This window comes from Streptomyces sp. NPDC096176 (assembly GCF_044763255.1).
Classification (GTDB): Bacteria; Actinomycetota; Actinomycetes; order Streptomycetales; family Streptomycetaceae; genus Streptomyces.
In genome coordinates this window covers 1-112,960 of sequence record NZ_JBIWFV010000013.1, presented here as the reverse complement: position 1 = coordinate 112,960, position 112,960 = coordinate 1, and the positions used below count along the sequence as shown (strand labels likewise).

Below are 112,960 nucleotides of genomic sequence, written 5' to 3'. Positions count from 1 at the left end.
GGTCAGGGCGTTCCAGTACGTCGCGAAGTGCCAGGTGACCTGGAAGCCCTCCTCCAGCGAGCCCGTCTGCACGGACGTCGACGCCTGGTAGACGAGCGGGAGCGCGAAGAAGACGACCAGCCACAGGATGCCGGGCAGCAGCAGCCAGTACGGCACCAGCCTGCGGCGCATCGAGGTCTTGTGGACGGGCGGTTGCACGGGTGCCGGGGAGGCGGGCGGCGCCTCGGTGACGGTCACGGCGTCTCCCCCACCGTCTCCACACCTGCGTCGATGGCCTGGTCGGCGTCGAGGCCGAAGGTGTGCTCCGGATTCCAATGCAGGACCACCTCGGCACCGGGGGCCAGGCCCGCGCGCTGCTCGACGTTCTGTGCGTAGACCTCCAGGCCCTTGCCCGCCGGGCTCTCCACGACGTACTGGGTGGACACGCCGATGAACGAGGAGTCAACGATCCTGCCGGTGACGGTGTTGCGGCCGGCGGGCACGGTGTCGGCGTCCGCGGCCGGGGTGAGGGAGATCTTCTCCGGGCGGATGCCGACGAGCAGCCTGCCGCCGGCGCGGGTCGCGTCCGGACAGCGCCCGGCGGGCAGCCGAAGCTTGCCACCGGCCGCGGTGACGACGACCTCGCCACCGGTGTTCTGGACGACGTCGGCCTCGATGAGGTTGGAGGTGCCGAGGAAGTTGGCGACGAACGTGGTCTGCGGGTTCTCGTACAGCTCGGCGGGGGCTCCGAGTTGCTCGACCCTGCCGCCGTTCATCACCGCGACCGTGTCGGCCATCGTCATGGCCTCCTCCTGGTCGTGCGTGACGTGCACGAAGGTGATGCCGACCTCGGTCTGGATCCGCTTGAGCTCCAGCTGCATCTGGCGGCGCAGCTTGAGGTCGAGGGCGCCGAGGGGCTCGTCGAGGAGCAGCACCCGCGGGTGGTTGATGAGGGCGCGGGCGACGGCGACGCGCTGCTGCTGGCCGCCGGAGAGCTGGTGGGGCTTGCGCTGCGCGAAGTCGCCGAGCTGGACGAGTTCCAGCATGTCGTCGACCTGCTTCTTGACCGACTTGACGCCGCGGCGGCGCAGTCCGAAGGCGACGTTCTCGTAGATGCTGAGGTGCGGGAAGAGCGCGTAGCTCTGGAAGACCGTGTTGACGGGGCGCTTGTGCGGAGGCAGGCCGGTGACGTCCTTGTCGCCGAGAAGCACGGTGCCGGTGGTGGGCTCCTCCAGTCCGGCGATCATCCGCAGCGTGGTGGTCTTACCGCAACCGGAGGCGCCGAGCAGGGCGAAGAACGAGCCTTCGGGGACGGTCAGGTCCAGCGGGTGCACGGCCGTGAAGGAACCGTACGTCTTGCTGATCCCGGAGAGGCGGACATCGCCGCCCGCTTGCTTTTCAGTCATGGGTCGCGGTCCCAGGTGTGTCGGGGGCAGGGGCGGGTCAGGCGCCGATGAGCTTGGCGAACTTCTCCTCGTACGCGGTCTCTTCCTCGGAGGAGAGCGAGCGGAACGAGTGGGACTTGGCGGCCATGGCCGCGTCCGGGATGATCAGCGGGTTTTTGGCCAGTTCCGGGTCGATCTTGGCGAGCTCCGGACCCACTCCGGCGACCGGCGTCACATAGTTGATGTACGCGGCGAGCTGGGCGGCGACAGGGAGCTCGTAGTAGTAGTCGATGAGCCGGGTGGCGTTCGTGCGGTGCCTGGCCTCGGCGGGGACCAGCAGGTTGTCGGTGGCCGTGACGTACCCGGCGGCGGGGATCGCGTACTTGATGTCCGGGTTGTCGGCCTGCAGCTGGATGACGTCACCGGCCCACGCGAGACAGGCGGCGAGGTCGCCCTTGGCGAGGTCCGCGGTGTAGTCGTTGCCGGTGAAGCGGCGGATCTGCTTCTTGTCGACGCCCTTCTGGAGCCGGCCGATCGCGGCGTCGTAGTCGGCGTCGGTGAACGTGCCGGGGTCCTTGCCCAGGTCGAGCAGAGTCATGCCCACGCTGTCGCGCATCTCGGTGAGGAAACCGACCCGGCCCTTGAGGGAGGGGTCGTCCAGCAGCTGGGTGACGGAGTCGACCTTGCGGCCGCCGGTCGCCTTGGAGTTGTAGGCGACGACGCACGGGATGCCGGTCCACGGGTAGGAGTAGGCCCGGCCCGGGTCCCAGTCGACGGTGCGGAACTGGGGGGACAGATTGGCATACGCGTGCGGCAGCAGCGTCGGGTCGAGCTTCTGCGCCCAGCCGAGCCGGATGATCCGGGCGGCCAGCCAGTCGGTGACGTTGATCAGGTCGCGGCCGGTGTCCTGGCCGGCAGCGAGCTGCGGCTGGATCTTCCCGAAGAACTCGACGTTGTCGTTGATGTCCTCGGTGTACTTGACCTTGATGCCGGTGCGCTTGGTGAACGCGGCGAGGGTGGGCCTGGTCTTCCCGTCCTCGCTGGTGTCCATGTACTCGGTCCAGTTGGAGAAAGTGATCAGCTTCTCCTCGGCCGAGTGGTCGTCGGCGTCCGCCGCCCCGCCTTCCCGCTTGGCGGGCGGGATGCCGCAGCCGCTGAGGATGCCCGCGCCGCCGACGGCGAGCGCTCCGGCTCCCGACGCACGCAGCAGCGAACGGCGGGACAGCGCCCCTCGTCCGTCTCGCAGGCTGCGCCGCATGGCCGCGAGCTGTGCCGCGGAGAGGCGCTCGGTCTCGTACTGCTCCATGACGCTCTGCCCTTTCGGGTGGATCTGGCCGCCGAAGGCGCGGCTGCAGGCTAACGGTCTCCGAAGATCGTGCGGTGCCAGTCCTTGCGGACGATGGCGGTGTTGTCGTACATCACATGCTTGACCTGCGTGTACTCCTCGAAGGAGTAGGTCGACATGTCCTTTCCGAAGCCGCTGGCCTTGTATCCGCCGTGCGGCATCTCGCTGATGATCGGAATGTGGTCGTTGACCCACACACAGCCCGCCTTGATCTCACGGGTGGCGCGCCCGGCGCGGTAGACGTCCCGGGTCCATGCGGACGCGGCCAGGCCGTAGGGGGTGTCGTTGGCGAGCGCGATGCCTTCGTCGTCGGAGTCGAAGGGCAGCACGACCAGGACCGGCCCGAAGATCTCGGACTGGACGATCTCGCTGTGCTGCGCGGCGCCGGTCACGAGGGTGGGCAGGTAGTAGGCGCCGTTCTTCAGCTCGCCCCGGGGCGCTTCGCCGCCGGTGACGACGGTGGCGTAGGCGCGGGCCCGGTCCACGACGGCGGCGACGCGGTCGCGCTGGAGATGGGAGACGAGCGGGCCGAGGTCGGTGCTCGGGTCGAACGGGTCGCCGAGCCGGACCGTCGCCATCAGACCGGCGACGGCTTCGACGAAGGCGTCGTACAGGGGCCGCTGGACGTAGGCGCGGGTGGCGGCGGTGCAGTCCTGCCCGGTGTTGATGAGCGACCCGGCGACCGCGCCGTGCGCCGCGGCCTCGACGTCGGCGTCGTCGAAGACCACGAAGGGGGCCTTGCCGCCCAGTTCGAGGTGGAGCCGCTTGACGGTGGACGTGGCGATCTCCGCGACGCGCTTGCCGACGGCCGTGGAACCGGTGAACGAAGTCATGGCGATGTCCGGGTGGCCCACCAGGTGCTCGCCGGCGTCCTTCCCCGCGCCGCTGACGATGTTGACGACGCCATCGGGGATGCCCGCCTCCGTGGCCGCCTGCGCGAACATCAGCGAGGTGAGCGGGGTGATCTCGGCAGGCTTGAGAACGATGGTGTTGCCTGCGGCGATGGCCGGCAGGACCTTCCACGCGGCCATCTGGAGCGGATAGTTCCAGGGGGCGATGGAACCGACCGTTCCGATCGGTTCCCGCCGTACGTACGAGGTGTGATCGCCACTGTACTCGCCGGCCGACTGCCCCTGGAGGTGACGAGCCGCGCCGGCGAAGAAAGCGGTGTTGTCGACGGTACCGGGGACGTCGAACTCCGTGGTCAGCTTGACGGGCTTGCCGCACTGGAGCGACTCGGCCCCGGCGAGGTCCTCGGCCCGGTCGGCGAGCACGGCGGCGAAGCGGTGCAGCGCGTCGGAACGCGTCCCGGGGGTGGCACCGGCCCAGGCGGGCAGCGCGTCACGGGCGGCGTCGACGGCCGCGTCCACGTCCGCGGCGCCGGCCAGTTCGTAGGTGTGGACCGTTTCGCCGGTGGCCGGGTCGACGATGTCCTGCAGGCGTCCCGAGGTGCCGGGGCGCAGCCTCCCCCCGATGTACTGCGCGCCGGCCGCGAAGCGGTCGTGCATCTGGAAGCGGTTGCCCATGGTGCTCTCCGTTGCTCCAGCGGGATTTGAGTGCCGATCCTGACAGAGGGTGACCTGCGCAACAAGGGATTCCGTTGTTGCCTTTTGATTACGCGACGGAATCGGTCGACCATGTGTCGCATCGACGGCCGTTTCGCGAGACGGGGTGTCAGTGGCGGCTGCCACGCTCACGTGCATGGGGATCGAAGAGCTGATCAAGCAGGCCGCCCAGGGACAGCGGATCAAGTACCTGCACTTCTGGGGGCACCGCCCGCGCTCGGACGGCAAGCTCGGCACAAGCTGCCTCAGTCAGTGGTGGCCGTCACCCTTCGTGGTGGACGGCGTGCGGTACGAGACGGCGGAGCACTGGATGATGGCGTCCAAGGCGCGGCTGTTCGGCGACGCGGACGCGGAGCGCAAGGCGCTGGAGGCGCGGACCCCTGCGGAGGCCAAGAAGGCAGGGCGGCTGGTGCGCGGCTTCGACGACGGCATATGGGAGCGCGAGCGGTTCGGCATCGTGCGCTCCGGCAGTGTGCACAAGTTCGCGCAGGATGAGGCGCTGCGCCATTTCCTGCTGGCCACCGGGGACCGGGTGCTCGTCGAGGCGAGCCCGATGGACCGCATCTGGGGCATCGGGCTCGCCTCGGACGACGAGCGGGCGCAGGATCCCGCTCGGTGGTGCGGGCTCAATCTGCTGGGGTTCGCGCTGATGGAGGCGCGGGAGGAGCTGCGGTCGAAGGCCGCTCCTGATCAGTACAACTAGCGCCTGTCGTCCACGACCAAGTGGTTCGAGTAGCTGTCGTAGTCGTACTCTTCCTTCTGCTTCTTGTCCTCGTTGATCGCCGTGGTGATGCCCCAGGCGATCAGAGCGATGAACACGGCGCCGATGACGATGCCGCAGGCGCCGAGGATGATGCCGGCCAGGGCCATCCCGCCGTTGGTCGCCTCGCCGCGCTGGGCGCGCTTGCGGCCGAGGATGCCGAAGATCAGCGCCAGGATGCCGAGGACGATGCCCACGACACCGTAGAGGCAGAACAGACAGACGGAGAGGATGCCGAGCACCATCGCCGTGATGCCCATGCCGTTGGCCGGGGTCTGCTGCCAGCCGGCCTGGCCGTATCCCGGGTAGCCCGGGTATCCGGCGCCGTACGGGTCGGGGGCGCCGAAGCCGGCGGTGCCGGCAGCCGGCGGCTGCGGCAGGCTCGGGGCGGCCGGGTAGCCGTAGGCTCCGGCGACGGGCTGGGCGGGGGCCGGTCCGCCGGGCGCGACCGGAGGCGGCGGGACGGACCCGGTGTCCCCGGGGACCGCGCCGGGCATCCCGATGACCGTCGGCTGGTCGTGCACGCCCGGCGGCGGGGTGGACGCCGGCTTGTCCAGGGGCACCCTGCCCGGTGCGGAGCTGCTCTCCGGCGGGGCCCACGGATCGTTCGGCTGCGGCCCGCCGGGCGGCTGGGCCTGATTGTCAGACATGGATCTCCCCCATCGGTGGTGCGGCTATGTTACGGCCTTGGTTTCCGGCCCCGACGGGCCGCCTACGATGATCCAGGAGCAGGACCCCCGGCCGACGAGCAGGACCCTGCCCGTGAGCTGGAGCGGCCCGTGGCACTTGGAGGAATCGATGACCGATCTGCACCCCTTCATCGCAGGGCTGCCCAAAGCTGAGTTGCATGTGCACCATGTCGGCTCTGCCTCCCCCCGGATCGTCGCCGAACTGGCGGCGAATCACCCTGACTCGAAGGTCCCGACCGACCCCGAGGCGCTCGCCGACTACTTCACCTTCACCGACTTCGCGCACTTCGTCGAGGTCTATCTCTCGGTCGTGGATCTGATCCGCACTCCGGAGGACGTGCGGCTGCTCACCTTCGAGGTCGCCCGCGACATGGCCCGGCAGAACATCCGCTACGCGGAGTTGACCATCACGCCGTTCAGCTCCACCCGCCGCGGCATCGAGGAGAAGGCCTTCATGGCCGCCATCGAGGACGCGCGCACAGCGGCGGAGGCAGAGCTCGGGGTGGTGCTGCGCTGGTGCTTCGACATTCCCGGCGAGGCCGGGCTCGAGGCTGCGGCGGAGACCGCGAGGCTCGCGGTCGACCTGCACCCGGAGGGCCTGGTCTCCTTCGGGCTCGGCGGCCCCGAGATCGGCGTCCCGCGCCCGCAGTTCAAGCCGTACTTCGACCGCGCGATCGCGGCCGGCCTCCACTCGGTGCCGCACGCGGGCGAGACGACCGGACCGCAGACGATCTGGGACGCCCTGAACGACCTGCGTGCCGAGCGCATCGGCCACGGCACCAGCTCGACGCAGGACCCGGAGCTGCTGGCGCACCTGGCGGAGCGCCGGATCCCGCTCGAGGTGTGCCCCACCTCCAACATCGCCACCCGTGCCGTCACCGATCTCGACCGGCACCCGATCAAGGAGATGGTCTCCGCCGGTGTGCTGGTGACCGTCAACAGCGACGATCCGCCCATGTTCGGCACCGACCTCAACACCGAGTACGCGGTCGCCGCCCGGCTGCTGGACCTCGACGAGCGCGGCCTCGCCGATCTCGCGAAGAACGCGGTGGAGGCGTCGTTCCTCGACCCGGCCGGCAAGGCCCGGATCGCCTCGGAGATCGACACGTACACCGCCGAGTGGCTCGCCCGCTGACGTGCGCCCGGTGACGGTGGTCGCCCATCGCGGCGACCCGTACAGGTTTCGTGAGAACACACTGCCGTCGCTGCGTTCGGCCGTCGAGCGAGGCGCGGAAGCGGTCGAGATCGACGTACGGCTGACCACCGACGGTGTGCCCGTCCTGCTGCACGACGCGACGCTGAAGCGGCTGTGGGGGCACGACCGGCCGGTGGCGCGGTGCACCGGGGCCGAGTTGGAGGACCTCACGCACGGCGGTGTGCCGACCTTGCGCGAGGCGCTGGACGCGGTCGGGGACCACCGGTTGATGATCGACCTGCCCGGGGCCACGCCCGCGGCCGTGCGGACCGTGGTGGACACGGTCCACGACTGCGGCGCCGGCGAGCGGGTGTACTACTGCGCCGGCCCCGCGACGATGCTCGCGGTGCGGGCCGTGAACGCGTCGGCGGAGATCGCGATGACGTGGACGACGCTCGCCCCACCGCGCCCGGCACTGCTGGACGCCGTGAAGCCGCGCTGGCTGAACTACCGATTCGGCTTGGTCGGGCGGGAGTTGGCGGACCGTGTGCACCGGGACGGTCTGCTCGTCTCCGTCTGGACGGCCGACACCCGGCGTACGATGCGGCGCCTGATCGGCTGCGGCGTCGACTCGATCACCACGAACCGGGTCGACGCGCTGAGGGTCGTGCTGGACGACTCGCGCTCTTCGAAGGGCGGCCGCGACTAACCCTGTTCCCGGGAGGGTGGGACGGGCGCCGTCTCACCGGAACCGGCGGACGAACCGGAGGCGGCGAGGTCGAGGAGCGTCATCGCGTCGTGGTCCGGGCTGCCGGGCGGCGCCATGTAGACGATGAGGCGCTGGCCTTGTGCGCGGTTCAGGGACAGACCCTCGTGCGTGAGCGTCATCGTGCCGACCTCCGGGTGCCGGAGCGTCTTCTCGCCGTCGCCGATCGTGCGCACCTCGTACCGCTCCCAGAGCCGGTTGAAGTCGGGGCTCTTGACAATCAATTCACCTACGAGTGAGGCGAGATCCGGGGCATCCGGATCGGTGCCGGCGATCGCCCGCAATTGGGCGACGCACCCCTTGGCCTTCTGTTCCCAGTCCACCCACAGCTCGCGGGCAGCCGGATGCAGGAACGTGTACCGAACGGTGTTCCGCTGCCGCTCCGGCCAGTCGGCGATGCCGTGGAGCAGCCGCAGCCCGCCGGGATTGGCAGCCAGCAGGTCGTTGGTGCGGCTCACGACGTACGCCGGGTTGGGCCGGAGCGTCTCCAGAAGCTGCGTGACGGTCGGACGGACCCGCCGCGACGGCAGGGGGCGGGGCTCAGGCGCACGCCGCGCCGCCCGAGCCGCCAGCTCGCGCAGGAAACCGCGCGCCTCCTCGTCGAGGCGGAGCGCGTCGGCCAGCGCATCGACCACGGAGGGGCTCGGACGGGTCTCCTTGCCGCGTTCCAGACGTACGTAGTAGTCGATGCTCACACCGGCCAGCGCCGCCAGCTCCTCCCGGCGCAGACCCGGCGTACGGCGCGTGCCGGTTCTGGCGGGCAACCCGACGTCTGCCGGGCGTACGTCGCCACGGCGAGCCCGCAGAAACTTCCCGAACTCGGTCATGGCGCGAGTATGCCAGCGTGTGATCACCGGTTCGGGCCCGGAGCCTGGCCCTGCCACACCCCCCTGTGGCGCACCCCGGAAGACCACGGTCTGCCCCGCCCCCGCGGGCATCACCAGCCTGGACGGATGACCCGTCTCGCACCAGCCCGCACGCCACAGGACGCCCGGCCACGCCCGGCCGCACCGAAGCTGATCCTGGCGACCTCGTTCATGGGCATCTTTCTGCTCAACCTCGACGCCATGGCGATGAACGTGGCGCTGCCCGGGATCGGGCGGACCTTCGGCGGCAGCACGGCGGGCCTGCAATGGATCGTGGACGCCTACACGTTGATGTTCGCCGCACTCCTGCCCTCCGCGGGCACGCTCTCCGACCGCATCGGGGCGAGCCGCGCGTTCGGCGCGGGCGTCGCGGTCTTCACGGTCGCCTCGGCGGCCTGCGCACTGGCGCCGGGTCTGGGCGAGCTGGTCGCCGGCCGCCTGATCCAGGGGAGCGCGGCGGCGATCATGCTGCCTTCCTCACTTGCCCTCGTCCGGCAGGCCTTCCCGGACGTGGCCGAACGGGCACGGGCCATCGCGCTGTGGACCGTTGGCGGAGCCGTCGCGGTGGCCGCCGGCCCGGTGGTCGGCGGGGTGCTGTCCAGCACCCTGAGCTGGCGGGCGATCTTCGTCGTCAATCTGCCCGTCGGCATCGCCACCCTCGCGGTCTTGACCCGGACGGAGCGCTCGCCGCGCCGTGCCACGCCGCTCGATCCGTACGGTCAGCTCGCGGCGATCGTCGCCCTCGCGGCGCTCACGTTCGCGGTGATCCACGGAGGTGAGAACGGCTTCGGCGAGCCCCTGGTGCTGGGCTGCCTGGGGCTCGCGGCGGTGGCGGCGGCCGCGTTCATCATGATCGAGGCACGAGCCACCGCGCCGATGGTCCCGCTCGATCTCTTCCGTTCGCGCACGGTGACGCTTTCGGTCGCGATCGGCTTCGTCGTCAACGCCGCGTTCTACGGGCTGGTGTTCGTACTGAGCCTGTTCTTCCAGGACGTTCTGCACCTGTCCGTCATGGCCGCGGGGCTGATGTTCCTACCCATGATGGCCGTGATCGCCGGAGCGAACCTGGCCTCGGCCAGGGCCGCGGCACGTTTCGGGCCGCGGATGCCGATCGCCGTGGGACAAGTAATCTGCGCGCTGGCGATGTTCGGCCTGCTCTGGATGGACGAGGGGACCAGCGGACCCGTGATCGCGGCGCTGCTCATCCCGGCCGGCTTCGGCATGGGTCTTGTCGTGCCTTCCCTGACCGCCGTCCTGCTGAACGACATCGCCGCGGACCGGGCCGGACTGGCCGCAGGGATCCTGAACTCCTTCCGGCAGACGGGAGGCGCGCTCGCCGTGGCCGTCTTCGGGGCTCTGGTCGCGGACCGGGGTGAGTTCCTGGCGGGTCTGCGGGTCGCCTTGTGCGTCGCGGCGGTGATGCTGGCGGCCACCACGGCCGCGGCCCTCATGCTGCCGCGCCGCCGTGGCTGACCGGCGCCGTCAGTGCCTCCAGTTGCTTGATCCTGCGGCGGACGAGATACAGCGGGATCACGCCGAAGACACCGAAGGACATGTCGATGACCGACCACCAGAACGGGATGCCGCGGATCGGTCCGCAGATCAGGGCGAGCGGAATGATCCCGGCACAGGCGATCATGCCGAACTCGACGACCCAGATGTTGCGCACCGGGTCGCGGTAGGGGCCGTAGAAGGCAACGGCGATCACCAGGTGGGCGAAGGCGAGCCAGTCCGTGCCGTAGAGCACGAACGGGTACTTCTCGTCGGTGGCGTCGAGTCCTTCCCGTACACGCTCGATCCACTCCACGAGCGCGGGCATGTGCTCGGGAAGGGGCGACGCCGGGGACGTCAACAGCTCATCCAGCAGGTGCAGTTCGGTCACCAGGGGGAACGCGGTCGCTCCACTGAGGACCAGGCACACGACGAAGAAGGCCAACCAGACACGTATCCCCCGCAGCAAGGCTGCTCGCTCGCTCATGCGGGCAGCCTACGCCAGTTCTGAACATGTTCAAATCCCATTGCCGCTCGGGTCGCCTTCGACCCGACCGGTTCGCCGGCCCGTAACCCCCGACACGACAGCGCGCCCGGTGCACAGGTGCACCGGGCGCGCTGTCGTGTTCGCCTACGGGCGGGGTCAGCCGTCGAGCGACGTCATGACGTGCTTGATCCGCGTGTAGTCGTCGAAGCCGTACGACGACAGGTCCTTGCCGTAACCCGACTTCTTGAAGCCGCCGTGCGGCATTTCCGCGACCAGCGGGATGTGGGTGTTGATCCACACGCAGCCGAAGTCCAGCGACTTGGACATCCGCATCGCGCGGCCGTGGTCCTTCGTCCACACCGAGGACGCCAGGGCGTACTCGACGCCGTTCGCCCACTCGAGGGCCTGCGCCTCGTCAGAGAAGGACTGGACGGTGATGACCGGGCCGAAGACCTCGTTCTGGATGATCTCGTCGTCCTGCTTCAGGCCGGAGACGACGGTCGGGGCGTAGAAGTAACCCTTGTCGCCGACGCGGTGACCGCCCGCCTCGACCTTGGCGTGCGCCGGGAGCCGGTCGATGAAGCCGGTGACCTGCTGCAGCTGGTTGGCGTTGTTGAGCGGGCCGTAGAGCACGTCCTCGTCGTCCGGGGCACCGGTCTTGGTCTCCGCGGCCGCCTTGGCGAGCGCGGAGACGAACTCGTCGTGGATCGACTCGTGAACGAGCACGCGCGTTGCCGCCGTACAGTCCTGACCGGCGTTGAAGAAGCCCGCCACCGAGATGTCCTCGACGGCCTTGTCGATGTCGGTGTCGTCGAAGACCACGACCGGCGCCTTGCCGCCGAGCTCCAGGTGGACGCGCTTGACATCCTTCGCCGCGGAGGCGGCGACCTGCATGCCGGCGCGTACCGAGCCGGTGATGGACGCCATCGCGGGGGTCGGGTGCTCGACCATCGCGCGCCCGGTCTCTCGATCGCCGCAGACCACGTTGAAGACGCCCTTGGGGACGATCGCGCCGATGATCTCGGCCATAAGGACGGTCGACGCCGGCGTGGTGTCCGACGGCTTCAGCACGACGGTGTTGCCCGCGGCCAGCGCCGGCGCGAACTTCCAGACGGCCATCATCATCGGGTAGTTCCACGGCGCGACCTGCGCGCAGACACCGACCGGCTCGCGGCGGATGATGGAGGTCATGCCCTCCATGTACTCGCCCGCGGAGCGGCCCTCGAGCATGCGCGCCGCGCCCGCGAAGAAGCGGATCTGATCCACCATCGGCGGGATCTCTTCCGTGCGGGTCAGCCCGAGCGGCTTGCCCGTGTTCTCCGACTCGGCGGCGATCAGCTCCTCCGCCCGCTCCTCGAAGGCGTCGGCGATCTTGAGGAGCACCTTCTGGCGCTCGGCCGGCGTGGTGTCGCGCCAGGCGGGGAAGGCGGCCGCGGCAGCATCCATGGCGGCGTCGACGTCGGCCTGGCCGGAGAGCGGCGACGTGGCGTACACCTCGCCGGTGGCGGGATTGACGATATCGATCGTCCGGCCGTCGGCGGCGTCCTTGAACTCCCCGTTGATGTAGTTGCGAAGTCGACGCAGCTCGGTGGTCACTGTTGCCACCCCTCCTGTCGTGTCCGATGGGTGAGACACCCCACCCTAATCTCTTCACGGACGTTTTCAACAGGCCCGGCTCTCCGCAACTTCGGATTCAGTGAGATTTAAGCCCCTGAACAACGAATTTCATCGCCCAGGGCTTGCCAGACAGACGAGTAGCAGTGCACAGTGAGCTCGTGGCCAGTCGTAACGCAGACTCCAGGAACGTGACCGGTGCCGGTTCGTCGACCCCGACGATCGACACCGTCTCTCTCGCGATCATCGAACAGCTCCAGGAGGACGGCCGCCGTCCTTACGCCGCCATAGGCAAGGCCGTGGGCCTTTCCGAAGCGGCCGTGCGGCAGCGCGTCCAGAAGCTGCTCGACCAAGGCGTGATGCAGATCGTCGCCGTCACGGACCCGCTCACCGTGGGTCTGCGGCGCCAGGCGATGGTCGGCATCAGCGTCGAGGGCGACCTCGATCCCGTGGCGGACGCACTGACGGCCATGGCCGAATGCGAGTACGTGGTGATGACCGCGGGCTCCTTCGACCTGATGGTCGAGATCGTCTGCGAGGACGACGACCACCTGCTCGAAGTGATCAACAAGCGGATCCGTGCGCTCCCCGGCGTGCGCTCCACCGAGAGCTTCGTCTACCTCAAGCTCAAGAAGCAGACCTATATGTGGGGAACCCGATAGCCGTGAGCAAGGACCTCTCCAAGACCGCCTACGACCACCTGTGGATGCACTTCACCCGCATGTCGTCGTACGAGCACGCACCCGTGCCCACCATCGTGCGTGGCGAGGGCACCTACATCTACGACGACAAGGGCAAGCGCTACCTGGACGGCCTCGCAGGCCTCTTCGTGGTCAACGCGGGCCACGGCCGGCACGAGCTCGCGGAGACCGCCTACAAGCAGGCGCAGGAGCTCGCGTTCTTCCCCGTGTGGTCCTACGCCCACCCCAAGGCCGTGGAACTGGCCGAGCGCCTCGCCGGCCACGCGCCGGGCGACCTCAACAAGGTCTTCTTCACCACGGGCGGCGGTGAGGCGGTCGAGACCGCCTGGAAGCTCGCCAAGCAGTACTTCAAGCTGCAGGGCAAGCCGACCAAGTACAAGGTCATCTCCCGCGCGGTCGCGTACCACGGCACCCCTCAGGGCGCCCTGTCCATCACCGGCCTGCCGGCCCTCAAGGCACCCTTCGAGCCGCTGGTCCCCGGCGCGCACAAGGTGCCGAACACCAACATCTACCGCGCCCCGATCCACGGCGACGACCCCGAGGCCTTCGGCCGCTGGGCCGCCGACCAGATCGAGCAGCAGATCCTCTTCGAGGGCCCCGAGACCGTCGCGGCCGTCTTCCTCGAGCCGGTGCAGAACGCCGGTGGCTGCTTCCCGCCGCCGCCCGGGTACTTCCAGCGGGTCCGCGAGATCTGCGACCAGTACGACGTGCTGCTCGTCTCCGACGAGGTCATCTGCGCCTTCGGCCGCCTCGGCACGATGTTCGCCTGCGACAAGTTCGGCTACGTCCCGGACATGATCACCTGCGCCAAGGGCATGACCTCGGGCTACTCCCCGATCGGTGCGTGCATCGTCTCCGACCGCATCGCCGAGCCGTTCTACAAGGGCGACAACACCTTCCTGCACGGCTACACCTTCGGCGGCCACCCGGTCTCCGCGGCCGTCGGCCTCGCCAACCTCGACATCTTCGACCGCGAGAACCTCAACCAGCACGTCCTGGACAACGAGGGCAACTTCCTGTCCACGCTGCAGAAGCTGCACGACCTGCCGATCGTCGGCGACGTCCGCGGAAACGGCTTCTTCTACGGCATCGAGCTGGTGAAGGACAAGGCCACCAAGGAGAGCTTCACGGACGAGGAGACCGAGCGCGTCCTGTACGGCTTCCTCTCCAAGGCCCTGTACGAGAACGGTCTGTACTGCCGGGCCGACGACCGCGGCGACCCGGTCGTCCAGCTGGCGCCCCCGCTGATCGCCGACCAGTCGACCTTCGACGAGATCGAGCAGATCCTGCGTACGGTGCTGACGGAGGCCTGGACGAAGCTCTAGGCGTATTGATCACAAGCGGCACGCGGCCCGGGTACCTCCATCCGAGTGAGATGGACGGTGCCCGGGCCGCGTGCTTCCCGGTACCCCGGCAGTGACTCCCTAGCGTGCCCAGTGACGGATCGGCCCTGTCTTCGTTCCCCCGTACGGGGGGCCGGAAATCTGATCAGAACCGAGGTGTACGTCATGGTGGCCCCGCCCGACAACGATGTGATCTGGGCTCGCTCCCTGCACCACGCCCACCAAGGCTCCCCGGCCCTCGTGGGCGTGTCGCTGGGCGTACGGGAGGGCGAGATCCTCGCCGTGCTCGGTGCACGCGGCAGCGGCAAGACCACGCTCCTGCACTGCCTGTCCGGCCGGCTCGTCGCCCAGCAGGGCGAGGTGTGGTTCAACAGCTCCCCCGTGCACACCATGCCTCCCGCGCTGCGGGAGCGGCTGCGGCGCGACAGGTTCGGCTGGATCGGCCCCGCGCCGACACTGCTGCCGGAACTGAAGGCATGGGAGAACGCGGCACTGCCACTGCTGCTCAGCGGCGTCTCGCGGCGGGCCGCGAAGACCACGGCGATGGAGTGGATGGAACGCCTCGACATCGGCGCCTGCGCGAACAAGCGGCCGTACGCGCTGCTCCGCGCCGAGCAGCAGCGTGTCGCCGTCGCCCGGTCGCTGGTCACCACGCCGTCCGTGCTCTTCGCCGACGAGCCGACAGCTTCGCTGCACAGCACGGACCGGGCCCACGTGCTGCGCACGGTGACAGCCGCCGTCCGGTCGCACCGCATCACCATGGTGCTCGCCACGCACGACATGGACATCGCGGCGGTCGCGGACCGCACGATCACGATCGCCGACGGGCGGCGCGTGGGGTCCACGGCGATCCCCGACGCGGAAGGCCGGGCCGCGTGCTCGCTCTCCGTCTAGCCCGTGGCGCGCACCCGCTGGTACTGCTGCGCCGGCTGATGGTCGCGGCAGCGGCAGCGGGGGTCGGCTTCCTGCTGCTGTGGACGCTGACATACGCGCTGTCGCATCCCGACGACCCGGCATCCGTGCAGCGCCTGCTGTGGTGCGCGATCCCGCTCGCCGCGACGGTGTACCTCGCGGTCGCCGTTGCCCGTACGGACCCCGGCACCCGGCCGCGGCCCGGCCTCGCCTCGGTCGGCCTCGGCCCCGTCCGCCTGGCCGCCCTCGCCGCGGCGTCCACCGCGCTCTCCTGCACCCTCGGCAGCATGTTCGCGCTGCTGGTCTTCCTCCATCTCCGGGGCGACCTGTCGGGGCTGCCGTTCGACGGCGCGGCGGCGGAACTCCTCGACGCGGGGCAGCCATTGCCGCCGGCCGGCGCGCTCACCCTGCTGGCCCTCGTCCCGCTCGCAGCGACCACGTCGGCCGCGCTGGTACTGCGGCCCCGCCCCCGGCCCGCGCAGCCCGACACCGAGGAACCGGCCGGCGCCCCCGCAGGGCTCCCGTGGGGCGTCGCGCTCATCGCGGTCGGCCTGGCCGCCGAGACGTACGCGAGCGGCGCGCCCGCGGCCGGTCACCCGACCGGGGTGCTCGGGGGCTGGATCCTCACGGCGGTGGGCCTCTGGCTCGCCGGCCCCGCCGTCACACACCTGAGCGGTCGCCTGCTCCAGTCCACCCACCCCGGCGCGACGCGTCTGCTGGCCGGCCGCATCCTCATGGAGGAGTCCCGGCGCATCGGCCGCCCGCTGGGTGTGGTCTGCGCCGTGGCCTCCGGCGCGCTGGCCGCCACGGCGGCGTACGACTCCGCCCCTCGGCCGTGGGGCCCGATGACGGCGCTGGGCGCGACCCTGATCGTCGCCTGCACGACGGCGACGCTGGCGACGGCGGCGCTGGAGGGGAAGCAGGCCCGCTCGGAAGCGACGACGGCCCTCCTCGAGCTGGGCGCTCCCGCGACGACCCTCCGCAACGCGGCGGCCCTGCGCGCGGCGGTCCTCGTCATGGTGTTCACCCCCCTCACCCTGACCGTGGGCGCCCTGGCAGCAACCCCGCTCGCCCGCTGAAGGTGCAACGCGCGCCCTTTCGCGCCCGGCCGCGGCGCGGGGACTGCCGAGCGGCAAGGACCGAACGGACCGCGCCACGCCCTCTGCGCCGGGGCGCCGTCTTCCCGCCGCGGCACCAGGGCGCATCAGGTGCAGGGGCGGACGGCGTTTGCTGACGGCGTTGGACGTGAGCGGTGTCGGCCCGTGCGGCCTAGGGTGAGGGAGTACGTCAGCCGGTCTTGTGAGGCGTCGGAACAGGTGGGCAAGGGTCAGGTGGTACCGCACGATCGACCGTGGGCGCGCCCGGGCCGCCCGCGCGTTGATGCCGTGGCACCGCGTCACGCACTGAGTCCAGGGCCTCACCGCCCCCCTGCACTGGAGCACGTCTGGTACGCGTCCTACGGCTCCAACATGCACAGTGTCCGCTTGCTCTGCTACCTCGCGGGCGGTCGGCCACCGCAAGGCGCGCGTACGTATCCGGGATGCCGAGACAGCACCGCGCCTGTGCGCTCACTGCCCGTGACACTGCCCGGGACCGTGTACTTCGCGACGGAGTCGGCGGTGTGGACGGGCGGGCGAGGGTTCTACGACCCTTCGGTCGACGGGCCGGCCTGGGCGCGGGCGCATCTGGTCACGGCGGAGCAGTTCTCCGACATCGCGGCCCAGGAGATGTACGGGGAGCCCGGCGCCGACCTCGATCTGAGCGAAGCACTGGCCCTCGGACGCTGCGAGTTCGGCACGGGCCGCTACGAGACGCTGGTGTGCCCGGGCACGCTCCACGGCGTGCCCGTCCTCACGGTGACAGCGGCCTGGGGCATGGCCGACGTGACGCTTCGGAAGCCCTCCGCCGCTTATGTGCGACACGTGGCCACAGGACTCCGGGAGTCCGGAGCCCGGTGCGCCGCCGACATCGCCGCCTACCTGTCCGCATGTCCGGGCGCGGCCGGCCACTGGACGGCCGAGGACATCGCCGCGCTCATCGGGCCCGACGGCAACGATCCTCCGCAGCGGGTCCCGGGGACGCCCAGCGCGGGTTGATCCGCACGGAACACCACTGTCCTGACCCGGTCGCCGGGGAGTCGCCGGCGTGGAGTCGTCGGCGCCGAGCCGCGGCGGAAGTGCCGTGCCGGGCAGTCACAGTCGCGGATCCGGCTACGGTTTTGTCCGTACCCCCCACCGAAGAGGGCGAGCCCGTACCCGTGACCTCCACGACCCCCGACGCCGAGGCACTGAAGGCGGACCTCTCCGCGTTCGGCGCGTACACCCGCACCGCCACGCTGCTGCGTCCGGCGTCCGGCGGCCGGTGAGCCCGGGTCCCACAGCCGATGCGGCTGAACCTCCTGTAGCGCCGTGTTCAGATTGGCTCACCCCGGCCGCGGGCCGTTGGCGTACACCGTCGTCGCACCGATCCGCTCGGTGACGGTCACGGAACGCACCTCCTCGGGGCGCACTCCGGCTCACGTGCGCCGCCGAGAGCCCTGCCGGGCCCGAGACGGCGGCCGCCGCGTGGAGAAACAGGGCCCTGGGTGTCCACCACAGCCGGGGATGGGGGTTCCGGGGCGGAGCCCCGGTTTCAGGAAGGTACGGGGTGCGGGGACGACCGGGCCCGCCCCCGCCTATCGTGGGCGCATGACGGCCACCCCGCACGACCGCGAGATCGAGTCCCTCGAAGAGTTCGACCACGTCGTCGCCCGCGGCTCACTCGTCGGATGTCGCCTGCAGTCCGTCGACCTCACCCACCGCACCGCCGAGTTGCTGCGTGTCGACACGACCGGCGCCGTGTTCCTGGGGTGCCCGATGGGGCCCGACGCCGCCGCCAAGGTCCGCGCCGAGGGGGCGCTCGTCTTCCCGCCCGTGCCCGACCTGCCCTTCGACCCGTACCGAGGGCGGCTCTACTCCCCCGAGGAACTCTTCGCCCACCTCGCCGACGGCGGCTACGAGGCGACCCCCGACGCCCTCGCGTACGAGTGGTTCCAGCGCACGAAGGCCGACGGCGACATCTATGCCTCGATGCTCCGCGCCGTCCACGACGACTCGATCTCCGACGCGCTCGACGAACTCCTCGTCGGCGAGCGGGTCGTGGGCGTCATGGGCGGCCATGCGATGGGCCGTGGCACCGACGCGTACGCCGGTGCGGCGCGGCTCGGCAGGGAGCTGTCCCGTGCCGGGTTCACCGTCGCGACCGGAGGTGGCCCGGGTGCCATGGAGGCCGCCAACCTGGGGGCATACGCTGCGCCGCACCCCGACGAGATGCTGGACGACGCGCTTCTGCTGCTCGCCAAGGCGCCGTCGTTCCTTCCGTCGGTCTCCGACTGGGCGCAGGCCGCGCTCGACGTCCGCCACCGCTGGCCGCGGGGTGGGGACTCGGTCGGGATCCCGACCTGGTTCTACGGCCACGAGCCGCCGAACGCCTTCGCGTGCCACATCGCCAAGTACTTCGCCAACGCCACCCGCGAGGACGGCCTGCTCGCCCGTTCCAACGCCGGTGTGATCTTCCTGCCCGGCGCGGCGGGCACGCTCCAGGAGATCTTCGACAACGCGACTCCGAACTACTACGAGTCCCGCGGCGAGCCGACCCCCATGGTGCTCGTGAACCGGTCCCACTGGACCGACCACCTGCCTGCCTGGCCGCTGCTCCGGTCACTGGCACGCGGTCGGCCGATGGAGTCGCGCATCGCACTCGTCGACTCCGTCGAAGAGGCTCCGGAAGCCCTGCGGCGACTGCTCGCGAACACGCTCTGAGCAGTCGCAACCTGCCCGGCATGCCCCGGCCTGACGGATCGTGAGCGCAGATCCGCGCCGGCCGGCGACACGACGGACCTCGCCGGGGCCTCCCACGCAGGCCGAGAACGCTTCCTGAGAGGCGTACCTTTCCCGCGTGCTCAACAGCGACACCTGGCGGCGAGGCTGATGCAGCCGTGCTGTGCAATAGGTGCGACGCCGAAAGTACGTCCGGGGGACCTCTAGGGTGCGTCCGCGTCCAGGACCACGACCTCGTCCGCAACGAACACCACGCCCACCGCCGCGCCTTCCTCCGGCGCCTCCCGCAGGGAGCACTCGGCTTCCAGGGAGGGGCCGTCCGCGGGCCGAAGCCGTACGGCGACATGGCTGCCCCGGAAAGTGCGGGACTCGACCGTGCAGCGCAGCCCTTCCGACGGATCGGTCAGCCGCACCCCGTCGGGCCGTACGAGCACGGTGCGCTCGCCCCGCGGCGAGCCGTCCCGCACGGGAACCTTCCCCCACACCGTGTCCGCGGCCGCATCACCGACCGTCGCGGGTACCACGTTGTCGAAGCCGAGGAAGCGGGCGACGAATTCGGAGGCGGGCCGCTGCCAGACCTCCAGCGGCGTGCCCGCCTGCGCGATCCGCCCGTCCCGCATCACCACGACGCGGTCGGCGAGCGCGAACGCCTCGCCCTGGTCGTGGGTGACGGCGAGCACCGTCGTGCCCAACCGGCCGAACAGGCCGCGCAGTTCGACGACGAGCCGTTCGCGCAGCCCTCGGTCCAGCTGGCCGAGCGGCTCGTCGAGCATCAGCAGCCTCGGCTCCGGCGCCAGCGCCCTGGCGAGGGCGACGCGCTGCTGCTCGCCGCCGGACAGGGCTGCGACGGACCGTCTCTGCGCCGCCGGGAGCCCCACGAGCCGGAGCAACTCGTCGACCCGGCGCGTCTGTTCGCTGCGTCCCGCGCCGTGCATCCGCAGCCCGAAGGCGACATTGCCGCCGACGTCCCGTTGCGGGAAGAGCTGGTGGTCCTGGAACATCAGCCCCACCCCGCGCCGGTGCACGGGCACGCCCACCTGGTCGGCTCCGTCGAGCAGCACCCGCCCCGCGTCGGCGTCCTGGAGGCCGGCGACCACACGCAGCAGCGTGGACTTGCCGCTGCCGCTCGGTCCCAGCAGGCAAACGATCTCGTGCTCCGACACCTGGAGGTCCACCGCGCCGAGCGCCGTCCGCGGCCCGAACCGTACGGTCACGCCCTCCAGTTCCAGCAGCGCCATCAGAACTCCTCGGGCGTGGTGTCGGTGCGGATGCGTTCGAGCAGGAGCAGCGCCGCCGCGCACACCACCATCAGGATCGTGCTCAGCGCCATCGCCTGCCCGTAGTTGAGCTCACCCGGGCGACCGAGCAGCCGAGCGACGGCGACCGGCAGGGTCGGGTTGTCGGGCCGGGCGATGAACACGGTCGCGCCGAACTCGCCCAGGGACACGGCGAACGCGAAGCCCGCCGCCACCATCACCGCCCTGCGCACGAACGGCAGATCGACCTCGCGCCACGCCCGCAGCGGTGACGCGCCCAGTACGGCGGCCGCCTCCCGGAGCCGTTCGTCCACGGCCCGCAACACCGGCAGCATCGTCCGCACGACGAACGGCACACCGACCAGTGCCTGGGCGAGGGGCACCAGGATCCACGACGCCCGCAGGTCGAGCGGTGGCTCGTCGAGAGCGATCAGGAAGCCGAAGCCCACGGTCACGGCGGAGACGCCGAGCGGAAGCATCAACAGGGCGTCGAAGCCGCGTACCAGCCTGCCTGCCTTCCGGGTGAGCGCTGCCGCGGCGAGGCCACCGACGGCGACCGAGATCGCGGTGGCGGCAAGCGCGTACCTGAGGGAGTTCCACACGGCGTCGATGGGCGGCACCAGGAACGCGCCTCCGGACGCGTCCACGGTGCCCAGTTGACGGTAGTAGGCGAAGCCGTACCCGCCAGGAGTGTCGAAGGAGCGCTCGACGAGCACGGCGAGCGGAGTGAGCAGCAGTACGACGACGGTGGCCAGCACGGCACAGAGCATCGCCCACTGCACCGCTCCGCGCGGCGGGCGCGCGGTCCGGGCAGGGTCGACGAGCCGCAAGGAACTCTCGCGGCGCCTGACGGTCCAGGCGTGCACGGCGAGGACCGCACCGACCGCCGCGAACTGCAGCAGGGTCAGCACGGCCGCGGTCGGCAGATCCAGGAACTCGGCGGTCTGCCGGTAGATCTCCACCTCGAGGGTGGAGAACGTGGGGCCGCCGAGGATCTGCACGACACCGAAGGAGGTGAACGTGAAGAGGAAGACCATCAGTGCGGCGGCGGCCAGCGAGGGTGTCAGCGCGGGCAGGGTCACCCGTCGCCAGGCGGCGAGGCGCCCCGCACCCAGCACCCGGGCCGCCTCCTCCTGGCGGGGGTCGAGCTGGGACCACAGGCCGCCGACGGTGCGTACGACGACGGCGTAGTTGAAGAAGACGTGCGCGAGCAGGATCGCCCACACGGTGGTGTCGAGCCGGACGCCCCACATCTCGTCGAGGAGCCCACCGCGCCCCAGCAGCGCCAGGAACGCCGTGCCGACGACGACCGTCGGCAGCACGAACGGCACGGTGACCGCCGCACGCAACAGCCGTTTGCCGGGGAACTCGAGGCGGGCGAAGACATACGCACCGGGCAGCGCGATCAGCAGGGTCAGCGCGGTGGAGGCGAGCGCCTGCCAGGTGGTGAACCACAGCACGTCCCGGATGTCCGGGCGCCCGAGCACCTCCGCGAAGCGTCCGAACTGCCACACCCCGTCGATGTGGAGTCCGCGGCCGACGATCGCGGTGACGGGGTAGGCGAAGAAGACGGCGAAGAAGGCGACGGGCACGGCCATGAGGCCGAGCCGCGCCGCGTTCCCGCGCAGGGACTTCCCTACTTCAGGACGAGCGAGGACCACGACCGGACCCACTGCTCACGGTTCTTCGCGATGGTGTCCGCGGCGACGGTCTCGGGCTGCTCGACGACCGCTCCGTGCTTCGTGAACAGCTCCGGCAGCTTCGCGTCCTCGACCACCGGGTTCACGAACATGTTGAGCGGCATGTCCTCCTGGAACTTCTTGCTGATCAGGAAGTCCAGCAGCGCCTTGCCGCCCGCCTCGTTCTTCGCGCCCTTGAGCAGACCGGCGAATTCGATCTGGCGGAAACAGGTGCCCGTCGCGACACCGGTGGGCGCCTCGGCCGGCTGCGGATCGGAGTAGAGCACCTCGACCGGAGGGCTGGAGGCGTACGAGACGACGAGCGGACGGTCCGCCTTGGCCTTCTTGCCGCCGGCGGAGCCGGAGAACTCCTCGTTGTACGCCTGCTCCCAGCCGTCGACGACCTTGACGCCGTTGTTCTTGAGCTTCTTCCAGTAGCCCTGCCAGCCGGACTCGCCGTACTCGCCGACGCTGCCGAGCAGGAACCCGAGACCCGGCGAGGAGGTGGCGGCGTTCTCCACGACCAGCATGTTCTTGTACTCGGGCTTCGCGAGGTCCGCGAAGGTCTTCGGCGGCGCGAGCTTCCTGTCGGCGAAGAACTTCTTGTCGTAGTTGACGCAGATGTCGCCGGAGTCGACGGGCGTGACGCGGTGCTTGCCCGCGTCGAGCTGCACCTCTTCGGTCACCCGGTCGAGGCCCTTGGCCTCGTAGGGAGTGAAGAGGTCATTGTCGAGCGCGCGGGAGAGAAGGGTGTTGTCGACACCGAAGAAGACGTCGCCCTGCGGGGAACCCTTGGTGAGGATCTCCTTGTTGAGCGCGGCGCCCGCGTCACCGCTCTTGAGCACCTTGACCGTGTAGCCGGTCTGCTTGGTGAACTCCTTCAGCACGGCGTCCGACGCGGCGAACGAGTCATGGCTGACGAGGGTGACATTCTTGGACGCGCCGACGGGGTCGGACCCGGAGCCCTTGTCCTCGGACTTCTCACCGCAGGCGGAGAGGACGGAGACGCCGAGGGCACCCGCGAGTGCGGCGCCGACGGCACGCCGAAGTTGGCTGTTCATGATGATGCTGACTCCCTACGCCGGTATGACCCGGATCAGGTCCGAGGGTCTGCGGCTCGTGGCCGTGAAGGCCTCGCCGCACTCTCAGCGCTCTGGTGCGCTCCCCTGTCGGAATGTTTTGTTGTTCATTTGTGCGAACGCACAGGGCACAGTATCAGCCATGGCCGACGGGCTCTGAGGCCCGTGCGCCCGGCTCGGCGCTCGGCCACTGCGCCCATGCTCTCGCCTCGGCCCGGCTCAGCGCTCGGTCGCCGCCAGCTGTCCGCAGGCCCCGTCGATCTCCTGGCCACGGGTGTCCCGGACCGTGACCGGTACACCGTGGGCGGCGATCGCGTCGACGAACGCCTTCTCGTCCTCGGGGCGCGAGGCCGTCCACTTCGAGCCGGGCGTCGGGTTGAGCGGGATGAGGTTCACGTGGACCCGCTTGCCCTTCAGCAGCCGGCCGAGCAGATCACCGCGCCACGCCTGGTCGTTGATGTCACGGATGAGCGCGTACTCGATCGAGATACGGCGACCTGACTTCTCCGCGTACTCCCAGGCGGCGTCGAGGACCTCGCGGACCTTCCAGCGCGTGTTGACGGGAACCAGGGTGTCTCGCAGCTCGTCGTCCGGGGCGTGCAGCGACACGGCGAGACGGCACTTGAAGCCCTCGTCGGCGAAGCGCAGCATCGCGGGCACGAGACCGACGGTAGAGACCGTGATGCCCCGCTGCGAGAGACCGAGCCCGTCGGGCTCCGGGTCGGTGAGACGACGGATGGATCCGACGACCCGCTTGTAGTTGGCGAGCGGTTCACCCATGCCCATGAAGACGATGTTGGACAGCCGGGCGGGTCCTCCGGGGACCTCGCCGTCGCGCAGCGCGCGCATGCCGTCGACGATCTGGTGCACGATCTCCGCGGTCGACAGGTTCCGGTCGAGGCCGGCCTGCCCGGTGGCGCAGAAGGGGCAGTTCATCCCGCAGCCGGCCTGCGAGGAGATGCACATGGTGACCCGGTCCGGATAGCGCATCAGCACGGATTCGACCAGCGTGCCGTCGTGCAGGCGCCACAGGGTCTTGCGGGTCGTGTCGTCGTCGCACGAGATGTGCCGCACGACGGACATCAGGTCGGGCAGCAGCTCCGTGGCGAGCTTCTCGCGCGCGGCCGCGGGGATGTCGGTCCACTGGGCCGGGTCGTGGGCGTACCGGGCGAAGTAGTGCTGGGACAGCTGCTTGGCGCGGAACGGCTTCTCGCCGATCGCGGCGACGGCGTCCTTGCGCTCGGCGGGCGTGAGGTCGGCGAGGTGCCGCGGGGGCTTCTTGGCTCCGCGGGGCGCGACGAAAGTGAGTTCTCCGGGCTTGGGCATGGTGCATCCAGTGTCGCAGACGGATTCCGGTGGCCTGCGGGCCCCGATTCCCGCGGTGGTCGTCTGAGGTCGTTACTGGTCTCCGGGTGGCATCCGCAGACGGCCCAGAAGGATGGGCGTTCTCGCCGGCCGGGGAGCCCACCAGTGCCGGATGACGCGGTGGCGCCCTCCACCGCGGGGGCTCCACCTTGTTCACGAGCTCCATTGGGTGGCTGAACCATGAGGATGAGGAGGCAGGCGCTGCTCGCGCTCGCCGAGCCGAACATCACACCGTGTCCGATCCGCCGACCGGAGACTGGTCCCACGGCCGACCAGGACGCACGCGGCTTGCGGCACGCCGAAGTCTTGGGGCCGGCAGAGCCGCTTCGTCATACCGCACCGGGCACCCAAGCCCGTCTACGTCCGCGACATCACACCGCCTCAGGCTGCACGCCGAGGACCGCACTGCGACCCGGGGCACTGCTTGCGCCGGGCTCGTCAGCGCGCTGGGTCCAAGCGCGAGAAGCGCCGCGGCCCGATCTCCCATCCCCGTCCGGCAATACCCAGCGTCAGCGCGCCGCGGCTCCATGTCCCACGGACCGTGATCTCCTCGTCGCGGTAGTGCCCGCGCGTCGTGAACGAGACATGATCGCCCTCCAGGACGTACCGCGCCGTGTGCACGCCGGGCAGACTGTTGTCCTTGCGCAGCCAACCGGCCAGAGTCGCCGCATTCGTGGGCTGCGGTGCGGGTCGCACGAGCACGTCCAGGACCGTGCCGTCCGCGTAGAAGCGGAACACCTGCGTATCCGCCGCGAAAATCCCGTTCAGCGGTGGTGCCCCGCGGCGTCGTCCTCGACCGGCCAAAGCCCTCTCCCCCAGAGACACGGACCTTCAGAGATAAAGGAAGAGGGCTCGTTGCCCTGTGGACAACGAGCCCTCCTCAAGAAAACAGCAGCCGCTCAGCCGGGGCCCACGAAGACAACCAGCAGCAGCCACACCACCGGTGCCGTCGGCAGCAGCGAGTCCAGACGGTCCATGATGCCGCCGTGGCCGGGGAGCAGCGTGCCCATGTCCTTGATGCCCAGGTCACGCTTGATCATCGACTCGCCCAGGTCCCCGAGCGTGGCGCTGACGGCAACCGCGAGGCCGAGCAGCAGGCCCTGCCACCAGGTGCCGTCGTCGATCAGGAACTGCATGCACAGCGCGCCCGCCGCCATCGCGAACGACACGGCGCCGAGCAGTCCTTCGCGGGTCTTGCCCGGGCTGATGCGCGGCGCGAGCTTGTGCGTGCCGAAGCGCCAGCCCACCGCGTAGGCGCCGGTGTCGCTGACAACGGTGAGCAGCAGGAAGGTGAGCACCCGCTCCGGGCCGTCATCGGCCGCCAGCATGAGTGCGACGAACGTCGCCAGGAAGGGAACGTAGAACGCGGCGAAGACGCCGGCCGTGACGTCCTTGAGATAGCCCTCCGGCGGCTCGGTCATCCGCCAGACCAGGACCGCGAGCGCTGTGAGCGCCATCGCGACCCATGCACCCTCCGTCCCACGCGCATAGCCGGCCACGACCATCGCCGCGCCGCCCACCGCGAGCGGCACGATCGGGGCCTTGATCTGCTTGCGTTCCTCGAGCCGGGAGGTCAGCTCCCACAGACCGACGACGACGGCGACCGCGATCACACCGACGAAGACGGCCTTGACGAAGAAGAGAGAGGCGACGATCACCGCACCGAGGCCGACGCCGACCCCTATCGCCGCGCGCAGGTCCCGACCCGCCCGCTTCTTCTGCGGCGGCTCCGGTCCGACCGGCGGCTGCGGGGTCGGATCGCCCGAAGGCGGCGGGGTGGGCATGGGCTCCTGCGGCATCTCATCGCGGAACAGGGGGCCGCTCAGCCGAGCAGCCCCCCGGTCACGGTCCTCGTGGTCTTCGCCTTCACCACGGTCCTCGGCGTCTCCACCTGCGGCGGGAAAGTCCGGAACGATGGGCATGGGCCGAGTCTGCTGTGCGTCGTGCCCATCGTATGCGGGACCCGCCGAGAGGGGCCCCTGGTCGGGCGGTGGCCATGCTCCGGCGTATCCGGCGCCGCGCGGGGCCCCCCAGGAAGAGTCGTTCATCAGACCTCGAGCAGCTCGGCTTCCTTGTGCTTGAGCAGCTCGTCCACCTGCGCGACGTACTTCGCGGTGGTGTCGTCGAGCTCCTTCTCCGCGCGGCGGCCCTCGTCCTCGCCGACCTCGCCGTCCTTGATCAGCTTGTCGATGGTCTCCTTGGCCTTGCGGCGCACGGAGCGGATCGAGATCTTGGCGTCCTCGGCCTTGGTCTTGGCGACCTTGATGTACTCCTTGCGGCGGTCCTGGGTGAGCTCGGGGAACACCACCCGGATGATGTTGCCGTCGTTGCTCGGGTTGACGCCGAGGTCGGAGTCGCGGATCGCCTGCTCGATGTTGCGCAGCGCGGTCTTGTCGAAGGGCGTCACCACGGCCATCCTCGGCTCGGGAACCGAGAACGAGGCCAGCTGGTTGATCGGGGTCAGCGCACCGTAGTAGTCCGCCACGATCTTGTTGAACATCGCCGGGTGCGCACGTCCCGTGCGGATCGCGGCGAAGTCATCCTTGGCGACCAGGACGGCCTTCTCCATCTTCTCCTCGGCCTCGAGGAGGGTCTCTTCGATCACCACTTGCTCCTGCGTGTCTTGAGGTAGGCCCGGCTCGTAACCACTGGGCCGGCGGAACCTGCGTCGCGTGTTGCCTGCACGGTGTCCGACCGGCAGGACTTTGTCCATCCCTCGTGGGGCGTCCCGGGTTTCAGGCCCGGGTGTCCCGGTCGCTCACGAGCGTGCCGATCTTCTCACCCTTGACGGCCCGCGCGATATTGCCTTCGGCGAGGAGTTCGAAGACGAGGATCGGCAGGGCGTTGTCGCGGCAGAGCGTGATCGCGGTGGCGTCGGCGACCTTGAGATTGCGCGACAGCACCTCGCCGTACTCCAGCGCGTCGAACTTCACCGCGTCCGTGTTGGTCTTGGGGTCGGAGTCGTAGACCCCGTCGACGCCGTTCTTGCCCATGAGCAACGCCTCTGCGTCGATCTCGAGGGCCCGCTGGGCGGCGGTGGTGTCGGTGGAGAAGTACGGCATGCCCATGCCCGCGCCGAAGATGACGACGCGCCCCTTCTCCAGGTGGCGCACAGCGCGCAGTGGAATGTACGGCTCCGCGACCTGGCCCATGGTGATGGCCGTCTGGACACGCGAGTCGATGCCCTCCTTCTCCAGGAAGTCCTGGAGAGCGAGGCAGTTCATGACCGTACCGAGCATGCCCATGTAGTCGGAGCGGGCCCGGTCCATGCCACGCTGCTGGAGCTCGGCGCCGCGGAAGAAGTTGCCGCCGCCGATGACGACCGCGATCTCCGCCCCGTCGCGTACGACCGCTGCGATCTCGCGGGCGATGGCGTGTACGACGTCGGGGTCGACGCCGAGGCCTCCGCCACCGGCGAACGCCTCACCGGACAGCTTCAGCATGAAGCGTCCGGCTTTCTTGCCGTGGTTGTCGTCGCCCTGTGCGGCGCCCTGATTCATGGGGATCTCCTCGTGCACATACGAAGAAGGCCATTGCCAGTGGGTCCTTGCGGTTTCCCGTACGGCAATGGCCTCCTCGTCAGATCTGCGGTCGCCCGGCGCGAACGTGGACGACTGCTTCAGACCCTACCGGGGTCCGGTGTCCGCGTCGTACGGACTCAGATGCCGACCTTGATGCGCGAGAAGCGCTTCAGGGTGACGCCGGCCTCGTCCAGAATCTGCTGAACGGACTTCTTGTTGTCGAGCGCGTACGGCTGGCCGAGGAGGGTGGCCTCCTTGAAGAAGCCGTTGACGCGACCCTCGACGATCTTCGGGAGAGCGGCCTCGGGCTTGCCCTCGGCGCGCGTGGTCTCCTCGGCGACACGACGCTCGGCCTCGACGACCTCGGCCGGAACGTCCTCGCGGGAGAGGTACTTCGGCGCGAAGGCGGCGATGTGCTGCGCGACGCCCTTGGCGATCTCGGCGTTCTCCTTGTCGAGCTCGACGAGGACACCGATCTGCGGGGGCAGGTCGGGCATGGTGCGGTGCATGTACGCGGCGACGTAGCCACCGGTGAACTGCGCGAAGCGGTCCAGGACGATCTTCTCGCCGAGGTTGGCGTTGGCCTCGTCGACGTACGCCTGGACGGTCTTGCCGGGCTCGATCTCGGAGGCGAGCAGGGCCTCGATGTCGGCGGGGGACGTCTTGGCCACGTGCGCGGCCAGGGCGTTCGCGACGGCCTGGAACTTGTCACCCTTGGCGACGAAGTCCGTCTCGCACTTCAGCTCGACGATGACACCGGAGGTCTTGTCGTCGGCGATCAGGGAGACGACGGCGCCGTTCTCGGCGGAGCGGCCCTCGCGCTTGGCGACGCCCTTCTGGCCCTTGATGCGCAGGGCCTCGACGGCCTTGTCGACGTTGCCGTCGGCCTCGTCCAGCGCCTTCTTGCAGTCCATCATGCCGGCGCCGGTGAGCTCGCGGAGCTTCTTGACGTCAGCGGCGGTGTAGTTCGCCATGTCCTTGAATCTCTCTCGAAGTCGAAAGTCGAAGATCTACGGGTGAGCGGCGGGGGCGGTGCTTGTGGCACCGTCCCCCGCCGTCAGCAACCGAACCCGTGAGGTCAGGCCTGCTCGGTGTCCGCGGCCGGCTTCTCGGCCTCGGCCGGAGCCTCGGCGGACTCCTCAGCGGCCGGAGCCTCGGCAGCCGGAGCCTCGGCAGCCGGAGCCTCAGCGGCCGGAGCCTCAGCGGCGGCCTCGGCCGGCTTGGCCTCGGCGTCGTCGGCCTTCTTCTCGCCCTCGAGGAGGTCGCGCTCCCACTCGGCGAGGGGCTCGCCGGCGGCCTTCTCGCCCGGCTTGGAGTCACCGGTGGCGACGCCGGAACGGGCGATGAGGCCCTCGGCGACGGCGTCGGCGATCACGCGGGTGAGCAGGGTGACGGAGCGGATCGCGTCGTCGTTGCCCGGGATCTTGTAGTCGACCTCGTCGGGGTCACAGTTGGTGTCGAGGATCGCGACGACCGGGATGTGGAGCTTGCGCGCCTCACCGACGGCGATGTGCTCCTTCTTGGTGTCGACGATCCAGACGGCGCTCGGCACCTTCTGCATCTCGCGGATACCACCGAGAGTCTTCTCCAGCTTGGCCTTCTCGCGGGAGAGGACCAGGAGCTCCTTCTTGGTGAGACCGGAGGCGGCCACGTCCTCGAAGTCGATCTGCTCGAGCTCCTTGAGGCGCTGCAGACGCTTGTAGACGGTGGAGAAGTTGGTGAGCATGCCGCCCAGCCAGCGCTGGTTGACGTACGGCATACCCACGCGCGTCGCCTGCTCGGCGATGGCCTCCTGGGCCTGCTTCTTGGTACCGACGAACATGATGGAGCCGCCGTGCGCGACGGTCTCCTTGACGAACTCGTAGGCGCGGTCGATGTACGACAGCGACTGGAGCAGGTCGATGATGTAGATGCCGTTGCGCTCCGTGAAGATGAAGCGCTTCATCTTCGGGTTCCAACGACGGGTCTGGTGACCGAAGTGGACGCCGCTTTCCAGCAGCTCCCGCATCGTGACGACGGCCATGGCCGTATCTCCTTGTTTTTCTCGGTTATGTCCTGACGCCCCGATACGCGCCGTGCCACAAGGGACCGAGGAGCGCGGCCACCGACCGCGGAGGGTCTGGTGGCGGGGCGTGCGAAGTCGACCCGGTGACCCGGATCGCCAGAAGAAGTGTACGGGACCGGTGACGTGCCGGGTGACGGCGCTGTCCACAACCGGCCGGTCGTCCACAGATCCGGACCATGATCAGCGAGAGTGCGCTCGTTCGCGGGAGCGTTTCGGCCATGAACTGTGTGTTTTCCGCGTCCGCGGTCCGCCGGTGGTTCGCCTTCGTCCTGCTCGTCGTTCTGCCCACGGCGGCCGTGCCCTCGGCGACACCGCCCGCTGCGGCACTGCCCGTTTCGGCCTCGCCCGCTGCGGTACCGCCCGTGCCGAGCGGTGCCCCGCCCGCTTCGCCGGCAGGGGTCTTCGGCGCGGTCGGTCATGCGCCGCGGGCCGGCGAACTCCCGCCGCGTGCGGCCCATCCCGCGCCACATGCGGGCGGCGGGCTCGGCGGGACCGCCGCCACGAGGTCGCCCGATCGCCCGGAAACCGTGCACCCCCGCCACGGCGGCCCGGCGCCGTGGCTCCACCGGGACGCGGAGGCCCGGAAGGCCGGGGGCCAGGGCGGCTCGGGGCGGAGCTGGCCGGTCGGGCCGCCCAGGCCGTTGGTCGTGCGGGGGTGGCAGCCGCCGGACACTCCGTACGGGCCGGGGCACCGCGGGGTGGACCTGACCGCGCCGCGCGGTACGCCGGTGCGCGCCGCGGCGTCCGGCACGGTCTCCTTCGCGGGGCTCGTCGCCGGCCGGGGCGTACTCACGATCAGTCTCACCGATACGGGTGACCCGCCGTTGCGCACGACATACGAACCGGTCCGTCCGCTCGTCGACGAAGGCACGAAAGTGAGTGCCGGCCAGGTCGTCGCCACCGTAGAGCCGGCGGCCTCCCACTGCTCGGACTGTCTGCACTGGGGGCTGCGCCGCGGCACGGCGTATCTGGACCCGCTGTCGCTGCTGCCGCCGTGGATGCTGCGTCGCGCTCCGTCCCGGCTCCTGCCGGTGTTCGGTGTTCCCCTCCCCGCGGCGGGGCCCTCACCGGCGGGGCGAGCCGCTGTCGCCGGCGTACCGGACGCGCTCCACGCCGGGCTCCTGGCGGCCGTCTGCATCGCGACGTACTGCGGTCTGCGCCGCCGGTACGGGGCCGGGGGTTGTCGTCCTTGCAGGGGCGGGCCTCGCCGTAGGCCCAGGGGCGGGGCGGCACTCAGCCCCGTACGCCTCGCAGCACCATGGCGACGGCCGCCTCCGCGATGGTGTCCGGCTCCTCGGCAGCACCGAGCTCGATACGGCGGACGGCGGCGTCCACGACACCCTGCAGCAGCATCGCCGCCAGCCGGGGCTCGGTCTGGCCCAGTTCGCCCAGCGCTTCGACGATCATCGCGATCAGTCCGCCGTGCGCGGCCCGGATCTTCTCCCGGGCCCCCGCCTCCAGCTCACTCGCGGAGATCGTGACGACAGCCCGGTGCCGCCGGTCGCCGACCAGCTCGAGCTGCCTGCGCACGTACGCCTCGACCTTGCCCTCCGGTGTCTCCGCACGCCCCATGGCAGCCTCGACCTCGGCCGCCCAGACAGGGAAGTCCACCACGCAGAGCTCTTCGACGACGGCCGCTCGCGAGCGGAAGTACTCGTAGACGGAGGACCTCGCCAGGCCGGTGCGCTCGGCGAGAGCGGGGAAGGTCAGCGCCTCCGTACCGCCTTCGGACAGGAGGGAACGCGCGGCGTCCAGCAGGGCGCCTCGCTGCATCGTCCGGTGCTCGGCCACGGAGGCCGCTCGAATCCTGGGCACGCCTCCACTTTACGGATGCGCCCCGGGCGAGCCCAGAGTCACCGTCCCACGTCGGCCAGCTTGGCCCGCAGCTGCAGGACCGACTTGGTGTGGATCTGACTCACCCTGCTCTCCGTGACGCCCAGGACATGGCCGATCTCGGCCAGCGTCAGACCTTCGTAGTAGTAGAGGGTGACGACGGTCTTCTCGCGGTCGGGCAGGGTGTTGATGGCGCGGGCGAGGAGCCGGCGCAGTTCGCGGTCCTCGGCCACCTCGACCGGGTTGTCGGCGGCGGTGTCCTCAAGCGTGTCCATGAGACTGAGCCGCTCGCCGCCCTCACCGCCCACATGCAGCAGTTCCTCGAGCGCCACCACATTGGCCAGTGACAACTGGCTGAAAACCGCGTGCAGTTCCTCGACGGAGATGTCCATCTCCGCGGCGACCTCGGTCTCGGACGGGGTGCGCCGCAGTTGCGCCTCGAGCGTGGCGTAGGCGCGCTCGACGGCCCGTGCCTTCTGCCGCACGGAGCGGGGAATCCAGTCCAGGGCGCGCAGTTCGTCGATCATCGCGCCGCGAATCCGGGTGATGGCGTACGTCTCGAACTTGATCGACCGCTCGATGTCGAACTTCTCGATGGCGTCGATCAGGCCGAAGACCCCGGAGGAGACGAAATCGGCCTGCTCGACGTTGGACGGCAGCCCCACGCTGACCCGGCCGGCGACGTACTTGACCAGCGGCGAGTAGTGCAGGATCAGCTGCTCCCGCAGGCGGTCGTCACCCGTGGCCTTGTACGACCGCCACAACTCCTCGAGCGACGAGGGTGCGGAAGGCCGCACGGTGCCACGAGCAGCGGGTGGCGCTGCCGCGCGGTCAGACCCGGAGGTGTGCTGGGGCATGCGTTGCCTGAGCCGTTCTGCTGTGAGGAGTGTGGGAGGGGGCCCTCTGGGGGCCGGAACCCGGTGAGCGTAGCGTGACTACGCGGTCGCGGTGGGCGAAGGCGGGGGGAACGAACCTGCGTGGGTATTCGTCCTCGTCCACACCTTCGAACCGGGGCCGATGCCATGCGCACCGGCCCCTCAGGTGCCGCCGACCGCACTCCGAAGGTCATCGCCAACACCTTTTCACCCGAATGCCCCAGGTCAAGCACCGCCTCGCCGCGCGTTCGAACCGCGCTTGGCCGTGAGCGTCAACCTCCATCCCTCACCGACCCGTTCGACGAATCCGAGTGAATGCAGTTCGTACAGCTTGCCGAGGGCCTCGTCCACCGTCGTCCCCGCGTCGCGGGCGACGTCCTGCCCGTGGGCCGCGCCGCGGGCCGGAAGCGCCTCGAGCACCCGCCTGCCGGCCGGGTCCAGCAGGTCCCTGGGCAGCACTGGGCCGGTGTGCGCGGGTGCCAGTTCCCCCATGGCGCCGATCAGTTCGACCACCTCCGCGGCATCGGTGACCAGCACGCCCTCGCCCCGCAGCAGGTCATGGACCCCGGCCGAGAGGCCACTGGTGGCCGGGCCCGGTACCCCTATCGTGTAGCGGCCGAGGCGCTGGGCGCTGCGCGCCGTGACGAGTGAGCCGCTGCGGTGCTCGGCCTCGACGACGACCGTGCCCCGGGTCAGGGCGGCGATCACGCGGTTGCGCAGGACGAACCGGCTGGGCGTGGGATGACCCCCGGGGGGCAACTCCCCGATGACGAGCCCCTGTTCGACGATGCGTCCGATCAATGTGCCGTGACCACGGGGATAGGCGACGTCGACACCGCAGGCGAGGACCGCGACCGTGGCGCCGCCCGCGGCCAGCGCGCCACGGTGCGCCGAGCCGTCCACCCCGAACGCCGCTCCCGACACCACGACCCAGCCGCGCTCCGCGAGGCCGGAACCCAGGGTCGCCGCCATGTGCGCCCCATACGGGGTGCACGCCCGCGCCCCGACCACAGCGACCGAGCGCAGCGCCCATTTCCGCAGGTCGGGTAGGCCCCGCACCCAGAGGCCGACGGGCCTGGCGTCCCCCAGGTCGTTCAGCTGGCTCGGCCACTCGGGGTCGCCGGGCACGATGAACCGGCCGCCGAGTGCTTGGACGGCGTCCAGGTCGCGCTCCGGCTCCATCCCGACGGCGCGGGCGCGCAGCCCGCGGACACGGCGCTCGGTCGCCCCCGTCAACACGCCCTCGAGGCAGTCCTTCGATGTCAGCAGGGCGAGCAGACCCTCGGCGCCGAATTCGCGGAGCCACCGCCCGCCGTGCTCCTCCCCGGGCTCCAGGATCCGCGTCAAGGCGGCCCGCGCCGACCGCTCACGCTCCCGCTCGCGTTCCCCGGCACACCCGGCCACGGCGCCGCCCCCGTCAGGCGTCATGACCGCTTCCCCAACCCGGTCCGGCGTCATGACCGCGCCCCCGATCCGGCGCCCGCGCCCGCCGGAACGCCTCTCGCGATCCCGGTCCGCAGCTCCAGCGCCAGCGCCACGTCGGAGGTGTCCGGGCGGTCCCGGCCGGCGAGGTCGGCGACGGTCCAGGCGACGCGCAGGACCCGGTCCAGGCCGCGAGCGGTGAGCAGGCCGCGCTCCACGTCCCGTTCGGCCGCCGCGAGAGCGCCCGGCGCCACCGTCCAGCGGGTCCGCAGTTCGTGGCCCGGGACCTCGCTGTTGACGGTCCAGGGCGTGCCGTCCAGGCGGGCCGCCGCGCGGTCCCTGGCCTGCCGCACCCGGGCGGCGACCACCGCCGTGGTCTCGCCGCGGCCGCCCTGGCCGAGCAGGTCCGAGCGGCTCACCGGCTCGACCTGGATCCGCAGATCGACGCGGTCCAGCAGAGGTCCGGAAAGCCGGGCCTGGTACCGCCGGATCACGGAGGAGGGGCATTCGCAGCCCGCTCCGTGCAGGCTGTGCCGCCCGCAGGGACACGGATTGGCTGCCAGCACCATCAGGAACCTGGCGGGCAGCCGCACCACTCCCCCGCTCCTCGCCACCACGACGTGGCCCGATTCCAGGGGCTGCCGCAGCGCGTCCAGCACCTTGCCGGAGAACTCGGGGGCCTCGTCCAGGAACAGCACCCCGCGGTGGGCGAGCGAGACGGCCCCGGGCTTCGGCAGGCCGTTGCCTCCGCCCACCAGCGACTGCATGGTGGCCGAGTGGTGCGGTGCGCAGTACGGCGCCGTGCGCACCAGCGGCTCCCCTGGCGGCAGAATGCCCGCCACCGAGTGCACCGCCGTCACTTCGAGTGATTCACGCCGGGTCAGCGGCGGCAGGACCGAGGGCAGCCGCTCGGCCAGCATGGTCTTGCCGGCGCCCGGCGGCCCGGACAGCAGCAGGTGGTGACCGCCGGCCGCGGCGACCTCCAGACCGGTGCGCGCCGCGTGCTGCCCGGCGACGTCCGCCAGGTCCGGCCCGTCCGCCGAATCCGCCGAAAGGCCCGTGCCGACGCCCGCGCCCGGCACCAGCAGGCCGGCCAGTATGGCGTCCGGCCTGCCCTCCTCCACCGCCTCTTCCTCGGGCACCGGTTCGTCGGCGAGCACGGCGATCAGCTGACGCAGGCTCCGCACCCCGAGGACGGAGATGCCCGGCACGAGCGCGGCCTCGCCGGCGGTCTGCTCGGGCACGACCACGTGCTCGTACCCCGCCTCCGCCGCCGCGAGCACCGCGGGGAGCACCCCGCGCACCGGTCTGACCCGGCCGTCGAGCCCGAGCTCCCCGATCAGCACGAGATCGGCGATCTGCCGGGGGTCGATCCGCTCTGCCGCGCCGAGGACGGCGCAGGCGACGGCGAGATCGAAGCCGCTCCCGCTCTTGGGCACGGACGCCGGGCTGAGCCCCACGGTGAGCTTCTTCTGCGGCCACTCGGCGCCCGAGTTGACCACGGCCGCACGCACCCGGTCCCTGCTCTCGACCAGACTCTTGTCCGGGAGCCCCACCAGCGCGAACGCGGCCACTCCCGGCTCCAGGTCCGCCTGGACCTCGACCACTACGCCCTCGACGCCCACCAGGGCCACGGAACACGCACGCGCGAAGCCCATCAGGCCACCCCGCGGGCATGCTCGACGACCGCCGCGCCCCGCCGGGGCAGTAGCACGCCGACGAGATCGATGCGCACACCACCCGCAAGCGGAGTGCCGTGCCGCTCCAGCCAGCACTCGGCCAGCCGTCTGAGCCGCTGCGCCTTCGCGGGCGTGATCGCGGCCATCGGATGCTCGTAGCAGCCCACCCTGCGGGTCTTCACCTCGCAGACGACCACCGTGTCGCCGTCGCGGGCCACGATGTCGATCTCACCGGCACGCCCGCAGCGCCAGTTCCTCGCCAGCAGTCTCATGCCGGACCTGGTCAGCAGCCGTGCCGCCAGGTCCTCGCCGTACCGTCCCAGTGCCCCCGTCGCGTTCATCCCGGCACCACCTCCGGCATCGACTCTGACGCGTGGGGCGCCTCAGTGTGGATCTTGGTCGAAAGCCGTGGACAACCCTCGGGTTGTGGAAAACCGAGTCACTCACACGAGTGATGTCAGCTACCGGAGAGCTGGAGGTTGACGTCAGCTGCCCGGGGACTCGAGACAGAGGTCAGCTGCCGGGGAGCTCGAGGTCGCTCTTGTTCAGCTCCTCGATGTTCACGTCCTTGAATGTGAGCACCCGGACCTGCTTGACGAATCTGGCCGGCCGGTACATGTCCCAGACCCAGGCGTCCGCCATCGAGACCTCGAAGAAGACCTCGCCCTGAACCGAGTGCACCTGCATCTCGTAGTCGTTGGTGAGGTAGAACCGACGCTCGGTCTCGATCACGTATTTGAACAGCCCGACGACATCTCGGTACTCCCGGTAGAGCTTCAGCTCCATCTCGGTCTCGTACTTCTCGAGGTCCTCGGCGCTCATGGCATGTTCCCCTTCAGCCTTGCGTCCCCCCATTGTGCGTCAGCCGCCCTGGCTCCCTAGACGATTTCCGGGGCCAGAACCACCGGCGAAGTCGGGGGTCCCTCGTCGAGCAGCGTGCGCAGCAGCTCGGCGAGCCTGGTCGGATACACCGTCTCACGCGCCGCCGACAGTTCGGCGGAGGTCCACCACCTCAGGCCCGCGACGCTCCGCAGCTCGAGCTCTGTCAGAGCGCCCGGGGCAGTGGCGGTCTGCTGGGTACGCCCCAGGAAGTACCACTCGTCCTGGTCCCAGCGGCGCCCGTCGAAGGGGAATGAGCAGTGCCGCTGCCACAGCACCGGCCCCAGTTCCACCTCGGTGATCCCGGTCTCCTCCGCGAGCTCGCGCCGGGCCGCCTCCTCGCGGGTCTCCTCCCCTTCCAGGCCGCCGCCGGGGGTGAACCACCAGGTGTCGGCGGGGTCCGCCGGCTCGTACCCGTGCATCAGCAGGATCCGGTCCCGAGGATCGAGCAGCACGATCCTCGCGACCTTGCGCAGCCGGGTCGGGGCGCCGGCCAGGTCAGGCGACACGGGAGATCGTCCTGGCGCGCCTGTTGCGGCCGAGGAAGCCCGCCACCGGCCCGTACGCCGCCCCACCCACGATCAGAACGCCACCGGCCACGACGGCCCCCAGCATGAGCTTCACCGGGCCTGGCTGCGAGATGCCGCCCGGCAGGGCCGCGAAACCCTCGGGGCGGTCCACCATGCCTCCGTCCAGCGGCCATGCCACGGCGTCCAGGCGGGCCGTCACCGCGGACCGGGGGACGGAACCGTGGCCCGGGTCCTGCAGATGCGACCTCGAGTCGAGCGAACCCATGCGTTCGTCACCGAGGAGGAACAGGTGCCCGTCCGGCACATCCGCGGTGAACTTCTGCGACGCGTTCTCCTCCGGCTGCAGCAGATACGGTTCCTCGACCGCCTCGCCGTTGACGGTCAGCCGACCGTTCTCCGCGCAGCAGGCGATCTCGTCACCGCCCACGCCCACCACGCGCTTGACCATGGGCATGTCGCCCCACTGCTTGTCGCGGAAGACCACGATGTCGCCGCGGCGCACCTCACCACCGTCGATGCGCTCCGCCAACACCCTGTCGCCCGCCTTCACGGTCGGCGACATGGAGTCCGTCGGCACCGTGTACGGCTGGTAGACGAGGGCACCCCAGACGAAACCGCCCAGGAAGAGCACACAGCCGACGGCCACGGCCAGGCCCGACAGCGCACTGCCGAGCCGGCCGCGGCCGTCGTCGTCACGTCCCATTCCGCCCATCCCGGCGCTCCCCACCTCGGAGATTCGACCCCGAGAAGCTTGTTCTCGGGATCGGCGATATGGGCGGCACCCTACCCGGCGGTACGCCCGCCGGTCAGCCTCCTGCGCCACAGCACGATCGGCAGCGCCCCGGCCAGGCCGAGCGCCGCGGGCGCGGCGGGCAGCGCGGCAGCCGCGGCGTTGATCCCGGGCTGGTCGAAGGTGGCCGGCACCGGAAGCGTGGACCAGCGGTTGAGCGGCCAGGCGACCACCACGGCGCGTCCGACGACCTTTTCGACGGGGACGAAGCCGCTGTTCACGTCCTCCATGTGATAGCGGGAGTCCTGGGAGTTCTGGCGGTTGTCGCCCATCACCCAGATCTTGTCGTCCGGCACCTTGAAGGGCCCGAAGGGCATGTCGTCGCAGGCGCTGCTTCCCGGGTAGATGTACGGCTCGTCGAGGGCCTTGCCGTTGACCTTGACCGGCCCGCCCTTCTTGCACTCCACCGTGTCCCCGCCGACGGCGATGGTCCGCTTGATGAGGTCTTTCTCCTCGGCGGACGGCATCAGGCCGATGAAGCTCAGGAACTTTTGGACGAAGTTCGGTTCCGGGGTGGGCTCGCCCTCGAGCCAGCCGCCCGGGTCGTGGAAGACCACGACCTCGCCGCGCTCCGGCTCCGAGCCGAACCACGGCGTGAGCTTGTCCACCAGCACCCGGTCGCCCCGCTGCAGCGTGTTCATCATCGAGTCCGAGGGGATCGAGAACGCCTGCACCAGAAACGTCTTGATCAGCAGCGCCAGAAGGAGCGCGATACCGATCAGGAGCGGCAGTTCCTTCCAGAAGGACTTCTGCTTCTTCCGATCCGTACCGCTGCCGTCCGAGGAAGCGCCGTCGCTTCCGGTCGCCGGCGCCGAGTCGCCCGTCACGTCCGAGGGCTTCTCGGGAAGCCCGTGCCTCTCCTCGGGATCGTCGTGCCCGGACCGTGCGCCGACCGCCACATCCCCCACAACCACTCCTCACTCCGTGCGTACCGCCTGCGCCACAGCAGGGACAGGCCCACCACTCCCATAACGAGCGGGAGTTCCGCAGGGGTCGGGAGCAGGACCATTCGGTTCTGGTCCTGGGAGGACAGACTATTCGACGGCGGCTGTGCCACCGTCGACCCGGCGCGCGCATCGGGGACGGATGCGTAGGTCTCCGGCTCCTCGAGCTGCCGCCAGTGGTCGAGCGGCCACGCGATGACAACAGCGCGCCCGACGACCTGGTCCTCGGCGACTGTGCCGCTGCCCTCCTCGTCGAGGTGGAAACGTGAATCGGCCGAACTCGACCGGTGGTCCCCCATCACGAAGAGCCGGCCCTCCGGCACCTTCACGTCGAATTTCATCGTCGAGGGGACGTTCCCCGGATGCAGATACTGCTCGTTCAGCGGTACGCCGTTGACCGTGACGCGGCCGTCTTGGTCGCAGCACTTCACGGTGTCGCCGCCGACCGCGACGACCCGTTTGATGAGGTCCCGCTCGTCGTCGGACGGCAGCAGTCCGATGAAGGTCAGGCCCTGCTTGACCTGCTTGACCCCGATCGGGTCGTCCGCTTTGGGCTTCTCCTCCCGCGGCAGCCAGCCGCCGGGGTCCTTGAAGACGACGACGTCCCCCCGCTGCGGCTTCGAGCCGAACCACGGGGTGAGTTTGTCGACCAGCACCCGGTCCTCGATCCTGATGGTCTGCTCCATCGAGCCCGACGGGATCACGAACGCCTGGACGAGGAACGTCTTCAGCACCAGGGCTATGAGCAGCGCCACCGTTATCAGGAGGGGTACCTCCTTCATCGCGGACCGGCGTCGCTTGCGCTTGACCTTCTGCGCCAGCCGGCGCCGCTCCGCCCGCCCTGGCAAGGGCCTCGCCCCGTTCGTCGGCCGGGTCCCGGTGGGCAGCCGGGTGTCGGCCCGGTGGCTGGCGCTGCGTCCGCGGTTACCCATGGGCGCTGCCCGGAGGAGCGTCGGGCACGCCGGAGAACGCGTCAGCGGGCTCGATGTCCGACCAGCGGGTGATCGGCCAGCCGATCCAGTCGGCCCGCCCGATCACCTTGTCGACGGGCACCATGCCGCCGCCCGGCTCGCCGAGATGGTCCCTCGAGTCGCGCGAGTTGCTGCGGTGGTCCCCCATGACCCACAGGGTCGCCTCGGGGACGACGATGTCGAAGGCGACCTCGGAAGGCCCGCCGTCGGGGTGCAGATATCTCTCGTCCACCGGTACGCCGTTCACCTCGACCCTGCCCCCCTTGTCGCAGCAGACAACTCGGTCACCGCCCACGCCCACCACCCGCTTGACGAAATCGGTCTCCGCCGGCTCGGCGAGTCCGAGTGCGGCGAGCCCCTCTCGTACTACGGAACTGACCGGGTTTTCAGTCACTCCCCCTTGCACGAAGGAGCCCGTGCCGTCGAAAACGATCACGTCTCCGCGTCGGGGCTCTTCACTGAAACGGTACGCCAGCTTGTTCACCAGCACCCGGTCCCCGACCTGGAGCGTGGGTTCCATGGAGCTGCTGGGGATCTGGAAGGGCTGCACCACGAAGTGGCTCAGGAGCAGGACGAAGACGGCACAGGCGGCTCCGATGATGCCCGCCGTGCGCAGGGACATCGGAGAGCGGCCGGAGCGGCGCCTCGAGGGCCCGTAATGACGCGCGGAGCGCGACCTCTCTCCCAGGTCGCCGTCGGGCGGGGTGGGAGAGAGGTCGCGCTCCGTGTGCTGTGCTTCGGTGTCCATCGAGGGCAGAGCCTATCCGGCCGCCCTGAGAGCGGTTGATCCGAAACGTCGTCGCGGCAGTGAGCTCAGGCTCAGTTGTCGCGCTTCTCCTTGATCTTCGCGGCCTTGCCGCGCAGCTCACGGAGGTAGTAGAGCTTGGCGCGACGGACGTCACCGCGAGTGACGAGCTCGATCTTCTCGAAGATCGGGCTGTGCACCGGGAAGGTGCGCTCGACGCCGACGGAGAAGGAGACCTTGCGGACCGTGAAGGTCTCGCTCACGCCCGCACCCTGGCGGCGGATGACAACGCCCTTGAACTGCTGGATACGAGAGCGGTTGCCCTCGATGACGCGAACGTGGACGTTCACGGTGTCGCCGGGGCGGAAGGCCGGGACGTCGCTGCGCAGCGATGCGGCGTTGACGTTGTCGAGCAGGTGAGCCATGGTGGTCTGCTTCCTCGCCGATGCCACAGGTCATCGACGGAATTCGGAATGAGAATCGAGGTGCTCTCGCCGAGCGGGCGTCGTTCCCCCTGTGGCAGGGGCGCCGACCGGGCGTACAGCAGCGGCCTATTCTTCCACGGCCTCGGTCCTGCGCCAAAATCCGTCCGCCGGCTCCGGTGCCCAGCCGAGCATCGAGAGGATCTCGCGGTCCTTCTTGTCGAAGTCCGCCGGGTCGCAACGCTCTATCAGATCCGGCCTGTTGAGGGCCGTGCGCCGGAACGCCTCGTCCCGCCGCCAGCGTGCGATCTTCCCGTGGTGCCCGCTGACCAGCACGTCCGGGATCGCCCGTCCGCGCCAGGTGGGGGGCTTCGTGTAGACGGGCCCCTCCAACAGGTTCGCCATCGCGCCGGGCGCGAAGGAGTCGTCGCGATGCGACTCGGCGTTGCCAAGGACACCGGGCAGCAGGCGGGCCACGGCCTCGGTGACAACCAGTACGGCAGCCTCGCCGCCGGCCAGCACATAGTCGCCGATGGACACCTCGTACACCGGCATACGGGTCGCGTACTCGTCGACGACCCGCCGGTCGATGCCTTCGTAGCGGGCGGGCGTGAAGATCAGCCAGGGGCGCTCGGACAGCTCGACCGCGAGCTTCTGGGTGAAGGGCCGGCCGCTGGGCGTGGGCACGACCAGCGCGGGGCCGTGGGCGCCGGCTTCGTAACCGTCGGCCAGGGTGTCGTCGAGCGCCTCCCCCCAGGGCTCGGTCTTCATGACCATGCCGGGGCCGCCGCCGTAGGGAGTGTCGTCGACCGTGTTGTGCCGGTCGTACGCCCAGTCGCGCAGGTCGTGCACATGGACGCCGAGCTGCCCGCGGGCGCGTGCCTTGCCGACCAGGGAGACGTTCAGCGGCTCGAGGTACTCGGGGAAGATCGTGACGACGTCGAGGCGCATCAGGACTCGTCCCGCGACGACGCGATCTCGGCGTCGGCGTCGTTGAGCAGACCGGGCGGCGGAGTGATGACGGCCCGCTGCTCCTCGAGGTCGATCTCGGTGACGATCTGCTCCACGAACGGGATCATCACCTCGCTGCCGTCGGGTCGTTCGACGATGAACAGGTCCTGCGAGGGCAGGTGGCTGATCTCGGTGATCCGTCCGATCTCCGTGCCGTCGGCCAGCACCACGTCGAGGTCCATCAGCTGGTGGTCGTAGTACTCGTCGGGCTCCTCGGGGAGCTCCTCCGGGTCGACCTCGGCGATCAGCAAGGTGTTGCGCAGCGCCTCCGCGGCGTTGCGGTCCCTGACCCCCTCGAAGCGCAGCAGCAGCCGACCGCTGTGCACCCTGCCGGACTCGATCGTCAGCGGCCCGGCGCCGGCCGGGTCGGTGGCCAGCACGGCGCCGGGGCCGAGCCGCAGCTCGGGCTCGTCCGTACGCACCTCGACGGTGACCTCGCCCTTGATGCCATGGGCGCGGCCGATCCGCGCGACTACCAGCTGCACGCTTGCAAACTCCTTCGATACGACTACGGGCCGGGGACGGCCGTCGGCCCTCCCCGGCCCGAGCCGGTGTTCAACTGTTCAGCGAACCTGGTCCACGTCGACGAGGTCGACGCGGATGCCACGGCCGCCGATGGCGCCCACGACGGTGCGCAGGGCGCGCGCGGTGCGGCCGTTGCGGCCGATCACCTTACCGAGATCGTCGGGATGGACCCGGACCTCGAGCACACGCCCGCGGCGCAGGGTGCGCGAAGCCACCTGCACATCGTCCGGGTTGTCGACGATGCCCTTCACGAGGTGCTCGAGAGCCTCCTCGAGCATCCTCAGGCCTCGGTCGACTCGGCGGGCGCGGCCTCGGCCTCGTCCGCCTTCTTGTCGGCCTTCTTCGCCTTCGGGGTGATGGCCTCACCCTTGGCGTCGTCACCCTCGAGGCCCTTGGCGAAGGCGTCGAAGGAGGCGCGCTTGTCTTCCTTCGTCTCCGGCTGCTGCAGCGGCGCCGGGGCCGGGAGGCCCTTGTGCTTCTGCCAGTCGCCGGTGAGCTTCAGGATCGCCATGACCGGCTCGGTCGGCTGGGCGCCGACGGACAGCCAGTACTGAGCACGCTCCGAGTCGACCTCGATGCGCGAGGGGTTGTACGTCGGGTGGTACAGACCGATCTCCTCGATGGCCCGGCCGTCACGGCGGGTACGGGAGTCGGCGACGACGATGCGGTAGTGGGGCTGGCGAATCTTGCCGAGACGCTTCAGCTTGATCTTGACTGCCACGGGAGTGGTGTCTCCTGGTCTTGACGTGGTTGGGCACAACGAGATGCCACGTGGGGTTGCGGTACTCGGGTGCCCGATGGACGCGTCAGCCGGAGGCGAGAGGGTTCCTGTGCGGCTGTCGAGTACAGCTAGCCATTGTGCCACACACCCGCGACGGCTCTTCACCCGGCCGGGCACCGCGCGGCCAGGGTCTGCGGCTCGGCCCGGGTGGGCCCCGGGTGGGCGCGGACGATCAGCTCGCCGCGCCTACTGCCTCCGGGATACGGAAAGGCTTTCCGCACCCTCCGCAGACGATCGGCGCCTGCGCGAGGACCGACGGGACGACTCTGACATTGCGGCCGCAGTCGCAGACGGCCTTGACCCGCACCCCGCCGCCCGAGGAGCCGTGCCGTGCGGCCGGTCCGCGGAAGGTCCGCTTGGTGTCGGAAGCCGTTGCGACCGTGTGCGCCTTGAGGGCGCGCTGCAGCCGCTCGATCGTGGGGCGGTACCGCCGCTTCGCCTCGGGGTTGAGCGCGACCAGCGAGAAGCCGCTGCTGGGATGCGGCTCCTCCACGTGATCGAGGCCCATTTCCTCGGCGATCGCGAGGAAGCGGCGGTTGTGGTAGCGGCCGGCGCGCGAGGTGTCGCGGACTCCTCGCGCGGCGGCGATGCCGTGGACTGCCTCATGGAGCAGTCGCTCGAAGGAGAGCTCGGCGCCGCAGGCGGACGAGGACTCTCCGATCAGGGACTCGGGCGCGGCAAGATCCGGCAGCTCGGGGTGGTGCCGCTGAATATCGGCCCACGCCTGTGCCAGCTCTGCGGCGAGAACAGGTGGTGTCGTGCTCACGTCGTGATAACGAGCCGGAGGGCCCGCGGGTTCCATTCCGGGCCATCCGAAATATTTTGCACGTACCCGTCAGTTGCCGTTGATGCGTCCTGACGAGGGCGGGTACGCCGATCTGCGGAGAAGCCTCACAGCTCGCACCAAGGTGGTACGTAGCGACCGCCGACGAGCCGGGACGGAGGGCTCAGTAAGCCCGGGCCACGATCGCGACAGTACCGGGGGCGTCGTCAGACACGGGAACCGACCCGTCCTCGGCGACGAGGCACCGCACCGACACCGCCTGCTCCCCCAGCTTCGCTTCCCCCACCTCGCCCAGCGTCGCCCACGGAATGCGTGCCCATCCGCCGGCGACCGCGGCCTCGGCGGCCTCCTCGATCGTGGTGACGTCGCTGGTACGGGACTCGCGGCGGGCCCTGGACTGCTCGAGCAGCAGTGCCTGGTCGTCCTCGAGGATCTTGGGCAGCAGCGCGGCGAGCGACTCGACGGCCACCGCCTCCTTGCCGCCGGGGATGCGCCGGGCCAGCATCGCCGTACCCGCCTCCAGGTCGCGCGGGCCGATCTCGATCCGTACGGGGATGCCCTTGAGCTCCCAGTCGACGGCCCGGCGGCCGAAGGGGGTGTCGACGCGGTCGTCGACCTGGACGCGCAGCCCCGCCGCCCTGAGGGCGTCGCCCAGTTCGCGGACCTTGGCGACCGCCTCGTCGCCCTTGATGGCCATGACGACGACCTGGACGGCCGCCAGCCTCGGCGGCACCCGCAGGCCGTTGTCGTCGCCGTGGGACATGATCAGCCCGCCGACCATCCGGGTGGACGTTCCCCACGAGGTCTGCCAGACCAGTTCCTGCTGCCCGCCCTTGGACAGGTACGACGTGTTGAAGGCTTTGGCGAAGTTGGTGCCGAGCTCATGGCTCGTGCCCATCTGGAGCGCCTTGCCGTCGCCCATCATCCCTTCCAGGGTCAGGGTGTTGATGGCCCCGGCGAAGCGTTCCCTGGGCGTCTTGCGGCCGAGAACCACGTCGATGCCCAGCACGTTGACCATGAAGTCCGCGTAGACCTGCCGGTGGATGTACGCGGCGTAGTCCCTGGCGTCCTCGTACGTGGCGTGGGCGGTGTGGCCCTCCTGCCAGAGGAATTCCGTCGTACGGAGGAAGACGCGCGGGCGCATCTCCCAACGGACCACGTTCGCCCACTGGTTGATCAGCAGCGGCAGATCCCGGTAGCTCTGCACCCATTTCGAGAAGTAGTCGTTGATGATCGTCTCCGACGTGGGGCGCACCACGACGGGCTCCTCGAGCTCCTTGCCACCCCCGTGCGTGACCACCGCGAGCTCGGGCGCGAAGCCCTCGACGTGCTCAGCCTCGCGAGTCAGGTAAGACTGGGGGATGAAGAGCGGGAAGTAGGCGTTCTGAGCGCCCGCTGCCTTGATGCGGGCGTCCATCTCCTGCTGCATCCGCTCCCACAGGCCGTAGCCGTACGGTCGGATGACCATGGTGCCGCGCACCGGGCCGTTGTCCGCCAATTCGGCCTTGTTGATCAGGTCCTGGTACCAGCGTGGGAAGTCTTCCGCCTGCGGCGTAAGAACGGGTGCCTTTGCCATGGCGCGCATCGTACGGCGACACAGGACCTCAGCGTGAATCGGCCAGGTCGCCCGTGGCGCACGCCCCGGGCTCGTAAGCAGTGCCGCACAACCCCTGGACGTGGGGACGCCCGCGGAGTTCTCTGGCATACGGGGGAGCGCGGGGCGTACGCACACGGGGGCTGAGCTTCAGGGCACAACCGACCTCTCGGCGGATTGGGGCGCTTTCGATGACATCCACGCTCGTCCGGCACCGGACCGACAAGGCGTCCGCGTCCTCGGCGGACGCAGGCGCACGGGCCCGGGACTGGGCAGAGATCCAGGAACGCATGCTGGTGCCTCTTTACGAGGCGGTCTACGAACGTCTCGAGGTCGGCACCGGGTCGAGGCTGCTGGGCCTCGACTGCGGTTCCGGACTCGCCCTCCTCATCGCACAGGCCCGCGGCGCGACCGTGACGGGCGTCGACACGGACCTCGACCGTCTCGCCCTCGCGCGGGAACGGATGGCCGGCAACCCGAACGCCCTCCTGTACGACGGGGATGTCGGCGCGGCAGCCGAGCCGGACGGGCCCGCGTACAACCTGATCACCGCGTTCAAGCCGATCGGCTGCAGCGCGGGCGACGGCGAGGAGTTGGAGCAGGCCCTCAGGCACGCGGTCGGTCTCGCGGAGCGCAGGAGCGTGGTCGTGCTCACCGGTTGGGGCCCGCCGGAGCGGTGCGCCACGTCCGGGGTGCTCCGGGTGGCGGGCGGTCCGCGCGGCGACCGCCGGCCGGCCCACCGTGACGCCTTGGAGGACATCGCCGCCCGTGCGGGCCTGAACCCGGACGGTTCGGGCCGGGTGGCCTGCCCGTTCGGCTACGGGGACGTGGAGAGCGCCGTGCGCGGGCTGCTGTCGACGGGGCTCTACGACCAGGCCGTGCGGGAGGCCGACCAGGCGCAGGTGGAGAAGGAGATCGCCGAGGCACTCCACCCGTACCGGCGGTCCGACGGCACGGTGTGGATGCCCAACGTCTTCCGGTATCTGATCGCCCGCGCGCGCTGACCGCTGCGGGACGGCAGGGGCGGCCTACCGCGACACGAGGGGCCCGCGACCGTGACGGTCGCGGGCCCCTCGTGGCTGTCCGGTGGAACCGGCGGATCAGCCCATGAACTTCTTGAACTCGTCGGGCAGCTCGAAGTCCTTGCCCGGCTCGCCGTCGGGCAGTCCGAAGGCACCGCCCTGGGCCGCCTGCTCGCGGCGCGCCGCCGCTGCCTGCTCCTCGGCCTTGCGCTTCATCGGGTTGCCGCTCTTGCGCTTGCCCTTCGCCTGCTTCTGCTGCTTCTTCTGACGGCCGGGGCCGCCACCCATGCCCGGCATGCCCGGCATCCCCGGCATGCCGCCGCCCTGGGCCATCCTCGACATCATCTTGCGCGCCTCGAAGAACCGCTCCACCAGGCCCTTCACCGCGCTCACCTCGACGCCGGAACCCTTGGCGATACGGGCGCGGCGCGAGCCGTTGATGATCGTCGGGTCGTTGCGCTCCCCAGGGGTCATCGACTTGATGATCGCGGCCGTGCGGTCCACGTCGCGCTCGTCGATGTTGTTGATCTGGTCCTTCATCTGCGCCATGCCGGGCAGCATGCCGAGCAGCTTGGAGATGGAGCCCATCTTGCGGACCTGCTCCATCTGGGCCAGGAAGTCGTCGAGCGTGAACTCCTTGCCCTTGCTGCTCGCCAGCTTGGAGGCCATTTTGGCGGCCTCTTCCTGGCTGAAGGTCTGCTCGGCCTTCTCGATGAGCGAGAGCATGTCGCCCATGCCGAGGATGCGGGACGCCATGCGGTCCGGGTGGAACGCGTCGAAGTCGTCCAGCTTCTCGCCGTTGGAGGCGAACATGATCTGCTTGCCGGTGACGTGCGCGACGGAGAGCGCGGCACCGCCTCGGGCGTCGCCGTCCAGCTTGGACAGGACCACGCCGTCGAAGCCGACGCCGTCGCGGAAGGCCTCCGCGGTGTTGACGGCGTCCTGACCGATCATGGCGTCGACGACAAAAAGGATCTCGTCGGGCGAGGTCGCGTCCCTGATGTCCGCGGCCTGCTGCATCATCTCCTGGTCGATGCCGAGACGGCCGGCGGTGTCGACGATGACGACGTCGAACTGCTTGGTCCTGGCGTACTCGATGGAGTCCTTGGCGACCTGGACCGGGTCACCGACGCCGTTGCCCGGCTCGGGCGCGTAGACGCCGACACCGGCGCGGTCGGCGACGACCGAGAGCTGGTTGACGGCGTTGGGGCGCTGGAGGTCACACGCGACGAGCAGGGGCGCGTGACCCTGGGCCTTCAGCCAGAGGCCGAGCTTTCCGGCGAGGGTCGTCTTACCGGCACCCTGGAGACCGGCGAGCATGATCACGGTCGGGGCGGTCTTGGCGAACCGCAGACGGCGGGTCTCACCGCCCAGGATCGTGACCAACTCTTCGTTGACGATCTTGATGACCTGCTGGCTCGGGTTCAGAGCCTTGGAGACCTCGGCACCGAGGGAGCGGGCCTTGATCTGCTTGATGAACTCCCGGACGACCGGAAGCGCCACGTCGGCCTCGAGCAGGGCGATACGGATTTCCCGGGCCGCGCCGTCGATGTCAGCCTCGGACAGGCGTCCCTTGCCCCTGAGGTTCTTGAAAGTCGCGCTGAGGCGGTCGGAAAGCGTATCGAACACGGTGGTCGCGATTCCTCGGGTCGGGGCCTGGTGGTCGCCCCAAGGGTATCGGGCCTCGGAACATTCATGCCCCCGCCCGCCGTAACGGGCGGACCGGGGCGCGAAGCCCGCAAGGGCGGAGAGCAAGCAATGCCGATCTTCGTGATCTGCTGAGCGGGTGGAACACCCCACGTCGTCGGCGGGAGCACGCCCCGCTCAGCGACCGGCCGCGCCGCTCGCCGCCCCCTCACCGCAGTGCCTCCTCCACCCCCTTTGCCAGCGCCGCCGCCTCCGCGTCGCCGAGCGGGGAGCCGTTCTCGTCCGTGACGTACAGCGTGTCGACCGCGTTCGCGCCCAGGGTGGAGACGTGTGCGCTCCTGACCCGCACGGCTGCCCCCTCCAGCGCGCGGCCGATCCTGTGGAGCAGCCCCGGCGCGTCCTGGGCGCGGACCTCGATCACCGTGGCGAGGCGTGAGCCCGCCGGGGCCACCGTGACCCGCGGCGGAGGCGCCTTCACGCCGCGCCGCCTGGGATAGGCGGCCTCGCGCTCGGTGAGGCGGCCCCGGATGTCCAGGGAGCCGTCCAGGGCCCGCACCAGGTCGGCGCGGAGCCTGGCGGCCTGCGGCAGGGAGCCGTACTCCGCCGCCACCCGCCAGTTCAGGACCAGGACCGAGCCGTCGCCCACCTCGCTGGGCAGCTCGATCGCCCGCAGGTCGGCGGCGCGGACTGTGAGCCGGTGCAGCGCGAGGACCCCGGCTGCCGCGGGCAGGACGCCGGGCTGGTCGGGCAGGGCGATGAGCAGTTCGACGCCGACCGGTTCCGGTTCACCGTCCTCGGCGGGGGCCTCGGGCTGGGCGTGCAGGGTCAGTACCGGTTCGCCGGTGCGCATGGCCTCGACGGCGAGCCGTTCCTGTTCGGCGCTGGGGGCGGTCTGGTCCGGCTCCGCGGGGGCTTCGCCCGCGAGGACGGCGGCGACCCGTTCGACCAGGTCCGCGACGAGGGAGCCGCGCCAGGAGGACCAGGCCGCCGGTCCGGTGGCGAGGGCGTCCGCCTCGGTGAGGGCGTGCAGCAGCTCCAGCGTGGAGACGGACCTGACGACGGAGGCCACGGAGGCCACGGTCGCCGGATCGTCCAGGTCGCGCCGGGTCGCCGTCTCGATGAGGAGCAGGTGGTGGCGTACGAGCGTGGCGATGACGGCCACGTCGGCGCGGTCGAAGCCGATCCGGGCGGCCACATCGCGGGCGATGGTCTCGCCGGCGACGGAGTGGTCGCCGGGCCATCCCTTGCCGATGTCGTGCAGCAGGGCCGCGACGAGGAGCAGGTCGGGACGGCCGACGTGGCGGGTCAGCTCCGAGGCCTTGACCGCGGTCTCGACGAGGTGCCGGTCGACGGTCCAGGTGTGCACGGCGTTCCGCTGCGGACGGCAGCGGACCCGTTCCCAGTCCGGGACGAACCGGGTGATCAGCCCTTCGGCCTCCAGGGCCTCCCACACGGCGACGGTCGGCGGCCCGGCACCGAGGAGAGTGACGAGCTCCTCGCGGGCCTCCGCCGGCCAGGGCACGGGCAGCGGGTGGCCGGACACGGCCTGGCCGAGGCGCCGGACCGCGTGCCGGGAGATCGGCAGCCCCGACTGGGCCGCGGCGGCCGCGGCGCGGAGCGGCAGCACCGCGTCGCGTTCGGGACGCGCGGTGCGGGCCAGGACCACTTCCCCGTCGAGTTCGACGACGCCCTCGGCGAGGGGTGTGCGCTCCGGCTGCGGGGCCCGCCCGCCCAGCATGGCCCGCAGCCTCGGCCGTACGGCCCGTGAACGCAGGACGCGGCCGACCTCGCGCCAGGTGACGTCGGTGGCGTACGAGACAGTCCGCGCGGCCTCGTACACCTGGCGCAGCAGGGTGTCGGCGTCGAGGAGGCCGAGTTCCGCGGCGACCTGGTCCTGTTCCTGGAGGGCGAGACGGTCGGTGGCGCGCCCCGTGGTCAGATGGAGCGCATCGCGGACGTCGAGCAGGGTGCGGCGGGCTTCGGCAAGCCCTTCCCGGGGGGCGTCGGCCAGCCAGGAGGCGGCGACCGCGCGCAGCGCGGTGGCGTCCCGCAGTCCGCCGCGGGCCTCTTTCAGATCGGGCTCGAGGAGGTACTGCAGCTCGCCCTGGCGGGCGGCACGTTCGCGGCAGAGCTCGTCCAGTTCGGGCAGCCGACGCGGTGCCTGGTTGCGCCAGTCGGCGAGCACGGCCGTGCGCAGCGACGCGACCAGGCCCACGTCGCCGGCCACCGCCCGCGCGTCGAGCAGCCCGAGCTGCACCTTGAGGTCCTCGCCGGCCGTCCTGCGGGCCTCGGCCGGGGTCCGTACGGAGTGGTCGAGGGCGAGCCCTAGGTCCCAGACGGGGTACCAGATCCGGTCCGCGACGGCGGCTACGGCCGAGGCGGGAGCGCTGCCGTCGTGGAGCAGCAGGAGGTCGAGGTCGCTGCGCGGGGAGAGCTCGCCGCGGCCGTAGCCGCCGACGGCGACGAGAGCCATGCCCCGTACGACGCCCTGTTCCATGGCTGCGGTGCCGAACAGCGCCGAGAGCCATGTGTCGGTCAGCCCGGCCAGGGCCGCACGGCGCGGCGGCCCTGGCCGCTCCTTCTCGGTGAGGAGGCGCAGCCGGGCCGCCGCGTAGCCGCTGGGTCCCGAGTCTTCCGTTTCGTTGATCACTTCAGCACTCGTCACGCCTGCGGCTCCTGTTCTGTTGTTCCTCAGAGCGCGTCGGGTCCGCGCTCGCCGGTCCGTACCCGTACGGCCGTGTCGACCGGGACGCTCCAGACCTTGCCGTCGCCGATCTTTCCGGTGCGGGCGGCCTTGACGATCACGTCCACGAGCTGCTCGGCGTCGCCGTCCTCGACCAGCACCTCGATGCGGATCTTGGGGACGAGGTCGACCGTGTACTCGGCGCCCCGGTAGACCTCGGTGTGGCCGCGCTGCCGGCCGTAGCCGCTGGCCTCCGTGACCGTGAGCCCCTGGACTCCGAAGGCCTGGAGGGCCTCCTTGATCTCGTCCAGCCGGTGCGGCTTCACGACTGCGGTGATGAGCTTCATGCGTCCACCTTCTTGTTCTGCGCTGCGGCTGCCACGTTCTCGCCCGTCGCGGGCACGGCCTTGCGGGAGCCGGCGCCGCCGCCCGCTCCGCTGAAGTCGTACGCGGTCTCGGCGTGCTCGACCTGGTCGATGCCGGAGACCTCGACGTCCTCGTCCACCCTCATGCCCATCGTCTTGTCGAGGACAAGAGCGAGGACAGCCGAGACGACCAGAGAGTAGGCCAGCACCGCGAAGACACCGACCGCCTGCTTGCCGAGCTGCTCGAGGCCGCCGCCGTAGATGAGGCCCTTGGCGTCGGACTGGACGCCGCCGGTGGCGAAGAACCCGACCAGCAGGGAGCCGACGATGCCGCCGACGAGGTGGACGCCGACGACGTCGAGGGAGTCGTCGTAGCCGAACCTGAACTTGAGGCCGACGGCCATGGCGCAGAGCAGACCGGCGATGGCGCCGACCGCGATCGCGCCGAGCGGGGAGACGGAACCACCGGCCGGGGTGATGGCGACGAGACCGGCGACCGCGCCGGAGGCGGCGCCGAGGGTGGTGAAGGCGCCGTGGCGGATCTTCTCGTAGATGAGCCAGGCGAGCATGGCGGCGGCGGTGGCGACCTGGGTGTTGACGAACATCACCGCGCCGACGCCGTCGTCGTTGCCGAGCCACGATCCGGCGTTGAAGCCGAACCAGCCGAACCACAGCAGGCCCGCGCCCAGCATGACCAGCGGCAGGCTGTGCGGACGCATCGGGTCCTTCTTGAAGCCGACGCGCTTGCCGATCACGAGGATGACGCCGAGGGCCGCGGCACCGGCGTTGATGTGGACGGCCGTGCCGCCGGCGAAGTCGATCACGCCCAACTCGAAGAGCCAGCCGCCCGCGCCCCACACCCAGTGCGCGACGGGGAAGTAGACGACCGTGACCCAGAGGGTGATGAACAGCGCCCAGGCGGTGAACTTGACCCGGTCCGCCAGGGCGCCGCTGATCAGCGCGGGGGTGAGGATCGCGAACATCAGCTGGAAGACGGCGAAGACGTACACCGGGATCGTGTAGCCGTCCCACAGCTCGGTGACGCCGATGCCGCTGAGGCCGACGTAGTCCGCGCTCCAGCCGACGACGGAGCCGATGTCGGTGCCGAAGGCCATGCTGAAGCCGTAGAGCACCCACAGGATGGTGACGATCCCGAGGCTGATGAAGCTCATCATCAGCATGTTCAGGGTGCTCTTGACGCGGACCATGCCTCCGTAGAAGAAGGCCAGGGCCGGTGTCATGAGCATAACCATGGCGGAACAGATGAGCATGAACCCTGTGTTGGCGGCAGACAGTTCGATGTCTGCGGCAAGGGTCGAGATGCCTGGGGGCATCGGCGTCTCCTCGTCGTCGTGCGGCCGCGTGCGGGCGGAGCCTGAGGCGGATAAGGGGGCGGGCCGTAGGGGGCACCGCCGAGATCCGCCGGACAGCCCCTATGCGCCATGAGGTTGGCGCAGCGCCGTTTCCGCAAATGCCGCACGATGTTTCGCGGCCGTGACGAAGAGGTCCGGCGTGTTACGCCGCCATGAACGGGCTGATCGCCCGAGGTCGCCGAGCGTATCCTCTGCCCACATCACAAACCGGCCGCGACACTCACCCGGGTTGACTTGGCACGGGGGGAGCCGAGTCGGGCAGTTCGGGGTGGATGTCGCGGCCGGGCCTGGTGTGCCGCTGCCGGTCAGACCGCCTCGGCGGTCTCCGGCAGCTGGGCCGTGAGGTGGTCGGTGAGCTGGGCAACCTCGGCGAGGTCCCCGAATTCCCGGGCCGCCGTGTCGACGGTCTTGCGCAGCCGGGTGTTGACCCGCTCGGAGCGGACCCGCTTGGCGACCGCGAGCGCCTGGCCGGCGAAGGCGGTGGCCTGTTCCGGCTCCTTCTTGAGCAGGTGGACCGTGGCCATGCCGATCAGGTTGAGTGCGTACGACCGCTGGTGCTCCTCGTCCTGGCGGAAGAGCTCGACAGCACGCTCCATGACCGGCTCCGAGAGCGAGGCGTAGGTGGGGCTGCGGCCGGCGACATAGGCGAGGTCGCGGTAGGAGTGGGCGTTCTCGCCGTTGAGCTCGGCCTCGGAGAAGAACCGGATCCAGTCCGGCTCGGGCTCCGTGTCGAAGGCGATGTCGGCGAAGGTGTCCTCGGCCATCCGGACGGCCCGCCGGCACTTGCTGGGCTGGCCCATGTTGGCGTACGCGCGGGCTTCCATCGCATACAGCATCGCCTGCGTGCGCGCGGTGGCACAGTCGCGACTGCCGTACTGCGCGAGGTGGACGAGCTCGAGGGCGTCGTCGGGGCGGCCGAGGTGGATCATCTGGCGGCTCATCGAGGACAGGATGTACGAGCCGAGCGGCTTGTCGCCCGCTTCCTTGGAGGCGTGCAGGGCGAGCACGAAGTACTTCTGGGCGGTGGGCTGCAGACCCACGTCGTAGCTCATCCACCCGGCCAGTTCGGCCAGTTCGGCGGCGCATTTGAACAGCCGCCGCTGGGTGGCGAGCGGCTGCGGCTCCTGGAGCAGGTCGGTGACCTCGTGGAGCTGGCCGACGACCGCCTTGCGGCGCAGCCCGCCGCCGCACTGGGCGTCCCACTGGCGGAACATGGCGGTGGTGGCCTCGAGCAGGTCGAGCTCCGGCGCGGACAGCCGGGCGCCTCTGCGCAGCGGGGTGGGCGGTTCCTGCTGTCCGTCGCCCGCCGGAGTGGGCACGAGCCAGCGCTGCATGGGTTCGACGAGGGCGGGGCCGGCGGCCAGGCAGAGCGAGGTGCCGAGGAATCCGCGGCGCGCCAGCATCAGGTCGCTTCGGGAGAACTCGCTGAGCAGCGTGACGGTCTGGTCCGCGGCCCACGGCAGGTCCACACCGGACACGGAGGGCGCCTGATGGGCGGAGCGCAACCCGAGGTCCTCGATGGCGACGACACTGCCGAAGCGCTCGGAGAAGAGCTCGGAGAGGATGCGCGGAATCGGCTCGCGCGGCTGCTCGCCGTCCAGCCAGCGACGCACCCGGGAGGTGTCGGTGCTGATGTGGTGGGCACCCATCTGGCGTGCTCTGCGGTTCACTTGGCGCGCGAGCTCGCCCTTCGACCAGCCGCTGCGCATGAACCATGAGCTCAGCTGCTCGTTGGGGCGCTTGCCGGCTGTCGTACCGTCTGCGCCGCTGCCGCTCACTGCATTGCCCCCATCCGCCGAACCCTCATCGCCCGATCCCCTACCAGAATGCCGCCGAGTGCGGCTGCCTGTGACTGTGTTGCACCCGTCGAACAGGAAGCCGGGTTGCCTCCGGCATACCCGGAAGCGGACTGCAATTGCAGGCTGGTGCACCGAAAGTAATGCCCCGATCACGCCTCCGGCGAGTGGGATTGCAGAAACGCCACCATTCGCCACCCCTCCGAGTGAACCCACTTGCCCTCAGGCGCGATTCACTTGACATACGACGATCAGGAAGCAGTGGAGCGTTGTGCACACAGGCGCGCGCCTCGTTCCGCACTCCCCCACGCACCACCGCGCGCGGACGGCACCCCCCAGAGGTGACGACGGAGCGTCACCGGGGGACTTCAAGTCGTAACCACCGGAGCTTACGACCCGTTGGAGGGGGCATGGGCTTCACGATCGGCGGCACCCGGGGGATCAATCAGATCCGGCCCGGCGCCCGGCGCCGCGGGCGCACGACAGAGGCCACCGCGGTGGCCGAGTACACCGGACTGTGGGGCTGGGCGGTGATCCCAGGGGCGCGAGCGCTGTCCGGCAAGTGCTCCTGCGGGGAGGCCGGCTGTACGGCACCGGGAGCGCACCCTCTCGACTTCGCGCTCGAGGTGCCGGCCGGCGCCACGCTCGAGGAGGCCGGCAAGGCGTGGGCCGACGTGCCGGGCGCGTCGCTGCTGCTGCCCGTCGGCCGGAGCTTCGACATCCTCGACGTGGCCGCGGCGGCCGGCCGCCGCGCCATGGTGCGCATGGAGCGGATGGGCCTCCCGCTCGGCCCGGTCTGCGCCACACCGGACGGGCGCTGCCAGTTCTTCGTGGCGCCCGGCGCGGCCGTCGAACTGCCCCGGCTGCTGTACCGGATGGGCTGGGACGACGCGGACCTGGACCTGCGCTGCCTGGGCCCCGGCGACCACATCACCGCCCCGCCGTCGGACCGCGGCGGCCTCGGGCCCGTCCGCTGGCTGCGGCCCCCGTCCCTGGACACGGCGGCGGCCCCGCCGGAGGCCCGGCTGCTGCTGGGCACGCTGGCATACACCTGCCACCGCAGCCGGTCCTGATTCAGACGCAGCTGGTCCGGATACACACACAGAAACCGGCCCCGATGCGCACGCGGAAACGCGACACACGCAGAAAGGCGCCCGGTCGTCCTCAGGACGGCCGGGCGCCTTCACGCGCGGTTTGCGGTCAGTCGCCGATCAGCGCGTCGACGAACGCCTCGGGCTCGAACGGGGCCAGGTCGTCCGCCCCCTCGCCCAGTCCGACGAGCTTCACAGGCACGCCCAGCTCGCGCTGGACCGCGACGACGATGCCGCCCTTGGCGGTGCCGTCGAGCTTGGTCAGCACGATGCCGGTGATGTCCACGACCTCGGCGAAGACCCGCGCCTGCACCAGGCCGTTCTGACCGGTGGTGGCGTCGAGGACGAGCAGGACCTCGTCCAGCGGACCGTGCTTCTCCACGACCCGCTTGACCTTGCCGAGCTCATCCATCAGGCCCGTCTTGGTGTGCAGCCGGCCCGCCGTGTCGATGAGCACGACGTCCGCGCCCTCGGCGATGCCCTCCTTGACCGCGTCGAACGCGATCGAGGCCGGGTCGCCGCCCTCGGGCCCCCGTACGGTGCGGGCGCCGACGCGCTCGCCCCAGGTCTGCAGCTGGTCGGCGGCGGCGGCGCGGAAGGTGTCGGCGGCGCCGAGCACGACGGAGCGGCCGTCCGCGACCAGGACACGGGCGAGCTTTCCGGTGGTGGTGGTCTTTCCGGTGCCGTTGACCCCGACGACCATGACGACACCGGGGGTGTCGAGACCGCTCTCCGTCTTGACGGCACGGTCGAAGTCGGTGCCGACGAGGTGCAGCAGTTCCTCACGCAGCAGCGTGCGCAGGTCCTCCGGGGTACGGGTACCGAGGACCTTCACCCGCTCACGGAGCCGCTCCACGAGCTCCTGTGTGGGGGCGACGCCCACGTCCGCGGTGAGCAGCGTGTCCTCGATCTCCTCCCAGGTGTCCTCGTCGAGGTGCTCGCGGGACAGGAGCGTGAGGAGCCCCTTGCCGAGCGTGTTCTGGGATCGGGCGAGGCGGGCACGGAGCCGGACGAGCCGGCCGGCGGTCGGCTCCGGGATCTCGACGGCGGGCGCGGGGGCCTCGGCGACGACCGGGTCCTCGACGGCGACAGGGGTTTCGACGGCCTCCTCGGCCGTCGGGAGGTCGACCTCCTCGATGGTGCGGCGGGGTTCCTCCCGCGGCGTCTCCGCCTCGTCACCGACATGCGGCTCGGCGGGCGGAGCAGTGATGGTCGGCGCGGTCGGCGGCGCCTGGGGCGGCAGCTGCTTCTTCTTGCGGCTGCTGACCACGAGGCCGCTGATCGCGCCGATCGCGACCAGGGCGATGACTACGGCAAGGATGACGATTTCCATAACCCGTCCAGTATCGGCCACAGCTCCGGCCCTTCGGCGGCGTCAGAGGATCACACAAAGACGGGCTCACCCATTTGGACGTTTTGGGGTGTTCGTACGATGCTTGATGGCTCCGGGTTCCCACCCGGCAGCCCTCCGGTGTCCCCCACCCCCTTACGGAGCCACTTCCATGCCCCACGCCTCCGAATCCGAAGGCGCGATAGAGACCCGCGGCCTCGAACCCGTCCCCGACGGCGAGCGCACCGGTCACGTCCGTGAACTGTTCCCCACCTGGGTGGCCGCCAACATCAGCGTCCTGCTGCTGACGATGGGCGCCGGCCTGGTCGTCTTCAACGGACTGAACTTCTGGCAGGTGCTGACCGTCGCGGTCGCGGCCCCTGTCCTCTCGTACGGGATCGTGGGCCTGATCTCCATCGCCGGCAAGCGCGGCGGCTCCCCCGGCATGGCCCTGTCCCGGGCGGTCTTCGGGCAGCGCGGGAACCTCTTCCCCGGTTCGCTGATCTGGGTGGCCCGGTGGGGCTGGGAGACGATCAACGCGGTCACCGGCGCCTACGCCGTACTGACCGTCCTCGACCTGCTGTTCGGGATCCGGAGCAACACGGCCCTGATCGTCACGACGCTGTTGCTCTTCGTCTCCTGCACCTTCCTCGTCTCGGGCCTCGGCATCAACGCGCTGCAGGTGTGCAGCAAGTGGTCGACGTATCTGTTCGGCGCGTTCAGCGTGCTGGTGCTGATCTACCTGGTCGCGAACACCGACTGGGCCGCCGTCTTCGACAAGCCGGCCGGTTCGACGGCGATGATGGTGGCCGGAATCGGCACCATCGCGGCGGGCGGGATCAGCTGGGTGCCGTCGGGGCCGGACTTCACGCGCTACCTGCCGCGCACGGCCTCCGGCCGGGCGATGGTCGGCGCCACCGTCGGCGGCGCTGGCATCGTCGTACTGCCGATGGTGCTGATGGGTGCGGTGATGGCGGTCGCGACGCCGGATCTGGCGAGCGCCCAGGACCCGGTCGCCTTCATCGGCGAGATCCTGCCGATGTGGCTGGCGGTCCCGTATCTGCTGATCGCCCTGGTCGGCATGCTGCTGATCAACTCCATGTCGATGTACTCGGCCGGCTTCACCGCGCAGACCCTGGGCGTCAAGGTCCCGCGCACCTGGGCCGTCAGCGTGAACGCCGTGATCAGTCTGGTCCTCGGCTTCCTCCTGATGGTCGTGGCCACCAGCTTCATCGGCTCGTTCATCTCGTTCCTGACGCTGCTGGCGGTGGCCTTCTCCGCGTGGATCGGCGTCTTCGGCGTCGACATGCTGCGCAGGCGCACGTACGACGGCACGGCGCTGATGGACATAACACGTACCAGCGCGTACTGGTACCGCGGTGGTTTCGCCTGGTCGGCGATGGTGTCGTGGGGGACGGCCCTGGTGGTGGGCCTGCTGTTCACGAAGGTCGACTGGTTCGCCGGCCCGCTCGCGTCCTCGTGGATCGGCGAGAACGGGCTGGGCTGGGCGGCAACGATCGTGGTGGCCGCCGCCCTGTACGCCGTCCTGCCTCGCACCCCGGCCGCACCGGCCGCACCGGCCGGATCCGAGGAGGCCGAATCGCAGCGGGAGCCCGCGACCCTGTCCATCTGACGCTACGTCAGCTAACGTCCCCCTTCGCCATGCCCGACCCGGCGGAGGGGGATTTCCCATGGCCTTCACGGTGGCTCGCTTCAACATGGTCGACCCGGCCGCGACACCCGAGACCCTCGCGGCCCGCTATCGCACCGCCCTGGAGATGGCCGCGTACGCCGACGACCGCGGCGTCGACACCATCCAGACGGAGGAGCACCACGGCGCGGACAACAACTGGCTTCCGTCCCCGCTGACCTTCGCGGGCGCCGTCCTCGGCGCCAGTCGGCGGATCGCTGTCACGGTGTCCGCGGTCATCGGTCCGCTGCACGATCCGCTGCGGCTGGCGGAGGACATCACCGTGCTCGACCTGATCGGCAGGGGCCGGCTGGTCACGGTCGCCGGCATCGGCTACCGGCCCGAGGAGTACGAGCAGTTGGGTGTGGCGTGGTCCCGGCGCGGGGCGCTCCAGGACGAGCTGCTCGAGACGCTGCTCGCGGCGTGGACCGGCGAGAGTTTCACGTACCGGGGCCGGACCGTGCGGGTCACCCCCCGCCCGTACACCCGGCCGCATCCGATGCTGCTCGTCGGCGGGTCGTCCCGAGCGGCGGCGCGCAGGGCCGCACGGTTCGGTCTGCCGTTCTTCCCCAGCGCGCATCTGCCGGAGTTGGAGGCGTACTACGAGGCGCGGCGGGCGGAGTACGGAACGGAGGGCTTCTGCATGATGCCCGCGGAGAAGACGCCGCTGCTGCATCTCTCGGAGGATCCGGACCGCACCTGGGCGCTCTACGGGGAGCACTTCCTGCACGAGGCGCGCACCTACGCCTCCTGGCAGTCGAAGGACATCCGCTCCGCGGTGCGCTCCGGTGCGGGCACTGCCGCGGAGCTGCGCAGCGAGGGCGTCTACCGGGTCGTCACGCCGGACGAGTGCGTCAGTCTGGGCGCCGAGAGCCTGGTGCTGCATCCGCTGTGCGGCGGCATGCCGGTGGACGAGGGATGGCGCAGCCTGCAGTTGCTGTGCGAACACGTACTGCCCCGGCTCACGCGCTGAGCCGGGGCAGTTCCGTGACGAGGAGAGGGGCAGCGGGGATTAGCCCATCTCCTCCAACGCCTTGCCCTTCGTCTCCTTGACGTACTTGAGTACGAAGGGGATCGAGAGCACGGCGAAGATCGTGTAGATCACATAGGTGCCGGAGAGGTTCCAGTCCGCGAGGCTCGGGAAGCTGGCGGTGATGGTCCAGTTGGCGATCCACTGCGCGGAGGCCGCGACGCCGAGGGCGGCCGCGCGGATCCGGTTCGGGAACATCTCGCCGAGGAAGACCCAGACCACGACGCCCCAGGAGAGCGCGAAGAAGAGCACGAAGACGTGGGCGGCGACCAGCGCGACGACGCCCTGGGTCTCGGGGAGCTTGCCGTCGACGAGTTCGGCGGAGAAGGCCCAGGCCTCGAGGGCCAGCGAGACCGCCATACCGGCGGAGCCGATGAGCGCGAGTGGCCGGCGGCCGATCCGGTCGACCAGCACCATCGCGATCACGGTGCCGACGATGTTGATGATCGACGTGGTGAACGAGTAGAGGAACGAGCTGGACGGGTTGACGCCGACCGACTGCCACAGGGTCGCCGAGTAGTAGAACGCGACGTTGATGCCGACGAGCTGCTGGAAGACCGAGAGCCCGATGCCGACCCAGACGATGGGCAGGAAGCCGAAGCGGCTGCCGAGCAGGTCCTTGAAGGTGGACTTGTGCTCACGGCGCATCGCATGGTCGATCTCCCGGACACGGGCATTCAGGTCGACGCTCTTGCCTTCGACGTCGGCGAGCACCTGCTTCGCCTGGTCGACCTTGCCGACGGAGATCAGGAAGCGCGGCGACTCGGGGATCGCGAAGGACAGCAGTCCGTAGAGCACGGCCGGGACGACCATGACGCCGAGCATCCACTGCCAGGCCTCGAGGCCGGCGATGTCGCCGCGCTGCTCGCCGTCGGCGAGCTGGAGAATGCCGTAGTTCACCAGCTGGGAGACGGCGATGCCGATGACGATGGCGGCCTGCTGGAAGGAGGCGAGCCGGCCGCGGTAGGCGGCGGGCGACACCTCGGCGATGTAGGCGGGGCCGATGACGGAGGCCATGCCGATGGCGAAGCCGCCGACGATTCGCCACATGGCGAGGTCCCAGAGCGCGAACGGAACCGCGGAGCCGATGGCGCTGACGGTGAAGAGCACGGCCGCGATCTGCATGCAGCGGATGCGGCCGATCCGGTCGGCGATCCGGCCGGCGGTGGCGGCACCCACGGCACAGCCGATCAGGGCGATGGCGATGACCTGGGCGAGCGTTCCCGAGCCGATGTCGTAGCGGTCCCGGATGGCCTCGACGGCGCCGTTGATCACGGAGCTGTCGTAACCGAAGAGGAAGCCGCCCATCGCGGCGGCAGCCGTGATGAAGATGACATGCCCGAGATGTTCGGGGTGGGCCGAGCGGGCTCCCGGGGCCGGTGGCGGCTGCGCGGTGCTGGTCACGTGTACTCCTGAGGCCGTCCGGCAGCTTCGCCGGGCGTGGGGGGCGAGCCCTTCCAGTGGGGCACAACTTCGGGGGGCGCACCACTTGAAGGTAAAAGCAACGTTGCAGAGACTATTCCTTCAAGTTTCGAAGTCAAGACCCTGCCACAAATCTGTTTCAGGTAACGGTAGGGTGACTTACCTTCAAGTATTGAAGAAGTGTCCCCAGGGAGCGATCTTGGTTCAGCGGAGGCGCTGGCTGATGACCTTGGACACGCCGTCGCCCTGCATCGAGACGCCGTAGAGCGCGTCCGCGACCTCCATGGTCCGCTTCTGATGCGTGATCACGATCAGCTGCGAACTCTCCTGGAGCTCCTGCATGATCCGGATCAGTCGCTGGAGGTTGGTGTCGTCGAGGGCGGCTTCGACCTCGTCCATCACGTAGAACGGGCTGGGTCGCGCCTTGAAGATCGACACCAGCATCGCCACGGCCGTCAGGGACCGTTCCCCTCCGGAAAGCAGGGAAAGACGCTTCACTTTCTTGCCGGGCGGCCGCGCCTCGACGTCCACGCCCGTGGTGAGCATGTTGTCGGGATCGGTCAGTACGAGCCGCCCCTCACCGCCGGGGAAGAGCCGCGAGAAGACGCCCTCGAACTCGCGGGCGGTGTCCCGGTACGCCTCGGTGAAGACCTGCTCGACGCGCTCGTCCACCTCCTTCACCACCTGCAGAAGGTCCGCACGGGTCTTCTTCAGGTCCTCGAGCTGCTCCGACAGGAACTGGTGACGCTCCTCCAGCGCCGCGAACTCCTCCAGGGCAAGCGGATTCACCTTCCCGAGCTGCTGATACGCCCGTTCGGCCGACTTCAGGCGTTTTTCCTGTTCGGCTCGGACGAAACGTCGGGGCAGATTGCGGGGATGCTCCGGATCCTCCGGGAGCTCCTCGCCCTCAGCGGGCGGCGAAGGGGGGACGAGCTGGTCGGGACCGTACTCGGCCGCCAGCCCGGCCGGCTCCACACCCAGCTCCTCCAGCGCCTTCGTCTCCAGCTGCTCGATCCTCAGCCGCTTCTCCGCGCCCAGCACCTCACCGCGGTGAACCGAGTCGGTCAGCTTGTCGAGCTCGCCCTTGAGGTCGCGGCCGGTGTTGCGGGCGGCTGCCAGCTCCTGCTCGCGCTCCGCCTTGGCCTCCTCGGCCGCGGCCCGCTCCGCCTCCGCCCGCACGAGCGACACCTCGACATGGGCCAGCAGTTGGCGGGCTCCGGCCGCGACGGCCGCGGCGACCTCTGCCTCATGACGCAGTCGGGCGCGCCGCTGCTCGGCACGCGCCCGGGCCTCGCGCTCGGCGCGCGCTCCCCGGTCGAGTGCGTCCGCGCGCCCCGAGAGCCCCTTGACCCGCTCCTCGTGCGTACGGACCTGAAGGCGGGCCTCCATCTCCGTCTGGCGCGCGTTGGCGCCGTCGGCCGCGAGCCGGTCTCGCACATGGGTGTCGGGCTCCTCCTCGGCCGGTGCCTCCTCGGCGACGAGCAGACGCTCCGCCAGCTCCTCGGCCTCCTCGGTCGCCCGCTCCAGCGCCTCCTGTGCGCGGGCGGCGGCCGCGGCGGTCCGCTCCGCCTCGCCCGCTGCGCCGCGGGCCTGACCGGCGAGGCTGCCGAGCCGACCGGAGACGGCCGACTTCTCTCGGTCCGCAGCGCGCCGCCGCTCCCCCAACTCCTCGACGATCGCGGCCCATTCGCCCCGACGGGCGGTGGCCTGCTGCTGGGCGGCGGCCAGCTCGTCGCACTGCAGGGCCAGTTCCTCGAGCTCAGCCGCCGCCTCATCGACGGAGGCCTGCACCTCGAGCAGACTGGGAGCTCCGGCGGACCCGCCCTGGGCGAAATGCGCCCCGAGCACGTCTCCCTCCGCGGTCACGGCAGTGATCCCGGGCCGCGCGTACACAAGATCCTCGGCGTCCTCGAGCGTGCCCACGACCACGATGCCCTGCAGCAGTCGCCGTACGGCGGGCATGAGCCCGGGCGGCCCGCTCACCAGGTCTGCCGCGTACGGCGGCCCGTCGGCGGACGCCTGCGGCGTCGTGGACTCCGGCGCCCCGGACTCCGGCCCGGCCCCGCCGGCGAGGAGCAGCGCCGCCCGGCCCCCGTCCTGTTTCCGCAGGAGGCGGATCGCCTCTGCCGCCGTGGCGGGGTTGGCCACTGCCACGGCGTCTGCCGCCGCGCCGAGAGCCGCGGCCACGGGGATCTCGTGGCCCGGCGTCACGGTGAGCAGTTCCGAGGCCGGGCCGAGCAGACCCGCCAACCGGTCCTGCGCCCCGAGGAGCGCACCCGTCCCGTCCTTGCGGCGCAGGCCCAGCGCGAGCGCCTCGCGGCGGGCCGCGACGGCCGCGCGCTTGCGCTCTGCCGAAGTGAGCGCCTCGCGGGCCGTGCTCAGAGCTGCCTCCGCGTCGGCGAGTTCACGCTTCGCCGCGTCGTGGCGGTCCGCGAGCGCCGAGTCGTCGGCGTCCAGCCCGTCGACCTCGGCCTTGAGCTCCTCGTACTCCTCCTGCGCGGCGGCGGCCCGCTCGCGGGCCTCGTCGCGTGCGGCGGCCAGCCTGTCGATCTCGGCCTGCGCCGAGGCCGCGCGCGAACGGGCAGCGTTGACCTGGCCGTTCAGCCGGGCGAGGCCTTCGCGGCGGTCGGCGATGGCGCGCGCCACGTCCTTGAGGCGCCGTTCCTCGACGGCCAGCTCGCGTTCGAGTTCGGCGCGGTGCGCGACCGTGTCCTCGAGGGCCCGTTCCGCCGCCTCCAGCGCGGCTTCCAGTTCGGCCTCCTGCTCGCGGATACGGGCGGCCTCGCGTTCCATGTCCTCCGGGTCGCGGCCCCGCCGTTCCTCCACGGGCTGTGCGGTGGCGCTCTTGACCCGGGCGTCGGCAAGGAAGACCGTGCCCCGCACCCGCTCGGCCAGCTGGGAGAGCTCGTACCAGCTCTGCTGGGCGCGCTGCAGCCGTGGCGCCAGCCGCCGTACCTCGTCCTCGAGATCAGCCTCGCGGGTCAGCGCCGCCTTGAGCTCCGCCTCCGCGGCCTCCTTGCGCTGTTTGAGCGCGGCCTCGTCGGCGATCTCGGTGCGCAGCGCTTCCCGCATCCGTACGAGGTCGTCCGCGAGCAGCCTGAGTCGGGCGTCGCGCAGGTCGGCCTGGATGACCGCGGCCCTTCTGGCCACCGCGGCCTGCCGCCCGAGCGGCTTGAGCTGGCGGCGCAGTTCGTCGGTGAGGTCCTGCACCCGGGCGAGGTTGGCCTGCATCGCGTCCAGCTTCCGCAGCGCCTTCTCCTTGCGCTTGCGGTGTTTGAGGACGCCGGCGGCCTCCTCGATGAAGGCCCGACGGCCCATCGGGTCGGCGTGCAGCACGGAGTCGAGCTGGCCCTGCCCGACGATGACGTGCATCTCCCGGCCGATACCGGAGTCCGAGAGAAGCTCCTGGATGTCGAGGAGGCGGCAGGTGTCGCCGTTGATCTGGTACTCGCTGCCGCCGTTGCGGAACATGATCCGCGTGATGGTGACTTCGGCGTAGTCGATGGGGAGGGCGCCGTCGGAGTTGTCGATGGTCAGGGAGACCTCGGCGCGGCCGAGCGGCGGCCGGCCGGTCGTCCCGGCGAAGATGACGTCCTCCATCTTCCCGCCGCGCAGGGACTTGGCACCCTGTTCGCCCATGACCCAGGACAGCGCGTCCACCACGTTGGACTTGCCGGAGCCGTTGGGCCCGACGACGCAGGTGATGCCCGGCTCGAACCGCAGGGTCGTGGCCGAGGCGAACGACTTGAAACCGCGCAGGGTCATGGCCTTGAGGTGCACGCCGCCGGACTCTACCTTTCACTTGCGGTTTCACCCATGAAGGTGCAGGGCACATCAGATGTTGAAGGAAGCACTTCAGGGACTACGGGGAGCCACGGGGCAAAGGGCGGGCCAGGGGCCCGATCACGGGCCGGGAGCGCAAAAGAAAGAAGGGACGCCGAGGCGTCCCTTGCATATCTTGCTGCGCGATGACTCCGGCGGTTACCGAGCTCAGGTGAGCGCGGGCTCCGCCTGGGGTACGTCGATGTCGATGCCGTCAAGCAGCGACTCTCCGGGGTGCTGAGCGACGGCAGCGTTGAGCGCGTCGTTCTCGGACTGAATCCGTACAAGCTCGGACTCAAGATCCTGGACGCGCTGCTGAAGCCGTCGCATCTCGGCGAGGAGTCGCGGGTCGGAACCGCCGACGTAACCGAGAAGCGCCTTTGCCATGATGGATGGTCCTCCACACTGAGTGACCGACCGATGCGGTGTGGGTCGTGAGGGATTCGCACCCGCGGTGCTCGGCAGACTGCGTGTACTGCTTGCCGTGCTGCGGTTCTTACTGCCAAACAGCTGAGGTGCGCGGGGCTTCCAGAGTCTCACCAAAAAGTTTGACGGTCAACACGATCACACCCCGTATCGACGGGCAGCCCGGGGGCATACGGCCGCTGAAACTGCGGCGGTGCCTGACCTGCGGGGCCCTGGGGGCGTGACGATCATCCTTCCTGGCGCAGCCTGGCATGACAAGCCTCTTCTTGGCAACCACCAGGTCGTTTCTGCCGTCGGCCGGTGCTCGGGTCACGCCCTGGAGAGCCCCGGGCGGGCGCCCCGACCGGCCTCGTCAGCGGATCGCGAAGTCCGGATATCCGCCCCTGGGCGTGTCCCAGATCTCAGTCACTCCGTCGACATGGCCGGGTGTGTCGTCGGAGCGAAGCCACTCCAGCAAACGGTGGCAATTCTCACGTGGCCCCTCGGCCACCACCTGCACCCTGCCGTCGTCCAGATTGAGGGCGAAGCCGGTGAGGCCCCCGATCTCCAAAGCGTTTGCCCTGGTGAACCAGCGGAAGCCCACTCCCTGCACTCGGCCGCGTACCCAGGCGGTCAGCCGTGCGGTGTCGTTCATGGCTGCACCGTAACCGGCCGGTTGCTTTTGCATCACATCGCCCCCGGCCCGCATGGCGTACAGTCCGCACGAATCAGCCTCACTCGTACGGGTGAGTCCGTTGACGTATACGTCGCGCACCAGGAAGGCACAGCAGATGGGTCGCCATCGACGCTCAGCCCCCGCGCCCGCCGCACCCGACCACGCGGCAGGCTCGGCAGGCAGGCACCATGGCGGTGCCGGCCGGAAGAAGCGGGCAGGCCTGCCCGTACGCACCGGCCTGCTCGGGGCCTCTGCCGCCATAGCCGTCGGCGCCGTGCTCGTCACCAGCGGCGTCCTGCCGGGTGGAGACGACAAGCACACCGTGGGCAGCAGCTCCGACGTCCGTACCGAGATGCGCACCGAGGTGCCGTCGCGACTGCAGGCACAAGGGGACGCGAGTGCCGAGCCGACGGCGTCCGCCTCCCCCAGCCGGACGCCCGAGCGTTCGCAGGCTCCGTCGAAGCCCTCGAAGTCGCCCTCGCCCAAGCCGTCGAAGACCACCGAGCCGTCGAAGAAGAGCGAGTCCCCGAAGAAGAGCGTGTCGGCCGAGCCGTCGAAGTCTCCGTCCAAGAAGACGTCGAAGACCCCAGAGGCGAGCGAGAAGACCCCGACCCGCGAGGCGACCCGCACTCCCGAGCGCACCGCCGCGCCGTCGAAGCCGGCCGAGCCGTCGAAGCCCGCGGCGCCGTCGAAGCCAGCCGAGCCGTCGAAGCCGGCCGAGCCCGACACGTCGTCGGCCGCCGCCGCGGAGGCCGACGTGATCGACCTGGTCAACAAGGAGCGCTCGAAGGTCGGCTGCAGCCCGATGAAGGCGAGCGGCGAGCTGGCCGACCTGGCTCGCGCCCACAGCAAGGACATGGCCGAGCGCAACTTCTTCGACCACACCAACCCCGACGGCGAGACGCCGTGGGACCGTGCGGAGAAGGCCGGCGTCAGCGGTCTCGGCGGCGAGAACATCGCACGCGGCCAGAGCGACGCCGAAGCCGTGATGAACGCCTGGATGAGCAGCGAGGGACACCGCGCGAACATCCGCAACTGCGACTTCAAGACGCTGGGCGTCGGCGCCCACATGGCCGACGGCGGCCCCTGGTGGACGCAGAACTTCGGCTATTGAGATTTCCGCAGGTCAGCGACCTGTCAGCTTCCCTGGGCCGTCTCGGGGCCGTTATCGGCAACCGAGGCGGCCCAGACTGTATCCACGGCGGCCCGCGTACGCGTCTCGCTGGACGGCATCAGGTGCGTGTAGGTCCGCAGCGTGAAGCCGGGGTCATGGTGGCCGAGGTATTCACTGAGAGCCTTGATGCTCTCCCCCGCGTCAAGCCCCGGCTGCGCTCCGCTCCGCCGGGCGCGCTTCCCGGCTCTGGCCGCGCCCGCGCTCCTGCCTTCGGCCCGCTCGGCGCCGCCGACGCCGACGCGCGCCCTGGTGAGGGTTGGCCGGCGGCATGTGGTCAGAACACGTCGTGGCTGGGGCGGTCGGCTCCACGACTTTAGGCAGCCACTTTGAGGGGAGCCTCGAAGATCATGGCCCCAACGTCGTGCTTTACGGGCAGGTCCACTGACTGCCCGACTCGCCATGAGCTTACGGGGCCATGATCACTCCCCCCAAAGCAGCTCCAGCCCCAAGTCGCTCCGCCGACCTTGCGGGCCACAGGCGCACAAGCACCGATCGTGCGCCACCCAACGCTCCAACACGCTGCTTCCTTTGACCCTAAGGAGGGAAAGGACACAGCAGGAGGTTGCAGATGATGAAGAAGACCCTCGGCGCCATGGGAGCCGCGTTCGGCGTGGCTGCCGCTGGCAAAGCTGGCAGTCGCATTACTGACGTCGCTTTCGACAGCGTCCAGAAGTACCTCGCTGAGCATCCTGGAGCAGTCAAGAACGCCGCACGTGCCATCGCTGCAGCCACGGGCACAGTGATCGTCGCATCGGTCAAGGCTGTAGCCGCGTTCATCGTGGCAAACGCGGTGCCGCTTCTGATCGGGGCGGTCATCGTCTTCATGATCGCAGGCGTAGTCGTTCTCATGCTGAAAGCGTCCAACGCCCAGACCGCCTAAGCAGTCTGGGCCGTGGCTGGGCCGTCCGAGAGCAGCCACGGGCGACCAACGCTGACAACCACCGACAGCTAAGTCGCAGGTCACAGCGTTGGTCGTTTCCATGGTCGCAGGTCAGAGACCCGGCCCTTCACTTCTTCGGCTATTGATCCCGCAAACCGAACCGAAAGGGGCCTCTGACACCTCGGGTGTCAGAGGCCCTTTCGTATACGCCGCGCGGCGCTCAGGCGGCGACGGCCACCCGGCCTGCGGTGAGCGCGCGGGCGGTTTCCGCGACCCGGTGGCCGAGGTGCTCCGCGGTGGCGATGTCCGCCTTGTGCACGCCCTCGGGGCCTTCGTCGGAGTTGGTCTGGGCGGCGGCGCCGGAGAAGAAGCCGAGGCGGTTGAGGTCGTTCTCGGACCCCTCTGTACTGTTCCAGCCCGGCGCCAGGCCGAGCGGCACCCAGATCATGGCGTGCTGGGAGGCCAGGGTCTGGAAGAACTGCAGGGTGTGGAGCTTGTCGCCGCTCTTGGACCCGGAGTTGGTGAACCCGGCGGCGAGTTTGTCGTGCCAGGCCTTGGTGAACCAGCGCTTCGAGGTCTCCTCCGCGAACTGATGGAAGGCGCCGGACGCCGTGCCCATGTAGGTGGGCGAGCCGAAGATGATCGCGTCGGAGCCGTCGAGCAGCTCCCATTCTGCGTCGTCCATCTCGTCGACCTTGATCAGATGCACGGTGGCGCCGGTGTCGGCCGCGCCGGCCCGGACGGCCTCGGCGATGACGGCGGTGTGGCCGTACCCGGAGTGGTAGGCGATCGAGACAACAGGCGGCGTGGTCATTGTGTGGGGCTCCTCGTCGAAAAGGTACCGGTCAGCACTAGTAACCAAAGGAAAGCACTAACTTACGGGAAGCGCAACCCCACAGTTGGCGCTGCCCCACCGTATGGTGGAGGCATGAACAACGATCTCGCGTTCGACGTGTTCTCCCGGCAGTGCCCTTCGCGCGCCACCCTGGAGCATGTGACGGGCCGGTGGGGCAGCCTCACCATCGGAGCCCTGCACGAGGAGAGCCTGCGCTTCAACGAACTACGCCGCAGGGTCGACGGCGTGAGCGAGAAGATGCTGTCCCAGACACTGCACGCACTGGAGCGGGACGGGCTGGTGCACCGAGAGGCACAGCCGACGAACCCACCGCGCGTGGACTACGAACTCACCCCCCTGGGACGCTCGGTCGCCGAGCAGCTGCTGTCCCTCATCCACCTCGTGGAGGGGCGCATGCCCGAGGTCCTGGCGGCTCGTGAGCGATACGACGTCGAGCGTGAGGGCGCCAGAGTGTAGCGGCGCGAGCGCAAGGACCCGGCGGGCACGACCGGGCGGGCGCGTCAGGAAACGGTGCGCGGCACCCGCTGGCAGCGCGGGCAGAAGTAGCTGGACCGGTTCATCCAGGGGCGGCGGCGTATCGGGGTGCCGCAGCGCCGGCACGGCTCGCCCTCACGCCCGTAGGCGTCCAGGGAACGGTCGAAGTAACCGGACTCCCCGTTCACGTTCACGTACAGCGTGTCGAAGGTGGTGCCGCCGACGGCGAGGGCCGCCGTCATCACCTCCCGCACGTGCAGCAGCAGCTCCACCGAGCGGGGCCGGGTCAGCGTCGCCGTGGGCCGCTCGTAGTGGAGCCTCGCCCGCCACAAGGCCTCGTCGGCGTAGATGTTGCCGACACCGCTGATCAGCGACTGGTCGAGCAGGGCGCGCTTGACGGTGGTTCGGCGGGCCCGCATCGCGGTGTGGAAGGCGGCGTCGTCGAAGAGGAGGTCGAGCGGGTCACGGGCGATGTGCGCGATGACGTCGGGCAGGCCTTCCGGCGAGTTCTCGTGCAGCGACAGACCGCCGAAGGTGCGCTGGTCGACGAAGCGCAGCTCGGTGCCGAGCTCGTCCGCGAAGCGGATGCGGATGCGCAGGTGCTTCTCGTCCTCCGCCTCCTCCGGCTGCACGAGCAGCTGGCCGCTCATCCCGAGATGGCCGAGGACCGAGGTGTCCGTGTCCACGAGGGGGAGCCACAGGTACTTGCCACGCCGGCAGGCGTCGCCGACGGTCCGGCCCTTCAGCCGCGCGGCGAAATCCTCGCCGCCGGCCAGGTGTCTGCGGACCGCGCGAGGGTGGAGCACCTGGACCTCGGCGATGGTTCGCCCGCTGACCCAGTTCTGCAGGCCACGGCGTACGACTTCGACCTCGGGCAGCTCGGGCACGGGGCTCCTCGGGACTCACACGGTGACGTCACGCAGCGTACAACCCCGCGGTGGTGGGGGACCGCCGGGGAGCCACGAGGCCCCTCTCCCCTGGTGCTTTCCAGGGGAGAGGGGCCTCACGCGAAACAGCGGACAGCCGACGGAGCGCAGGACTCAGGCAGAAGCGCTGTCCGCGGGTGCCGTGTCGGAATCGGAATCCGCGGATGCCTTGTCGGAAGAGGTGTCGGCGTCCCCTTCCCCGCCGGCGACGTCCCCGGTGGTGACGTCCCCGCTGGCGACTTCCCCGGTGGCGACCCCGTTCTCGGCGGCAGCCTTGGCCGCCGCCACGCGCGCGTCCGCGGCGGCACGAATCTCCCGCCACGCGGACTCCGCCGCCTGCTGCTCCGCTTCCTTCTTGCTGCGGCCGGTGCCGGTGCCGTACGAGACACCACCGACGCGGGCGGCAGCAGTGAAGACCTTCTCGTGGTCCGGGCCGGTCTCCGTGACCAGGTACTCGGGGACTCCGAGGCCCTCGGCCGCGGTGAGCTCCTGGAGGCTGGTCTTCCAGTCCAGGCCGGCGCCGAGGTTCGAGGACTTCTCGATCAGCGGGTCGAAGAGCCGGTGCACCAGCTCGGACGCCGCATCGAGGCCCTGGTCGAGATAGACCGCGCCGATCACCGCTTCGAGGGTGTCGGCGAGGATGGATGCCTTGTCCCGGCCGCCCGTGCCCTCTTCGCCGCGGCCGAGCCGGATGAAGGAGCCGAGTTCCAGGCCACGTCCGACCTCCGCCAGCGCACGCGAATTGACCACCGCGGCCCGCAACTTGGCCAGCTGGCCTTCGGGCAGGTCGGGGTGGGTGCGGTACAGCGTGTCGGTGACCACCAGACCGAGCACGGAGTCCCCGAGGAACTCCAGCCGCTCGTTGGTGGGCAGACCGCCGTTCTCGTACGCGTAGGAACGGTGCGTCAGCGCACGCACCAGAAGGGCGGACTCGAGTCGATACCCGAGCCGCCCTTCCAGAAGCGTGTGGGACGAGGCATTGTCCGTCTTGTTGGACTCAGACATTGCGCCTCTCACCAGCCGCTCAGACCTCGAGGACCTGGCGCTTGTTGTAGGTGCCGCAGCTCGGGCACGCGATGTGCTGCTGCTTCGGCTCCTGGCAACGCTCACACGAAACCAGGGTGGGGACCGCAGCCTTCCACTGCGACCGGCGGTGGCGCGTGTTGCTGCGCGACATCTTCCGCTTCGGAACAGCCACGGCTACTTCTCCTGCTTCTCGTCGACGCCCGCTTCGGCGCCGCCCATGTTGTCCTTCTCGCCGTCCTGAACGGTCTCGGCGAGTCCCTGCAGTGCCGCCCAACGGATGTCGACGGCGTCATGGTGGTGGTCCGGGTTCTCGTCCAGCCTGATCCCGCAGTCGGGGCACAGGCCGGCACAGGTCTCCCGGCACACCGGCTGCATCGGCAGTGCGAGCACCACCGCATCACGCAGCACGGGCTCGAGGTCGAACATGCCGTCCTCGAGAAAGAGCCTGTCCTCGTCCTCTTCGTCTTCGACGGGCTCCGCAGCACGGCTGCGGCCCCGGTCGTCGCCTTCGGGGTACGTGAACATCTCCTGGAAGTCCGCTGCGACCTCTTGGTGCAGCGGCTCCAGACACCTTACGCACTCCCCCTCGGCGCTCGCACGGGCGGTGCCTGTGACGAGCACCCCTTCCATGACGGACTCGAGGCGGAGGTCCAGCTCCACCGGCGCGCCCTCCGGCACTCCGATGACGTCGGCGATGCCGAGGTCCTTCGGTGCGTCCACCGTGCGGGAGAGCCGCTGCAGCGCACCGGGCCGCCGTCCCAGCTCGTGTGTGTCGAACACGAGGGGATTGCGATGGTCGAGGCGCGTGCTCAGGGGTCTTCCTGCTTTCGGTTCGTGGGGAGGGGCCGTCCCGATTCGCGGAGCAAAGCGGACAGCCGGGATCGCGGAACTACGCGCGACCGAAGAGCCAGGATACTGGAACGTCCGCCATAGACCCAATCCGGTCCGCTCAGCGCCCCTGCTCGTACCGGCCCAGCTGCTCGAGGTCGATCATGGAGGTGTCGAAAAGGCTGGTCTCGTCGAGCGCGGCACCCTGCTGGGGCTGGTACTCGGGCTGCGGCTGCTGGTAGGCGTACGGGTCCTGTTGCGCGTACTGCTGGTCGTAGCCCTGCTGCTGCGGGTACCCGGCGTAGGGGTCGGGCTGCTGGTAGCCCGCGTACGCCTCCTGCGGCGCGTATGTGTACGGGTCCGGCTGGGGAGGGATCTGCGGCTCCGGCTGCGGCGGACGGTAGCTGTAGGCGTCCGGCTGCGGGCGCTCGGGGGCGGGGTCGGCGAGCTCCGCGAGACCGGCCAGGTAGTCGGCGTCGCTGGTGTGCTGGTGGCCGCCGGCGGCGTCCTGGGCGGCCATGTGCGCGCCGAGGTCGTCCGTGGCGATGCGGCCGTGCAGCTTCTGGCGGCCGCGGCCGACCGCTTCGAGCGTCTTGGAGAGCACGGCCTCGAAGGCGCCCAGCTTGGCGTCGACGTACTGGTCCGCGCGCTGGATGAGCGTCTGCGGGTCGTTGCTGTGCTCGGGGGCGTCCTCGTCGGCGTAACCCTGCTCGTCGAGGCCGGGGCCGCGGCCCAGCAGCTTCTCGCGGCCACGGTCGACGGAGCCGATGGTCTTGGTGAGGACGACCTCGAAGTTGGCGAGCTTGGAGTCGACGTACTCGTCGGCCTCCGCGCGGATCTCCTCGGCCTCCCGGCGGGCTTCGGCGAGGATGCGGTCGGCCTCGTCCTGCGACTGACGGGCGACCTGGGTGTCGGAGATCAGAGAGCCGCGCTCGGCGTGGGCGGACTCGATGATCCGCTCGGCCTCCCGGCGGGCCTGCTCGACCATCTGCTCACGGCCGCCGATGAGCTCCTGCGCCTGGGCCAGGGAGCCGGGCAGCGCGTCGCGCACCTCTTGGAGCATGGCGAGCAGGTCGGCGCGGTTGACCACGCAGGACGCCGACATGGGCATGGAGCGGGCGTTCCCGACCGCTTCGACGATCTCGTCGAGCTTCTTCTGCACGTCCACCGTGGTTCGCCACTCTCTGACTGCGGATTGGAGACGGACGGGGACGACTGTACGGGCAGTCCGTGCCCACCCGACACCGGGTGACGCGATGTCAGGTCAGGCCTTTTCCGCGAGCCGCTGGACGAGTGCGCGGTGGACGGTGTCGGGCAGCAGGTGGGACACGTCGCCGCCCCATGCGGCGACTTCCTTGACCAGGCTGGAGGAGAGGAAGCTGTAGGTCGGGTTGGTGGGGACGAAGAGCGTCTCCACGCCCGAGAGGCCGTTGTTCATCTGGGCCATCTGCAGCTCGTAGTCGAAGTCGCTGACGGCGCGCAGTCCCTTGACGATCGCGGGGATGTCGCGCTCCTTGCAGAAGTCGACGAGGAGTCCGTGGTGCGACTCCACCACGACGTTCCCGTATTCGCGGGTCACGTCGCGGATGAGCTCCATCCGCTCATCGACGGTGAACAGTCCCTGCTTGGACTGATTGATCATCACCGCGACGTGTACGACGTCGTACAGCTTGGAGGCGCGGGCGATGATGTCGAGGTGTCCGTTGGTGATGGGGTCGAACGACCCCGGACAGACTGCTCGGCGCAACTGAAGTCCCTCGCTCTCCGGTCCGGTCATGGTGCGTCTTCACACGTAGAGGCGGCGCGACCGTACCAAAGCGTCCCCTCGCCGTAGCGACGGGCCCGCAGTGGGACGAAGCCCTGGGGCCACGTGAACTCCCCGCCTCTGGTGCTGCGCTCCACGGTGACGAGCGCATCGGCGGCGAGCCAGCCCTGGCGCCGGAGTGTGAGCAGAATCTCGCGAAGATCGTCGTCGGTGACGGCGTACGGCGGGTCGAGGAAGACGACGTCGTAGGGGGCGTCCGGCGCCGGTCCGGTGACGATCTGTTCCGCTTTGCCGGTCCGGACCTCCGCGCCGGGCAGGCCGAGCACGCGCACGTTCTCCCGGACGACGCGGGCGGCGCGGGCGTCCGCCTCGACCAGCAGGGCGTGGGCGGCGCCGCGCGACAGCGCTTCCAGGCCGACGGCGCCCGATCCCGCGTACAGATCGGCGACGCGGACGCCCTCGAGCGCGCCGAGCTGCGACTCCCAGCTGGAGAAGAGCCCTTCCCGGGCACGGTCGGAGGTGGGACGGGTGCCGGTGCCTGGCGGTACGGCGAGGCGGCGTCCGCCGGCCGCACCGGCGATCACGCGGGTCATGAAGGGCCTCTCTCTGCGGGCTGACGTCCCCCAGTCTCTCAGCCCTTGTCGAGGTACTGCTCGCGCTCCTTGTCCAGCAGGGCGTCCAGCGCGATGCGCAGCTCGGGCAGGCCCGCCAGCTCCGGGTCGGCCCCGACGATCGCGACCGCTTCCTCGCGCGCGGCCGCGATGACCTCCTCGTCCTCGATGACGGCGAGCATCCGCAGTGAGGTGCGCACCCCGGACTGGGCCTGGCCCAGCACATCGCCCTCACGGCGCTGCTCGAGGTCGATACGGGAGAGCTCGAAGCCGTCGAGCGTCGAGGCGACAGAGGCCAGGCGCCCGCGGGCCGGGCTCGCCTCCGGCATCTCGGTGACCAGCAGGCACAGGCCCGGGGCCGCGCCGCGGCCGACCCGGCCGCGCAGCTGGTGGAGCTGTGAGACGCCGAAGCGGTCCGCGTCCATGATCACCACAGCGGTGGCGTTGGGCACGTTCACCCCGACCTCGATGACCGTGGTGGCGACCAGGACGTCCACGTCGCCGCGGGCGAAGCGGCGCATCACGTCGTCCTTGTCGTCGGGCTGCATGCGCCCGTGCAGGACCTCCACGCGCAGACCGCTCAGCGGGCCCTTGGCCAGCTGGTCGGCGACATCGAGGACGGCGAGCGGCGGGCGCTTCTCGGCCTCGTCCTCCGCCGACTTCTTCTTCGGCTTCTCGTCCTCCGCGTCACCGATGCGGGGGCAGACGACATAGCCCTGGTGGCCGTTCTCCACCTCTTCACGCACCCGCTCCCAGGCACGGGCCAGGAAGTGCGGCTTGTCGGCGGCCGGCACCACATGGCTGGCGATGGGCGAGCGGCCGGCCGGCAGCTGGTCCAGTACGGACGTCTCCAGGTCGCCGAACACGGTCATCGCGACCGTACGGGGAATGGGGGTGGCGGTCATGACCAGCAGGTGCGGGGGCTGCTTGCCCTTTGAGCGCAGGGCGTCACGCTGCTCCACGCCGAAGCGGTGCTGTTCGTCGACGACGACCAGACCGAGGTCGTGGAACTGCACCTTGTCCTCGATCAGCGCGTGCGTGCCAATGACGATCCCCGCCTCGCCGGTCACCAGGTCGAGCAGTGCGTGCCGCCGGGCGGCCGCCCCCATGGAGCCGGTGAGCAGCACGACCTTGGTGCCCTGGTCCGAGCCCCCCAGCATTCCGCCCTCCGCGAGGTCGCCCATCATCTCCGTGATCGAGCGGTGGTGCTGCTGGGCGAGAACCTCGGTGGGGGCGAGCATCGCGGCCTGGCCGCCCGCGTCGACGACGGCGAGCATCGCCCGCAACGCGACCAAGGTCTTGCCCGAGCCGACCTCGCCCTGAAGGAGGCGGTGCATCGGGTGCTCGGTCGCCAGGTCGTCGAAGATCTCCTTGCTGACCGACTGCTGGCCGTCGGTGAGGGTGAAGGGCAGCCTTGCGTCGAATGCGTCGAGAAGTCCACCCGGGACGGGGCGGCGGGCCACCGCGGGCAGTTGGGTGTCCGCGAACCGCCGGCGGGCGAGGGCCACCTGGAGGACGAACGCCTCGTCCCACTTGAGTCGCTCCCTGGCCTCGGCGATGTCGGCCTTGGTGCGCGGCCGGTGGATCTTGCGCAGGGCGTCCGGCAGGGTCGCCATGCCGCGGCCCTCCCGCAGCGTCGGGGGCAGCGGGTCGACGACATCCACGGCCCGGTCCAGCACCGCGTCGATCGCCTTGGAGATCTTCCAGGACTCCAGCTGCTTGCAGGCGGGATAGATCGGGATGAGCTGATTGGCGAAAGCGTCCACGGCGTCGGCGGCGCTCGCACCGCCGCTGAGCGGCTCGTACGCGGGGTGCGAGAGCTGCAGCTTGCGGTTGAACACCGACACCTTGCCGGCGAACATCGCGCGGGTGCCCGGCAGCAGGTCCTTGTGCGGCTTGTGGACGCCCTTGCCGAAGAAGACCAGCTGCAGCCGGCCGCTGCCGTCGGTGATGGTCACCTCCAGGCGCCTGCCGCGGCCCTGGTTGAAGGTGAGGATCCGCGCGTCGGCGACCTGGGCCACCACCGTGACGTGCTCGTCCAGCGGCAGCTCGGACAGGGCGGTCAGTTCCCCGCGCTCCGCGTACCGCCGTGGATAGTGGTGCAGCAGGTCGCCGAGGGTGTGCAGGTCGAGATGCTCGGCCATCACCTTGGCGGTGGCGGCACCGAGCGTCTTCTTGAGGGGTTCGTCGAACGCGGACACGCGATCCATTGCACACCACCGCACCGACAGTCGTCGCGCACCTGTTGATAACTCCTGGTCAAGGCGGCGCCGCGAGCCATACGATGACCGTTCTTCCACGCCTCATCGCGATCACCGTCGTACGGGATCGCCTGACCCCGCGCCGTCGCCCGACCCCCCACCGGCGCAGCGACGATGACATCTGAGACGACACCGGCCACCGGTACGACGACACCGCACACCTTCCAGGTCGATCTCCGTGGCCTGGTGGATCTGCTGTCCCACCATCTCTACTCCAGCCCCAAGGTCTATCTGCGCGAGCTTCTGCAGAACGCGGTGGACGCGATCACCGCCCGGCGGGCCGAACAGCCCGACGCGCCCGCGAGGGTGCGGCTGTACGCCGAGGACGGCGGCCTGCGCATCGAGGACTCGGGCATCGGCCTGACCGAGACCGATGTGCACAGCCTGCTCGCGACCATCGGCCGCAGCTCCAAGCGGGAGGGCCTCGAGTCCGCCCGAGCCGAGTTCCTCGGCCAGTTCGGCATCGGCCTGCTCGCCTGTTTTGTCGTCGCGGCGGAAATCCGGGTGGTGAGCCGCAGTGCCCGTACGCCCGACGCGCCGCCCGTCCAGTGGTCGGCCCGCGACGACGGTTCGTACACCGTGCGCACCCTGCCCGACAGCGCCCGGCCGGAGCCCGGCACGACCGTGTACCTGACGGCCCGCCCCGGCAGTGGTGACTGGCTCACGGAGCAGCGGGTGATCGCCCTGGCACGCGACTTCGGATCACTGCTGCCGTATGACGTCAGGGTCGGCGAGACGGCCGTCGGTGACCTGCCCGCGCCCTGGGACCGTACGTATCCGGGTCCGGCAGCACGGCGCGTGGCCCTCGCCCGTCACTGCCACGAGCTGTTCGGCTTCACCCCGCTCGACTCCGTCGACCTCGACCTTCCGGTCGCCGGTGTGCGCGGGGTCGCGTACATGCTGCCGTCCTCGGTCAGCCCGGCGCAGCGCTCGGGTCACCGTGTGCACTTGAAGGGCATGCTGCTCACCGACCGTGCCGACGAACTCCTCCCCGACTGGGCTTTCTTCGTGCGGTGCGTCATCGACACCGACAGTCTGCGGCCCACCGCCTCGCGCGAGTCGCTGTACGCGGACGAGACGCTCGCCGCCGTGCGCGAAGCCCTCGGCGACCGCATCCGGGAGTGGCTGACAGGGCTTGCCGCGGGCGACCCCGAGCGACTGGAGCAGTTCCTCTCCGTCCACCACCTGGGTGTGAAGTCACTGGCCAGGCACGACACGGAGATGCTGCGCACGATGCTGCCGTGGCTGCCGTTCGAGACCACGGACGGCAGGCTGAGCCTGGAGGAGTTCGCCCAGCGCCACCCGGTGGTGCACTTCGCCCGGACCGTCGAGGAGTACCGGCAGGTCGCTCCGATCGCGTCCGCGCAGGGCATCGGGCTGATCAACGGCGGCTACACGTACGACACCGAGCTTGTCGAACGCCTGCCGCACGTAAGGCCCGGCACGGTGGTGGCCGAGCTCGACGCGGACACGGTCACCGCCCACCTCGACGCCGTCGACCCCGCAGAGGAGCTCGCTCTCGCCGGCTTCCTGGCCGCCGCGCGCGCCAAACTCGACCCGCTCGGCTGCGACGTGGTACTGCGCGCCTTCCACCCGCTGACCGTGCCCGCCCTCCACCTCGACGACCGGGCAGCCAGACACGAGCAGGCCCGCGCGGACGAGGAGGCACAGGCGGACGACCTGTGGGCGGGCATCCTCGGGTCGCTGCGGGGCAGCGCGCCGCGCGCCCGGCTCGTGCTGAACCATCTCAATCCCCTGATCCGCAGGATCAGTTCACTCGACGGTGAGCTGGCGGGTACCGCCACGGAAGCGCTGTACGGGCAGGCGTTGCTGATGGCGCAGAGACCGCTGCGACCCGCCGATTCCGCGCTCCTCAACCGCGCGTTCATGGGCCTGCTGGAGTGGGCCACCCACGACCAGGAGAACGGCCGATGAGCCTCGCGACTCCCCCCGACGCCGACGCGCTGCGCCGGGCGCTGAACGACAACTACACGGAGCCCGAAGGCCCCGCACGCAACGCACGCGCGGAGCGGTTGTTCGCCGAGATCGAGCAGCTCTGCGACACCGCACTGGTCATCGACGGCCTCGGCCATCTGATGCAGGTCTACAACTACAGCTCAGAGGCGGACAAGATGTTCGTCCCCTTCGCCCGGCTGCTGCGGATGTGGGACGAGCGGCCCGACGACTTCGACGGGCAGCAGGCCCATTCGCTGTTCTGGATGTTCAAGTGGGTCTCCAGCGGCATGATCGACCAGCCGCACATCCCGCTCGCCTCCATCGAGAAGTGGCAGGCGGAGATGGAGCACCGCTACCGGCTCGCCGGCCATTCCGAGCGGGCCGTGCGCCAGGGCGAGATGCGGATCGCCAGGCATCTGGGCGACACTGAACGGGCCCAGCGGGCGTACGACGCCTGGCAGGCCGCCGACCGTGACGGCAAGAGCGACTGCCACGCCTGCGAGTTGCGTGCCCAGGGCTCGTGGCAGGCCCACCGGGGCGACGAGGAGGGGGCGCTCGCGACCTGGCGGCCGGTCCTGGACGGCGAGTTCACCTGCGCGCACGAGCCGCACGCGGTGCTCGCCGCCTCGCTGCTGCCACTGCTGCGGCTGGGGCGCACCGAGGAGGCCCGCGCGCACCATCTGCGCGGCTACCGGATGGTCCGGTCGAAGGAGAGCATGCGCAGCGCGGTCGCGCAGCACGTCGAGTTCTGCGCACTGACCGGCAACGAGGCACGGGGCCTGGAGATACTCGCCGAACGGCCTTCGTACTTCACCGACACCGGCGAGCCCAGCAGCCTGCTCGGCTATCTGCAGGTCACCGCGTTGCTCACCGACCGGCTGACCTCCCTCGGCCACGGCCGGCAGAGCCTGCCCGGGCCCGGGGGCCGCACCTGGACCGCCCGTGAACTGGCCGCTCACGCCCGCACGGAGGCGCTCGCCATCGCCGCGCGCTTCGACTTGCGCAACGGCAACTCGCATGTGGGCGAGAAGTGCGTCGAGCGCATGGACCGCGCCCCGCTGGTGGACCGGCTGCCGCTGGGTGTGCGCACCGCACGGCATGTGGCCGCGCGGCGCGAGGCGTCGGCAGCGGCACCCTCGGTGGAGAGCGCGGCCGATGCAGGCCTGTCCGGGCTGCTGGCCGAGGCACGCCGGCTCTCCGACGCCCAGCACCCCGACGCGACGGCCGCATGGGCCGCCGCCGCCCGGGCCGCCGGCCAGGGGGAGGCCGAACTCGGCAACCTCGCCCGGGCGGAGATCGACGAGCACCGGGGCATGGATCACAGCACTCCGCCGGCCGAGGCGTTCGAGCTCTTCACGTCCGCGGCCGGGCTGTACGAGTCGGCCGGCGAGCCGGGGCGCGCCGCGTCCGCGCTCGCCAGGGCGGCGTACTGCATCGGGCTCGACGGTCGCCTCGACGAGGCACTGGCCGCCGTGCAAGAGCCCTGCGACCGGTCCCTGGCCCTGTACGCCGAGGGCCGGGCGACCGCACGGCAGACCGGCAGGGCGCTGCTGTGCCGCGTGCGGATCCTCAACGACCTCATCCGGGGCATGCAGGTCAGGGAGGCCATGGAAGCGGCCGTCACGTCCTTGGAGGAGGCGGTGGACATGCTCCTCGCCTTCGCGGAACCGGAACGGGCGGAGCCCGGGGTCGGCGTCGTGATCGGCGAGGCGCTCGGCTACCTGGGCGACATCACCGCCTTCCGGGGCAACGCGGCGGGGGCGGCGGAGCTGTACGCCCGGGCCGCCGACTCCTACATCGAGGCGGGCCGGCCCTGGTACGCGGTGGAGCCCGAGACGCAGCTGGCCAGCGTCAGCCGGCACCTCGGCGACCTGGAGACGGCCGAACGTGCCTCCCGCGCCGCCCTGGAGCATGCGGCACACTTTCCCGGAGCCTCCGGGCGCTGCCGCCTGCACCTGCAGCTCGTGGAGACGCTCGCCGACGCCGGCAAGTTCGACGAAGCCGCCGAGCACGCCCTGGACGCGGCGCACTGGGCCGACGAGGCGGGCGAGGCCACGGGCAACGGGGCGTACGCACGGCACCGGCTCGGCGGGTTCCTGCTGCAACTCGGGCGGGTGGACGAGGCGGCGGCGGTCCTGGAGTCGGTGCTGCCCGACCTGACGGCGGAGGACCACGGCGACGGCATGATCGTGCAGACGCTGTGGTGGCTGGGCGACTGCTGCACGGCGCTGGACGAGCCGCGCGAGGCGGCGGAGCACTGGCTGAAGGCGGCGGACATCGCGCGCCGCTGGCCGGAGCAGCGCGACCACGCGATGCTCGCGAACCTCGCGGGCCAGGCGCTGTTCCGCGCCCAGCTCACCACCGAGGCAGAGCTGGCCTATCGGCGCGCCGGCGACCTGTGGCGCGACCTCGGCGACGTGCACGCGCTCGTGCGGACGCTGCGGGTACGGGCGTGGATCGCCGTCCGCGACGGGCAGACGGGCGTGCAGGCGGCGCGGGACCTGATGACCGCGGCGGCGACGGAATGCGAGTCGGCGGAGGCCGCCTGCGAGGACGCCGACGCGGCGGCACGGCTGCGCGCCGAACTCGCGGACACCTACCGCCAGACCGGTGACCTGATCGCGAGCTCCTTCGACGGCGAACCGGGCGACGACGACGCGGACGGTTCGGCCCGGGCGGCGTACGAGGAGGCGGTCGGCCACGTCCTGCGGGCGGTGGCGGCCTTCGAGGAGGCGGGCGACCGGTTCACCGACCTGCGCACGGGTGCGCAGCTCATGGCGGCGTGGATCTACGCGTCACTGTCGGACGCGCCGGCGTCGCAGGCACTGGCGAGGTCCGTGCTGGCGACGTACGCATCGTCCTCCCCAGAGAGCAACGAGACGGCGACCTCCCGCTGCGACGAGGCCCGTGCGGTGCTGGCGCAACTGTCCGAGTAGTCGTGACGGGGGCCGTTTCCCCAGCCGACACGGGGGCATCTTCAAGCCCCGCCGGCGATTGAAGCGCAGGGTTCGGGGGCGGCGCCCCGACAAGCGGGCCGGCTCCGAGCCCCGCCGGCGGTTGAGGCGCAGGGCCCGGGGGCACGCGCCCCCGGGCCCCGGGCGCTACTCCACCCCGATCAGCAGCGGCGTCGCCCTGTCGCCCCCCTCGTACACCGCCGTGTCCACCGCCAGGTACCCCTCGCGGACGTGCGCCTCGAGGCGGTCCGAGAGTCCCTCGGGCGCCGACGTCCCGAGGACCAGCGTGACCAGTTCGCCGCCCGCCGAGAGCATGCGGTCCAGGAGCGTCAGCGCCGTCTCCGTCATGTCCGCGCCGATCACCGCGACGTCCCCGTCGATCAGGCCGAGCACGTCCCCGGCCTGGCAGACGCCGGCTGATGTCCACGACTGGCGTTCCGCCACGGCCAGTTCGGCGTAGCGGGTCGCGCCGGCGGCTGCGGTCATCGCGACCACGTCCTCGTCGAAACGGCGGTCCGCGGCGTGGACGGCGAGGGCGGCGATGCCCTGGACCGCCGAGCGGGTCGGGATCAGCGCGACGCGAACGCCCTCCGTGCGGGCCTGTTCCGCCGCTGCGGCGGCCGTGTGCCGCAGGGATGTGTCGTTGGGCAGGAGGACCACCTCGCGGGCGTGCGCCCGGCGGATCGCCTCGACGAGTTCTCCGCTGGCGGGCGGCTCCCCGGGCCGGGCGAGGACCGTGGTCGCGCCGGCCTGGCAGCACAGATCCGCGAGGCCCTCGCCCTGGACGACGGCGACAACCGCCCGCTGGGCCTGTTCGCGCGGGGCCGGGTCCGCCGCGGAGTCGAAGTGCGTGATGCGGATGCGGTAGGGCCGGCCCGCTTCCATGCCCGCCTCGACGGCCGCGCCGGCGTCGTCGACATGGACGTGGACGTTCCACAGGCCGTCTCCGCCCACGACGACCAGGGAGTCGCCGAGCCCGTCGAGCCGGGCGCGCAGCCGAGCCACGGCATCGTCGTCCGCCTCGAGGAGGTAGATCACTTCGAAGGCGGGACCGCCGTCGGCACACGGTCGCCCGGCGTCCGGCGCGGCCGGCCGTGGGCCGGTGCGGGGTGCCGGCGTCACCGGGGTCTCGCCGAAGACGGCCTGCACCAGCGCTCCCAGGACGATGACGAGACCGCTCCCGCCGGCGTCGACGACGCCTGCGCGGTCCAGCACCGCGAGCTGCCGGGGGGTCGCTTCGAGCGCCTCCCGCGCCCCCGCGTAGGCAGCCCGCAGAGGGTCGGCCGGCGAGCTCTCGGCCGCGTCCGCCGCAGCGCCGGCCACGCTAAGGATCGTGCCCTCCACCGGGTGCGCGACCGCCTGGCGTGCCAGCTCGGCGGCCCGCCGCAGCGCTCCGGCGAGGTGATCTCCGTCACCGATCCGTTCGGCCATGCCACGCAGGAGCTGCGCCAGGATCGTGCCCGAGTTGCCCCGCGCGCCGATCAGCGCGCCGTGGGCCATGGCGCGGATCACATCGGCTGGGGCGGGTGCGAAGTCCCCGGTCTCGTGGGCGGCGAACACCGCCTCGACGGCCTGGGCGGCCGATTCGACGGTCAGGTAGAGGTTCGTGCCTGTGTCCCCGTCCGCGACGGGGTACACGTTGATGGCGTCGATCTCCTCGCGCTCCCGGCCCAGGGCCTCCAGCGCCAGTGAGCACCAGGCGCGTACGGCCGAGGCGTCGAGACTCTGCGGCACCTGGCGATCCTCCTTGTGCGGCCGGACGGGGCCGTGGCTGCGGGTTGTCCCGCAGCGTAGACCCCGGCCGGCTCCGGACGGCGGGGCGGGGGGGCGGCGGGAGCGTGCTAGTTTCGTCTCTCGGAAGCAGTGGATGTATGCTGCTCCAGTTGCCCGATGAGAATCGGGCCATTCCCCCGGCAAGCCACTTCAGGTCACTGATTCCGGCGCGCCGGATTCACCGTAAGTGCATCTGAAGTCTTTGGAGTGACCCGTGGCTGCCAACTGCGACGTCTGCGGCAAGGGGCCGGGCTTCGGCAACAACATTTCGCACTCGCACCGCCGTACGTCCCGTCGCTGGAACCCGAACATCCAGCGTGTGCGTGCAGTGGTCGGTCGGACGCCGAAGCGGCTCAACGTCTGCACCTCGTGCATCAAGGCCGGCAAGGTCTCGCGCTAACGCCGACGTTTCGTCGTAGCGCAGCCCCTGCGGTTGCCTTGAAAGCCGGTCCACCTCGGTGGACCGGCTTTTTGCCGTGCTCCGGGACGATCGGCGAAAGCGCCGACCGGGGCGGCGGCTAGCGGAAGCGCCAGCCGTGGTCGACCGGGCCGATGCCGGTGCCGAGCGCGAACCCGGCCGCGATCGCGCCGGTGACGTACTCCTTGGCCGCCGTGACCGCCTCCGGCACCGTCATGCCCTGCGCCAGGCCCGACGCCACCGCGGAGGCGAGCGTGCAGCCCGTGCCGTGCGTGTGCCGGTTGTCGTGGCGCTGCGCGCGCAGCCAGTGCTCCTGATCGCCGTCCGTGAGCAGGTCCACCGCGTCGCCCGCGAGATGGCCGCCCTTGATCAGCGCCCAGCGGGGCCCGAAGCCGAGGACGGCGCCGGCGGCCCTGCGCATGCCGTCCTCGTCCTGGACCTCGATGCCGGTCAGCTGGGCCACCTCGTCCAGGTTGGGTGTGGCCACGGTCGCCGCCGGCAGCAGCTTGTTCCGTACGGAGTCGAGTGCGGATGCCGCGAGCAGCGGGTCGCCGTGCTTGGACACGCCCACCGGGTCGACGACCACGGGCGCGTCCGTTCCCGCGAGCAGCTCCGCGACGGTCTCGACCAGTTCGGCGGAGGCCAGCACCCCCGTCTTCACGGCCTGTACGCCGATGTCGTCGACGACACTGCGGTACTGGGCGCGTACCGCTTCGACGGGCAGCTCCCATGCGCCCTGGACGCCCAGCGAGTTCTGCGCGGTGACCGCCGTCAGCACGCTCATGCCATGGACGCCGAGGGCGAGCATGGTCTTGAGGTCGGCCTGGATTCCGGCACCGCCGCCGGAGTCGGATCCGGCGACGGTGAGCACACGAGGGGGTGCGGGCATGCGGGGAGGTATCGGCATGCCCCGAATCTACTTGCCCTCCTCGATGTCGCCGAAGTGGTCCCAACCGCCCTTGCTGTTCCACGGTGCGCCGTCGACGGTCACCTGCGGCAGCGCGGAGGGGTTGAGGACCTCGCCGATCACCTTCCAGCGAGCCGGCAGTTTGGCGTCCGGCGGGAAGGTGGCGACAATCGCGTGGTCCTCTCCCCCGGTCAGCACCCACTGCAGCGGGTCGACGCCGACGGCCTGGCCGATGTCGTTCATCTGCGAGGGGATGTCGATCAGTCCGGACCGCAGGTCGATGCGGACCTTGCTCGCCTCCGCGATGTGCCCGAGGTCGGCGACGAGCCCGTCGCTGATGTCGCACATGGCGGTGGCGCCGAGCCCGGCGGCCGCGGGACCGGCGTGGTACGGCGGTTCGGGCCGGCGGTGCGCCTCCACGAAGGCACGCGGGGAGCGGAAGCCGCGCGAGAGCACCGCGTGCCCGGCGGCCGACCATCCCAACCAGCCGGTGTAGGCGACGACATCGCCCGGCTGCGCGCCCGAGCGGGTCACGGGCTCGTGGTTGCGGAGGTCGCCGAGCGCGGTGATCGCGATGGTGATGGTGTCGCCGCGGACGACATCGCCGCCCACCACGGCCGCGCCGGCGACCTGGCACTCGTCGCGGATGCCGTCCATGAGCTCGGTGGCCCAGGTGACGGGAAGGTCGGCCTGGACGACGAGTCCGAGGAGGACTGCGGTCGGGACCGCGCCCATCGCGGCGATATCGGCCAGGTTCTGCGCTGCGGCCTTGCGTCCCACGTCGTACGCGGTCGACCAGTCGCGGCGGAAGTGCCGGCCCTCCAGCAGAAGGTCCGTCGTGGCCACGACCCGTCGGTCGGGCGCGGCCACGACCGCGGCGTCGTCGCCCGGTCCGAGCCGCACCGCGGGGGTGGTGGTGAGCTTCGAGGTGAGCTCCCTGATGAGCCCGAACTCCCCCAATTCGCCCACAGTTCCCTTCACCGAGTCACCTCTCCTTGTCCTGGACGCTGCGTGCGACCGGCTCCCCTGCCGGGCGTGCGGGGGTCGGCCCCCGGGAGGGCACCGCATCCGGGTGCCCCTTCTGGCGCGGTCCGCTCGCGGTCGCGAGCCGTCACCGCTGTCGGTACGGTCAAGAGATACGTCAACTTCTGCTCGCCGTACGCCACGCGGCGGACGCCGTCCGCCGCGAGGGTCTCCCCGCGGCCCGCGACGACGCGATACCGTGGCGACCCCGCTCCCTGGGATCTCCCCACCGACGGTAGGGGACATGATCCTCGTGCCGCCCTGGAGGCTCCGTGGTACAGGCGTACATCCTCATTCAGACCGAGGTGGGCAAGGCGTCGACCGTCGCCGAGACCATCGGCAAGATCCCGGGTGTGATCCAGGCCGAGGATGTGACCGGTCCGTACGACGTGATCGTGCGTGCGCAGGCTGACACCGTCGACGACCTGGGACGCATGGTCGTCGCCAAGATCCAGCAGGTGGACGGCATCACTCGCACCCTCACCTGTCCGGTCGTGCATCTGTAGCCCCCGTCTACGCTTGGCCGGTGACGTCCTACCGCCGCCGGCCTCTCTTCCTGTCCGCCGCCGCCCTGCTGGTGGCCGCCTCGGGCTGCTCCTCCACGGACGCGTCGGCGTCGATCACGGTTCCCAGCCCCCCGGCCGAGGAAGCAGCCCTGTGCCGTGCGCTGGACCAGGAACTGCCGGACAAGGTCGCCGGGCAGGACCGCGAGGACCCCGAGCCGTCGTCCGAACTGACCGCCGGCTGGGGCGATGCCGCGATCGTACTGCGCTGCGGCGTGCCCCGGCCGGAGAGGATGAGTGATCCCCAGGGCCAGGGCGTCGATGTGGACGGAGTCAACTGGCTGCTGGAGGAGCGTGACGCCGGTCCCCGGCTCACCACCACGTACCGCGAGACGTATGTGGAGGTCACCCTGGGCAGCCAGTACACGCACGACATCAGCCCGCTGACCGACCTCGCCGGGCCCGTCAAGAAGACGGTCCCCGGCACGTTTTGACGAAGGGCGGCTACCGCAGCCCCGTCGAGCGGCGCAGGGCCGCCTGGATCAGCCGGTCCACCAGCTCGGTGTAGGCGACGCCGCTCTCCTGCCACATCCGCGGGTACATGGAGATCGGCGTGAAGCCCGGCATGGTGTTGATCTCGTTGATGACGAACTCGCCGCCCTCGGTGAGGAAGAAGTCCGCGCGCACCAGACCCTCGCAGGAGGCGGCGTCGAACGCCTGGACCGCGAGCCGCTGGACCTCGGCGGTCTCCTCCTCGGTGAGGGGGGCGGGCACCAGGCCGGCGGCGGAGTCGATGTACTTGGCTTCGAAGTCGTAGAAGTCGTGCGCCGTCACCGGCGGGATCTCGGCCGGGACGCTGGCGCGCGGGCCGTCCTCGAACTCGAGCACGCCGCACTCGATCTCCCGGCCGCGCAGCAGCGACTCCACCAGGATCTTGGGGTCGTGGCGCTGCGCCTCGGCGATCGCGTCGTCGAGTCCGGCGAGGTCGTCGACCTTGGTGATACCCATGGACGACCCGCCGCGGGCGGGCTTGATGAAGAGCGGCCAGCCGTGCTCACCCGCGAAGTCGACGATCTTCTTGCGCGCCGCGGCCTCGTCCTGGACCCACTCACGCGGGCGGATGACCTCGTACGGGCCGACCGGGAGACCGAAGGAGATGAAGACCCGCTTCATGTACTCCTTGTCCTGGCCGACTGCGGAGGCGAGGACGCCGGAGCCGACGTACGGGACACCGGAGAGCTCCAGCAGGCCCTGGAGGGTGCCGTCCTCGCCGTACGGGCCGTGCAGCATCGGAAAGACGACGTCGACCTCGCCGAGGGCCTTGGGCACGGCGCCGGGCTCGCTGTAGACGACCTCACGGCTCCCGGGGTCGACGGAGAGCACCACGCCGCCCTCGGCCGACTCCGCGAGTTCCTCGACGCTCGGCGTCCTGCGGTCGGTGATTGCCATCCGCTCGGGCTCGTCGGCGGTGAGCGCCCACCGCCCGTCGGACGTGATGCCGATCGGCAGGACGTCGTATTTGGTGCGGTCGATGGCGCGCAGCACCGCTCCCGCGGTGACCACGGAGATCCCGTGTTCGGAGCTGCGGCCGCCGAAGACGACGGCCACGCGCGGCTTGCGGAGCTGCTGCTCGGGGCTCTGGGGGAGGTTCTCGGTGCTCATATCGCGATGAGACTACCGTGCAGTTCGAACGTCGTGGAGTGCAGGCGAGGGCGTGCCGCGCAGGGCCGACCGCCCGGGGCCGTCGGCCCTGCGCAGGTCAGCGCCGCTCGGGCTTCGCGGCCCGGGCCATCAGCTCCTTGAGGGCGACGACCGGCGGCTTCCCCTCGTGGACGATGCCGACGACCGTCTCGGTGATCGGCATGTCGACTCCGTGCCGCCGCGCCAGATCCAGTACCGACTCGCAGGACTTGACGCCTTCGGCCGTCTGCCGGGTGACGGCGATGGTCTCCTGGAGCGTCATTCCGCGGCCGAGGTTGGTGCCGAAGGTGTGGTTGCGCGACAGCGGGGACGAGCAGGTCGCGACCAGGTCCCCGAGCCCGGCGAGGCCGGAGAACGTGAGCGCGTCGGCGCCCATCGCGAGGCCGAGGCGGGTGGTCTCCGCGAGACCGCGGGTGATCAGGGAGCCCTTGGCGTTGTCGCCGAGGCCCATGCCGTCCGCGATGCCGACGGCGAGACCGATCACGTTCTTGACGGCGCCGCCCAGTTCGCAGCCGACGACGTCGGTGTTGGTGTACGGGCGGAAGTACGGCGTGTGGCACGCGGCCTGGAGCCGCTGGGCGACCGCCTCGTCACGGCAGGCGACGACGGCGGCCGCGGGCATGCGGGACGCGATCTCCTTCGCCAGGTTGGGGCCGGTGACGACCGCGACGCGTTCGCCGGGCACGCCGCCCACTTCCTCGATGACCTCGCTCATCCGCTTGGCGGTGCCGAGTTCGACTCCCTTCATCAGGGAGACGAGCACGGTGTCCTGGGCCAGCTGCGGCGCCCATGCGGCCAGATTGCCGCGCAGGGTCTGCGAGGGGACGGCGAGGACGGTGAAGTCCGCTTCGTGCAGCGCTTCTGCCGGATCGGTGGTGGCGCGCAGGTTCTGCGGGAGCTCGATCCCCGGCAGGTAGTCGGGGTTGGTGCGGGTGGTGTTGATCGCCTCCGCGAGTTCGGCACGGCGGCCCCAGAGGGTGACCTCGCACCCCGCGTCCGCGAGGACCATGCCGAACGCCGTGCCCCACGAGCCCGTTCCGAAGACGGCCGCCTTGACGCGCTGTGTCATTTCGCTTCCTCCCCGGCGGCCCTGCGGCGCTGCTCCGCAAGCACTTCGCGCAGATCGAACGGTGTCTCCGGCGCCTTCTCGCCCCGCAGTTCCTCGAGCTGCACGGTGATCGCGGCCATGATGACCTCGGTCGCCGCCCTCAGGACGTCGGGTGTCGGGTCCTGGTCGTAGAAGCGGGAGAGGTCGACGGGCGGGCCGGCCTGCACCTGGAGGGTCTTGCGCGGGAACAGACGGACCTTGTTCTCCTTGGCGTACGGCGGCATCGCCAAGTTGGCGCCCCACTGCGCGACGGGGATGACCGGCGCCTTCGTCTGCAGCGCGGCGCGCGCCACACCGGTCTTGGCCGTCATCGGCCACATGCCGGGATCGCGGGTGAGGGTGCCCTCGGGGTAGAAGGCGACGCACTCGCCGCGCTTGACCGCGTCGACGGCGGCGCGGAAGGCGCCGACGGCGTTGGAGGACTCGCGGTAGACGGGGATCTGGCGGGTGCCCCGCAGCAGAACTCCGACCACCGGCGCCTTGAACAGCGCGGCTTTGGCCAGGAACCGCGGCACTCGTCCGGTGTTGTACTGGAAGTGCCCGTACGAGAACATGTCGAGGTACGAGTTGTGGTTGATCGCGGTGATGAATCCGCCGTCGGCCGGAATGTGTTCCATCCCCCGCCATTCCCGCTTGAACAGAAGCAACAGCGGCGGCTTTGAGATGACCGCGGCCAGGCGGTACCAGAAGCCGATTCTACGGCGGGACACTCGGACACCTTCCTCTTACGACCGGGCTATTGCCTGGCTGCTGGGGGTCAAGTGTCGCCCCAGGCCTCTGGTCTGTCGAGAACACGGTACGCCCCGCCCGTGGGCCCTCCCCTCGGGGCCTTCTGCGGCTCGGGCCACAATGGGCGCGATGCGCACGGACCAAGACCTCGCCACGGACACGACGCCGGTCGCCGCGCCTGCCGTCGCCTGGTCCCTGGTCGTCCCGCTGAAACCGCTGGCCCTGGCCAAGAGCCGGCTGGCCGGAGCCGCGGACGACGGACTGCGGCCCCGTCTCGCCCTCGCGTTCGCCCAGGACACCGTGGCAGCGGCGCTGGCCTGCCCCGTGGTGCGGGATGTGGTGGTCGTCACTGACGATCCGAGGGCCGCGGCCGAGCTCGCGGCGCTGGGGGCGCGGATCGTGCCGGACGCTCCCGCGGCGGGCCTCAACGCGGCGCTTTCGCACGGGGTCCGTACGGTGCGCGCGGTCCGTCCGTCGGCGGCGGTCGCGGCACTCAACGCCGATCTGCCCGCATTGCGTACCGCGGAATTGGAACGCACGCTCGCCGCCGCTTCGGTATTTACCCGGGCATTTCTGACGGATGCGGCCGCAATCGGCACCACTTTGCTGTGCGCCCGGCCGGGTGCGGAATTGCGGCCGGCTTTCGGCGGACCTTCACGTCGTGCGCATTTGGCTTCGGGCGCCGCGGAAATTCTTCTCACCGGCGTCGATTCCGTGCGCCAGGACGTCGACACCGGCGACGATCTGGCGGCGGCGCTGGTCCTGGGTGTGGGGCCGCGGACCGCGGAGCGCCTGACGGCGGGCGCCCGTGCCGGGGAAGACCGGCGCGCCGCGGAAGGGCACTAGGCTGCACCCATGCAGGCGACCTCGTACACATACGACCCCGAGACCCGCAGCGGGAGCGTCCTGCTGGACGACGGAACCCCGGTGGAGTTCAACGCCGCGGCCTTCGACGCGGGCGGCCTGCGGCTCCTGCGTCCGGGGCAGCGGGTGCGCATCGAGACCGAGGGCGAGGGCGAGAGCCGCCGCATCACGCTGGTGACGCTGTACACCTTCTGAAGGCGCCACCCTGCCGAAAGCGCCACCCTGCCCGAAGCGCTGACCACCGACACACCGCGGGCCGGTCTCCCCGAGGGAGACCGGCCCGGCGCGTGAGTGGCTGGGCGGCCTAGTGCCGCTTACTTCTTGGGGCGTCGCGCCCCCAGTACTACTTCTTCCTCGCGGTCGCTTTCTTGGCGGTCGTCTTGCGCGCCGAGGTCTTCTTGGCGGGCGCCTTCTTGGCCGTCGCCTTCTTGGCCGGGGCGGTCTTCTTCGCCGTGGCCTTCTTGGCGGTGGTCTTCGCCGGGGTCGCCTTCTTCGCGGCCGCGGTGGTCTTCTTGGCGGTCGTCTTCTTCGCCGTCGCCTTCTTCGCGGCCGCGGTGGTCTTCTTGGCGGCCGTCTTCTTCGCCGTCGTCTTCTTGGCGGCGGTCCGCTTCGCGGCGGCCTTCTTGGCCGCGGACTTCGCGATGGTGGGCGCCTGGCCGGAAAGACTGCCCTTGGGCGCCTTCTTGACGGCGACCTCACCTCCCTTGGGGAGCTTCTTCGAGCCGCTGACCAGGTCCTTGAAGCCCTGCCCGGCGCGGAATCGCGGCACGGACGTCTTCTTGACCCGGACACGCTCGCCCGTCTGCGGGTTACGGGCGTAGCGGGCGGGGCGGTCGACCTTCTCGAACGAGCCGAAGCCGGTGACCGAGACCCGGTCTCCGGCGACCGTTGCGCGGACGATCGCGTCAAGTACGGCGTCGACGGCTTCAGCGGCCTGCTGACGCCCGCCGAGCTTGTCGGCAATCGCTTCTACGAGCTGCGCCTTGTTCACGTCTTCCCCTTCGGAGACATTTGGCCGGAACGATTGCGTCCAGGCTTTTTCGCACGTTAGGCAGATATATACCGCAAATCAAACACGAAACGGGCTAATCACCCTAGTGCCGCAACGAAGTGGACCTCGGCTGCGTTCTGAGGTCAGTCACCTTCAGGGAATCGGCCCTCGTCGAGGTCCTTCATCAACCGGTCCAGACGCCTTGCGGCGTCCGGGAGATCGTGCTTCGCCGCTGCCGTGACGACCAGCAGCTTCCGGGACAGCGCCATCCTTACGCCCTCCGGGACTTGCAGTGTGCGCACTCTTGTGTGCGCTTCCTTCAATCGGGCCGCGACCGCCTCGTAGAGCTCGAGTTGGCTGTCACGTTCCATGCACCGATTGTGCCATCTGGGGCGAGTTGTCGCCCGACAGGGCCTCAACAAGCGACTGCGCCCCCCACCGGAAGGTGGGGGGCGCAGTTCGGGAAAAGCGCTGCTCAGGCCTCAATGGTGCGGGGCTTGAAGGACGGGCGGGTCGCTTCGTAGGCCGCGATGTCCGCTTCGTTCTGAAGGGTGAGGCTGATGTCGTCCAGACCGTTGAGCAGACGCCAGCGGGCGTTCTCGTCGAGGTCGAAGTCCGCGGTGATTCCCGGGGCGAGGACCTGTCGCTTTTCGAGGTCGACGGTGATCGGAGCCGTCGGGTCGGTTTCGGTCAGCTCCCACAGGGCGTCGACGACGGACTGCTCGAGCACGACCGTCAGCAGGCCGTTCTTGAGGGAGTTGCCGCGGAAGATGTCGGCAAACCGGGACGAGATGACGGCCTTGAAACCGTAGTTCTGCAGAGCCCATACGGCGTGCTCGCGCGAGGAGCCGGTACCGAAGTCCGGACCCGCGACGAGCACCGTGGCGCCCTTGCGCTCGGGGCGGTTGAGGACGAACTCGGAGTCCTTGCGCCAGGCCTCGAACAGCCCGTCCTCGAACCCGTCGCGGGTGACCTTCTTCAGCCAGTGCGCCGGGATGATCTGGTCGGTGTCGACGTTGCTGCGGCGCAGCGGAACGGCCCGGCCGGTGTGCGTGGTGAAAGCTTCCATGGTGTTCAGACTCCGGCGGGCGCAGGGGTTTCGGACAGGTCCGCGGGCGAGGCCAGGTGGCCCAGCACCGCGGTGGCGGCGGCGACCTGGGGCGAGACGAGGTGCGTACGGCCGCCCTTGCCCTGCCTGCCCTCGAAGTTGCGGTTCGAGGTGGACGCGGAACGCTCCCCGGGAGCCAGTTGGTCGGGGTTCATGCCGAGACACATCGAACAGCCCGCGTGCCGCCATTCGGCGCCGGCCTCCTTGAAGACCTTGTCCAGGCCCTCGTCCACGGCCTGCAGAGCGACCCGCACCGAGCCGGGCACGACCAGCATCCTTACGCCGTCGGCGACTTTGCGGCCGTCCAGGATGGAGGCGGCGTTGCGCAGGTCCTCGATGCGGCCGTTGGTGCAGGAGCCTACGAAGACGGTGTCGACCTTGATGTCGCGCAGCGGCTGTCCGGCGGTCAACCCCATGTACTTCAGGGCGTTTTCGGCGGCCAGGCGCTCCGAAGCGTCCTCGTACGAAGCCGGGTCGGGGACGTCGGCCGACAGCGGCGCGCCCTGACCGGGGTTGGTGCCCCAGGTGACGAACGGGGCGAGTCCGGCGGCGTCGATGAAGACCTCGGCGTCGAAGACCGCGTCGTCGTCGGTGCGCAGCGTCTGCCAGTACTCGACCGCCGCGTCCCACTCGGCGCCCTTGGGGGCGTGGTCGCGACCCTGCAGGTAGTCGAAGGTGGTCCGGTCCGGGGCGATCATGCCCGCGCGGGCGCCGGCCTCGATCGACATGTTGCAGATGGTCATCCGGGCTTCCATCGACAGTTTCTCGATGGCGGAGCCGCGGTACTCGAGGACGTAGCCCTGGCCGCCGCCGGTGCCGATCTTCGCGATGATCGCGAGGATCAGGTCCTTGGCGGTGACGTCCTCGGGCAGTTCGCCGTCGACTGTGATGGCCATGGTCTTGGGGCGGGCCATGGGCAGCGTCTGGGTGGCCAGCACGTGCTCCACCTGCGAGGTGCCGATGCCGAAGGCCAGCGCGCCGAAGGCGCCGTGGGTGGAGGTGTGCGAGTCGCCGCAGACCACGGTGGTGCCGGGCTGGGTCAGACCCAGCTGGGGGCCCACGACGTGGACGACGCCCTGTTCGACGTCGCCCAGCGGGTGCAGCCGCACGCCGAACTCCGCGCAGTTCTTGCGCAGGGTCTCCAGCTGTGCACGGGAGACAGGGTCGGCGATGGGCTTGTCGATGTCGAGGGTCGGGGTGTTGTGGTCCTCGGTCGCGATGGTGAGGTCGAGGCGCCGGACCTGGCGGCCGCTGAGCCGCAGACCGTCGAAGGCCTGGGGGCTGGTCACCTCGTGCAGCAGATGCAGATCGATGAAGAGGAGATCGGGCTCGCCCTCGGCGCGCCGGACGACATGGTCGTCCCAGACCTTCTCCGCGAGTGTCCTACCCATCGCTTTCCCTCCGGCCGGCTGTGCTGCCGACACATCTAGAGATCTTGTGCAGTGCCCGTTGGTCCGCGGGCCGCACCTACAGCGTGGCAAGTTCCGGAGAAAATTGAACTTGCGTTTCACAGAGTGAGACGCGAGTATCGTTGCATGGACAACTCTAGCGGCGTCGGCGTTCTCGACAAGGCGGCCCTCGTCTTGAGCGCCCTGGAGTCCGGTCCGGCCACCCTCGCGGGGCTGGTCGCGGCCACTGGACTCGCACGACCTACGGCACATCGCCTCGCCGTGGCACTGGAACACCACCGTATGGTGGCGCGGGACATGCAAGGCCGGTTCATCCTCGGCCCGCGACTGGCGGAGCTCGCCGCCGCGGCGGGCGAGGACCGGTTGCTGGCCACGGCCGGCCCCGTGCTCACGCATCTGCGCGACGTGACCGGCGAGAGCGCGCAGCTCTACCGCCGGCAGGGAGACATGCGCATCTGTGTGGCGGCGGCAGAGCGGCTGTCCGGACTTCGGGACACCGTGCCGGTCGGCTCCACGCTCACCATGAAGGCCGGCTCCTCGGCCCAGATCCTGATGGCCTGGGAGGAGCCGGAGCGCTTGCACCGCGGCCTCCAGGGGGCGCGCTTCACGGCGACGGCCCTGTCCGGCGTACGGCGCCGGGGCTGGGCCCAGTCGATCGGTGAGCGCGAGCCGGGCGTGGCCTCGGTCTCGGCCCCCGTACGTGGCCCCTCCAACCGCGTGGTCGCGGCCGTCTCGGTCTCCGGACCGATCGAGCGCCTGACCCGCCACCCGGGCCGTATGCACGCACAGGCGGTCATCGACGCCGCCGGACGCCTCAGCGAGGCCCTGCGGCGCAGCGGCTGATCCGTCGCCCTCCACGTCCACATCCGGCCGGCCCCTTCAACGCCGCAGGGGCCGGCCGGAGGTGTCCCCGCCCGGCGGCCGGGTGCAGCATGGAAGTACCTGCAAGCGACGGAGGTGCAGCAGCGATGACCGAGTTCATGGACGTACACCGTGGAATGAAGGGCATTACGAGCGAGCAGCTGATGGAAGCGCACCGCGCGGATGCGGCGATCGAGAGCGAGGAAGGCGTGCACTTCAAGCAGGCGTGGGCGGACCCGGACACGGGCACCGTCTACTGCCTCTCCGAAGCACCCTCCGCGGACGCCGTGCAGCGCATCCACGAGCGCTCGGGCCACCCTGCGGACGAGATCCACCCGGTACCGCTGACCGTCTGAGCCTCTTCCGCCCCGGCCTCCGCCGCCTCCGGCCGGCGGGGGCCTCGTCGCGTCCGCTCGGACCGGAGCCGGCGCGTCAGACCCGGAGCCGGTCCTGCGCCTGGACACCGCGGCGCAGCGAGGCCGTGCCGTAGGCCCTGCCGAGGCCGTAGGGCGGCATGTCGCCGTAGAACGCCTCGTACGACCCGTCGGGCACGACATACGTCTCGTGCCAGATGCCCACGTGGAGCTTGCTCTTACGGGCCAGCCGGTTGACCCGGCCCCACCACGGACGGTGCTTTCTGTCGGGAGCGGCCGCGTAGGCGAGCAGCTTCTCCTTCGACTCCCAGTACTGGACGACGTAGAAAGTCCGCGGTGAGCCGGTCAGCACGATGTGGTGAAGGAGCCCCAGCGAGCGGTCGGCGCTCAGCTCCCTCAGCATCATCGGCATCGCGAAGACCACCGGCAGCCAACGGTGCACCGCCCACAGGTGGTTGATCCGGACGCCGATGAGAAAGACGACGACATCGCCCGATGCCGCGGCCGTGGTGCGGCCGGGCAGTGTCCTGCTGCGCATGATGCCCCCCCAAGACGTTTTGGATAGTGGCACTACCCATGATTGGATAGTCGCACTCTCCAATGAAGGGTGCAAGGGGATGCGGCTCTCGGAACTGAGCGAACTGAGCGGGGTCTCCACCGCCACGATCAAGTACTACTTGCGCGAGCGGCTGCTGCCGCCGGGCCGGCGCGTCACCGCCACCCAGTCCGAGTACGACGAGAACCATCTGCGCCGGCTGCGCCTCGTGCGGGCCATGATCCAGGTCGGCGGGATCCCCGTGGCCACCGCCCGCGAGGTACTCGCCCACGTCGACGACGACTCGCTCGGGCTCACCATGCGACTGGGAGCGGCCACGTGGGCACTGCCCCAACTGCCGGAGACCCCCGCCGACGATCCGGCCGCGTCGGACGCCAAGCGCGAAGTGGAACGACTGCTGACGGAGCTGGGGTGGGACAGCGCCCGCGAGATCGGCGAACTCTCCCCCGTCTACCGGTCACTCGTGACGTCGATCGCGACGCTGAACCGGCTCGGCTATGTCGTCCCCATACCCGAACTCCTGCTGTACGCACGCCAGATGGAACAGATCGCGGTGTACGAGATGGACCAGCTGGAGGAGCTTCCGGAGGGCACCGCGCAGGTGGAGACGGCAGTGGCGTCGCAGGTGCTGTACGAGCCGCTGCTGCTCAGCCTGCGTCGCCTCGCCCTCGAGGTGGAGACCGCGCGCCGGTACGGCATCGAGTAGCGGTCCCGGAACGCCGAAGGGGCCTCCCGATTGCTCGGAAGGCCCCTTCGGACTCTGTACCCCCGACCGGATTCGAACCGGCGCTACCGCCTTGAGAGGGCGGCGTGCTAGGCCGCTACACAACGGGGGCATGCATCCTGCGACGCGCTGGGCTACCAGGACTCGAACCTAGACTAAATGAACCAGAATCACTCGTGCTGCCAATTACACCATAGCCCATGGTGGTTTAGACCAGTACCCCCGACCGGATTCGAACCGGCGCTACCGCCTTGAGAGGGCGGCGTGCTAGGCCGCTACACAACGGGGGCCCTAGCGATCCTGCATCGACGTCAGCGGGTGCGACCCTGATGACCTCGCGGGAAGGATCTGTACCCCCGACCGGATTCGAACCGGCGCTACTGCCTTGAGAGGGCAGCGTGCTAGGCCGCTACACAACGGGGGCTTTGCAGATAAGCTCTGCGAGCTGGCCTACCAGGACTCGAACCTAGACTAACTGAACCAGAATCAGTCGTGCTGCCAATTACACCATAGGCCACCAAAACTCAACCCCCGACAGGGGGTCTTGTTCGGTCTGCGCTTCCGGCTCCCGGGCTTTCGGCCCGCTCTCCTTGGCGCAGGAAGAACATTACCCGAAGGTGGACGGCGCTCCAAAACGGGTATCGGAGCCCAGCAGCGCAGGAAGCTCGTCGAGACCGGTGATCCGGATCAGCTCCGGGCGCCCTCCGAGCCCTTGGCGATCGAGCCAGATGCCGCGGAGGCCGGCCTCGACGGCGCCGCGAGCGTCGATGTCGGGCTGGTCGCCCACGTAGGCCACTTCGTAAGGAGCCAGTTCCAGGGCCTCGCAGGCCGCCAGGAACGCGCCGGCCTCGGGCTTGGAGATACCCAGCTCGACGGCGCACACGACGGCCTCGAAACGGTCCCGCACACCAAGCCTGCGCAGCTTGCGGTCCTGGTTGCGGATGCTCGAGTTCGACAGGATCCCGTGACGATAGTCATGGGCGAGCAGGTCCAGAACGGGCACGGTGTCGGGGAAGAGCGACCAGGCGGCCTCGTAGTGGGTGACATGCCGGCCGTACCAGTCGTCGGCCTCGTCGTCGGGCAGCGGCGCCCCGAGGAACTCCCGGACCCGGTCGCGCCGCTGCCCCTGGAAGTCGGTCAGCCCGTCGGCGAACCGGGCCCAGTGGACGTCCGTGATCGTCCGCCACGCGACGAGGGCCTGCTCGACGGTGTCGTAGCCGTCGGGCAGGCCCTCGTTCTCGAGATGCTTGCTCATGCCGATACGGTCGGCGCTCGCGTAGTCGAAGATCGTGTCGTCGATGTCCCAGAGGACCGCGCGAATCGGCATGCCGCCGAGCTTAGGCCGCCAACTTCGCCAGCGCCGCGTCGATGCGGGAAAGCGTCTTCTCCTTGCCCAGGATCTCCAGCGACTCGAAGAGCGGCAGGCCCACCGTGCGGCCCGTGACCGCGACGCGGACCGGGGCCTGGGCCTTGCCCAGCTTGAGGCCGTGCTCCTCGCCGGCGGCCAGGACGGCCTCCTTGAGGGACTCGGGGCTGGTCCAGTCCGCGGCCTCGAGCTTGGCGCGGACGGTGGTGAGCAGGGCCACCGGGTCGCCCTTCATCGCCTTGTTCCACGACACCTCGTCCTGGACGGGCTCGTCCAGGAAGAGGAAGTCGACGTTGGCGGTGATGTCGGAGAGGACCGTCAGCCGGGTCTGGGCGTGCGGGGCGATGGCCTCCCACGCGGCCTGGTCGAACTTCTCCGGCGCCCAGTTGGCGTGCGGGGCCTTCAGCCAGGGCTCGCAGGCCGCCGTGAACACCTTCACGTCGAGCATGCGGATGTGGTCCGCGTTGATCGACTCGGCCTTCTTCAGATCGAAGCGGGCCGGATTGGCATTGACGTCCGCGAGATCGAACTTCGCCACCATCTCGGGGATGGTGAAGATGTCCTGGTCGGCGGAGAAGGACCAGCCGAGCAGCGAGAGGTAGTTGAGCAGCCCCTCGGGCAGGAAGCCACGCTCCCTGTAGAGGTTGAGGGAGGCCTGCGGGTCGCGCTTGGAGAGCTTCTTGTTGCCCTCGCCCATGACGTACGGGAGGTGGCCGAAGGAGGGGGTCCCCTTGGCGATACCGAGCTCGATCAGCGCCTTGTAGAGCGCGATCTGGCGCGGAGTGGAGGAGAGCAGGTCCTCCCCGCGCAGGACGTGCGTGATCTCCATCAGCGCGTCGTCGACGGGGTTGACGAGTGTGTACAGCGGGGCGCCGTTGGCGCGCACGATGCCGTAGTCCGGGACGTTGTCCGGGGTGAAGGTCAGCTCACCGCGTACGAGGTCGGTGAAGGTGATCGGCTCCTCGGGCATCTTGAAGCGGACGATCGACTCACGGCCCTCCGCGTCGTACGCGGCCTTCTGCTCGGCGGTCAGCGTGCGGCACTTGCCGTCGTAACCGGAGGGCTTGCCGGCGGCGCGGGCGGCGTCGCGGCGGGCCTCGAGCTCGAGGGCCGTGCAGTAGCAGTGGTAGGCGTGGCCGGCGGCGAGCAGCTTCTCGGCGACGTCCTTGTAGATGTCCATCCGCTGGGACTGCCGGTAGGGACCGTGCGGGCCGCCCACTTCCGGGCCCTCGTCCCAGTCGAGGCCGAGCCAGCGCATCGAGTCGAGCAGCTGGTTGTACGACTCCTCGGAGTCGCGGGCCGCGTCGGTGTCCTCGATACGGAAGACCATGGTGCCGCCGTTGTGCCGGGCGTAGGCCCAGTTGAACAGGGCGGTGCGGACCAGCCCCACATGGGGGTTGCCGGTCGGGGACGGACAGAAACGTACGCGGACGTTCGCGTTAGCCACGCTTGATCACCTTGTTGGTGAGAGTGCCGATGCCTTCGATGGTGACGGCGACCTCGTCGCCGACGTTGAGCGGGCCGACCCCCGCGGGGGTGCCCGTGAGGACGACGTCGCCCGGGAGCAGCGTCATGGCCTCGGTGATGTGCACGATCAGGTCCTCGACGGAGCGGACCATCTCGCTGGTACGACCCAGCTGGCGCTGTTCGCCGTTGACCGTGCACTGGATCGTCACGTCGGCCGGGTCGAGGTCGGTCTCCACCCAGGGGCCGAGCGGGCAGGACGTGTCGAAGCCCTTGGCCCGGGCCCACTGCTTCTCGCGCTTCTGCGCGTCACGTGCGGTGACGTCGTTGGCGCAGGTGTAGCCGAAGATGACGTCCTTGACGCGTTCGCGCGGGACCTCGCGGCACATGCGGCCGATGACGACGGCGAGCTCGGCCTCGTGGTGCAGTTCGTTCGAGAACGACGGGTACTCGATGGCGTCGCCGGAGCCGATCACCGAAGTGGTGGGCTTGAAGAAGGCGACGGGTACGTCGGGGACCTCGTTGCCGAGCTCCGCCGCGTGCTCCGCGTAGTTGCGGCCGATGGCCACGACCTTGTTCGGGAGCACGGGCGGCAGCAGGCGGACCTTGCTCAGCGGGACCTTGGTGCCGGAGAGCTCGAAGTCGGCGTACGGAATGCCCTTGATGATGTCGAGGAGGAGGCCGTCGGGCCCTTCCTCGACCGCGCCGAAGGCGACATTGCCGTCGATGGAGAACCTGGCGATGCGCACGGGATGCTGTCGCCCCTCACTACTTGATCGCTGGCCGGAGACTGACGCTCCAGGCTAACGCGGCCGAGGGGCACCCTTCGTGCGCATTGACATCGGGTCGACCGGTCCGCACTCATGACCGCGCGTACCACCGGGCCGCCCGGTCGGTGAGTGAGCCGACGGGGTGCGCGAGGGTCGAAGGGGAGAACGCGCGGAGGTCCAGAGGAACGAGGGATCGAGCACGATCGACCGTCGACGCTCGCACATCGTCCGTCGACGCCCGCACACAGCTCCCCGAAGGTGAGCCGAGCCTCAAGAAGAAGCAGGCGCGTCCATGAGGACCGTGCGACGGGGGTTGGCCGTCTGGGTGGGAAGATCGAGCGAGTGCTCCGGCTGCTCCGGCATCTGCAGGTCGTCCGCGTCCTTGAGGTGGGCGAGGGTGGTGCGCCGGGGGTTGGCTATGTTGCGGAACATCGTCGTCTTCATGTGTGGTGTCTGACCTTGTCGCTGTGCGGGCGCTCCGGGGAGCGCGGTTGACGGACTACCCATCCTTGTAAAGCGTCAGGCTAAACATCGAATTCCCACCGAGAGACAGGAAGACTCAACGATCAGCGTGTGAGTTTGCTCACGAGATGAGCGACTATTCCGGCAATTCGGACCCTGGACCACAGAACCAGAAGTGGACATTAGGCCACGGAAGGCCTCATTCCGCTCCTGATCATCGCGACTGGGACACCCCCCACCCCTAAGTGACTCGTGACGTAACGTCCGGTTTGACCGAGAACCGCTTCTACGACTTGTGACGCAACGCTTACACCGTGTCATCAAGGTCACAGGCCGGTACGTGGCCCTTGTTGGAGATCCGGCACTGTGCTGGAATTCCACGAACCGCCGCGGGTTTCAGGCCGGCGCGCAAGGGCGCAACGCAGCGCCGAGTTGCGGCGGAGAAGGGGGAGCAGCGCCGGTCACTCACGACCACCATGGGGCGCGATCGATGCCCCACGACGCCGACACCGTCCCGCCGTGCAAGCGGAGGGACGCCTGGTCCAGAGGTTGCGACGCTAGTGCAGGGACGTTTCAAGAGGGATGGCTCGGGTTCTCCCCCGGCCCGCCAGGGCCGCGGGGAAACTGCGGCGGAACAGGAGCCGCGCGGCGGGATCGACCGCGGCTCCTCGACCCAGCACACCCACAACCAGGGACCGGCGACGCCGGGTGACGGCGGTGAGCGCTTGCGTCACGGCGGCAAGGCGTCCGGCGCGAAGTCGTCCGGCGCCAGGACGGCCGGCGCGAAGACTCCTCCGGGCGACGCGGCGAGTGTTCCGCCGAAGCCCAAAGGCGCCACCGACACCGGGTCGCGAATAGCGCTGCGCAACTGGCGCATCAGCACTCGCCTGGTGTCCCTGCTCACCCTGCCGGTCGTCGCGGCGACCACACTGGGCGGACTCCGCATCAACGAGTCCATGGACGACATGAAGCAGCTGGACCACATGCAGCTGCTCACCAAGATGACGACGGAAGCGACCGAGCTGGCGCACGCGCTCCAGCAGGAGCGGGACCTGTCCGCCGGCCCGCTGGCCAACGGCGCCGCCGACACCGACTTCAAGGTCTCCGGTCCCCGCACCCAGACCGACCGCGCCAAGAAGGCCTTCCTCGAGGCCACCCGCTCGATCCCGAACAACGACGAGGACCGCGCCCTGGAGAGCATCCGGGGCAACGCGAACCAGATCGCCGTCCAGGTCAACAACCTGAGCAACATCCGGGACTCGGCGTACGACCAGAAGGTCCCGAACTCCCAGACGGTCGAGAGCTACAGCCGTCTGATCGAGTCGCTGCTGAGCCTCTCCCAGGACATGGCGCAGGCGACCAGCAACCCGGAGATGATCAAGCGGACCCGCGCCCTGGCGGCCTTCTCCTCCGCCAAGGAGTACGCGTCCATTCAGCGCGCCATCATCGCCGCGGCCCTGCCCGGCGGTGCCGACGCCAAGACTCCCGGCCTCACCGAGAACGACCGTCTCTACGGCCAGGCGGCGCTCGAGAACGGCGAGTCCGAGCTCAACAGCTTCCGGTCGATCTACGAATCCACCGGCGGTGACGCCGAGGAACTGACGGCCACGCTCAACAACGAGAACCCGACGATCACGGCCGCCGAGCAGTACGCGAAGCGCGTGCTGGAGAACAAGGACGGCCTCAAGCAGCTGAAGCCGACCCGGTCCCACCTCGACTGGACCGACGACTACTCGGTCCGCATCAACGCGATGAAGACCATCGAGCAGACGCTGCTCGGCCAGATGGAGGGCGAGGCCCGCGAGCTGCGCGAGGCCTCCCAGCGCGACGCGATCATCAACGGTGCCCTGATCCTCATCGTGCTCGGTGTGTCCCTCGTCGGTGCATTCGTCGTGGCCCGCTCCATGATCCGCTCGCTGCGCCGGCTGCAGGACACCGCGACGAAGGTCGCCCAGGACCGTCTGCCCGAGCTCGTCAAGCAGCTCTCCGAGTCCGACCCGCAGGACGTCGACACCTCCGTCGAGTCCGTCGGTGTCCACTCGCGCGACGAGATCGGCAAGGTGGCCGCGGCCTTCGACGACGTGCACCGCGAGGCAGTCCGCCTCGCCGCCGAGCAGGCCCTGCTGCGGGGCAACGTCAACGCGATGTTCACCAACCTCTCGCGCCGGAGCCAGGGTCTTATCCAGCGCCAGCTCTCGCTCATCTCCGAGCTGGAGTCCCGCGAGGCCGACCCGGACCAGCTGTCCTCGCTCTTCAAGCTCGACCACCTCGCGACCCGTATGCGCCGTAATGGCGAGAACCTCCTCGTCCTCGCGGGCGAGGAGCCCGGTCGCCGCTGGACCCGCCCGGTCCCGCTGGTCGACGTGCTGCGCGCCGCCGCCTCCGAGGTGGAGCAGTACGAGCGCATCGAGCTCGCCTCCGTCCCGGCGACCGAGGTCGCGGGCCGCGTCGTCAACGACCTCGTGCACCTGCTCGCAGAGCTGCTGGAGAACGCGACCTCGTTCTCCTCGCCGCAGACCAAGGTCCGCGTCACCGGTCACGCGCTGCCCGACGGACGGGTCCTGGTCGAGATCCACGACACCGGCATCGGCCTCTCCCCCGAGGACCTCGCCGCGATCAACGAGCGGCTGGCGTCTCCGCCCACCGTGGACGTCTCTGTCTCCCGCCGTATGGGTCTGTTCGTGGTCGGCCGTCTGTCCCTGCGACACGGCATCCGTATCCAGCTGCGTCCCTCCGACTCCGGTGGTACGACGGCGCTCGTCATGCTGCCCGTCGACGTCGCCCACGGCGGCAAGAAGGCTCCTTCCAAGCCCGGTGCGAGCGGCCAGGGTGCCGTTCCCGCGGGCCCCGGCGGCGCTCCGGCCGGTCTCGCCGGGCGTCCCGGCGGCCGTCCGGGCCTGGGCGGCGGAAAGGGCGGCCCGCTCGGCGGCGCCCCCTCCCCCACGGCCTCCGGCATGGGCGCTCCCGCCGGTGGGCGGCCAGGCGCTGGTGCGCCGCGCGGTCAGGTCGGTGCCGCTTCGGCGCCGCGAGCCGCGCTGCCCGGCCGCGACGGCTCGGGGCATCCCGCCCAGGGCCAGCAGAGCCAGGGGCAGTACGCCCAGAACCCGCAGGCCCAGGGCCGGCACGCCCAGAGCGGTGCGGCGCCGGACGCCTCGCGTCAGGGCGGCGCTTACGGCGCCCCCGGCCGCGGCGCGCACAGCGCTCCGCCCCGCAACGAGGCTCCCCAGAACGGTTTTCCGAAGGCTGCGCCCGGCGCTGCCGACCGCGGCCGGCAGTTGCCGGCTCCCGGTGGCCCGCGCGCGGAGCTGCCGGGCGGCGCCCCCGCGCCCAGGCGTGACGAGCCGGTTCCGCCGCGTCCGCAGCGCCCGCAGACCACCAGCTGGGGCAGCGAGCAGCCGCCGCAGCGTCCCTCCGCGGACGTGCCGCGCGGACACGAGGACCACAACCCCACTCGTGGTCCGGGTTCGACGGCCGAGTTCGCACGGCCGGACTTCAACGCCGGTCCTCCGCAGGTCGAGCGCCCGGCGGGCCCGTCCGCGACCGGCCAGTTCGTGCGGCCCGACGTGTACGGGGCGTCCAACGCTTCCCACGCGGCCAACCCGTCCGGCAACAACGGCCAGTACGGCCGGCCGACTGCTCAGGACCCCGCGTCCACCGCGCAGTTCGCCCGCCCCGAGCTCGGCGCGCCGCAGCAGCCCCCGCCGCGCCGGCGTGACGAGTCCGGTTTCGCGCCCCCGCGTCCGCAGGCCGGCCTGCCCGCGCCGCAGCAGCCGGAGGCGCTGCCGCCGGCCTCCGGACCCGGCGACGGCCGCACCCCGCTGTACGACACCCTGGAGACCAACTGGTTCCATGGTGCACAGGGCGGTGGCCAGTCCACCGACCAGCCGCAGGCGCCGGCGGAGCGCTCCGCTCAGCCGATGCCGCAGCGTTCCCCCGCGCCGAGCCCGGCGACCCCGGGCAACGCGCACCAAGCGAGCGGTGCCTGGCGCTCCTCGCCCAACGACGAGTTGGTGCGTCAGGCCGAGCGGGTCAGGAAGCCCGCGGCCGGCGGCGTCACCACCTCCGGTCTGCCCCGTCGTGTCCCGCGCGCCAACCTGGTGCCGGGTACCGCGCAGGAGCAGAGCCACCAGGCCGGTCCGCAGGTTTCGCGCGCGCCCGACGACGTGCGCGGCCGACTGACCAATCTCCGCCGAGGTATCCAGCAAGGCCGTCAGCAGAACAGCTCGACGACCGGAAGCTTCAACCTCGGCCCCTCTCACCAGCAGGAGCGATAGTTGAGTCCGATGAGCCAGGCGGCGCAGAATCTGAACTGGTTGATCACCAACTTCGTGGACAACACCCCAGGGGTGTCGCACACGGTGGTGGTCTCCGCCGACGGTCTTCTGCTGGCGATGTCCGAAGGTTTCCCGCGCGACCGCGCCGATCAGCTGGCGGCCGTGGCCTCCGGTCTGACCTCGCTGACCGCGGGAGCGTCCCGGATCTTCGAAGGCGGTCCGGTCAGCCAGACGGTCGTGGAGATGGAACGCGGTTTCCTGTTCCTGATGTCCGTCTCCGACGGCTCCTCGCTGGCCGTGCTCGCGCACCCGGACTGCGACATCGGCCTCGTGGGTTACGAGATGGCGCTCCTGGTCGACCGTGCGGGCAGCGTCCTGACCCCGGATCTGCGCGCCGAACTCCAGGGAAGCCTTCTGCACTGAGACTCCGCCCTGAGCCGAACCCCACGCCCCGGCTCGAGTCCCGCCACCGCACCGTCACCAGCACGGCCGCCAAAGGCCCCCCACCGGCCCCATCAGACGGCACAGCCGACCACTTGCTGTCACGCCCGGAGGATTCATGACCCCGCCCCCCGCCTCTCACGATCCGTACGGCGCCTCAGTCGACGCCTACGGGGACGAGGGCGACCAGCCGCTGGTGCGGCCGTACGCCATGACCGGCGGACGGACGCGCCCGCGGTACCAGCTCGCCATAGAGGCGCTGGTGAGCACCACGGCCGATCCGGCACTGCTCGCCGGCCTGCTCCCCGAGCACCAGCGGATCTGCCACCTGTGCCGGGAGGTCAAGTCGGTCGCCGAGGTGTCGGCGCTGCTGTCGATGCCGCTGGGTGTCGCGCGGATTCTTGTCGCGGACCTGGCGGAGGCCGGCATGGTGGCGATTCACCAGCCGGGCAACGGAGAGGCCGGCGGCACGCCGGATGTGACACTGCTCGAAAGGGTGCTCAGTGGACTTCGCAAGCTCTAGCGGCGGTGCTGCACGATCGACCACCAGCGCGAAGATCGTGGTGGCGGGCGGCTTCGGCGTGGGCAAGACCACGTTCGTCGGCGCCGTCTCGGAGATCAACCCGCTGCGTACCGAAGCCGTCATGACCTCCGCGTCCGCGGGCATCGACGACCTCACGCACACCGGCGGCAAGACCACCACCACCGTCGCCATGGACTTCGGCCGCATCACCCTCGACCAGGACCTGATCCTCTACCTCTTCGGCACCCCCGGACAGGACCGCTTCTGGTTCATGTGGGACGACCTCGTCCGCGGCGCCATCGGCGCCGTCGTCCTCGTCGACACCCGCCGACTCGCCGACTGCTTCCCCGCCGTCGACTACTTCGAGAACTCCGGCCTCCCCTTCGTCATCGCCCTCAACGGCTTCGAGGGACACCAGCCCTACAACCCCGAAGAAGTCCGCGAAGCACTCCAGATCGGCCCCGACACACCCATCATCACCACCGACGCACGCCACCGCGCCGACGCCAAGAGCGCCCTCATCACCCTCGTCGAACACGCCCTCATGGCGCGCCTTAAGTAGAACCCTCAAGTAGACGGTGCAATACGGCAGTTGTCGTAGTTGCCGCCGGGGGCGAGCTGTGTCTTTTGACACGGCCCGCCCCCATGTTCATAACATTTCGACAGAGAATTCCAGCACAGCGGACACCCGGTGCACACGGGCGGTGCCGCTGCGCTCACATGTGCACCGCTATTTGCCGTAGCTCGTTCTTTATGCCCGTTTTATACGAGGCGTGCGGCACCCGGAATCACCGATTCCGACTGTTTGGAATGGGGCCGTCGACGTGCTGGAATTCGTCGAACTGCCGAGTAGTACGGCTCTGAACGAAACACGGCACAGCGTAGGTGCCGACGCCGAGAGGTTGTTGGTCGAGTGAGGCGAAGCATGACGAGCTCCGCAGAGCAGCAGGCGCGGGGCAACTTCACCCCGCCGTCGCGCACAGCGGCGTCGCCTGCGGATGCGTCGGGAGCTTCCGGCCCTTCCCCGGCCGGCGGCGGATCAGGCAGTGGCACCGGCGGCAGCTCCAGCCGGCTGTCCCCGCGCAACTGGCGGGTGCCCACCCGCCTGAACGCGATTCTCCTCATACCCGTGCTCGTCGGTCTGGTGATGGGCGGGTTCCAGGTCAAGCAGTCGATCGACACCTGGAGCGAGGCGCAGGACGCGGAGAAGACGGCGCTGATCGTGCGCGCCGCCTCCGAGTACGGACAGGCACTGCTCAACGAGCGTGACCTCACCGCACAGCCCCTTCTCCTGGCGACGAGCGAGGACGCCCGCAAGGCGGCCGTCGTCACCGAGGCGTACGAGACGACGGACGCGGCCAAGGCCAAGTTCGACGAGGCCGTCAAGGAGATGCCCGACGGGCAGGGCCTGGATCGCCGCCTCACCCTCTTCCGGCAGGAGGAGCCGGGGCTCGCGAAGCTGCGCGAGCTCTCCTACACCAAGGCGCTCGACCCGGTGAAGACCGAAGAGGGCTACGTCAAGATCCAGCACGTGCTGATGGAGTTCTCCAACGAGCTCGGCCTCGGCACCGGCAACGTCACCAGCTACGGCCGTACCGTGTACGCCGTCCAGCTCGCCAAGGCCGCCGCCTCGCTGCAGCGCTCGATCGGTATGCACCTCCTGGTGCGGCCGAGCAAGGACCCGAGCGTCCTCGCCCAGCAGAAGGTCGCCTTCAACTCGTACAACTACCTCGAGCAGATCGCGATCGGCGAGTACGTCTCCGGCGGTACGGAGGCCGACACCGCGCGGCTCAAGGAAGTCATGGCCGGCAAGGCCGCCGAGGGCGGCAAGCGGCTCGCTGCCGCGGGCCTGAACCCGCCCAAGGGCCCGGACGGCTCCGTCTTCACCGGCATGGCCGCCGCGATCGGCTCCAACGCGACCCCCGAGAAGCTGCGCGGGCAGGACGTCACGCCCCAGACGTGGATGGGTGCCTCGACCGCCAAGTTCGACGGTTACACCGAGATCGAGAAGGACCTCGTCGACCGAGCCGTGCAAGAGGCCTCGGCGATCTCCGACGACGCCAAGTCCGACGCCATCATCAACGGCCTCATCGTCGTCATCGCCCTGCTGACGGCCTTCATCCTGGCCGGCCTCATGGCGCGCCAGATGAGCCGCTCGATGCGCCAGCTGCGCACCGCCGCCTTCGGTATCGCCGAGCAGCGTCTGCCGATGCTCGTCGACCAGCTGTCCCGCACCGAGCCCGGCCGGGTCGACACCCGTGTCCAGCCGATCCCGATCGACACCCAGGACGAGATCGGCGAGGTCGCCCGCGCCTTCGACCAGGTCCACCGTGAGGCCGTCCGGCTCGCCGCCGAGCAGGCCATGCTCCGCGGCAACGTCAACGCGATCTTCACCAACCTGTCGCGCCGCAACCAGTCGCTGATCGAGGGCCAGCTGACCCTCATCACCGACCTGGAGAACAACGAGGCCGACCCGGACCAGTTGGAGAACCTCTTCCGCCTGGACCACCTGGCGACCCGTATGCGCCGCAACGGCGAGAACCTCCTCGTCCTCGCCGGCGAGGAGCCCGGCCGCCGCTGGAACCAGCCGGTGCCGCTCGTCGACGTGCTGCGCGCCGCCTCGTCCGAGGTGGAGTCCTACGAACGCATCGAGCTCACCGGTGTCCCGGAGACGGAGATCCACGGCCAGGCCGTGACCGACCTCGTGCACCTGCTGGCCGAGCTCCTGGAGAACGCCACCACGTTCTCCTCCCCGCAGACCAAGGTCCGCGTCACCGCGACCCGGCTGCCCGACGGCCGCGTGATGGTCGAGATCCACGACAAGGGCATCGGCCTCACCGCCGAGGACTTCGCGGACATCAACCACAAGCTGGCCAACCCGCCGACCGTGGACGCCGCCGTCTCCCAGCGCATGGGCCTCTTCGTGGTCGGCCGCCTCGCCGACCGGCACGGCATCCGCGTCCAGCTGCGCCCCTCCGGAGAGCAGGCCGGCACCACCTCGCTGGTCATGCTCCCCGACGCCATCACCCACGGTGGCGGTGGCGAGGCGCTGCCCGAGGACGACTTCACGGTCTCGCAGATCATCCCGGAGCAGCGCGCCTTCGAGCAGCCCGCCTTCGAGTCCGCCCCGATGCGGACCGCGGCGGAACTCGGCTTCGACGACTCCCGCTACGAGCAGCCCTCCGACGGCTCCACAGCCCAGCTGGACCCCGTGGGCCGCTCCCTGATGCGCGAGGAGCGCCGTGCGGCCCTGGAGGCCCAGGCACAGGGCGGCGAGCGGCCCCTGTACCGCGACGAGGTGTCGTACGGGCAGGAGCAGGAGCAGCAGCAGGAGTACGGCTCCGAGTACGGCCAGGAGTACGCCGCGCAGGGCTACGCGCAGGATCAGCAGCCGGCGTACGACGAGTACCAGGGCAGCTACCAGGAGGGCTTCCAGGCGAACGGGGGCTACCCCGAGCACCAGGACCAGTACCAGGACGCATATGCGGAAGCCACATACCAGGCCCCGCAGAGCTCCGAGCAGCAGTACGACGGCCAGTACGACGCCCAGTCCCACCAGGCGGAGTGGGCCGATCAGAACGGTCACCAGAGCGCGTACGAGCGGGACTACCGGCCCGAAGCGGAATCTTCGCAGGGCGCTCCCGCGAATGCTCCGGAGCGCGTAGGCTTCGATCGTCCGGGACCGTCTCCCTCTTCGAGCAGCAGCCACGCGCTGACCGATGCCGGGCTTCCCCGGCGCGGCAGCAGCCAGCAGCCGCCGGCGCAGCAGCAGACGCAGGCGCAGGAGCAGTGGCAGCGGCCCGCCGAACAGGCTCCGTCCGCCCAGCAGAGCGGACAGGCCACGGACGGCGGCCCGGGCAGCACGGGCGGCGCCAACGGCTTCGGTGGCGGCTCCGACTCCGACCCCGACGGATGGCGTTCGACGAACGACCAGCGCTGGCAGCGGGCGGAGAAGCTCCGCGACCCGAAGGCCGGCGGGGTCACCTCGTCAGGTCTCCCCCGCAGGGTTCCCAAGGCCAACCTGATCGAAGGCACGGCCGAGCAGACCCCGCAGGGCGGCCCACAGGTCTCCCGCGCCCCTGAGGACGTGCGTGGCAGGTTGAGCAACCTGCGGCGCGGCGTCCAGCAGGGACGCAGCGCGGGAACGGACACGAACGGACCGGGCCTCGGCCCGGGCAGTACCTACAACCAGGAGCGTTAGTGTGAGCCCGATGAGCCAGGCGGCGCAGAATCTGAACTGGTTGATCACCAACTTCGTGGACAACACCCCAGGGGTGTCCCACACCGTGGTGGTCTCCGCCGACGGACTCCTGCTGGCGATGTCCGAAGGTTTCCCGCGCGACCGCGCCGATCAGCTGGCGGCCGTGGCCTCCGGTCTGACCTCGCTGACCGCGGGAGCGTCCCGGATCTTCGAAGGCGGTGCCGTCAACCAGACGGTCGTGGAGATGGAGCGCGGCTTCCTCTTCATCATGTCCATCTCCGACGGCTCCTCGCTGGCCGTCCTGGCCCACCCCGACGCCGACATCGGCCTCGTGGGCTACGAGATGGCGCTCTTGGTCGACCGTGCGGGCAGCGTCCTCACCCCCGACCTGCGTGCGGAGCTCCAGGGAAGCCTGCTCAACTGAGCGCTCAATTGAGTTATTGGCTTCTTGACCATTAGACAGACAGTGCGTTTCACGCCACCGCACCGTTAAGGTGCGGTGGCGCGGGCTCCACAGGGACAGGAACCGGCGACAGGCAGTCGGAGGAGGAAACGTGGCAACACCCCCAGGCGGACGCCCTTTCGAGGGCGGCCATCAACCGCCGCACGGTGAGCACGCAGACAACCGGTTCAACTTTCCTTCGACGCCGGGAAGACAGGGCGCGCAGCAGCCCTACCAGCAGCCGCAGTCGTCGTACGACCCCTCGTACGGGCAGCCGTACCAGCCCCGGGCCCAGCCCGTGGCCCCGCGGCGCTCCCCGGAGCCCACGACCGCGTCGTCGTCCGGCTCCGGCACGCACAACCCGCTGGTGCGGCCGTACGCCATGACCGGCGGACGGACGCGCCCGCGGTACCAGCTCGCCATCGAGGCGCTGGTCAGTACGACGGCCGATCCGTCCAGGCTGCAAGGGCAATTGCCCGAGCACCAGCGGATCTGCCGGCTGTGCATCGAGATCAAGTCGGTCGCCGAGATCTCCGCACTCCTCACCATCCCCCTCGGCGTTGCCCGGATCCTCGTCGCCGACCTGGCGGAGGCCGGACTCGTCGCCATCCATCAGCCCGGCGGCGACGAGTCCGCCGGCGGCCAGCCAGCCGTGACACTGCTCGAAAGGGTGCTCAGTGGACTTCGCAAGCTCTAGCGGCGGTGCTGCCCGCTCAACCACCAGCGCGAAGATCGTGGTGGCGGGCGGCTTCGGCGTGGGCAAGACCACGTTCGTCGGCGCCGTCTCGGAGATCAACCCGCTGCGTACCGAAGCCGTCATGACCTCCGCGTCCGCGGGCATCGACGACCTCACCCACACCGGCGACAAGACCACCACCACCGTCGCCATGGACTTCGGCCGCATCACCCTCGACCAGGACCTGATCCTCTACCTCTTCGGCACCCCCGGACAGGACCGCTTCTGGTTCATGTGGGACGACCTCGTCCGCGGCGCCATCGGCGCCGTCGTCCTCGTCGACACCCGCCGACTCGCCGACTGCTTCCCCGCCGTCGACTACTTCGAGAACTCCGGCCTCCCCTTCGTCATCGCCCTCAACGGCTTCGACGGACACCAGCCCTACAACCCCGAAGAAGTCCGCGAAGCACTCCAGATCGGCCCCGACACACCCATCATCACCACCGACGCACGCCACCGCGCCGACGCCAAGAGCGCCCTCATCACCCTCGTCGAACACGCCCTCATGGCGCGCCTGCGGTAGCGCGTGCGCGGGCGGGTCCCTGTGCCCTGTGCTCTGTGAAACGGTCCCCGAGGCTCCTGTGGAGCCTCGGGGACCGTTTCGTGTGGGCGGGGGGGCAGTCTGCGGACCGGCGGGTTCGCGGGGGCGGGCGGGGCCGCGGGGGCCGGGCGGGGCCGCTGCGCGGGGCTGTTCCCCACCCCACCCCGCCCCTTCCCGACACCGGGCTCCGCCCGGACCCGGCCCCGCGCTCCGCGCGGTGTCCTCGAACTCCCCCTGCGGCCCGGCAGCCGTGGGAGGTGCCCCGGACGGGCGCCGACGATTGAGGCGCCGCGCTCGGAGCCGAGCCCCGACAAGACCGGCCACATCCAGCCCCGCCGCCCATTGCAGCGCCGCGCTCGGAGCCGGGCCCCGACAAGACCGGCCACATCCAGCCCCGCCGGCGATTGAGGCGCGAGGTTCAGGGCGGCGCCCCGCGAGGGCGCCACGACGCCAGGCGTGCGGGGAGGACATGGCGCACACAGGACTGCCCCGCACACCAAGTGGTGTGCGGGGCAGTCCAGGTCAGGGCGTCAGCCCTGCCAGCTGTGGGAGGGGCGGAAGCCGCGCTGGCGTTCCAGGCGCCGCCAGCCGGCCGATGTGCGGCCGCGGTGCGGCGGGGCGGCGGCGTCGGGCTGGGCGGAGGCGCGGGCCAGCAGGACCGCGGTTATGGCCGCCAGCTCCTCGGGGTCGGCATTGCCCTTCTCGACGCGGAGAAGAGAGGACGAGTCACTCGGAGTGCTCATGGGTGGGCTCCAGTCGTCGCAGGGTTACTGCGGGGGGTTGCCGTGTTTGCGGGACGGCAGGTCGGCGTGCTTGGTGCGCAGCATCGCGAGGGAGGCGATGAGGACCTCGCGGGTTTCGGCCGGGTCGATGACGTCGTCGACGAGGCCGCGTTCTGCGGCGTAGTAGGGGTGCATGAGTTCGGCTTTGTACTCCTTGACCATGCGCGTGCGCATCGCCTCGGGGTCCTCGGCGTCGGCGATCTGGCGGCGGAAGATGACGTTCGCCGCGCCTTCGGCGCC

The 112,960-nt window shown here is 70.2% G+C and carries 106 protein-coding genes, 5 tRNA genes, 2 pseudogenes and 1 riboswitch (1 of these 114 cut by a window edge); of the genes and pseudogenes, 36 read left to right on the top strand and 77 right to left on the bottom strand.

All coding sequences use genetic code 11. The features are described from left to right. The 4 genes in view from ACIQ7Q_RS29540 to ACIQ7Q_RS29525 are tightly spaced (at most 50 nt apart) and all read right to left on the bottom strand, a layout consistent with a single transcriptional unit that may run on beyond the window. On the bottom strand, positions 1-237 hold the 5' portion of the coding sequence (locus tag ACIQ7Q_RS29540; protein WP_403868589.1) for an ABC transporter permease. 693 nt of this gene lie to the left of the window's left edge; only the first 237 of its 930 coding nucleotides appear in the window; the start codon lies at positions 235-237; its stop codon lies beyond the left edge, outside the window. Then, positions 234-1,385 carry an ABC transporter ATP-binding protein gene (locus tag ACIQ7Q_RS29535; protein ID WP_403868585.1) on the bottom strand — a complete coding sequence of 384 codons (1,152 nt, stop codon included), beginning with the start codon at positions 1,383-1,385 and terminating at the stop codon, positions 234-236. Before ACIQ7Q_RS29535 ends, ACIQ7Q_RS29540 begins: the two co-directional genes overlap by 4 nt. A 37-nt stretch (positions 1,386-1,422) precedes the next feature. Then, on the bottom strand, positions 1,423-2,670 hold the full coding sequence (locus tag ACIQ7Q_RS29530; RefSeq protein WP_403868582.1) for a spermidine/putrescine ABC transporter substrate-binding protein: 1,248 nt from the start codon (positions 2,668-2,670) through the stop codon (positions 1,423-1,425). A gap of 50 nt (positions 2,671-2,720) precedes the next feature. Then, positions 2,721-4,235 carry a gamma-aminobutyraldehyde dehydrogenase gene (locus ACIQ7Q_RS29525; protein WP_403868579.1) on the bottom strand — a complete coding sequence of 505 codons (1,515 nt, stop codon included), beginning with the start codon at positions 4,233-4,235 and terminating at the stop codon, positions 2,721-2,723. A 175-nt stretch (positions 4,236-4,410) separates the two neighbouring features. On the opposite strand from ACIQ7Q_RS29525, the gene ACIQ7Q_RS29520 reads away from it, so the two are divergent. Further along, positions 4,411-4,977: an NADAR family protein gene (locus ACIQ7Q_RS29520; protein ID WP_403868576.1), complete on the top strand. Its 567-nt coding sequence runs from the start codon at positions 4,411-4,413 to the stop codon at positions 4,975-4,977. On the opposite strand, the gene ACIQ7Q_RS29515 is transcribed toward ACIQ7Q_RS29520, so the two are convergent. Next, positions 4,974-5,684, bottom strand: a complete 711-nt coding sequence (locus ACIQ7Q_RS29515; protein ID WP_403868574.1) for a DUF4190 domain-containing protein — start codon at positions 5,682-5,684, stop codon at positions 4,974-4,976. The genes ACIQ7Q_RS29520 and ACIQ7Q_RS29515 overlap by 4 nt on opposite strands. Before the next feature lie 148 nt (positions 5,685-5,832). Between ACIQ7Q_RS29515 and ACIQ7Q_RS29510 the strand changes: the two genes are divergently transcribed. Both ACIQ7Q_RS29510 and ACIQ7Q_RS29505 read left to right on the top strand, forming a co-directional pair. Continuing rightward, complete coding sequence (locus tag ACIQ7Q_RS29510; RefSeq protein ID WP_403868571.1) at positions 5,833-6,858, top strand: adenosine deaminase; 1,026 nt, start codon at positions 5,833-5,835, stop codon at positions 6,856-6,858. Position 6,859: 1 nt separating this feature from the next. Continuing rightward, positions 6,860-7,567: a glycerophosphodiester phosphodiesterase gene (locus ACIQ7Q_RS29505; RefSeq protein WP_403868568.1), complete on the top strand. Its 708-nt coding sequence runs from the start codon at positions 6,860-6,862 to the stop codon at positions 7,565-7,567. Here the strand turns inward: ACIQ7Q_RS29505 and ACIQ7Q_RS29500 are convergent. After that, entirely contained in the window at positions 7,564-8,451 is an 888-nt protein-coding gene (locus ACIQ7Q_RS29500; RefSeq protein ID WP_403868565.1) for a helix-turn-helix transcriptional regulator, read from the bottom strand. The genes ACIQ7Q_RS29505 and ACIQ7Q_RS29500 overlap by 4 nt on opposite strands. Before the next feature lie 126 nt (positions 8,452-8,577). Between ACIQ7Q_RS29500 and ACIQ7Q_RS29495 the strand changes: the two genes are divergently transcribed. Continuing rightward, the gene (locus tag ACIQ7Q_RS29495) at positions 8,578-9,963 is read left to right on the top strand and encodes an MFS transporter (protein WP_403868562.1); all 1,386 of its coding nucleotides are present in this window, start codon (positions 8,578-8,580) and stop codon (positions 9,961-9,963) included. Here the strand turns inward: ACIQ7Q_RS29495 and ACIQ7Q_RS29490 are convergent. Next, positions 9,938-10,468 (bottom strand): hypothetical protein, encoded by a 531-nt coding sequence (locus tag ACIQ7Q_RS29490; RefSeq protein ID WP_403868559.1) that lies wholly within the window; start codon positions 10,466-10,468, stop codon positions 9,938-9,940. The two genes, ACIQ7Q_RS29495 and ACIQ7Q_RS29490, sit on opposite strands and share 26 nt — an antisense overlap. 156 nt (positions 10,469-10,624) lie before the next feature. After that, complete coding sequence (locus ACIQ7Q_RS29485) at positions 10,625-12,064, bottom strand: gamma-aminobutyraldehyde dehydrogenase (RefSeq protein ID WP_403868772.1); 1,440 nt, start codon at positions 12,062-12,064, stop codon at positions 10,625-10,627. A gap of 164 nt (positions 12,065-12,228) precedes the next feature. On the opposite strand from ACIQ7Q_RS29485, the gene ACIQ7Q_RS29480 reads away from it, so the two are divergent. The 6 genes from ACIQ7Q_RS29480 (at position 12,229) to ACIQ7Q_RS29455 (ending at position 18,838) form a co-directional block, all read left to right on the top strand. Further along, on the top strand, positions 12,229-12,744 hold the full coding sequence (locus ACIQ7Q_RS29480) for an Lrp/AsnC family transcriptional regulator (RefSeq protein ID WP_403868556.1): 516 nt from the start codon (positions 12,229-12,231) through the stop codon (positions 12,742-12,744). Continuing rightward, positions 12,729-14,108, top strand: a complete 1,380-nt coding sequence (locus ACIQ7Q_RS29475; RefSeq protein ID WP_403868553.1) for an aspartate aminotransferase family protein — start codon at positions 12,729-12,731, stop codon at positions 14,106-14,108. The genes ACIQ7Q_RS29480 and ACIQ7Q_RS29475 overlap by 16 nt, the downstream gene beginning before the upstream one ends. A 183-nt stretch (positions 14,109-14,291) precedes the next feature. Next, positions 14,292-15,020, top strand: coding sequence for an ABC transporter ATP-binding protein (locus ACIQ7Q_RS29470; RefSeq protein ID WP_403868550.1), 729 nt, complete (start codon positions 14,292-14,294; stop codon positions 15,018-15,020). After that, complete coding sequence (locus ACIQ7Q_RS29465; protein ID WP_403868547.1) at positions 15,002-16,117, top strand: hypothetical protein; 1,116 nt, start codon at positions 15,002-15,004, stop codon at positions 16,115-16,117. The genes ACIQ7Q_RS29470 and ACIQ7Q_RS29465 overlap by 19 nt, the downstream gene beginning before the upstream one ends. Positions 16,118-16,615: 498 nt before the next feature. Next, positions 16,616-17,134: a histone deacetylase gene (locus ACIQ7Q_RS29460; protein WP_403868545.1), complete on the top strand. Its 519-nt coding sequence runs from the start codon at positions 16,616-16,618 to the stop codon at positions 17,132-17,134. Positions 17,135-17,725: 591 nt separating this feature from the next. After that, positions 17,726-18,838, top strand: coding sequence for an LOG family protein (locus tag ACIQ7Q_RS29455; protein WP_403868542.1), 1,113 nt, complete (start codon positions 17,726-17,728; stop codon positions 18,836-18,838). 221 nt (positions 18,839-19,059) lie between these two features. Here the strand turns inward: ACIQ7Q_RS29455 and ACIQ7Q_RS29450 are convergent, their stop codons facing one another. From ACIQ7Q_RS29450 to rpsB, 10 genes are all read right to left on the bottom strand, one after another. Continuing rightward, complete coding sequence (locus ACIQ7Q_RS29450) at positions 19,060-20,094, bottom strand: ABC transporter ATP-binding protein (RefSeq protein ID WP_403868539.1); 1,035 nt, start codon at positions 20,092-20,094, stop codon at positions 19,060-19,062. Beyond that, positions 20,094-21,710, bottom strand: coding sequence for an ABC transporter permease (locus ACIQ7Q_RS29445; RefSeq protein WP_403868770.1), 1,617 nt, complete (start codon positions 21,708-21,710; stop codon positions 20,094-20,096). Before ACIQ7Q_RS29445 ends, ACIQ7Q_RS29450 begins: the two co-directional genes overlap by 1 nt. 38 nt (positions 21,711-21,748) lie before the next feature. Further along, positions 21,749-22,852, bottom strand: a complete 1,104-nt coding sequence (locus ACIQ7Q_RS29440) for a thiamine ABC transporter substrate binding subunit (RefSeq protein ID WP_403868536.1) — start codon at positions 22,850-22,852, stop codon at positions 21,749-21,751. Then, positions 22,848-22,969: riboswitch (TPP riboswitch) on the bottom strand. It overlaps the preceding gene by 5 nt. 120 nt (positions 22,970-23,089) lie before the next feature. Next, positions 23,090-24,196 (bottom strand): 23S rRNA (adenine(2503)-C(2))-methyltransferase RlmN, encoded by a 1,107-nt coding sequence (gene rlmN / locus ACIQ7Q_RS29435; protein WP_403868533.1) that lies wholly within the window; start codon positions 24,194-24,196, stop codon positions 23,090-23,092. A gap of 477 nt (positions 24,197-24,673) precedes the next feature. Next, positions 24,674-24,973 carry a hypothetical protein gene (locus ACIQ7Q_RS29430; RefSeq protein WP_403868530.1) on the bottom strand — a complete coding sequence of 100 codons (300 nt, stop codon included), beginning with the start codon at positions 24,971-24,973 and terminating at the stop codon, positions 24,674-24,676. Positions 24,974-25,134: 161 nt separating this feature from the next. Further along, positions 25,135-26,283 carry a phosphatidate cytidylyltransferase gene (locus ACIQ7Q_RS29425; protein WP_403868527.1) on the bottom strand — a complete coding sequence of 383 codons (1,149 nt, stop codon included), beginning with the start codon at positions 26,281-26,283 and terminating at the stop codon, positions 25,135-25,137. Further along, positions 26,283-26,840: a ribosome recycling factor gene (frr, locus tag ACIQ7Q_RS29420; RefSeq protein ID WP_005311329.1), complete on the bottom strand. Its 558-nt coding sequence runs from the start codon at positions 26,838-26,840 to the stop codon at positions 26,283-26,285. Before frr ends, ACIQ7Q_RS29425 begins: the two co-directional genes overlap by 1 nt. A 130-nt stretch (positions 26,841-26,970) precedes the next feature. Continuing rightward, positions 26,971-27,735: a UMP kinase gene (pyrH, locus tag ACIQ7Q_RS29415; RefSeq protein ID WP_403868524.1), complete on the bottom strand. Its 765-nt coding sequence runs from the start codon at positions 27,733-27,735 to the stop codon at positions 26,971-26,973. A 158-nt stretch (positions 27,736-27,893) separates the two neighbouring features. After that, complete coding sequence (gene tsf / locus ACIQ7Q_RS29410) at positions 27,894-28,730, bottom strand: translation elongation factor Ts (protein ID WP_403868521.1); 837 nt, start codon at positions 28,728-28,730, stop codon at positions 27,894-27,896. Positions 28,731-28,834: 104 nt separating this feature from the next. After that, positions 28,835-29,779, bottom strand: a complete 945-nt coding sequence (rpsB, locus tag ACIQ7Q_RS29405; RefSeq protein ID WP_403868518.1) for a 30S ribosomal protein S2 — start codon at positions 29,777-29,779, stop codon at positions 28,835-28,837. A gap of 218 nt (positions 29,780-29,997) precedes the next feature. Here rpsB and ACIQ7Q_RS29400 point away from each other — a divergent pair. Next, positions 29,998-30,738, top strand: a pseudogene (locus ACIQ7Q_RS29400) (peptidoglycan DD-metalloendopeptidase family protein); the annotation flags it as partial. Between the two features lie 316 nt (positions 30,739-31,054). Here ACIQ7Q_RS29400 and ACIQ7Q_RS29395 read toward each other — a convergent pair. The 18 genes and pseudogenes from ACIQ7Q_RS29395 to proS all read right to left on the bottom strand — a co-directional run bounded on the left by ACIQ7Q_RS29395 (position 31,055) and on the right by proS (position 45,588). Then, the gene (locus ACIQ7Q_RS29395) at positions 31,055-31,612 is read right to left on the bottom strand and encodes a TetR/AcrR family transcriptional regulator (protein ID WP_403868767.1); all 558 of its coding nucleotides are present in this window, start codon (positions 31,610-31,612) and stop codon (positions 31,055-31,057) included. Positions 31,613-31,674: 62 nt separating this feature from the next. Further along, positions 31,675-32,511, bottom strand: coding sequence for an RNA polymerase sigma factor WhiG (whiG, locus tag ACIQ7Q_RS29390; protein WP_356635402.1), 837 nt, complete (start codon positions 32,509-32,511; stop codon positions 31,675-31,677). Positions 32,512-32,754: 243 nt separating this feature from the next. Continuing rightward, on the bottom strand, positions 32,755-33,957 hold the full coding sequence (dprA, locus tag ACIQ7Q_RS29385; protein WP_403868514.1) for a DNA-processing protein DprA: 1,203 nt from the start codon (positions 33,955-33,957) through the stop codon (positions 32,755-32,757). Positions 33,958-33,983: 26 nt separating this feature from the next. Then, entirely contained in the window at positions 33,984-35,609 is a 1,626-nt protein-coding gene (locus tag ACIQ7Q_RS29380) for a YifB family Mg chelatase-like AAA ATPase (protein WP_403868511.1), read from the bottom strand. Continuing rightward, entirely contained in the window at positions 35,609-35,971 is a 363-nt protein-coding gene (locus tag ACIQ7Q_RS29375; RefSeq protein WP_403868508.1) for a YraN family protein, read from the bottom strand. The genes ACIQ7Q_RS29380 and ACIQ7Q_RS29375 overlap by 1 nt, the downstream gene beginning before the upstream one ends. Before the next feature lie 172 nt (positions 35,972-36,143). Beyond that, complete coding sequence (locus ACIQ7Q_RS29370; RefSeq protein WP_005311352.1) at positions 36,144-36,452, bottom strand: DUF2469 domain-containing protein; 309 nt, start codon at positions 36,450-36,452, stop codon at positions 36,144-36,146. A 56-nt stretch (positions 36,453-36,508) separates the two neighbouring features. Beyond that, positions 36,509-37,018: an NUDIX hydrolase gene (locus ACIQ7Q_RS29365; protein ID WP_403868505.1), complete on the bottom strand. Its 510-nt coding sequence runs from the start codon at positions 37,016-37,018 to the stop codon at positions 36,509-36,511. Next, positions 37,008-37,751 (bottom strand): signal peptidase I, encoded by a 744-nt coding sequence (gene lepB, locus ACIQ7Q_RS29360; protein ID WP_403868764.1) that lies wholly within the window; start codon positions 37,749-37,751, stop codon positions 37,008-37,010. Before lepB (ACIQ7Q_RS29360) ends, ACIQ7Q_RS29365 begins: the two co-directional genes overlap by 11 nt. Positions 37,752-37,822: 71 nt before the next feature. Further along, on the bottom strand, positions 37,823-38,728 hold the full coding sequence (gene lepB, locus ACIQ7Q_RS29355; protein ID WP_403868761.1) for a signal peptidase I: 906 nt from the start codon (positions 38,726-38,728) through the stop codon (positions 37,823-37,825). Continuing rightward, positions 38,634-39,705, bottom strand: a pseudogene (lepB, locus tag ACIQ7Q_RS29350) (signal peptidase I); the annotation flags it as partial. The pseudogene lepB (ACIQ7Q_RS29350) and the gene lepB (ACIQ7Q_RS29355), both read right to left, overlap by 95 nt. Next, positions 39,698-40,492: a signal peptidase I gene (gene lepB, locus ACIQ7Q_RS29345; RefSeq protein WP_403868502.1), complete on the bottom strand. Its 795-nt coding sequence runs from the start codon at positions 40,490-40,492 to the stop codon at positions 39,698-39,700. The gene lepB (ACIQ7Q_RS29345) and the pseudogene lepB (ACIQ7Q_RS29350), both read right to left, overlap by 8 nt. A 71-nt stretch (positions 40,493-40,563) precedes the next feature. After that, a complete protein-coding gene (gene rplS, locus ACIQ7Q_RS29340; protein WP_100109387.1) occupies positions 40,564-40,914 on the bottom strand; it encodes a 50S ribosomal protein L19 in 351 nt (116 codons plus the stop codon). A gap of 126 nt (positions 40,915-41,040) precedes the next feature. Further along, positions 41,041-41,862, bottom strand: a complete 822-nt coding sequence (gene trmD / locus ACIQ7Q_RS29335) for a tRNA (guanosine(37)-N1)-methyltransferase TrmD (RefSeq protein WP_403868499.1) — start codon at positions 41,860-41,862, stop codon at positions 41,041-41,043. Then, on the bottom strand, positions 41,862-42,407 hold the full coding sequence (gene rimM / locus ACIQ7Q_RS29330) for a ribosome maturation factor RimM (RefSeq protein ID WP_403868496.1): 546 nt from the start codon (positions 42,405-42,407) through the stop codon (positions 41,862-41,864). The genes trmD and rimM overlap by 1 nt, the downstream gene beginning before the upstream one ends. A 78-nt stretch (positions 42,408-42,485) precedes the next feature. Then, entirely contained in the window at positions 42,486-42,725 is a 240-nt protein-coding gene (locus ACIQ7Q_RS29325; protein ID WP_003980229.1) for an RNA-binding protein, read from the bottom strand. 2 nt (positions 42,726-42,727) lie between these two features. Further along, complete coding sequence (gene rpsP, locus ACIQ7Q_RS29320; protein ID WP_403868493.1) at positions 42,728-43,168, bottom strand: 30S ribosomal protein S16; 441 nt, start codon at positions 43,166-43,168, stop codon at positions 42,728-42,730. Between the two features lie 232 nt (positions 43,169-43,400). Then, entirely contained in the window at positions 43,401-43,994 is a 594-nt protein-coding gene (locus ACIQ7Q_RS29315) for a hypothetical protein (RefSeq protein ID WP_403868490.1), read from the bottom strand. 181 nt (positions 43,995-44,175) lie between these two features. Continuing rightward, positions 44,176-45,588, bottom strand: coding sequence for a proline--tRNA ligase (gene proS / locus ACIQ7Q_RS29310; protein ID WP_403868487.1), 1,413 nt, complete (start codon positions 45,586-45,588; stop codon positions 44,176-44,178). A 209-nt stretch (positions 45,589-45,797) separates the two neighbouring features. On the opposite strand from proS, the gene ACIQ7Q_RS29305 reads away from it, so the two are divergent. Beyond that, on the top strand, positions 45,798-46,610 hold the full coding sequence (locus ACIQ7Q_RS29305; RefSeq protein ID WP_403868485.1) for an SAM-dependent methyltransferase: 813 nt from the start codon (positions 45,798-45,800) through the stop codon (positions 46,608-46,610). 96 nt (positions 46,611-46,706) lie between these two features. Here ACIQ7Q_RS29305 and ffh read toward each other — a convergent pair whose 3' ends face one another. The 5 genes from ffh to ACIQ7Q_RS29280 all read right to left on the bottom strand — a co-directional run bounded on the left by ffh (position 46,707) and on the right by ACIQ7Q_RS29280 (position 54,474). Then, positions 46,707-48,257: a signal recognition particle protein gene (gene ffh, locus ACIQ7Q_RS29300; protein ID WP_403868482.1), complete on the bottom strand. Its 1,551-nt coding sequence runs from the start codon at positions 48,255-48,257 to the stop codon at positions 46,707-46,709. 226 nt (positions 48,258-48,483) lie between these two features. After that, positions 48,484-50,940: a [protein-PII] uridylyltransferase gene (locus ACIQ7Q_RS29295; RefSeq protein ID WP_403868479.1), complete on the bottom strand. Its 2,457-nt coding sequence runs from the start codon at positions 50,938-50,940 to the stop codon at positions 48,484-48,486. A 26-nt stretch (positions 50,941-50,966) separates the two neighbouring features. Beyond that, the gene (locus ACIQ7Q_RS29290; RefSeq protein WP_356634151.1) at positions 50,967-51,305 is read right to left on the bottom strand and encodes a P-II family nitrogen regulator; all 339 of its coding nucleotides are present in this window, start codon (positions 51,303-51,305) and stop codon (positions 50,967-50,969) included. Further along, complete coding sequence (locus tag ACIQ7Q_RS29285) at positions 51,302-52,657, bottom strand: ammonium transporter (protein WP_403868475.1); 1,356 nt, start codon at positions 52,655-52,657, stop codon at positions 51,302-51,304. Before ACIQ7Q_RS29285 ends, ACIQ7Q_RS29290 begins: the two co-directional genes overlap by 4 nt. A 344-nt stretch (positions 52,658-53,001) precedes the next feature. Continuing rightward, positions 53,002-54,474: a hypothetical protein gene (locus ACIQ7Q_RS29280; protein ID WP_403868472.1), complete on the bottom strand. Its 1,473-nt coding sequence runs from the start codon at positions 54,472-54,474 to the stop codon at positions 53,002-53,004. 428 nt (positions 54,475-54,902) lie between these two features. Between ACIQ7Q_RS29280 and ACIQ7Q_RS29275 the strand changes: the two genes are divergently transcribed. Further along, positions 54,903-55,565, top strand: coding sequence for a bifunctional DNA primase/polymerase (locus ACIQ7Q_RS29275; protein WP_403868469.1), 663 nt, complete (start codon positions 54,903-54,905; stop codon positions 55,563-55,565). 127 nt (positions 55,566-55,692) lie between these two features. Here ACIQ7Q_RS29275 and ftsY read toward each other — a convergent pair whose 3' ends face one another. After that, a complete protein-coding gene (ftsY, locus tag ACIQ7Q_RS29270) occupies positions 55,693-56,916 on the bottom strand; it encodes a signal recognition particle-docking protein FtsY (protein ID WP_403868466.1) in 1,224 nt (407 codons plus the stop codon). A 169-nt stretch (positions 56,917-57,085) separates the two neighbouring features. Here ftsY and ACIQ7Q_RS29265 point away from each other — a divergent pair, with 169 nt between their 5' ends. Together ACIQ7Q_RS29265 and ACIQ7Q_RS29260 are read left to right on the top strand one after the other, a co-directional pair. After that, positions 57,086-58,546, top strand: a complete 1,461-nt coding sequence (locus tag ACIQ7Q_RS29265) for a cytosine permease (protein ID WP_403868463.1) — start codon at positions 57,086-57,088, stop codon at positions 58,544-58,546. A 58-nt stretch (positions 58,547-58,604) separates the two neighbouring features. Further along, positions 58,605-59,576, top strand: a complete 972-nt coding sequence (locus tag ACIQ7Q_RS29260) for an LLM class flavin-dependent oxidoreductase (RefSeq protein WP_403868460.1) — start codon at positions 58,605-58,607, stop codon at positions 59,574-59,576. A 39-nt stretch (positions 59,577-59,615) separates the two neighbouring features. Here ACIQ7Q_RS29260 and ACIQ7Q_RS29255 read toward each other — a convergent pair whose 3' ends face one another. From ACIQ7Q_RS29255 to ACIQ7Q_RS29240, 4 genes are all read right to left on the bottom strand, one after another. Continuing rightward, a complete protein-coding gene (locus ACIQ7Q_RS29255; protein WP_403868457.1) occupies positions 59,616-61,037 on the bottom strand; it encodes a sugar porter family MFS transporter in 1,422 nt (473 codons plus the stop codon). Between the two features lie 222 nt (positions 61,038-61,259). Further along, positions 61,260-64,835: a chromosome segregation protein SMC gene (smc, locus tag ACIQ7Q_RS29250; protein ID WP_403868454.1), complete on the bottom strand. Its 3,576-nt coding sequence runs from the start codon at positions 64,833-64,835 to the stop codon at positions 61,260-61,262. Between the two features lie 210 nt (positions 64,836-65,045). Further along, entirely contained in the window at positions 65,046-65,264 is a 219-nt protein-coding gene (locus tag ACIQ7Q_RS29245) for a hypothetical protein (RefSeq protein ID WP_215097132.1), read from the bottom strand. A gap of 391 nt (positions 65,265-65,655) precedes the next feature. After that, entirely contained in the window at positions 65,656-65,937 is a 282-nt protein-coding gene (locus tag ACIQ7Q_RS29240; protein WP_356634168.1) for an acylphosphatase, read from the bottom strand. Between the two features lie 136 nt (positions 65,938-66,073). Here ACIQ7Q_RS29240 and ACIQ7Q_RS29235 point away from each other — a divergent pair, with 136 nt between their 5' ends. Further along, on the top strand, positions 66,074-67,072 hold the full coding sequence (locus ACIQ7Q_RS29235; RefSeq protein WP_403868450.1) for a CAP domain-containing protein: 999 nt from the start codon (positions 66,074-66,076) through the stop codon (positions 67,070-67,072). A gap of 628 nt (positions 67,073-67,700) precedes the next feature. After that, positions 67,701-68,012, top strand: coding sequence for a hypothetical protein (locus tag ACIQ7Q_RS29230; protein ID WP_403868447.1), 312 nt, complete (start codon positions 67,701-67,703; stop codon positions 68,010-68,012). A 220-nt stretch (positions 68,013-68,232) separates the two neighbouring features. Here ACIQ7Q_RS29230 and ACIQ7Q_RS29225 read toward each other — a convergent pair whose 3' ends face one another. Next, positions 68,233-68,826, bottom strand: coding sequence for a flavodoxin family protein (locus ACIQ7Q_RS29225; RefSeq protein WP_403868444.1), 594 nt, complete (start codon positions 68,824-68,826; stop codon positions 68,233-68,235). A gap of 114 nt (positions 68,827-68,940) precedes the next feature. Between ACIQ7Q_RS29225 and ACIQ7Q_RS29220 the strand changes: the two genes are divergently transcribed. Beyond that, on the top strand, positions 68,941-69,324 hold the full coding sequence (locus ACIQ7Q_RS29220) for a winged helix-turn-helix transcriptional regulator (RefSeq protein ID WP_403868441.1): 384 nt from the start codon (positions 68,941-68,943) through the stop codon (positions 69,322-69,324). Positions 69,325-69,368: 44 nt separating this feature from the next. Here ACIQ7Q_RS29220 and mutM read toward each other — a convergent pair whose 3' ends face one another. The 8 genes from mutM to recG all read right to left on the bottom strand — a co-directional run bounded on the left by mutM (position 69,369) and on the right by recG (position 76,708). Continuing rightward, complete coding sequence (mutM, locus tag ACIQ7Q_RS29215; RefSeq protein WP_403868438.1) at positions 69,369-70,229, bottom strand: bifunctional DNA-formamidopyrimidine glycosylase/DNA-(apurinic or apyrimidinic site) lyase; 861 nt, start codon at positions 70,227-70,229, stop codon at positions 69,369-69,371. 153 nt (positions 70,230-70,382) lie between these two features. Continuing rightward, complete coding sequence (rnc, locus tag ACIQ7Q_RS29210) at positions 70,383-71,273, bottom strand: ribonuclease III (RefSeq protein ID WP_403868436.1); 891 nt, start codon at positions 71,271-71,273, stop codon at positions 70,383-70,385. A gap of 19 nt (positions 71,274-71,292) precedes the next feature. Further along, the gene (gene rpmF / locus ACIQ7Q_RS29205; RefSeq protein ID WP_026165248.1) at positions 71,293-71,466 is read right to left on the bottom strand and encodes a 50S ribosomal protein L32; all 174 of its coding nucleotides are present in this window, start codon (positions 71,464-71,466) and stop codon (positions 71,293-71,295) included. A 2-nt stretch (positions 71,467-71,468) separates the two neighbouring features. After that, complete coding sequence (locus tag ACIQ7Q_RS29200) at positions 71,469-72,074, bottom strand: YceD family protein (protein WP_403868433.1); 606 nt, start codon at positions 72,072-72,074, stop codon at positions 71,469-71,471. Between the two features lie 169 nt (positions 72,075-72,243). After that, on the bottom strand, positions 72,244-73,290 hold the full coding sequence (locus ACIQ7Q_RS29195) for a cell division initiation protein (RefSeq protein WP_403868430.1): 1,047 nt from the start codon (positions 73,288-73,290) through the stop codon (positions 72,244-72,246). 96 nt (positions 73,291-73,386) lie between these two features. After that, positions 73,387-73,869, bottom strand: coding sequence for a pantetheine-phosphate adenylyltransferase (gene coaD / locus ACIQ7Q_RS29190; protein ID WP_403868758.1), 483 nt, complete (start codon positions 73,867-73,869; stop codon positions 73,387-73,389). A gap of 26 nt (positions 73,870-73,895) precedes the next feature. Further along, positions 73,896-74,480 (bottom strand): 16S rRNA (guanine(966)-N(2))-methyltransferase RsmD, encoded by a 585-nt coding sequence (gene rsmD, locus ACIQ7Q_RS29185; protein ID WP_403868427.1) that lies wholly within the window; start codon positions 74,478-74,480, stop codon positions 73,896-73,898. Positions 74,481-74,518: 38 nt separating this feature from the next. Beyond that, the gene (gene recG, locus ACIQ7Q_RS29180; RefSeq protein ID WP_403868424.1) at positions 74,519-76,708 is read right to left on the bottom strand and encodes an ATP-dependent DNA helicase RecG; all 2,190 of its coding nucleotides are present in this window, start codon (positions 76,706-76,708) and stop codon (positions 74,519-74,521) included. 165 nt (positions 76,709-76,873) lie between these two features. On the opposite strand from recG, the gene ACIQ7Q_RS29175 reads away from it, so the two are divergent. Both ACIQ7Q_RS29175 and ACIQ7Q_RS29170 read left to right on the top strand, forming a co-directional pair. Further along, positions 76,874-78,694 (top strand): HSP90 family protein, encoded by a 1,821-nt coding sequence (locus ACIQ7Q_RS29175; RefSeq protein WP_403868421.1) that lies wholly within the window; start codon positions 76,874-76,876, stop codon positions 78,692-78,694. Further along, positions 78,691-81,651 carry a tetratricopeptide repeat protein gene (locus ACIQ7Q_RS29170; RefSeq protein WP_403868418.1) on the top strand — a complete coding sequence of 987 codons (2,961 nt, stop codon included), beginning with the start codon at positions 78,691-78,693 and terminating at the stop codon, positions 81,649-81,651. Before ACIQ7Q_RS29175 ends, ACIQ7Q_RS29170 begins: the two co-directional genes overlap by 4 nt. Before the next feature lie 165 nt (positions 81,652-81,816). Here the strand turns inward: ACIQ7Q_RS29170 and ACIQ7Q_RS29165 are convergent, their stop codons facing one another. After that, positions 81,817-83,403, bottom strand: a complete 1,587-nt coding sequence (locus tag ACIQ7Q_RS29165) for a DAK2 domain-containing protein (RefSeq protein ID WP_403868415.1) — start codon at positions 83,401-83,403, stop codon at positions 81,817-81,819. Positions 83,404-83,656: 253 nt separating this feature from the next. On the opposite strand from ACIQ7Q_RS29165, the gene rpmB reads away from it, so the two are divergent. Beyond that, positions 83,657-83,842 (top strand): 50S ribosomal protein L28, encoded by a 186-nt coding sequence (gene rpmB / locus ACIQ7Q_RS29160; protein ID WP_003957616.1) that lies wholly within the window; start codon positions 83,657-83,659, stop codon positions 83,840-83,842. Between the two features lie 118 nt (positions 83,843-83,960). Here the strand turns inward: rpmB and thiD are convergent, their stop codons facing one another. Both thiD and ACIQ7Q_RS29150 read right to left on the bottom strand, forming a co-directional pair. Beyond that, positions 83,961-84,767 (bottom strand): bifunctional hydroxymethylpyrimidine kinase/phosphomethylpyrimidine kinase, encoded by an 807-nt coding sequence (thiD, locus tag ACIQ7Q_RS29155; RefSeq protein ID WP_403868412.1) that lies wholly within the window; start codon positions 84,765-84,767, stop codon positions 83,961-83,963. 9 nt (positions 84,768-84,776) lie between these two features. Then, a complete protein-coding gene (locus ACIQ7Q_RS29150; RefSeq protein ID WP_403868409.1) occupies positions 84,777-85,748 on the bottom strand; it encodes a thiamine-phosphate kinase in 972 nt (323 codons plus the stop codon). A gap of 314 nt (positions 85,749-86,062) precedes the next feature. Between ACIQ7Q_RS29150 and ACIQ7Q_RS29145 the strand changes: the two genes are divergently transcribed. Both ACIQ7Q_RS29145 and ACIQ7Q_RS29140 read left to right on the top strand, forming a co-directional pair. Further along, entirely contained in the window at positions 86,063-86,296 is a 234-nt protein-coding gene (locus ACIQ7Q_RS29145) for an Lrp/AsnC family transcriptional regulator (protein ID WP_403868406.1), read from the top strand. Positions 86,297-86,316: 20 nt separating this feature from the next. Further along, complete coding sequence (locus ACIQ7Q_RS29140; protein ID WP_403868403.1) at positions 86,317-86,787, top strand: DUF3515 domain-containing protein; 471 nt, start codon at positions 86,317-86,319, stop codon at positions 86,785-86,787. A 10-nt stretch (positions 86,788-86,797) separates the two neighbouring features. On the opposite strand, the gene ACIQ7Q_RS29135 is transcribed toward ACIQ7Q_RS29140, so the two are convergent. The 3 genes from ACIQ7Q_RS29135 to ACIQ7Q_RS29125 all read right to left on the bottom strand — a co-directional run bounded on the left by ACIQ7Q_RS29135 (position 86,798) and on the right by ACIQ7Q_RS29125 (position 89,812). Further along, positions 86,798-87,955, bottom strand: coding sequence for a D-alanine--D-alanine ligase family protein (locus ACIQ7Q_RS29135; RefSeq protein WP_403868400.1), 1,158 nt, complete (start codon positions 87,953-87,955; stop codon positions 86,798-86,800). A 97-nt stretch (positions 87,956-88,052) separates the two neighbouring features. Further along, the gene (locus tag ACIQ7Q_RS29130; RefSeq protein WP_403868397.1) at positions 88,053-89,063 is read right to left on the bottom strand and encodes an NAD(P)H-dependent glycerol-3-phosphate dehydrogenase; all 1,011 of its coding nucleotides are present in this window, start codon (positions 89,061-89,063) and stop codon (positions 88,053-88,055) included. Beyond that, positions 89,060-89,812 (bottom strand): lysophospholipid acyltransferase family protein, encoded by a 753-nt coding sequence (locus ACIQ7Q_RS29125; RefSeq protein ID WP_403868394.1) that lies wholly within the window; start codon positions 89,810-89,812, stop codon positions 89,060-89,062. The genes ACIQ7Q_RS29130 and ACIQ7Q_RS29125 overlap by 4 nt, the downstream gene beginning before the upstream one ends. Positions 89,813-89,960: 148 nt before the next feature. Between ACIQ7Q_RS29125 and cofC the strand changes: the two genes are divergently transcribed. Both cofC and ACIQ7Q_RS29115 read left to right on the top strand, forming a co-directional pair. Beyond that, positions 89,961-90,677: a 2-phospho-L-lactate guanylyltransferase gene (gene cofC, locus ACIQ7Q_RS29120; RefSeq protein WP_403868755.1), complete on the top strand. Its 717-nt coding sequence runs from the start codon at positions 89,961-89,963 to the stop codon at positions 90,675-90,677. Between the two features lie 9 nt (positions 90,678-90,686). Continuing rightward, positions 90,687-90,890 (top strand): hypothetical protein, encoded by a 204-nt coding sequence (locus ACIQ7Q_RS29115; RefSeq protein WP_403868391.1) that lies wholly within the window; start codon positions 90,687-90,689, stop codon positions 90,888-90,890. Between the two features lie 148 nt (positions 90,891-91,038). Here the strand turns inward: ACIQ7Q_RS29115 and ACIQ7Q_RS29110 are convergent, their stop codons facing one another. The 4 genes from ACIQ7Q_RS29110 to leuC form a co-directional block, all read right to left on the bottom strand. Beyond that, on the bottom strand, positions 91,039-91,686 hold the full coding sequence (locus tag ACIQ7Q_RS29110) for an HU family DNA-binding protein (protein ID WP_403868388.1): 648 nt from the start codon (positions 91,684-91,686) through the stop codon (positions 91,039-91,041). A 143-nt stretch (positions 91,687-91,829) separates the two neighbouring features. Beyond that, positions 91,830-92,057, bottom strand: a complete 228-nt coding sequence (locus ACIQ7Q_RS29105; protein WP_403868385.1) for a hypothetical protein — start codon at positions 92,055-92,057, stop codon at positions 91,830-91,832. Between the two features lie 104 nt (positions 92,058-92,161). Next, positions 92,162-92,755: a 3-isopropylmalate dehydratase small subunit gene (gene leuD / locus ACIQ7Q_RS29100; RefSeq protein ID WP_403868382.1), complete on the bottom strand. Its 594-nt coding sequence runs from the start codon at positions 92,753-92,755 to the stop codon at positions 92,162-92,164. Positions 92,756-92,760: 5 nt separating this feature from the next. Next, positions 92,761-94,185, bottom strand: coding sequence for a 3-isopropylmalate dehydratase large subunit (gene leuC, locus ACIQ7Q_RS29095; protein ID WP_403868379.1), 1,425 nt, complete (start codon positions 94,183-94,185; stop codon positions 92,761-92,763). Positions 94,186-94,329: 144 nt separating this feature from the next. On the opposite strand from leuC, the gene ndgR reads away from it, so the two are divergent. Both ndgR and ACIQ7Q_RS29085 read left to right on the top strand, forming a co-directional pair. Continuing rightward, on the top strand, positions 94,330-95,046 hold the full coding sequence (gene ndgR, locus ACIQ7Q_RS29090; RefSeq protein WP_058942291.1) for an IclR family transcriptional regulator NdgR: 717 nt from the start codon (positions 94,330-94,332) through the stop codon (positions 95,044-95,046). A gap of 125 nt (positions 95,047-95,171) precedes the next feature. Further along, entirely contained in the window at positions 95,172-95,420 is a 249-nt protein-coding gene (locus tag ACIQ7Q_RS29085; protein ID WP_403868376.1) for an SCO4226 family nickel-binding protein, read from the top strand. A 76-nt stretch (positions 95,421-95,496) separates the two neighbouring features. On the opposite strand, the gene ACIQ7Q_RS29080 is transcribed toward ACIQ7Q_RS29085, so the two are convergent. Next, positions 95,497-95,976, bottom strand: a complete 480-nt coding sequence (locus tag ACIQ7Q_RS29080) for a DUF4188 domain-containing protein (RefSeq protein ID WP_403868374.1) — start codon at positions 95,974-95,976, stop codon at positions 95,497-95,499. 79 nt (positions 95,977-96,055) lie between these two features. Here ACIQ7Q_RS29080 and ACIQ7Q_RS29075 point away from each other — a divergent pair, with 79 nt between their 5' ends. After that, on the top strand, positions 96,056-96,700 hold the full coding sequence (locus ACIQ7Q_RS29075; protein ID WP_403868371.1) for a MerR family transcriptional regulator: 645 nt from the start codon (positions 96,056-96,058) through the stop codon (positions 96,698-96,700). Between the two features lie 57 nt (positions 96,701-96,757). Here ACIQ7Q_RS29075 and ACIQ7Q_RS29070 read toward each other — a convergent pair. The 9 genes from ACIQ7Q_RS29070 to ACIQ7Q_RS29030 all read right to left on the bottom strand — a co-directional run bounded on the left by ACIQ7Q_RS29070 (position 96,758) and on the right by ACIQ7Q_RS29030 (position 100,762). Continuing rightward, positions 96,758-96,830 (bottom strand) — tRNA-Glu (locus ACIQ7Q_RS29070). Positions 96,831-96,847: 17 nt separating this feature from the next. After that, a tRNA-Gln gene (locus ACIQ7Q_RS29065) sits at positions 96,848-96,919 on the bottom strand. 16 nt (positions 96,920-96,935) lie between these two features. Then, positions 96,936-97,008, bottom strand: a tRNA-Glu gene (locus tag ACIQ7Q_RS29060). Between the two features lie 61 nt (positions 97,009-97,069). Continuing rightward, positions 97,070-97,142: transfer RNA gene (locus ACIQ7Q_RS29055), tRNA-Glu, on the bottom strand. 21 nt (positions 97,143-97,163) lie between these two features. Then, positions 97,164-97,235: transfer RNA gene (locus ACIQ7Q_RS29050), tRNA-Gln, on the bottom strand. Between the two features lie 90 nt (positions 97,236-97,325). Then, a complete protein-coding gene (locus ACIQ7Q_RS29045) occupies positions 97,326-98,045 on the bottom strand; it encodes an HAD family hydrolase (protein WP_403868368.1) in 720 nt (239 codons plus the stop codon). A gap of 10 nt (positions 98,046-98,055) precedes the next feature. Next, positions 98,056-99,531 carry a glutamate--tRNA ligase gene (gltX, locus tag ACIQ7Q_RS29040; protein WP_403868365.1) on the bottom strand — a complete coding sequence of 492 codons (1,476 nt, stop codon included), beginning with the start codon at positions 99,529-99,531 and terminating at the stop codon, positions 98,056-98,058. Further along, positions 99,524-100,297 (bottom strand): fumarylacetoacetate hydrolase family protein, encoded by a 774-nt coding sequence (locus tag ACIQ7Q_RS29035; RefSeq protein WP_403868362.1) that lies wholly within the window; start codon positions 100,295-100,297, stop codon positions 99,524-99,526. The genes gltX and ACIQ7Q_RS29035 overlap by 8 nt, the downstream gene beginning before the upstream one ends. A gap of 291 nt (positions 100,298-100,588) precedes the next feature. Further along, positions 100,589-100,762, bottom strand: coding sequence for a hypothetical protein (locus tag ACIQ7Q_RS29030; protein ID WP_403868359.1), 174 nt, complete (start codon positions 100,760-100,762; stop codon positions 100,589-100,591). A 578-nt stretch (positions 100,763-101,340) separates the two neighbouring features. On the opposite strand from ACIQ7Q_RS29030, the gene ACIQ7Q_RS29025 reads away from it, so the two are divergent. The 8 genes from ACIQ7Q_RS29025 to ACIQ7Q_RS28990 all read left to right on the top strand — a co-directional run bounded on the left by ACIQ7Q_RS29025 (position 101,341) and on the right by ACIQ7Q_RS28990 (position 111,920). Continuing rightward, positions 101,341-105,054 carry a nitrate- and nitrite sensing domain-containing protein gene (locus tag ACIQ7Q_RS29025; protein WP_403868356.1) on the top strand — a complete coding sequence of 1,238 codons (3,714 nt, stop codon included), beginning with the start codon at positions 101,341-101,343 and terminating at the stop codon, positions 105,052-105,054. Between the two features lie 9 nt (positions 105,055-105,063). Continuing rightward, a complete protein-coding gene (locus tag ACIQ7Q_RS29020) occupies positions 105,064-105,477 on the top strand; it encodes a roadblock/LC7 domain-containing protein (RefSeq protein WP_005311457.1) in 414 nt (137 codons plus the stop codon). A gap of 136 nt (positions 105,478-105,613) precedes the next feature. Continuing rightward, positions 105,614-106,018, top strand: a complete 405-nt coding sequence (locus tag ACIQ7Q_RS29015; protein WP_356637980.1) for a DUF742 domain-containing protein — start codon at positions 105,614-105,616, stop codon at positions 106,016-106,018. Then, on the top strand, positions 105,999-106,580 hold the full coding sequence (locus ACIQ7Q_RS29010; RefSeq protein ID WP_403868353.1) for a GTP-binding protein: 582 nt from the start codon (positions 105,999-106,001) through the stop codon (positions 106,578-106,580). Before ACIQ7Q_RS29015 ends, ACIQ7Q_RS29010 begins: the two co-directional genes overlap by 20 nt. 351 nt (positions 106,581-106,931) lie before the next feature. Beyond that, entirely contained in the window at positions 106,932-110,219 is a 3,288-nt protein-coding gene (locus ACIQ7Q_RS29005) for a nitrate- and nitrite sensing domain-containing protein (RefSeq protein WP_403868350.1), read from the top strand. 10 nt (positions 110,220-110,229) lie between these two features. Next, positions 110,230-110,643, top strand: a complete 414-nt coding sequence (locus ACIQ7Q_RS29000; protein ID WP_006127847.1) for a roadblock/LC7 domain-containing protein — start codon at positions 110,230-110,232, stop codon at positions 110,641-110,643. Positions 110,644-110,773: 130 nt separating this feature from the next. Further along, positions 110,774-111,358: a DUF742 domain-containing protein gene (locus ACIQ7Q_RS28995; protein WP_403868347.1), complete on the top strand. Its 585-nt coding sequence runs from the start codon at positions 110,774-110,776 to the stop codon at positions 111,356-111,358. Further along, positions 111,339-111,920 carry an ATP/GTP-binding protein gene (locus ACIQ7Q_RS28990; protein ID WP_050791473.1) on the top strand — a complete coding sequence of 194 codons (582 nt, stop codon included), beginning with the start codon at positions 111,339-111,341 and terminating at the stop codon, positions 111,918-111,920. The genes ACIQ7Q_RS28995 and ACIQ7Q_RS28990 overlap by 20 nt, the downstream gene beginning before the upstream one ends. Before the next feature lie 548 nt (positions 111,921-112,468). On the opposite strand, the gene ACIQ7Q_RS28985 is transcribed toward ACIQ7Q_RS28990, so the two are convergent. Together ACIQ7Q_RS28985 and ACIQ7Q_RS28980 are read right to left on the bottom strand one after the other, a co-directional pair. Beyond that, complete coding sequence (locus ACIQ7Q_RS28985; RefSeq protein WP_403868344.1) at positions 112,469-112,681, bottom strand: acyl-CoA carboxylase subunit epsilon; 213 nt, start codon at positions 112,679-112,681, stop codon at positions 112,469-112,471. A gap of 24 nt (positions 112,682-112,705) precedes the next feature. Further along, positions 112,706-112,960, bottom strand: a 255-nt coding sequence (locus tag ACIQ7Q_RS28980) for a carboxyl transferase domain-containing protein (RefSeq protein WP_403868341.1), incomplete at its 5' end; no start/stop codon positions are given.

Coding starts and splice junctions, on each gene's coding strand:
- ACIQ7Q_RS29375 (WP_403868508.1), bottom strand. CDS start 35,971: ATGAACGCGACGGGGGCACTGGGACGGTACGGCGAGGACCTGGCGGCA.
- ftsY (WP_403868466.1), bottom strand. CDS start 56,916: ATGGAAATCGTCATCCTTGCCGTAGTCATCGCCCTGGTCGCGATCGGC.
- ACIQ7Q_RS29130 (WP_403868397.1), bottom strand. CDS start 89,063: ATGACACAGCGCGTCAAGGCGGCCGTCTTCGGAACGGGCTCGTGGGGC.
- ACIQ7Q_RS29045 (WP_403868368.1), bottom strand. CDS start 98,045: ATGCCGATTCGCGCGGTCCTCTGGGACATCGACGACACGATCTTCGAC.
- pyrH (WP_403868524.1), bottom strand. CDS start 27,735: ATGAATCAGGGCGCCGCACAGGGCGACGACAACCACGGCAAGAAAGCC.
- ACIQ7Q_RS29495 (WP_403868562.1), top strand. CDS start 8,578: ATGACCCGTCTCGCACCAGCCCGCACGCCACAGGACGCCCGGCCACGC.
- ACIQ7Q_RS29080 (WP_403868374.1), bottom strand. CDS start 95,976: ATGCGCAGCAGGACACTGCCCGGCCGCACCACGGCCGCGGCATCGGGC.
- ACIQ7Q_RS29425 (WP_403868527.1), bottom strand. CDS start 26,283: ATGAACGACTCTTCCTGGGGGGCCCCGCGCGGCGCCGGATACGCCGGA.
- ACIQ7Q_RS29510 (WP_403868571.1), top strand. CDS start 5,833: ATGACCGATCTGCACCCCTTCATCGCAGGGCTGCCCAAAGCTGAGTTG.
- ACIQ7Q_RS29245 (WP_215097132.1), bottom strand. CDS start 65,264: ATGGCAAAGGCGCTTCTCGGTTACGTCGGCGGTTCCGACCCGCGACTC.
- ACIQ7Q_RS29530 (WP_403868582.1), bottom strand. CDS start 2,670: ATGGAGCAGTACGAGACCGAGCGCCTCTCCGCGGCACAGCTCGCGGCC.
- ACIQ7Q_RS29290 (WP_356634151.1), bottom strand. CDS start 51,305: ATGAAGCTCATCACCGCAGTCGTGAAGCCGCACCGGCTGGACGAGATC.
- trmD (WP_403868499.1), bottom strand. CDS start 41,862: ATGCGCCTCGACGTCGTCACGATCTTCCCCGAGTACCTCGAGCCGCTG.
- rnc (WP_403868436.1), bottom strand. CDS start 71,273: ATGTCTGAGTCCAACAAGACGGACAATGCCTCGTCCCACACGCTTCTG.
- ACIQ7Q_RS29325 (WP_003980229.1), bottom strand. CDS start 42,725: ATGCTCGAGGAGGCTCTCGAGCACCTCGTGAAGGGCATCGTCGACAAC.
- rplS (WP_100109387.1), bottom strand. CDS start 40,914: ATGGCTCACCTGCTCGACAACGTCAACGCCGCATCGCTGCGCAGCGAC.
- ACIQ7Q_RS29535 (WP_403868585.1), bottom strand. CDS start 1,385: ATGACTGAAAAGCAAGCGGGCGGCGATGTCCGCCTCTCCGGGATCAGC.
- rpsB (WP_403868518.1), bottom strand. CDS start 29,779: ATGGCCGTCGTCACGATGCGGGAGCTGCTGGAAAGCGGCGTCCACTTC.
- ACIQ7Q_RS29075 (WP_403868371.1), top strand. CDS start 96,056: ATGCGGCTCTCGGAACTGAGCGAACTGAGCGGGGTCTCCACCGCCACG.
- ACIQ7Q_RS29260 (WP_403868460.1), top strand. CDS start 58,605: ATGGCCTTCACGGTGGCTCGCTTCAACATGGTCGACCCGGCCGCGACA.
- cofC (WP_403868755.1), top strand. CDS start 89,961: ATGCGCACGGACCAAGACCTCGCCACGGACACGACGCCGGTCGCCGCG.
- leuD (WP_403868382.1), bottom strand. CDS start 92,755: ATGGAAGCTTTCACCACGCACACCGGCCGGGCCGTTCCGCTGCGCCGC.
- thiD (WP_403868412.1), bottom strand. CDS start 84,767: ATGCCGATACCTCCCCGCATGCCCGCACCCCCTCGTGTGCTCACCGTC.
- ACIQ7Q_RS29455 (WP_403868542.1), top strand. CDS start 17,726: ATGACGGCCACCCCGCACGACCGCGAGATCGAGTCCCTCGAAGAGTTC.
- ACIQ7Q_RS29445 (WP_403868770.1), bottom strand. CDS start 21,710: ATGGCCGTGCCCGTCGCCTTCTTCGCCGTCTTCTTCGCCTACCCCGTC.
- ACIQ7Q_RS29450 (WP_403868539.1), bottom strand. CDS start 20,094: ATGGCGCTGCTGGAACTGGAGGGCGTGACCGTACGGTTCGGGCCGCGG.
- lepB (WP_403868764.1), bottom strand. CDS start 37,751: ATGGGCGGAATGGGACGTGACGACGACGGCCGCGGCCGGCTCGGCAGT.
- ACIQ7Q_RS29230 (WP_403868447.1), top strand. CDS start 67,701: ATGATGAAGAAGACCCTCGGCGCCATGGGAGCCGCGTTCGGCGTGGCT.
- whiG (WP_356635402.1), bottom strand. CDS start 32,511: ATGCCCCAGCACACCTCCGGGTCTGACCGCGCGGCAGCGCCACCCGCT.
- ACIQ7Q_RS29380 (WP_403868511.1), bottom strand. CDS start 35,609: ATGGGCTTCGCGCGTGCGTGTTCCGTGGCCCTGGTGGGCGTCGAGGGC.
- ACIQ7Q_RS29235 (WP_403868450.1), top strand. CDS start 66,074: ATGGGTCGCCATCGACGCTCAGCCCCCGCGCCCGCCGCACCCGACCAC.
- ACIQ7Q_RS29220 (WP_403868441.1), top strand. CDS start 68,941: ATGAACAACGATCTCGCGTTCGACGTGTTCTCCCGGCAGTGCCCTTCG.
- ndgR (WP_058942291.1), top strand. CDS start 94,330: ATGGACAACTCTAGCGGCGTCGGCGTTCTCGACAAGGCGGCCCTCGTC.
- ACIQ7Q_RS29015 (WP_356637980.1), top strand. CDS start 105,614: ATGACCCCGCCCCCCGCCTCTCACGATCCGTACGGCGCCTCAGTCGAC.
- ACIQ7Q_RS29000 (WP_006127847.1), top strand. CDS start 110,230: ATGAGCCAGGCGGCGCAGAATCTGAACTGGTTGATCACCAACTTCGTG.
- ACIQ7Q_RS29285 (WP_403868475.1), bottom strand. CDS start 52,657: ATGCCCCCAGGCATCTCGACCCTTGCCGCAGACATCGAACTGTCTGCC.
- rsmD (WP_403868427.1), bottom strand. CDS start 74,480: ATGACCCGCGTGATCGCCGGTGCGGCCGGCGGACGCCGCCTCGCCGTA.
- ACIQ7Q_RS29525 (WP_403868579.1), bottom strand. CDS start 4,235: ATGGGCAACCGCTTCCAGATGCACGACCGCTTCGCGGCCGGCGCGCAG.
- proS (WP_403868487.1), bottom strand. CDS start 45,588: ATGGCAAAGGCACCCGTTCTTACGCCGCAGGCGGAAGACTTCCCACGC.
- ACIQ7Q_RS29500 (WP_403868565.1), bottom strand. CDS start 8,451: ATGACCGAGTTCGGGAAGTTTCTGCGGGCTCGCCGTGGCGACGTACGC.
- dprA (WP_403868514.1), bottom strand. CDS start 33,957: ATGACGCCTGACGGGGGCGGCGCCGTGGCCGGGTGTGCCGGGGAACGC.
- ACIQ7Q_RS29115 (WP_403868391.1), top strand. CDS start 90,687: ATGCAGGCGACCTCGTACACATACGACCCCGAGACCCGCAGCGGGAGC.
- ACIQ7Q_RS29225 (WP_403868444.1), bottom strand. CDS start 68,826: ATGACCACGCCGCCTGTTGTCTCGATCGCCTACCACTCCGGGTACGGC.
- ACIQ7Q_RS29020 (WP_005311457.1), top strand. CDS start 105,064: ATGAGCCAGGCGGCGCAGAATCTGAACTGGTTGATCACCAACTTCGTG.
- ACIQ7Q_RS29520 (WP_403868576.1), top strand. CDS start 4,411: ATGGGGATCGAAGAGCTGATCAAGCAGGCCGCCCAGGGACAGCGGATC.
- ACIQ7Q_RS29305 (WP_403868485.1), top strand. CDS start 45,798: ATGACATCCACGCTCGTCCGGCACCGGACCGACAAGGCGTCCGCGTCC.
- ACIQ7Q_RS29470 (WP_403868550.1), top strand. CDS start 14,292: ATGGTGGCCCCGCCCGACAACGATGTGATCTGGGCTCGCTCCCTGCAC.
- tsf (WP_403868521.1), bottom strand. CDS start 28,730: ATGGCGAACTACACCGCCGCTGACGTCAAGAAGCTCCGCGAGCTCACC.
- lepB (WP_403868502.1), bottom strand. CDS start 40,492: ATGGACACCGAAGCACAGCACACGGAGCGCGACCTCTCTCCCACCCCG.
- ACIQ7Q_RS29170 (WP_403868418.1), top strand. CDS start 78,691: ATGAGCCTCGCGACTCCCCCCGACGCCGACGCGCTGCGCCGGGCGCTG.
- leuC (WP_403868379.1), bottom strand. CDS start 94,185: ATGGGTAGGACACTCGCGGAGAAGGTCTGGGACGACCATGTCGTCCGG.
- ACIQ7Q_RS29490 (WP_403868559.1), bottom strand. CDS start 10,468: ATGAGCGAGCGAGCAGCCTTGCTGCGGGGGATACGTGTCTGGTTGGCC.
- ACIQ7Q_RS28985 (WP_403868344.1), bottom strand. CDS start 112,681: ATGAGCACTCCGAGTGACTCGTCCTCTCTTCTCCGCGTCGAGAAGGGC.
- ACIQ7Q_RS29135 (WP_403868400.1), bottom strand. CDS start 87,955: ATGAGCACCGAGAACCTCCCCCAGAGCCCCGAGCAGCAGCTCCGCAAG.
- ACIQ7Q_RS29030 (WP_403868359.1), bottom strand. CDS start 100,762: ATGAAGACGACGATGTTCCGCAACATAGCCAACCCCCGGCGCACCACC.
- ACIQ7Q_RS29265 (WP_403868463.1), top strand. CDS start 57,086: ATGCCCCACGCCTCCGAATCCGAAGGCGCGATAGAGACCCGCGGCCTC.
- ACIQ7Q_RS29275 (WP_403868469.1), top strand. CDS start 54,903: ATGGGCTTCACGATCGGCGGCACCCGGGGGATCAATCAGATCCGGCCC.
- ACIQ7Q_RS29515 (WP_403868574.1), bottom strand. CDS start 5,684: ATGTCTGACAATCAGGCCCAGCCGCCCGGCGGGCCGCAGCCGAACGAT.
- ACIQ7Q_RS29370 (WP_005311352.1), bottom strand. CDS start 36,452: ATGAGCGCCGAGGACCTCGAGAAGTACGAGACCGAGATGGAGCTGAAG.
- ACIQ7Q_RS29440 (WP_403868536.1), bottom strand. CDS start 22,852: ATGAACAGCCAACTTCGGCGTGCCGTCGGCGCCGCACTCGCGGGTGCC.
- ACIQ7Q_RS29105 (WP_403868385.1), bottom strand. CDS start 92,057: ATGGAACGTGACAGCCAACTCGAGCTCTACGAGGCGGTCGCGGCCCGA.
- rlmN (WP_403868533.1), bottom strand. CDS start 24,196: ATGCCCAAGCCCGGAGAACTCACTTTCGTCGCGCCCCGCGGAGCCAAG.
- ACIQ7Q_RS29240 (WP_356634168.1), bottom strand. CDS start 65,937: ATGAACGACACCGCACGGCTGACCGCCTGGGTACGCGGCCGAGTGCAG.
- ACIQ7Q_RS29175 (WP_403868421.1), top strand. CDS start 76,874: ATGACATCTGAGACGACACCGGCCACCGGTACGACGACACCGCACACC.
- ACIQ7Q_RS29085 (WP_403868376.1), top strand. CDS start 95,172: ATGACCGAGTTCATGGACGTACACCGTGGAATGAAGGGCATTACGAGC.
- recG (WP_403868424.1), bottom strand. CDS start 76,708: ATGGATCGCGTGTCCGCGTTCGACGAACCCCTCAAGAAGACGCTCGGT.